The following is a 115,343-nucleotide window of genomic DNA, read 5'->3' on the forward strand; positions in this document are numbered from 1 at the left end:
CATGATCGCGATCGCCGGACCGAGCGGTAGCGGCAAAAGTAGCTTGATGCAGGAAGTGGTTTACAACTCGCTGGCCCGCACGCTGCATCGCGCTTCGACCACGCCAGGCGCCCATGACGCGATTCGCGGCATCGAAGCGATCAACAAGGTGATCCGCGTCGATCAACAGCCGCTCGGCAACTCGCCCAGCTCCAACGCCGCAACCTATACCGGCGTCTTCGACGTTATCCGCGATCTCTTCTCGCAACTTCCCGAAGCGAAACTGCGCGGTTACACGCCGCGGCGGTTCAGCTTTAACGTCGAAGGGGGACGCTGCGAAACGTGCGAAGGGATGGGGCAAAAATGTATTGAGATGCACTTCCTGCCGGACGTCTGGGTCACCTGCGAAACGTGCGACGGTCACCGTTACAACGATGAGACCCTTTCGGTCCGTTATCACGGCAAGTCGATCGCCGACGTGCTGGAGATGCCAATCGGTCAGGCGGTCACCCTGTTCGAGAACATCCCCAAGATCCGCCGCATCTTGCAGACGCTCTGCGACGTCGGGCTCGACTACGTCACGCTCGGCCAACCGGCGCCGACGTTGTCCGGCGGTGAAGCGCAGCGCGTAAAACTTGCGTCGGAATTGGCGCGGCCCGACACCGGCAAGACTCTGTACCTGCTCGACGAACCGACGACCGGGCTCCACTTTGAAGACCTGCGCAAGCTGCTCGACGTCTTCCATCGCCTGGTCGATTTGGGAAACACCGTCGTGGTGATCGAGCACAACCTCGACGTCATGAAGCAAGCGGACTGGATCCTCGAAATTGGTCCGGAAGCAGGCGCCGAAGGGGGTCGACTGGTCACGGCCGGAACGCCGGAAGATGTGGTCGACTACAGCAAAGCGTACGACAAGGGAGAAGAGCCGTATCGCTCGCACACCGGCGAAGCGCTGGCGCCCTTCTTGGCTGCAGGCCCGTACGAAGAACGTCGTCGCTTTGACGCGGCGGCGCTCGACGAAGAGCGGGAAGGGGATATGGAAATCGCCGACGTCGGTCGCGCTACGAAGATGCCGTGGGAAGTCGACGGCCGCCGTTGGCACACCAAAGATCGGGTCGGCCGCACCGGCGAAGCGTGCAACTGGGACGGCAAGGTTCTCGCGGCCGTGGTCGACAAGATCGTCGAGCTGGGCGACTTCAGCGACATCAACTGGAACTCGCGGAGCGTCGTCGAGATCTCGGGACTGAAGAAGAGCGACGGCTGGTTCTTCCACGCCATCACCGGCGAAACGTGGCTGCTGAAGATGAAGTTCCGCGTCGCCAAGGGGACGTTCGACCGGATGGAACTGCCAAGCCGGCTCGCGCTGCCGACCTTGAACGAACTGGAAGATCTGCCGATCTACAGCAACGAACCGCGCTGCAAAGTGAAGAACCTCCGCGGGCCGTTCCAGGAGATCGAAGTCCGCGCTCACACGTACGAAGAAATCAACCGCCCCGAGTTCTGGGAGTTCCTCGAACAAGCGGTCGCCGGCTTCCAAAAATACCTCGGCCAGATCAATCAAAACGTCGAAGACCACATGCCCTGGAAGAAGCTGGGGGAAAAGTGGCATCTGTCGCGGAAAGGTTTCCCGCCGGGCAAGAATCCGCAGTGGGATCCGAACGTACTTGAAGAGCTGCTCGCGCTGTTGGTCGACACGGCCGACGACGGCGAGATCCTCTGGAACAACCAGATGATCGTCAACGTAATGGCCTCCGGCGTCAGCGGATCATGGGCGAGCGTCACCAGCAAACGCCCGGAAGACGTTCGCCTGACGATTCGCGTTCCCCGCGGCGCGGTCGCACTGGGACGTATCGCCGGTCTGGGGCATGAGCCGGATATCGACGCCAAGAGCGATGGGGACGTGGTGAGGATCCACTTCCGCACCAGCGCCGATCTCGAAAAGGGAGACCTGGCCGAGTTCCTGCAGGAAACGCTGAGCGCTCTCGGCGAAGCGAGCGGACAAAAGAAGCTGTTTTGATCGCGAATGACTAATGTCTAATGACTAGTGAACAGGAAGAACTGCTCTCTTTCATTAGACATTAGGGCTTAGTGATTAGTCATTGGAGCCGCTGCTAGCAACCCGGCAACATCCCTTGCGTTGAATCAGCGGCTCTCTGTATAAGTCTGCTCCAATTGTTCCGCTGCGGCGGATTTTCTTGTTCCACGGAAGGAGCCGACGACATGTTACGGACCGCTTTGCTGCTAGGGGCGGCTTCCCTTGTCGCCGCGACTGGATGTACGACCACGCCGATGATGTTCGGCAAATCGCTCGCCAAAGAGTTGGTCGAAGAGAACGTGAAAATCGTCGAGCGCCGCATCAGCGAAGAGATCCCCGGCGACACGCCGCAGGAAACCGCCGTCGCGATGCTGAAGAAGATGGGCTACGAGTGCAAAATCGAGCACGCCGAAAAGTTCGTCTATCACAAAGCGGTCACGGACGGCTCGTTGGTCCCGGTCGAACTGTACGATCGCGACTTCATCCAGTGCAGCTACACCCGCAAACATTACTTCGCCGAAGAAGACACCACCACCTTCGCCGTGCTGCTGAACAACGGCCGCGTCGAACGGGTGCTGGTCAACTGGGAAGCGAATCTGGCGGACGTCGCGAAAGTGGACGTCAATCTGACGACGCGATAGCGCTCAATTTCTTTGTAGCGCGCCAGATCGCCTGATAGAGTGAAGTGAGGATCTGCGTTTTGATCCTCCTTTTCGATTCCAGGCATTTCTTGATTCCGAATGACGCGCAAAGCAAAGACCTATCTGTTCGTCGTTGGGGGCGCGATCCTTCTCATAATCGGCGTCCCCATTTGGTTCATTTATGGACCGCCGCGTCGGCTCATAGTTTCAAAAGAAACGACCGTCCTGACGGAGCCGCTGACCGCAGATGGGCAGGTCGACTATCGCGAAGCGTACTTGCAGCGACAACGCGACGGCGTGACGCCGGAGAACAATGCGGCCGTTCCGCTTGCGCAAGCGACCTGGCAAGGCGTACCGTACGAATCGCCCAACAAGGAATTGACGGAGTATCTGTTTCGCGAGCTGGGAATCCCGGAGATGAAATTTGATGGGATGGATGTAGAATTTCGGACTTCCCGATTCCGACAACTCTTCCTCTCCTGGGCGAGTGATAAGTGGGGAGTCGATCTCACCGATGAGTCGATCTACGATTTCGATCCTGGCGAATACTTGGAGGACGTCCGGTACCGACCTTGGCGTCGCGCCGACTATCCGCCGTTAGCGACATGGATCGATGAGAATGAACAGCGACTTCATTTGTTGCACGACATGGAGCACCGGGACAAGTTTTACTTTCCGCCTCCCCGATTTGCCCTTCCCGACCGGATGCTGCTCGGCAGTACCAACGACGGTCGACAACAGTTGGACCATGCTGCGCGGGCGCTAAAAATGCGGGCGATGATGCACATTGGCGAGGGAAACTCGCGTCTCGCGTGGCGTGACTTGCGGCTCATCTACCTGATGTCGCGAATCCATTCCAAGGATTCGTCCGTGGACGACGTCTCGAACGCCTATGCGATCGAAAGGGTCGCGTACGATGGCATGAAATACCTGCTCGACAGCGGGAATTACGATCGGCCGCTCCTAGAAGAAATTGCCCGATTCCTTGCCGATTTGCCTCCGAGACTGGACGTTGGAGCGGCGCTCGACACCGTCGAGCGCTGGATGATTTTAGAGTGCGGGCAGAACGCCCAGACGATGACCGACATCACCATCGAAGGAGCGTCGGATGGATATCCAGAGCTGCTGAATCTTCCGTACGACAAGAACGCGATGCTGCGGCGGATCAACCAGCGATTCGATCGATGGGGGACGATCCTCAAGATCGACGAACCAGCGAAATACGCGCACGACGCCTATCAGCAATCCGATCAGGACGACCAGGAAACGATCGCCTGGGATGGTCGTGGCGCCATCGCCGCAGCGACCATCAGTCAATCGGTTCGCGGCGTCTACGCCGCCGACGTGGTTTGCGTTTTGGCCCTTTACAACATCGCCTGGGCCAAACAGGACCTCTTTCAAGCGACGATGGAGCAGCAAATGCTGCAAGTCGCGATACGACTGGCCATATTTCATCTCGAACATGGCGAGTATCCCGAGACGCTCTCTGCACTTGCCGATCAGCCTGACACCGCCGATTTACGCGACATTTACGCACCTGGCGATGAGTTGCACTACGAACGTAACGACGAAGGCGGCTACTTGCTCTACAGCGTTTTTGAAGACGGCGTCGATGACCATGGTAACGTGCCGCTTGAAGAGAGCGTAGAAGGGGATTCGCGGACAATCATGGGGAATTTCTGTGGCTGCATTGATCCTGATTATGATCGTGATTTGGCCATCCGCTTTCCGATTCCAGCCCCAACGCCACTGAAGAAACCATTGTCCAAAGCGGAAGATTTGTCGGACGATCCGTTTTTTTCAAACCCTTTTAACTAGTTCGTCCGGAACCTGACGACCTTCGCCATTTCCGCATCATCCGGACGAAATCGCATGACTGACGAAGAACTCTTCGCCCAAATAGAATCTCGTTTTCCCGACCTTGCCAAGGTCGACGTGAATCTGACGACGTGGTAAGTCGCGACTCGTTTGTTTCGCGATAGTTCGCCTGCTAAAGTGAGGCGGGGATCTGCAGGTTGATTCTCATTTCTCCGCCAGGCGACTCTCAACTTCAAATGACGCGTAAGACCAAGACTTATCTCTTCGTGGTAGGAGGCGCGTTTCTCCTGCTGGTCGGCATACCGTTGTGGTTCATTTTTGGACCGCCGCGGCGGTTGGTGATCTCCCCAGAAACGACCGTCCTGACGGAGCCGCTGACCGCCGATGGGCAGGTCGATTACGTCACGGCCGTGATAGAGCAACAGCGCGTCGGCGTTACGCAAGACAACAATGCGGCGATCCCGTTGCTGCGGGCGACGTGGCCGTGCGAGCTAGAGCCGAACGAACAGCAGATCGTTTGCGAGGAACTGGGGATCGAACCGCCGCAGAAAGATGGCCTGAACAAGCTAGATTACGACGACGCACGCCTCGAGCGGATCACCGCCTGGGCGAGCGAGAAGTGGGGCGTCGATTTAACGGACGAAGCGGAATTCGACTTCAATCCGTATGACCATATCGAAGAGGCGACTTCGCATCCCTGGTCCCGCGCACAGATTCCACCGCTCGCAGAGTGGATCGACGATCACGCCGATTCGTTCGCCTTGCTTCACCAGATGGAAGACCGGGATCACTTCTTTTGTCCCTCTCCCAGTCTATTCGTCGCCGGCCGTTCGCTCGCCTCGACCGTCGGGCCTGACGTGGTCGTTATGCGGACTGCGGCTCGGGCCCTTTCGACTCGCGCGATGATGCACATTGGCGAAGGGAAACCGCAACTCGCCTGGCGCGATCTGCGGCTCCTGTTCGTCATGACCCGTTTGCCTTGCGTGGAGCGGCATATGGTCTACACGTTGGTCGCCTGCGCGGTCAACGGAATCGCTTGCCAAGGGTTGGAACAATTGCTGAATAGCGGTCAGTGCGATCGCGCGCTACTTGAGGAGATCGACCGGTTCTTCACGGCCTTGCCGCCGATTGCCGATCCGGCGATCATCGTGGACCAGTACGAACGGTGGATGCTGCTGGAAATGGTCGTGAGGGAAAACCACGAGGAATGGTTCTCCTTGCTGTTTGTCGATCCCGATCGGCCGCAAGGTCCCAAGTGGCTGCTTTCCTTGCCAATCGACAAGAACGCGACGTTGCGCCGAATGAATCAGCGGATCGACGAGATGGCCGCGATCATCGCCATCCAAGATCCGCTGCAAATGAAGCTCGCTGGCAAGCAGTTTGACGACCAGCTTCAACAAGCCGTTAACGACTGGGGCGATCTGGGGCCAACGGCCGCGGCGACCATCAGCCAATCGGTTCGCGGAATCTATGCGGCGGACCTGATGGCTAGCTGGTTGATGACGGCTTACCCTCAGGCCAAGTTGGCGCAATTCCGCTGCAACACGACCGAACGGATGTTACGCGTGGCCGTCGCGCTCGAAAAGTTTCGACTGGAAGGGGGCGAGTATCCGGACTCGCTCTCGCAGCTTTCCGGCCAGCTTGACGTTCGACTGCTGATTGACCCGTACGCCGCGGGCCGCCAATTTCGCTACGAACGTCGCGACAAAGGTTACCTTCTGCTCAGCGTCTTTGAGAACGAACTCGACGACGGCGGCGACTCGATCAGTGGCGAAATACTGAACGGCGAATGGGTCGGAGAAGACGAGGAACGCAGCAATTGGCCAGACGTCGATCTCGTCCTTCGATTCCCCATGCCGCCACTGGTCCTGACGAAACCGAAAACGCGTGCGGAAGTAGAAGCCGAATTCGACTGGCTCTACGGCGACGAAGGCGGGAATGAGGAAGAGATGCTCGAGGAAATGGAAGAAGCGTATCCGGTAGAGTAGAACTTTCTCGTGAACGACGAAGAACTTGTCGCCCAAATCGAACATCGATTCGCCGTTGACGCAGAGGCGCAGGAATTCATCACGCCGCGACGCGATGCTCCGTACGTGCTGTTCGGTCCCGAGTCCGATCTGCTCGGCTTGTTGTACGTAACGAAGCCAGCGACCATCGGCGGTCTGTTGAGCGTCAGGGAGCACTTCCCTCCGGCCGAGATCGCCGTTCTGGGTCGGTATGGACTTCCGAGTCGCTTCGATCTGGCGTGGATAAACCGCCTTTGCACTTCGCAGACGATCTATTTCTTAGGTGACGCCGACCCGGTCGATCTGCTCACTTTCGCGTGGTTGCGGTTCCGCCTACCGGAATTCCGTTTTCGCTACCTGGGCGTTAGCGACGAACTCATCGCAGCCTCAGGGATGTCGCTCACGTCCAACGTAACGATCGAGCTTTCGCCTGACGAATTAGAAGCGCTCGATCTCGTGCGAGAGGCGCTCGTTGATCTGCCGGACCTGCTCGGTCCGCAATGCGCCGCGCTGTTGGAACAGGGGAGAAAGGTGGAGGTAGAAGCGCTAATCTCGTTCGGCACTCGCTTTCTCTCCGCGGCGTATGAGCGCTGCCGGGCCGATTAGCCCCTCTGACGCCCCAATTGTCAGGCTCTTTCCCTATTCACAACTCAAAATCACACTGCGCATCATTGCCGCAAGGTTGAACTTGCCGCCGCAGCGCAAAAACAAGACGAGTCGACAATCCTCATTTTTCTGAGCATCGCCGGCTCGTCAGGCTGGACAAGCGCTAATCCGTCTACGGATGACCCATCCATCAGCGATCAACCGATCGCCTTATCGACCCATTTTGGCGGCTTGATTCACCGTCAGCGCAATCTGCGTCAACTTGTCGTCAGCCGCTTCTTCATCTTCCATATTCTGCTTTAATAATTGCAGTCCGTCGACAAAATTCAAGAGCTCGGCCCAAGTGCAAAGGGTGCCGTAGGTCGCGATCTCGTAATGTTCGATCTTTTGGGCGGCCGCGATCAGCAGCGCGTCCATCACCTCCTGCTCGGCGTCGAGCCGCATGATGCCGCCCGCTTCGCGAATCAAGCCGGCCATTGCTTCGCACTTTTTCGCTTTCGGCGGTTGGCCGATCGATTCGAAGACTTCTTCAAGTCGCTCCACGTGCGTTTGCGTTTCGTAGAGGTGACTTTCAAAGACTTGCTTCAGCGCATGATCGGACGCTTTTTCCACCATTTGCGGTAAAGCCTTCACAAGCTGCGTTTCGGCGCTCAGCACGTCTTGCAACTCTTCCAAAAATGCGTCGGCGAGCGAATGCGTGGCCATCGGAACGACCTCCTTCGAGAATTGAACTGCGTTTTCCTTCACTGGTACAAGGATGGAAGTTGCAAACGACATGCCGGCCGAATCTGCTCGACTTACGTCATTTCGGGTGGCAATTATGATCGCGCGGGGACCAGGACGGTCGTTTCCGAATCGTGGTCGGAGGTTTCGCCGGAATCGCAAGCGAGGGGAAGTGCGCCCGCACGTGAATTTTTTCCCAAGACGAGAACGGAGCTCGACGCTATGCAAAGAATCGATCGGCCCACGCCTGCGCCGCTTCGGCGATTTGTTGTTCGTTGAATGCGGCGAAGCCGAGGATCATCCCAGGCGTCTTTCCCGCGGAGGCCGAGTATTGGTCGACCAGGTGATATTCGACGCCGGCCTCGTCGGCGGCACGTTGTAAGCGACGATTTTGCCGCGAGTCGCTCGCCTTAGCGACGACGTGCAAGCCCGCTTCATTCCGCTGGAATTCCATCGCCGAGCCGAACGACGTTTCGAGCGCCGTGAACATCGCCGCTTGTCGGGCGGCGTACAACTTCCGCATTCGCCGCAAGTGCCGCGCGAAATGGCCTTCTTCGATAAAGTCGGTCAGCGTCGCTTGTTCAAAGACCGGCGAATGGCGATCGGCCAGCCAACGTGACGTGGCGAACGCGCGGACCAGCGGTTCCGGCACAACCAGATATCCGAGCCGCATCCCAGGGAACAGCACTTTGCTGAAGGTCCCCAGGTAAATGACCGAGCCATGCGGATCGATCGCCGCAAGCGCCTGCTGCGGACGTGCGGCGAAACGGAACTCGCCGACGTAGTCGTCTTCGATAATCCACGCATCGCTCTGCTCGGCCCATTCGAGCAGTTGCATCCGCCGCGGCAGGCTCATCGTCACCGCCGCAGGCCACTGGACGCTAGGAGTGACATAGGCGAGCTTCGGCCGCGGGCAAAGTCGCTCACCGGCCGCGACGTCAATTCCTTGCTCATCGACCGGCACCGGCACGCCGACCGCGCCATGCGCGGTGAACGCATGCCACGCGGGACTGTAGCCTGGCTGTTCGAGCCAGAACGAATCGCCAGGATCAAGCAACAGCCGCGCGATCAGCTCCAACCCTTGCTGCACGCCGCTAGTAACGATGATTTGCTCGGCCGAACAGGCGACGCCGCGCGATGCGCCGAGATAGGCGGCGATCGCACTGCGGAGCGGCGGATAACCTGCCGGATCGACTCCCAAATAGGTCAGCCGCGGCAAGCGACGGATCCGCCTATCGGCCAGACGCTGCCAGATGTCGCGGGGAAACTGATCAATCGCCGGCGTATGGGGACGAAACGGCAGCGGCGTCGTGATCGTCCGCGGCGCCCAATCGGCGTACCGGTCTACTTCTTCGGCACGCTTCGCCAAGCCGCGGCGCGACGTCTTTGGGGATGGCTTCTTGGCGACGGAAGAGGGCGCCGTTTGCTCGGGAAGTTGTTGCGAAACGCGGGTGCCGGAGCCGATCTCCGCTTCCAGATAACCTTCGGCCAGCAGTTGTTCGTAGGCAGCGGCGACCGTGTTGCGGGCAATTTGCAGTTGATTGCAGAGACCGCGGGTCGACGGCAACTTTTCGCCGGGACGAAGTCGCCCGCTCCGGATCGCCTCGCGGAGCTGCGATTCCAGCTGTCGATGAAGCGGCTGTGATGCGTCTCGGTCAATCTCGAGCGTATCAAATTGAAAGCGTTGCGAGCGGCGCTGAACCATCGAAAAGTGGCTCCCTGAATTGGCTGGCAAGTGGACCTTTTTCAGGTCCACACCAATCGTATCATGAGGGAAGAACGAACGCAGCAACTTCCTTATTTCAAGGAGTCGAAAAATGTCTCAGCGATTGGACTACTACAAATTGTCGCCCGAACCGTTCCGTCACCTGATGGCGATCGAAAAGCATCTCCACCAATCGACGCTGGAGCATGTGCTGCTCGAACTGGTCAAGCTGCGAGTGTCGCAGATCAACGGGTGCGCGTTTTGCTTGAACATGCATTCGACGCTGCTGCGAAAAGCAGGCGAACCGCCGCATCGGATCGATCTGGTCGCCGCGTGGCGCGAAGCGCCTTGCTATAGCGACCGCGAACGAGCCGCGTTGGCCTGGGCCGAAGCGGTCACCTTGCTGCCGCAGCACCAAGTGACCGACGCCCTGTATGACGAGCTAGCGGCGCAGTTCGACGAAACTGAAATCGTCGACCTGACCGCGGCGATCGCGAACATCAACGCGTGGAACCGCTTCGCCGTGCCGTTCTGCAAAGCGCCGGAGATTGAAGAAACGGCGACGGCGTAAGAGACAAAACACTAGCCCGCAGCGCAAGCGAGGGAATGTGTAAGGCAATCAGTTCAGAGTTGGCAGCCGCATTCCCTTGCTCGCGCTGCGGGCTAGTAAAGAAGCACAACTACATTTCAACCTTTAGGCGGAGAAATAGATTAATGAAACGATTCCTGGCACTGACCGTTGTGCTTTTTGTTGGCGCTATGGTTTGGCGGATCTCGGCGCATGAAACGGCGCATGGTCCGAATGTGAAACCGGTGATGTCGCACGAGATCCAGGAAAAGGTCGACGGTATCGCGACGCGAGCAGTGATGGCCGAAGTCACTTGGCAAGGAGGAGATTTCTCCGAGGCGCATCGCCATCCAGGGCCGACGTTCGTCTATGTCCTGGAAGGGGAAATCGAAACGCAGGTCGAAGATGGCCCGATCGTGCGGCTGAAGCCAGGAGACACGCTGTACGAACCGTCGATGGCGCTGCATCGGTTGACCCGCAACATGAACCCGGACAAACCGGCCAAGATCCTGGCGTTTCATTTGACGCCAACCGACGCCAAAGAGTTGGTGATTCCGGAACCGACCGAAAAATAGCCCGAGCCGCGAGCCTGACTCGATTCGCCGGACGCATTCCCTCGCTTGCGCTGCGGGCTAGTGTTTGAACGCCCGGTTACTTCAGCACATTCAGCAGGTTGCTATAGTCATCGGTCCAGAGACGATCGACCACCAATTGCGATGGTTCGATCGTCACGGCGCGGCGGATGGTTTCGCTCGCGAGCAGCGCCCGGTTGTTGGTCGCGATCACCCAATGGGCGCCGGTCTTTTGATGGGCGACGTCGGGAGCGGCGACGAAGTAGAGCGTTTGCAGATCGCAATCGTTGGCCAGACCTTCGACGACCGGTCGCAGGTCGACATGCATGTTGCTGATGTGGACGGCGATCACGCCATTGGGTGCAAGTCGTTGGCGATAAATGTCAAACGCCTCGCGCGTCAGCAAGTGGGTCGGAATCGCGTCGCCGCTGAACGCGTCGAGGACGAGCAAGTCGAATTTCTGATTCGTCTCCGCTTCGAGCGAAAGTCGTCCGTCGCCGAGGACAATCTCCACCTTCGCCGGCGAATCTTTCAGATAGCTGAAATAGTCTTCCGCCAGTTCGACCACTTCCGGGTTGATTTCGTACATGCGGAAGGTGTCGCCGGGCTTGCCGTAGGCGGCGAGCGTTCCGGCGCCAAGTCCAACGACGCCGACGCGCAGCGGACGATCCTCGGCGGACAACTCGCTCAGGACGATGCCGACGCCGGTTTCCGGCGCGTAGTACGACGTCGGTTCGGTGCGGCGTTTGTCGTCGAGGAATTGGAAACCGTGGACGATATGTCCATGGAACATCATGCGGCGGCGTTCTCCGTCCGACGCTTGATCGTCAACGTGCAGCACGCCGTAAAAGTTGCGCCGCGAAACGAGATAGTCGCCGCTGAAATTGCGAAGTTCGCCGTAGACGACGACCAAGAGCAGCGGAATCGCCCAGGCCAAGCGTTTCGGTAGCGGAGCAGGTGTCGGTTGGTCGGCGGGGTTGGCTGCGACCGCTTTGCTGGTCGCCGAGAACAGGATTCCGCCGGCGATCAGGAAACTGCCGAGAATGAAAATCGGCGATTCAAAATAATCGGTCAGCGCCATGGGGCAAATGAGCGAAACAAGGACGCCTCCCAAGGCGCCGCCAGCGGAAATGGTCAGATAGAACTCGGTCAGACGAGCCGGCTCGGGCTTCAAACGAACCAGTTCGCCGTGACACGCAAAGCAGGCGAAAAAGAGGGAAGCGAAGTAAACGCCGATTGCGGCGACCAGTCCCAACGAACCGCTCGACCAATCGACTAGGGCCACGCCGGCCAGCGAAGCCATCGTCAGCCAAGCGACCGTCTCGCGGCGATACCAACCTTCGCTATCGAACGCCAGGATGAAGGTGAGCAAGTACAAACTGAGCGGTGCGACCCAGAGGAGCGGAACGACCGCCATGTCTTGGCAAACATGATTGGTGACCGCCAACAGGCCAAAGCTGGCCCAGGCCGGCAACAGGAGCCACTTGGCTCGCGTCCGCCATGAAATCGCGGGACTGCTCAACGAAGAGGTAGGGACTTCGCCCGTCGGCGTTTCCGCCGGCGCCGAGCGCAACTGCCAGACGACGATCGCCAACAGCGCGGCGAACAAGCCGAACCCAATCGACCACTGCGCGGCTTGCGTCGAAACGGCGAAGTTCGGCTCGATCACAAACGGATAGCTAAGCAGCGCCAGCAGCGAGCCGACGTTGGATAACGCGTAGAGTCGATAGGGCGATACGCCAGGGAATCGCCGACCGAACCAGGCTTGCAGCAGCGGACCGTTGGCGGCGAGCAAGAAGTAAGGCAACCCGATCGTCGCGGTGAGCAACAGCAAGATGCGGAGCGCCGGAGCGTCTTCAGGAGATGGTTTCCAACTGATGTCGGCCAAGACCGGCGACAAGACCGCCGCCGCAATCACCAACAGCAAATGAACCGCTCCTTGCCAGAGGAGCGGCAGATAGCGCGTCGTCAAATGGGCGTAGAGATAGCCGAGGAACAGCACGACCTGAAAGAAGAGCATCGCCGTCGTCCAGACCGCTGGGCTGCCGCCAAACCAGGGAAGGATCGCTTTGCTGACGATCGGCTGGATTTGGAACAACAACAGCGCACTGACGAAAACAGCCGCGGCAAAACAGCAGCGCAGAAGTTCAGGCAGGCGAAACATATATCGGAACTCGTTTATTCATAATAAAATGGCGTCGCGATAAGATAGCTCACGGGTCGGATTGAAACGCCACAAACGGTTGAAATGCGCAATTGAGCGGGGAGCAAATCAACTCTAGATCCAGGGGAGGGGGTGGAATTATGCGAAATGTTCAGAGTTTTTCGCCAAGAAAAGGTGCAAAATTAATACTGTCGGAGCCAGAATTGTGCTTTTCATGGCGGAAACGCCGACATTAGAATCGGGTTTGTTGTCCTCATCCCACCGTCCCTCTGGCTTTTATGCCTGATTGACGGAAAATCCTCTTCTGTTGCTTGGAGACAATTGATTCGTGTACGCCACTGTTTCTCTTGAAGCGGAGGCGATGGCGGTCCTGCGGGACTTTGCCAGCGCTTACGCCAATCGAGATCTGGAGAAACTGCTGGCGGTATTTTTGCCTGAACCGGACGTGGTGCTTCTGGGAACGGGCCAAGACGAGAAGCGTCTCGGTCTAGCCGGAATCTGCGAACAGGCGGAGCGTGACTGGGAACAAGCCGACACGTTACATTTTCGCTTTGGATGGCGAAGCGTATCGTGCTACGGCGACGTTTGCTGGGTCGCGGCCGATTGTTTTGCTCTGGTTCAAGCGGGTTACCGCCAAGCGGAGATTCCTCTCCGGATTACTGCAGTCCTGGTTCGCACCGTAGAAGATTCGTTGCGGATCGCCCAGCTTCATTACTCTTCGCCGGTCCTGCCGGAAGATGAGTCCGATACCTGTCTCGAGTAGAATTTTGGCTATTATTTGATTACAAGGTTATCCTTGACAGGCAAAAAGCCCCTCCGACATCGGAGGGGCTTTTTTCATGCGCGGACTTCCAAGGTATAATAAGCCGTTCTCTCTCCGAAGCCGTAATCCAAGTAGTCTGGGATGATCCGAACCTTTCTCAAATCGAAGATTCACCGCGCCACGTGCACCGAGGCTTGCCTCGACTACGAGGGGAGCGTGACGATTGACAGCCTGCTGATGGATGCGGCCGATTTGCTCGACCATGAACAGGTCGACATCTACAACATCACGTCGGGTACTCGCTTAACGACCTACGCCATTCCGGGCCCGCCGGGGAGCGGCGTGATCTGCATCAACGGAGCGGCCGCACATCTGGTAAATCCGAAAGATCTGATCATCATCGCAAGTTACGCGCAATACAGCGAAGAAGAACTCGCTGATTACGCGCCGATCGTCGTGCAAGTCGATCAGCACAACCAGATTATGACTCCCGTCTCGAAAAATTAGAGACCGAACGAATCCCGCTATCTTCCCATCCACTCTGGCTTGCGGCGGGCTACGTGTCGTTACCTCTATATGATGGTAAGTCGCGATCGTGAATTTCTGAATTTTTCTCGTGCTATCGGTCTATGCCGGTCGATGGAACTGTCTACTTACGCTGTTATCCGCGACAACACGCTGAATCTCGGGGCAGCCTCCAGTACGGAGGGAAGACTCAGCAGGGCAGCACGGATAGCAGCGTTTTTTCGTTCTTGACCAACTGACTGCAGATCTGGTCGGCAAATCCGCAGCAAGCGGTACATGCGGCAAATTGAGAAATCTACCGCCTCTCATCTTCGCTAACCCGCAATCTGGCCGAAGTTAACCGACATGCGCCAAGGCGTTCTTGCGGCTTGGCGTGCGCAATTCTCCCCCCGATTTCGCCTGCAGAGACTAACGAGGAAACTGCCGTGCTGACCAGCAACGCCGTCCACTGGTACGAAGGAATGTTTCTTTCGCCTCATCATTTCCAGGCGTCAGAAATGCACCAGGCCTATCAAAATCGACGGGGCGATCTCTGGATCCAGCGACATCATTGGGGCCTCCGTTCGATCGATCTCGATATCGACGCGTTGACCAACTCGCGACTCGTCGTTCGTTCGCTCGAAGCGCGTCTCCGCGACGGCGTGACCGTTTCCCTTCCCAGCGACGGTCAACTGCCGGTCATGGATTTGCGCCACGCGATGGCCGATCGTCAGAATCTGACGATCTATCTGGCCGCGCCGCAATTGGTTTCGGGGCAATCAAACGTCGCCGACAGTTCGGGAGCACACGCGCGTTACCTGGTCGAAAACCTCGACGTCGAAGATCAAAACAGCGGTTCCAACCAACAAACCATCCAGATCCGCCGGCTCAACTTGCGATTGCTGCACGACGGCGACAATCACGCCGGTTACGAAACGCTGCCGATCGCCCGCATCCGCCGTTCCGACCGGGGCGAAGCGGTGCCGCAGCTCGACGAAACGTACATTCCGCCGCTGTTGGCTTGCGACGCCTGGCGTCCGCTGCAAGCGAACATCTTGCAACGCATCTACGATCGCCTGGGGCGCAAGCTTGATCTCCTCTCGTCGCAGATCGTCAGCCGTAAGATCTCGTTCGACAGTCGCGGGCAAGGGGACCAGCAGCTGCTCGAACAGCTGCGAGCGATCAACGAATGCTACCCGGCGATCCAGATGATCGCGTTCACGCCTGGGACGCACCCGATCAACGCCTTCTACGAATTGGCCCGCACGATCGGCAAGCTGGCGGTCTTCGGCTCGATGCGTCGTCCGCCGGAAATGCCGGCCTATGACCATGACGATCTGGCCGGCTGCTTCTGGCGACAGAAACAGTACATCGACGCGCTGCTCGACGCGGTTGTGGAGCCTGACTATCGCGAACGTCACTTCGAGGGCGCCGGTCTCCGAATGCAGGTCGACCTTGAACCATCGTGGTTGGAAGGCTCGAACAAACTGTTCGTCGGCGTCGAAAGCTCGCTGCCGCCGCAACAGGTTGATCGCCTGCTCACCCGCGGACTCGACATGAAGATCGGCAGCAGCGACAAAGTGGTCGAACTCTATCGCTTGGGTCAGGCCGGTCTCCGGTTCAACTACGCCAGCCATCCGCCGCGCGCATTACCCGCGTTGCCGGGGGTCTCGTATTTCGAGATCGATCGCGACAGCCAACCGGCGCAGTGGGATCAGGTGAAACATTCGCTGACGCTGGCGATTCGTCTGAACGAAAACCTGATCGTCAGCGACATCGAAGGGCAACGCCGCTTGACGATTCGGGTCGACGGACAATCGACCACGCTGCAGTTCACGCTCTACGTTGTGCCAAACGAACCGGGCGTCGCCTAAACGCCTGGCAAAACTGCACGCCGAATTAACTTTGCTCCCTAGCGCTGGACCTGGGCGATCGACATGGTAAAGTCGATCGCGACGCTCGAAATTCGATTCGAGCCAATCTGGTCTTTCCCGGGCGCAAAGGAACTGCTGTGCAAGTCGCCGTCTTCAGCACCAAGTCGTACGATCGCGAGTTTTTGTTAAGCGCCTCAACCGAGAGCGAGATCTGTTACGATTTCTTCGAGGAGCGGCTGACGCAGCGGACCGTTGTTCTGGCTCGCGATTTTCCCGCGGTCTGCTGTTTCGTGAACGACGAACTTTCGGCGAGCGTCATCGAAGCGATCGCCGCCGGCGGGACCAAGATGATCGCGCTTCGCTGCGCTGGGTTCAATAACTGCAATCTGCATGCGGCGGCCGAACATGGCGTGAAAGTCGCCCGAGTTCCGGCTTATTCTCCCTACGCGGTCGCCGAGCATACGGTTGGCCTGATTCTGACCCTCAATCGCAAGTTTCACAAAGCGTATAATCGAGTCCGCGAAGGGAACTTCGCTTTGCAGGGAATGCTCGGTTTTGATCTCCATGGCAAGACGATCGGCGTGGTTGGAACCGGCAAGATCGGCCAGATCGCCGCGTCGATCTTGCAAGGCTTCGGCTGCCGCATTTTGGCCTTTGACGTTCATCAAAATCCGGAATGCGTCGCCGCAGGGGTTGAGTACGTCGAGCTTGATCAACTCTTCGCCGAAAGCGACGTCGTCACGCTCCATTGCCCGCTGTTGCCGTCAACCAAGTATCTGGTCAACGAGGCGAGCATCGCCAAGATGAAGCCGGGGGTGATGCTGATCAACACAAGTCGCGGCGGACTGGTTGATGCGAAAGCGGTCATTGAAGGGTTAAAGACAGGACAGATCGGTTACGTCGGACTCGACGTCTACGAAGAAGAAGCGGATCTCTTTTTTGAAGATCGCTCGGAACTGGTGATTCAGGACGACGTGTTCTCGCGTCTGCTCACGTTTCCCAATGTCCTGATCACCGGGCACCAGGCATTTTTTACCCGCAACGCGTTGGAAGCGATCAGCCAAGTGACGACCGAAAACTTGCGTCAGTTTCTGAAAGGAGAGAAACTGGCGAATGAGGTTGTCGCCAGTTAACCTACCGAGAGGGATACCGATGACGCAGCGTCAAATTGTGATCGCGGCGACTCTGTGTTCCCTCTTTGTCTTGGTGAAATTCGATCAGTATCAATACGCAGCTCATTGCACTCGCCGCGGCAAGATTGTCGGCGAATTAGGCGGGAGCATCGGCTCTCTGATGGACTGGCCCTTTGGCCGCGAAGTCTTCATCTCATTTACGCATCCACTAGCGGATGACCAGTTGCAGCGACTCTCCACGATCAACGCTCGTGGACGCGATTATGTGACGGTCTATTTCGATTGCCAAGTGACCGACCAACAGTTGCAAACGGCGCGGCAAGTTCTCTCGCGCTGCAGCGTTATTGCGTCGCGAGAGAAAAATGCCGATGACGCGGCAGAGGCTAGTGACCCGACGCCGCCGCAGCAATGATTCCGACGATCACCAGTCCGTAAAGGACGACGGAGAAGAGCCCGAACAGGATCGCGATCACCGCGTGAACGCTTCCTTTCACTTCCGGCTGGCGATTTCGTTTGACCAGACCCATGATCCCCAGGATCACCGCGGCGAGTCCAAACGGAAATCCAATCAATGGAATCAGGCCGACAATCCCAAGGTAATAGCCAATCAGGGCCGGCAGGTTCTTGTAGGGAATAATACCGCCAGTTGCATCTCCACCGGGGGTCGCCATGGTTCGCAGTCCTCAAAAAGAAAACATGAATAAGCGTCTATCAATGTACTGGGTCGCGAGCGGGAAACCAGTGTTTCCATTCAAATTGATAAGGCTTTACGGACGAACAATTCCCAGCCTTACAACTTGAGTCGCCACCCAACTAATCGTAAGCCGCCGGCGAAAGTGGACACCGATTTCTCCAAGATTCGAACCGGCCGCCGTCTCGTGTTACGATAGTTCGATCCCTAATCGCATACCTGCCGTTTCCGCTTCCTTCCCACCATCTCTGGACAGCCCCATGAAACGACGTCACTTCCTCGCCGCAACTTCCGCCGCCGTAATTCTGCCGCATCTCGCCTTTGGCGACGCTCCCAAGCGCAAGGTCGCCGTGATCGGGCACACTGGTCGTGGAAATTATGGACATGGGCTCGATACCGTCTGGCAAGAGATTCCGGCCACCGAGATTGTCGCCGTCGCTGACGCTAACTCCGCCGGCTTGGAGAAGGCGAAAGCGAAGCTGAAGCTAGAGCGGGGCTACGCCGACTATCGCCAGATGCTGAGCGACGTAAGGCCGGAGTTCGTCGCGGTCGCGCCGCGCTATGTCGACGAGCATCGCGACATGATCCTCGCAGCGATCGACGCCGGCGCCAAAGGAATCTACTGCGAAAAGGCGTTCTGCCGCACGCCGGCCGAAGCGGACGAGATCATCGCCGCCGCCGACAAGCAGGGGGTCAAAATCGCGGTCGCTCATCGCAATCGCTACCATCCGGCATTGCCGCAGATCAAAGCGCTGATCGCCTCGGGAGAGCTTGGCAAGCTGATCGAAATGCGTGGACGAGGCGTCGGCGATCGCCGCGGCGGCGGTGAAGACCTGTGGGTCTTGGGGACGCACATTTTCAACCTGGTCGACTACTTCGCCGGAGCGCCCCGGTCCTGCTCGGCGATCATGCTGCAAGATGGTCGCCCTGTGACGTCGGCCGATGTCCGCGAAGGGGCGGAGGGACTCGGTCCGCTGGCCGGTAACGAGTTGCACGCGCGATACGAAACGGAGCAGGGGATCGTCGCCTACTATGACACGGTCGCCGACGACGGAACCGATCGTCAGGCCTATTGTCTGCAACTGATCGGCGGTAAAGGAATGGTGACGATCTTCATTGATCGCAATCCAATCGCCTATTTCTCGCCAGGCAATCCGTATCAAACGACCGAGCCGCGGCAATGGCTGCCGATCACTTCGGCCGGAGTCGGCAAGCCGGAACCGAATCCCGAAGCGTGCAAGGAAGTCGCCAATCACGTCCTGGGGGTCAAAGACCTGATCGACGCGGTCGACAACAATCGCCAACCGCTATGCAGCGCGACTGATGCCCGGACCGCGGTCGAAATGGTCTGCGCCGCTTTTGCGTCGCATGTGGCGGACGGCAAACGGGTTAACTTCCCGCTGCAAGAGCGGGGGAATGCTCTGGCGAGTTGGAAATAGCGAGAGAATTCTAAAAGAACCCACCCATCTGTCCGCCTCCTCCTTGCCCCGGCTCTTCGCCCGCGTCGAGGATTTCGACTCCGATCAACAGCAAGTGACGTTCGCCGTGGGAATCGCGGGTCGACAGGATCGTCGCTTGACCGCTTTCAAGCAGGACGGCGGTGTCGATGGTCATGGTCGTCGTCGAAGGAGGTGCGCCGGCGACTTGCGGCGATTCCTCTTCATCGTCGTCGTCCTCTTCTTCATCGTCATCGTCGTCATCCGGATAGGCGATGTCGGATCGTTCGAAGTTGACTTTAAGCAGCGCCCGATGTCCCATGATTTGCGGCGCGACGGTGAGCAGCGTGCCGACGTTTTGCTGCGAATAGCTGTTGGCCCGCGCGGCGGTCGCGCGGCCATCCGGACCGCGCTGTGGGACGATTTGCGTGCCGGTGACGACCGGCTCTCGGCGTCCCTGCTGCACTTTCGTTTCGTGTCCCGTGACGGTCGTCAAATCGAAGCTGTCGATTACGTCGAACTTCTCTCCGTTGTTGATCATCTCCAGCATCTCTTCAACCGGAATCAGCGGCTCATGCGGAGACTTCACCTTTCCTTCGGCTTCCAAGAGCGCTACGCGAACGCGCACCATCCGCGGCGGCATCGGGGGCATTGGCGGCGTCACCATACCAGGGAACGGACCGACGCCCGGCATCCCGTTGAATTGCGATTCTAGCGTCCCATGCTGCTGCACGGCGCTCGACTGCGGCGGACCATACTGCACGATGCCGAACTGCACCGTGCCGTTTTGGACGTTGACGTCGGGCGTTTTGCTCGGTTGCGGTTCCGGCATATCGGGTCGCGGAGGAATATATTGCTTGATGCGGCCGGAGGGGGCTGCGTTCTCGTCGCGCGGAACTTCGACGTATCCCTGTTCGTACTGGCTGGGAATCTGCGATAGGCCGCTACCCTTGCCCGGCGGGTCCGCGAGCGGAGCGGCGGTCTGTTTGCCAGGGGCGGAATCGGGGGAATTCGATTGCGGCGGATCGTCGCCTGCTTGCAGAGCAGAGGAGATCGCCAGCAACAACAACAGGGCAAGTCGAGACGTCATCAAGTTTCTCCAACAAAGCATGCTGAGGGGGCTTGGGCAGCGCTACGGCAGTTCGCGCCGCAGGTCGAGCACCCAGTCTTCGCTGTTGGGCGCTTCGAAGGTTAATGTCGAACCGTCAGCCGTCGGGTTGACTGGTTTGCTGAACTCACCGGTTCGTGGATTGAACCAGCGAGCGAACCGTGGGTTTTGCAGTTTTTCCGCTTTCAGGCCGATCTTGCCGCCAACCGGCAAATATACAACCTGCCAAGCGCCATCTTCGGTCGACGCCGCGGCGACGTAATGGTTCCGGTTTTTCTCGCCTAACTGCGAAGCGAGCAGGTCTTGATCGGGACGAAGCTTTTCGCGCGGGCCGCTGGCGAAGAAGTCATAGAGCACCGTCATCGATTTCGTCCCTGGCGTTTCGAGACCAGCCGTCCAAGGTTCGACGTTTCTCAGGTTGCCATGGCTTTCGGCGTCCCCTTTTTTCTCGTTCCAAATCCAGATCGAGTTGTGACCAAACGTCACGCCGGCCGGGGGTGAAATCAGGAGCGACCAGTAGGCGGCGCGACGCACATGCTGACCGTCGTGCACTTTCTTCGACTCGTAGGCGGGATGGGCTTCGTAGTTCGGCTCTAGATTGACGATCGGCCGCGCGATCACTGCTTTGTTCCAGGCGTCCTTCACCGGGCCGGCGACATGCCAATTCAATGCACCGGCCGCATCGCCATGTCCCGATTGATAGCCGACGAAGTCATACCACGACTGATCGGCGAACTTGTCGACAATCCAGTTTTGTCCCGACGCATGCAGCGTGCAGAGTCGCTGAGAATCGCCAAAGACGTTTTGCCCGATCCGTTTCCAGCGTTCGACCGAGTCTCCCTTGAATGGGCAATCGCCCGAGAGCATCCAGATCACGTTGTAGGCGCCCCAACGAGCTTTAATGTATTCGGCCAGCCGCTGAGCGTCTTTCTCCGGCAGGATGTTGCCGGGATCGCTCGGATTGAGCGCCCACAGCACAACCGGGCAAGCGACCATTCCATGTTGATTGATCGCGACGACCCGCTTATCGAGCCGCTGGAACTCTTTGGCGTTCACGCCGATCGGCTTGGTCGGGTAATAAACGCGGTCGGGAATCGTCTTGTCGCCGCCGCGCCATTGCGTGCTGACAAATTGGATCACGGTGAATTCTTGCTGCTCGCGCATCGTCAGGTAGCGATCCCACTGTTCGTCGGTCGCTTTCAAGACGCCGTTCCACGCGGTGTCGCCGAGAAAGAAGAAAGGCGTTCCGTCTTCGTATTGAAAGAAGAGTCGATTCTCGGTCAGGCGAATCGGTCCATGCTTGTAGACGGGGCTGTCGCCAAAGTATTCGATGCAGTCGAACGTCCCCGACTTGCCACTGAGCGACGCTTGCTCTTGGCAGCGAGTCGTCCATTTCCAGGGACCCAGTTCATTTGGGCTTTGGCGAAATCGCCAGGTGCGATCTCCGTCCCAAAACGCTTCGACCGTCGACGTTTTTCCGCTGGGAGAAGTAAAATCGACATAGACCCGCGCGTCCCAAAGGGGTTTATCGAGTTCTTTGTCGCACTCCAGCGCTTGATCGAAAACGTCATAGCGAGCGACATTGGCGGCCAAAAGGGGCATAGCGGTAAACAGAATCACCGCTAAGGCGGCGAGCGGGCGGAACATCGGAGCGTCTCCGGAGAAGGGATGGGACGATTCCCCGTATTCTAGAACCGGCCGCGCGCTAAACGCTAGGAAAAATTGTCGGCTTGCGACGCTAGAACACCCCGAGCGCCATCAGGCTATAGCGGACGACGAAACCAGCCACGACGACGCTGACCATGCTCATCAGCTTGATCAAAATGTTCAAACTCGGGCCGCTCGTATCCTTAAACGGATCTCCCACCGTATCGCCGACAACGGCCGCTTTGTGGGCAGGGGAACCCTTGCCGCCATGAGAGCCAGCCTCGATGTATTTCTTGGCGTTATCCCAAGCGCCACCCGAATTGGCCATGAAAATCGCCAGGCAGAACCCTGTTGTGAGCGTACCGACCAATAGACCGAGCACGCCGCCGACTCCCAATAAGAAGCCAATCACAATCGGCGTCGCCAGACCAAGAACCGAGGGGAGAACCATCTCCCACTGCGCCGCTTTGGTGCTGATCTCGACCGGAGACGCGTAGTCCGGCAGTTCGCTACCGTCCATGATCCCTGGCTTTTCCTGGAACTGGCGGCGGACTTCCTCGACCATCCCTTTCGCCGCACGCCCGACCGCTTTCATCGTCAGTGCGCAAAAGACGAAGGTGGCCATGGCGCCGACGAACATCCCGCCGAGCACCTTTGGATTCATCAAGTTCGCTTCATAGTAGTTGGTGAAGTCGATCAAGGTTGCGGTATGGACCGGAAGCAGCTCCGTATCGCGACCAACCATCTTCAAGTGAACGTGCCCCTCGCTCTTTTCGACGGTGATCATCTCGGCCGGAACCTTCACCGGTCCATGCGAAAAGTCGAGTTCGTTCCATGCCGCCGCGACTCGCTTGTCGCGACGATCGGCTGGCAACGCCAAAAAGCCGTGAACGTGCTCGGCCTCGTCTTCGACCGTTTTGTAAATCAAGAACCCGCTGGAAACCCGATAGGGCTGATCGGCGTCGATCACATGCGCAAGGTTGTCTCCCCAGCGTTCAAAGCCGATCCGCACCTCTTCCACGTAAGCGGCCAATAGCGCGAGCGCCGTAAGTGCGGCCGAACCAATCGCGAATCCTTTGCCGGTCGCGGCGGTGGTGTTGCCAAGACTATCAAGCGCGTCGGTCCGCTCACGGACAATTGATTCGAGCCCCGACATTTCGGCGTTGCCGCCGGCGTTGTCGGCGATCGGTCCGTAGGCGTCGGTCGCGAGCGTGATGCCCAGCGTGCTAAGCATCCCCACTGCGGCGATGCCGACGCCGTAGAGTCCGAGCGCGAAGTAATCGGGATCAGAAAACCGCCAACCGTTCGCCGCGCCGAACGCAACCAGCGTCGCCACCGCGATCACGATGACCGGCGCCCAGACCGACATCATGCCGTCGGCGATTCCGCCGATGATGATCGTCGCTGGTCCGGTTATCGCCTGGTCGGCAAGTTTCTTGGTCGGCTCGAATTCGTCGCTGGTCGAGTATTCCGTCCATTTGCCGATCAACCAACCTGCGGCGAGGCCAGTGAAGATGCTGAGGGCGACGCCGGGGACATACATGTAGACGGCGCCTTCGACTTTGGGCATCAGCCACATCGTCAGAAAGATCGACGCCACCGCGACCAAACCGGTCGAGAAGTTAATCCCCCGGCCAAGCGCCGCGAGCAGATTCTTTTGCGTCGCACCTTCTTCGGTTTGCACCATGTAGACGCCGGCGATCGAAAGCAAAATGCCGGCGGCGGCGATCGCCAATGGTAAGAAGAGAGCGTAGAACTGCGCGGTCGGCACATCCAAGTTGGCCGCGTCGGCCAGGACCGGCGAACTGAACGCGGCGACGCCGAGCGCAGCGGTCGCCAATAGCGAGCCGCAATACGATTCGTAAAGGTCAGCGCCCATGCCGGCGACGTCGCCGACGTTATCTCCCACGTTATCGGCGATCGACGCTGGATTGCGCGGATCGTCTTCGGGGATACCTTGCTCCACTTTGCCGACCAGGTCGGCGCCGACGTCGGCCGCTTTGGTAAAGATGCCGCCGCCGACGCGCGCGAACAGCGCCTGGCAACTTGCCCCCATTCCAAAGCAGAGCATCGTGACCGTCACGTCGATCAAGCTGAGCTGAAAGACCCACCGCAAGACCGCGAACCAGATGGTGATGTCGAGCAGACCAAGTCCCACGACCGTCAGCCCCATCACCGCGCCGCTGCGAAAAGCGACCTGCAAGCCTTGGTTGAGCGAGATCCGCGCGCCGGCCGAAGTCCGACTGCTGGCGGCGGTCGCCGTTTTCATGCCGATCCAACCGGCCAGACCGCTAAAAAACCCGCCGGTCACAAACGCAAACGGCACCCAATCGCTCTGCGCTCGGAAAACGTAGGACAACGCGGCGAGCATCGCGAAGATGACGACGAAGAAGATCGCCACCACGCGATATTGCTGCGTTAAATAGGCGTCGGCGCCTTCGCGAACGAAACTAGCGATTTCCTGCATTCGCGCGGTACCGGGATCGGACCGCAACATCTGCATGAAAAAGACGTAGGCCTGGGTCAGCGCAGCCAGCGCCGCCAACAGCACGAGCAACCAGATCAGAACCTGCATGAGAAAGCTACCTTCCTTGAAACCGCCTCCGATGGGGGCTAACTCCAGCCGTCAGTCGAGAAATAGCCCCAGGCGAAGGATCGCCGCCGGGGAGAGGAAGCGGGCAAATCTCAAGACGGATCATCACGCTGCACTGCCAACTTTTCGGGAGTGATAGCACCCCAATTATCAGCTTTGTGGCGGGATCTTAAAGCATAAAATTTGAAAAAGAGGTGAAGTTCTTCCCTCAACCCCCAACTGCAACGAGGCGAGAAGAGTCGGAAAGTCGTTGCGATTTGGAATTTGGCAAAATCTAGGTCGGATAGACAAATTTTGGGTGCAATTCATTAGGAGCTTTTCGATTTCTCGACTACCGTAGGGATTCCTCGAAATTCCCTGGAAGCTCAATAGGTGTTTTCGACCCAGTAGTTTCGGGGGAACTCGTCTTTTTCTTACTCAAGACCCTGCGAAGAAAATTGACCATGAAGGTGATGATCGTTCGACGTTTGGCGATGACGTTCGCTCTGCTCGCTTCCCTTCCTTTTTCGGTTGGCGCTTACGCCGCCGAAACCGCGCCGGCTCGCGCCGCGGAAGGGGAAGAAGTCAACATGTTCAAAGCGATCGATCAGGGCGTCATCGACGTGAAGTTCATTCCGATGAACGCGGAACGCGGAACTTTCATCATCACGAATAAGACCGACAAGAAGTTGAAGGTCGAAATGCCTGCGGCGTTCGCCGGCGTTCCGCTCGCCCAATTTGGCGGCGGCGGATTTGGCGGCAACCAAGGTGGCGGCGGCTTCGGCGGCGGTCAGGGCGGACTTGGCGGCGGCGGTGGCGGCGGTAACCAAGGCTTCGGCGGCGGCGGCGGCGGTTTCGGCGGCGGCGGTGGCGGCGGCTTTGGTGGCGGCGGCGGCTTCGGCGGTCAAGGCGGCGGCGGTGGCGGCGGTTTTTTCAACGTCATGCCGAACAAAACGCAGAAGGTCAAAGTCGACGGCGTTTGCTTGGATCACGGCCTCGAAGATCCGAATCCGAAAATCCCCTACGACGTCAAACCGATCGAACAGTACACGACCAAACCGGGCGTCGGGACTTTGTTGCACATGCTCGGCAGCGGCAAGATCGATCAACGCGTCGCCCAAGCGACCGCGTGGCACTTGAACAATGACATGAGCTGGGAAGAGCTGGCCGCCAAGTCGATCAAACATCTCGACGGCCGCGTCGAACCTTACTTCTCGCGAAAGGAAATCGCGACCGCGATGCAAGCTTCCGAGTTCGTCGTGAAGTACGAAGCCGAAATGAAAAAGACGCCGGCGCCGAGCGAATCGCTGAGCGAAAGCGTCTCGACCGACGCCAAATAAGCGTCGCTGCAGAATCAGCAATCCTCCGAAAAGCCTGGCCTACGTGGTCAGGCTTTTTTCATTTCTTGGCGACTGCCGTTCCAAACAAGCAAAATGGAATGGAAAAGACGATCACAACCCCATCCGTGGTGGGGTTATTGCGCTTTTCGCGCAGTAACCGCCAGAGGTGGGACAATTCTACTGCAAATCGCTTGGTCGGGAAACAAATCTCGATTAGTCTAAAATTTCACTACAACACTCGAGCGCACTCGTGTTCGCGAGCGCCCTCAACGCATGGCAGTTCGGCCTGCGAACTCGTCATCATCTTCTCTCTATTGGAACCAGGCGCCGCAGACAGAGGAGCTCTTTCGAATGAAGGTGCAATTTTTTCAGCGATTGGCGACATCCTTCGCCATCTTGGCCACTCTCGCTTTTTCCTTTCCGGTCGCTGCGGATGACGACTCGACGGGTCGTTTCGCCGAGGCGGAAGAAGTGAACATGTTCAAAGCGATGGAAGACGGCATCATTGACGTCAAATTCATCCCGATGAACTCCGAAAAGGGAACGTTCATCATCACGAACAAGACCGCCAAGAAGTTGAAGGTGGAAATGCCTGCGGCGTTCGCCGGCGTCCCGCTCGCTCAGTTCGGCGGCGGCGGTTTCGGCGGTCAAGGGGGCGGCGGCTTTGGCGGCCAAGGGGGCGGCGGCTTCGGCGGTCAGGGTGGCGGCGGTAACCAAGGCTTCGGCGGCGGCGGCGGCGGTTTCGGCGGTCAAGGCGGCGGCGGCTTTGGTGGCGGCGGCGGCTTTGGCGGTCAAGGCGGCGGCGGCGGCGGATTCTTCAACGTCATGCCGGAAAAGACCCAGAAAGTGAAAGTTGAAGGGGTTTGTCTCGACCACGGTCTGGAAGATCCGAATCCGAAAATTCCGTATGACGTCAAGCCGATCGACCAGTACACCACCAAGCCTGGCGTTGCGACTTTGTTGCACATGCTCGGCAGCGGCAAAATCGATCAACGCGTCGCCCAAGCGACCGCGTGGCACTTGAACAATGACATGAGCTGGGAAGAGCTGGCCGGCAAGACGATCCATCATCTCGATGGCCGCAGCGAATCTTACTTCTCGCGGAAGGAAATCGTCACTGCGATGCAAGCTTCGGAATTCGTCGTGAAGTACGAAGCCGAGATGAAGAAGGCGCCCCAGCCAAGCGAATCGCTGAGCAACAGCGTTTCGACTACCGCTCGCTAGAGTTCTTCTCGATGACAATCAAAAAGCCTGGCCCTTTGGGTCAGGCTTTTTTCGTTTCCGCCGGAGAAACTCGCATCTTTTGCGACAGTCCCCGTTCGGCGGCGGCCAAGCGGGCCGCCTGTTTTTCGAGGTCTTCGTGCCGAACCGACAACCATTGTTGGAAGCGGCGATACTCGTCGGCGATTTCGGTCCGACGCTCTTCGAGCCGAGCGAGCAGATCGTTGACTTCATTTTGACGGCGTCGCCAAATCGCGGCGGCGTCTTCATGCGACTGGCGAATCTTCACTCGCAGTTCGGCGGTCCGTCGAGTCAATTCGGCGGTCGGCGTATGTCGCATCAGTTCAGGCCAGAGTTCCGCAACGACCAGTTGCGATTCGAGCGCCTCGCGATGTTTCTCGCGTAGTTCCTGTTCGATCTTTTCAACCGCGGCCTGGCGCTGTTCAAGGCGCGACTGTCGCTGGTCGAGCTGGGTCGCCATCTCGATCAGCTCCGCTTCGCCCCGTTTGCGGGCCTGCTCTTGCAGTTCGCGTTGCCGCAAAACCTCCATTTCCCACACTTGGCGTTCGCGGGCCAGTTCGGCTTGTTCGCGACTATAGACGAGCGCGTCGCCGGCTTGGCCTCGCTCGGCGTCGGCAAGTTGCGCGGCGATCTCGTCGAGTTCGGCCAGGCGCTTTTCGAGCGTCTGCTGACGCTCGTCCAGTTGTCGCTCTCGGTCGCGGATCTGCGCCGAGAACTTTTCGACCGCCGCTTGTTGCCCTTTCACTTCGGCCAGCTTGCGATCAACGGCGCGCCGTTCGGCCGTCGCTTTTTCTTCGAGCGATTCTTGCGTGATCCGCAACTGTGCGGCGCTCTTCGCCAGGCGAGCGTCTTCGCGCTTTTGCGCGCCGCGGGTTTGTTCGAGTTTGGCCGCTTGTTGATCGAGCTTCAGAACCTGCGCTTCGATTTCGTTCTGGCGATCGTTGAGCGCGGCGTCGCGCTCTGCGAGTTCGCGTTCACGGCGATCGAGCAGTTTGGTTCGTTCGGCGAGCGCGGCCGCATGTTGATCGACGCCGAGTCGTGCGATGCGGGCCTCGTTATCGATCGCCGCCATCTGCGATTGCAGTTGCGCTTCGCGGCGCTCGAGTTCGGTCCGTTGCTGGCGAAGAATGTTCGACAACTCTTCCAGATGACGGCGCTGGGCCGGCGAAAGTTCGAGCGGTTCCAGCTTGGCGACGATGTCGTCGTCGGTCATTTCTTTGGCGGGCGCTGGCGTAGCCGGAGCGCTGCTTGGCACGTGCGGACCATCGACGCGCATCGCATCGACCGACTTCTTTTCGGCCGGCGATTCGGGCATCTGCTCGTTTCGTGTTTTGCGCTGAGTTGCCATGAGGCGATCGACGAGTTAGCTAGCGTTACAACCGATAAAGTCCTCCGCTCCTAATTTGACATCGGCAGTTTTCGCCATCGACATTCAATCTGGTTCGTCCTGGTAAACTTTTGCGCATAAAAAAAGGGAGACCGGGGTCTCCCTTTTGCGCTTTTTGCTATCGCTGCTGTCGCCAGCATCGACGCTTTGCTTGGATCAATTGGGCCTTAGCCCCAATTAAGCCTTCGCGCTGTCGATCGCTTCTTGCAACTTGGCTTTCGGCTGCACGCCCATGAACTGCGAGACGACCTGGCCGCCTTTGAAGACCATGACCGTCGGGATGCTCTGAATGCCGTACTTGCGAGCGAGGTTCGGGCTTTCGTCGGTATTGACCTTACCAACCTTGGCGCCGCTTTCGTATTCCTTGCTGAGCTGGTCGATCACCGGGGCGAGTTGACGGCACGGACCGCACCAAGGGGCCCAAAAGTCAACCAAAACCGGTTCGGCCGACTGCAACACTTCCGTCTCAAAATTGGCTTCGTTAAATTCCATCGCCATGGCGAATCATCTCCACAACCGTAAAATATCTTGTTCCAAAGCGCCAACGATCCAGGCGCTTCTGGCTTTGCTGGCAGAAACCGCTCAATTATAGGTAGGGGTGAGGGGGTGTCAACGAACCCGACTCGCCCGCCAATTGATCCTAAAGCGGTCTGCAGCATGCGTTTCGTGCGTCTGCGGCGTTACTTATTAGGATGCTCTATGTCTTCCCAGGTTACGATCTATCACAATCCGCGCTGCCAAAAGAGCCGCCAAACGTTGGAACTACTGCGATCCCATGGGGTTGAGCCCAAGATCGTCGAGTACCTGAAGTCGCCGCTCGATGAAAAAACGCTAGCAAAATTAGTGAAACAGCTCGGGGGGGACGCGAAGCTGCTGGTTCGGGAAAAAGATTGGCGAAAGCTCGGATTACCGCAACCGGCTGATTCGGAGGAGATCCTGCAGACCCTGGCGGAACATCCTGCGCTGATCGAGCGTCCAATTGTCGTCAGCGGCGGAAAGGCCCGCTTGGGACGGCCCCCCGAGAATGTGTTGGAATTGCTGTAACGCTTCCGGCGGTTTCTACCCGCGGTTCTCGCATTCCCCTATCCGGTACGGCTATAGTAGACTTGTCCGCCGGAATTCGCCCCTTACGCGGCGCGTTCCCTTTCCTGACGATAACCTTCGAGCGCCGTCGACTTGCTGGTCGCGGCGAGCGTCGAAAAACATAGAAACGGCTGATGGCTGATTACGTAGTCCGTTACGGGTCGATGCGTCTGTTAGGCGTATTTTCGGCACGAGCGAAAGACGAGTTTCAAAGAGACGAGTCGGTCATCGTGCGGACCAAGCGCGGCCTGGAGAACGGAACGGTGTTGTGCGCTGCGACCGACCAAGCGGTCGCGATGCTCCCCGATCCGACTCGCGGCCACATCCTTCGCGGGATGACTGCGGAAGACGAAAGCGAAATCACGCATTTGCGGAACAACTCGTCGCGCGAATTCGAGTTGTGCCGCAAGTTCGTGGAGCAATTGCAGCTCGACATGCAACTGGTCGACATCGAGCACTTGTTCGGCGGAGAACGGATCGTCATTTATTACCTGGCCGAAAACCGGGTCGACTTCCGTGATCTGGTGAAGTTGCTCGCCGCCGAGTTCCATACGCGGATCGAGATGCGGCAAATCGGCGTTCGCGACGAAGCGAAACTGCTGGCCGACTACGGCGACTGCGGCAAACCGGTTTGCTGCAACACGCACTTGTCGGAGATGCCGCCGGTCTCGATGAAGATGGCCAAGCTGCAGAAGGCGACGCTCGATCCGACCAAGATCAGCGGACGCTGCGGGCGACTGAAGTGCTGTCTCCGCTACGAATACGATACGTACGAAGAACTGCAGCGCGAGCTGCCGCCGATCGGCGCCGACGTCGTGACGCGCGACGGACGAGGAAAAGTGATCAATCAAGAGATCCTGGCCGGTCAGGTTCTCTTGCGAATGGAAGATAATCGCACGATTCTGGTCGACGCCGGCGAAGTTTTGTCGGTGGTCAAAGCGGCCCCGCCGCAGGCGAAAAAACGCCGAAAACCAGACCGAGGCGAAAATACATCCCAAAATAGAAGTAACGAGTCGTCTCCGGACGATGATGCATCGGCGGGCGAATAGCGCCCCGCCGTATTGCACCGCAATCCAACCTTTCGCCCAACCACCACGTACGCCATGACTGACGAAACCTATTCCGACTTTATGCGGATGCTGAAAGATGATCCGCGATTTAAGCTGGAAGCGTACCAGTTTGTGCGCGAAGCGCTCTCCTTCGGCCAAAACTACTTCGAGCTGAATGACGAGGATGAGGAAGACGACGATCTCGCCCTCGACGAAGAGGAAATGATCCTCGACGACGACGAGTTCGACGATGAGGATGACGATCCGGAGTGGCAGGAACAGGAACGTCACCTGACCGGGCAGATGCTGTGCGAAGCGATCCGCAACTTCGCCCAACAGCAGTACGGCCTGATGGCCAAGACGGTCCTCAACAGCTGGGGCGTCGAGACTACCAGCCACTTCGGCGACATCGTCTACAACCTAATCGACATCGGCATGATGAAGAAGTCGCCGCAAGATCGCCGCGAAGATTTTGACGGCGTCTACGACTTTGAGGACGCATTCGTCCGTGATTTCCGGATCGAAGTTACCGAGGAATCTTCCCCGCGATGAGTCGACCGAAGAAAAAATCGCCGCCGCCGGCCGAGCTTTCTCCCTACATGCTGCCGACCTGCGATCCGCCGCAGGCGCATCCGAAGGTGATGCGGTTTCTCTTGGTCCTGATGGCCGGCTGGCTGTTGTTTCTGGTCGCCATGGCGTCCGACAAGCTGTAGTCGGAAAGCGATGCAGCCGGAGAAGGGGAGCTAAAAAAGAAGCCGCCTTCGAACGCGCATGTGGGCACGCTCCAAGGCGGCATTCGATGCAACCGGCGTCGCGAACCAAGGACCTGAGGTCCCATTAGCGTTCGCAGTTAAGCGCTCGCTTGATTTCGACGCTCCGGATCGATCCTAGGTTGAGGATCTGCCGAAAACGCCTCCTAGCCGAGACTCGCCACAATTATCGAGGAAAGGGAACATGTGGCTGCGACTAATCGTCGCGGATGGGCGAATCGCGATCAATCAAGCGAGCAGAAAACCGGCTGCTCGTGGTGGTACGACGTATCTCCGTCGTCCCGACGGCAATCTCGCGCATCCCTTCGCGTCAACTAACTTATGATAAGGTCTCCCGTCAGCGGGCTTGTTACCCAATGGCGGAAGATCCGGACGTGACGCATTCTTTTGAGAGTTAATTTTGACGTTGCTACGGTTTGAATCCTGATTTTCAGGATGGCCGTTTCGTTTTTCGACATCGCCAAAATTGTTACTGCCTGAAACGTCAACCTAGCGAAACCGACACTTGAGTTCAAGCAAAAACTGAGAGATTCTCGCCAGCCGGGGGGTCTTTTCCTCGACTTGATACTCCCGCGGTCAGATGCCAGAATCGTGGATTGCCTCTTTTAACGCGCAGACCCCTATTCGCTGCGCCCGTCCATCCCCTTGGATCGGTAAGAGAACTCGCGAAAGAAGATCGATCGCGACTTTGCGCCCTGTATGGAGTTCAATCCAAAGATGAAGATCGTTCCCCTTGGTGACAACCTCGTGGTGAAACGTCTCGACGCCGAAGAGACGACCGCCGGCGGCATCGTGCTTCCCAACTCCGCTCAAGAGAAGCCCAAACAAGGACGCGTCCTCAGCGTCGGCGACGGGCGACTGCTGTCCGACGGCAAGCGGGCCGGGCACGACGTCAAGGAAGGGGATCGGGTCTTGTTCTCCTCGTGGGCAGGAACCGAAATCAAGATCGGAGATCAAGAGTTGTTGATCATGAGCGAGGCTGAGATTCTCGCCGTGCTCGAATAATCCCTACAACTAGAACTTGCTGGCCTCCAACGCCGGCGGTCCTAGAATGGAAGCGTCCCTCCAGAAAATCGGGGTGGCAGGCCAGTCACCGATTACGCCGGTTTCCGAGCGGAAACAATCCCAACATCCGCTCCCAGGTACTTTCATTCCAGAAGAGGAAATTTGATGCTTGCTCTTTTCTCACTCCGTCGAGGACTGGCCATCGCTGCGCTAGTCGCGTTCTGCTCGCCGATCCTGGCTGCTGACGACGACCGCGCCGCCTACGACAAAGCGATCACTTCGGCCATTAACTATCTAGCCGGACAACAAAACGAAGATGGTTCGTTCGGCGAAGCGTCCCCAATCGGCGTGACCGGGCTTTGCACGGCCGGCATTCTTTCGCATGGCCGCACCGCCGACGATCCGGTCGCGAAGAAGGCCCTCACCTATTTGGAATCCCAGATCAAGGAAGATGGCGGCATCTACGCTGAAGGGAGCACCCACAAGAACTACGAAACGTCGTTGGCCGTTCTGGCGTTCGCCGCCGGAAACAAAGATGGCCGCTACGACAAACTGCTGGCCGGTACCGACAAGTTCCTGAAAGGGATCCAGTGGGACGCCAGCGAAGACAAAGAAGAATCGGATACTTTCTACGGCGGCGCCGGTTACGGCGGTCACAAACGTCCTGACCTGTCGAACACCGCATTCATGATGGAAGCGCTCAAAGCGACCGGCACTGGTCCAGAAGACGAAGCGATGAAGAAGGCGCTGATCTTCGTTTCGCGCTGCCAGAACCTCGAATCGGAACACAACACGTCGGAATTCCCGGCCAAGAACCCGGACGGCGGTTTCTATTACACCATCGCCGCCGGCGGCAATAGCCAAGCGGGCGAAACCCCCAACGGCGGTCTGCGGAGCTACGGCTCGATGACCTATGCCGGTCTGAAGAGCATGATCTATGCTGGCGTCGACAAAGATGACCCGCGCGTCAAAGCCGCTTCCGAGTGGCTCGGCAAGCATTACACCCTGCACGAAAACCCGGGCTTGGGCCAGCAAGGCTTGTTCTACTATTACTTGACCGCCGCCAAAGCGCTGGACGCTTTTGGCGAAGAAGAGTTCGGCACTGCCGACGGCGCCAAGCATCCGTGGCGCGCCGAGTTGCGAAAGGAACTCCTCGGACGACAACAAAAGGACGGCAGCTGGGTCAACGAAACGACCCGCTGGATGGAAGGAAGCCCGGTGTTGGTTACCGGTTACACCTTGCTGGCGATGGAGTACGTCCAGCCGGAAGCGGGCAAGTAAGCCGCTGCCATCAAGCAATTGAACTTCAAAACATGCCAGGTTCCGCCTGGCATGTTTTTTTGTACGCTCTCCCCGTCGGCCGGCTAAAATCAAACGCTATCGACAGCTCGCCTCACGAAAATCGAATCTGCTCATGCGCTACCTCTCGCCCGCCAAGCGTCTTTCGCTCGCTCTACTCCTTCTCGTTTTGCTTTCGGCTTGCGATCGCCAGGCGGTCGTTGATTCGAAGTGGACCAATCCCAACGGCAGCATCCGCTGGCCGCCGGACGAAGGTTTTGCAGGGAAGCCGGCCGATGTGGAAATCGCCGCCGGTGTGCAACTTGAGCGATGGGGCTATCCCGGCGGCACGTTCGTTTCCAACCTTGGCGTTCCTCCGGCTGATCTTTCGCTCGCGCCGGGGACGCTCAAGAAACCGCACTACGTTTATCGCGTTCTCAAACCGCTGCCGGCGCTCGAAGGAAAAGCGGCGCCTTGGTTCGGTCAACCTGGCGGCGGCGTCCAGTACGATTTGGTGAAGTCGGTCGAACATTGGCTGGAGCAAGGATTTCTGGAAGTGGAGACGCTCACGAGCGACGTCGAACAGATCGTCACGACTCTGGAAGAAGCGGCCGCCGCCGAAATCATTTCGCTCGAAGGAGGTTTGCCCAACGAAGCGCATTGTCTCGAGCAACTCGCCGACGGCACATGGAGCACCTACTACAGCGAGCGAGGCCGACGAACCGGAATCAAAACGTTTGCGACGGAGGAAGAAGCCCGCGATGATCTGTATTCCAAGTTAAGAAATGAATGATGAGGCGGCCGGCGATTGGAAATTCCTTGAAACGTCCACGAATTGCCTATAAATTCAGACACCTCGCCCGAATCGCCCGGCGCACTTTCTCAAGGTTGATCTCATGACTCGTCGCTCGACTTTGCTGTGGATCGCTCTCATCACTTTCTGCGCAGGGCAAACCGCCGTCGCCCAGACGCAGGTCGATCCGAACTTGCCGAAGTACAAACCCCAACAGGGAATCTCCGGCACGATCAGCAGCATGGGGTCGGACACCATGAACAACTTGATGGCGCTCTGGGCGAAGCGTTTTAACGACTTTTACCCCAACGTCAAAATTGAGATCGAAGGGAAGGGATCGTCGACCGCGCCCGCCGCGTTAACCGAAGGAAGAGCGACCTTCGGACCGATGAGCCGCCCGATGACGAAGGCCGAAATCGACAAGTTTGAAAAACGTCATCAGTACAAACCGACGCAGCTCGGCACGTCGATCGACATGCTCGCGGTCTACGTCCACAACAACAATCCAATCTTAGGCCTCTCCTTCGAAGATTTGGACGGAATCTTTTCGAGCACCCGCAAGAGCGGCTCAGCCGATCTCCGCACTTGGGGCCAAGTGGGGTTGGGCGGTAATCTGGCCAAAGAGCGAATCAGTTTGTACGGACGGAGCGCGTCTTCCGGGACCTACGGCTATTTCAAAGAGAAGGCGCTCTTCAAAGGGGACTATCGCGATTCCGTCCAGGAACAACCAGGGAGCGCCGCCGTCATTCAAGCGGTCGCCAACGATCCGGTCGGCATCGGCTATAGCGGCGTCGGTTTCAAAAACCCCGGCGTTCGCACCGTCCCCATTTCCAAAGACGGCGGTCCCTTCATCGCACCGACGCTGGAAAACGTCAGCAAGTATCCGCTCACCCGGTTCTTATTGATCGGCGTCAATTACAACGGCAAACAACTCGATCCGCTCCAACGCGAGTTCATCAAGTTCATCTACAGCCAGGAAGGTCAGGCCGAAGTCGTCAAAGATGGCTATCTGCCCCTCAGCGCCGTCCAGGCGAAGCGGCAGTTGTCGCTGGTAAAGATCACGTTTGAGGATTACTAAGCGGCCCGGAACGGCCTTTTTTTGCTCTAGGAGCAATTCCTCACCCCGCATTATCCTGATGGGAACTGATCGGAGTTCCTTCAGGAGAATCGGATGCGAACGTTCCTAACCCTCGGCCTCTTCGTGGTCCTCGTCGGCAACGTCGCTGGCGGCCAGCCGCAAGTCAAATCGTGGAGCGATCTCGTGCCGTCTCGCCCCTCCAGCTTTCTTTTGCCGGAGCAGCGCGTGCAGGCGTTCGTCGACGGCTTTTATCCAGCTAGCTCGCAAAGCCAGCGTTCCGCGCTGGTCGTTGGTCCAACAGAAGCGGTGATCGATTGGCAAACGGTGACGCCGTGCGGATTGTTTATGGAAGTTGAGGAAGAAGAGAAGCTAGGACTCAGTGAGGTCTCGACGGAGCTGATCATTACGGTCAAGCCGCGGATTATCATCTCGCCGGAAGAAGAGGAAGTGTTGGGGTTCGGCGATCTTGGCGAGTGACGGTGCTGCGTGCTTTGCGGCCGCATTCCCTCGGCTTGCGCCTCGGGCTACGATTACTTCGCCTTTCTTAAAAGGGCCAGATCAGTGGGATCAGAATCACGGCGATGATCCCCAGCAAGATATTCAGCGGGGCGCCGACTTTCATAAAGTCGGCGAAGCGATAGCCGCCGGGACCGTAGACCAGCATGTTGGTCTGATAGCCGATCGGCGTCATAAAGCTGGCTGACGCCGCCAGCGCCAATGCCATCAGAAATGGGCGGGGCGAAGCGTCGCTCAACTCGGCGATCTTCAAGCAGACCGGAAACATCAGCACAGCGACCGCGTTGTTGGTGATCAGTTCGGTCAGGATCGAAACGGTGATGTATACCGCCGCCAGCGCAACAATCGGACCAGCGCCTTCGGTCGCGTGAACGAGCAGTTCCGCAATCGCCAGCGCGGCGCCAGACTTCTCCATCGCGACTCCGATCCCAAACGCCGCGGCGATGGTGATCAGCACTTGCCATTCAATACTGCGCCGCGCTTCACCGGCCGAGATGCATCCGGCGTAAACCATCCCGGCGGCGACCAGCGCCGCGGCGATGTTCGTCGAGATCCACCCGGTCGTCATCACCACGATCAGACTGACGAAGAGCGGAATCGCAATCCAGGCGCGATGTCGACGCAACGGTCGCCACTGCTGGACGTCGCTCACCAGGTAAAACGCGGGGTCGTTGCGATGGGCGCGGGCAAAGTGCGACGGCGTTTGCAACAGGAGCGTATCGCCTGGCTGCAGAACAATGTCGCCTACCTTTTGTTCGATACGGCGACCGGCTCGATGCACCGCCAAGACCGCGGCGCCGTACGCCGCGCGGAAGTCGGCGTCGCGAATGCTGCGGCCGACAAGGCGCGAGTTGGCGGAGACGACGACTTCGCACATCTGCCGTTTGGTCAATTCGCGGGCCGACAGATCAGCCGCTTTGTCGACCGGCGCAAGACCGGCGATTTGCTGAAGCTGAACGACGCTCGACACGACGCCGGTAAAGACCAAGCGATCTTCGGCCCGCAATTTCTCTTGCGGATCGACCGGCGCAACGATATCGCCGCCGCGATCGATTTCGATCAAAAAGAGCCCCGGCAAATGACGGAGCCCCGCTTCTTCGACCGACTTGCCGGTCAAGCGACTATCGGCCGGCACTTTCATCTCGACCAGGTACTCGCGCCGCGATTCGCCGAACTGCTCCATCGTTTCAACGCGCTCCGGCAACAGATAGCGGCCGATCGTCATCAGATAGATTGTCCCAACCACCGCATACGGAAGCCCGACCATCCCGATCTCGAACAGTCCCATCCCCGGCATGCCGTCTTTGATCATCAGCCCCTGGATCACGAGGTTGGTCGACGTGCCGATCAACGTGCAGGTCCCGCCGAGAATCGTCAGAAACGACAGGGGAATCAGAATCTTCGACGGAGCGACGGTCCGGCGACGGCACCAATCAAGCGTGATCGGCAAAAACATCGCGACGATCGGCGTGTTGTTCAGAAATGCGGAAGCGGGAATCACAATCGCCGCCAATCGACCAAGGACGCTTTGTTCGGTTTGGGCCCCGTTCAATAACCGCTGGCCGACAAAGTCGAGGACGCCGGTTTCACGCAATCCGGCGGCGACGACGAACAAGAACGCGACCGTCAGCATCCCGGCGTTAGAAAACCCGTCGAACGCGTCGGCCGGCGTGATGATTCCAGCGAGCGCCAACAATGCGGTCGCCGCCAGAAACGCGAGGTCTGGAGGAGACCAATTCTTCACGATCGCGACAAACGCGACGAAGACGACTCCCAACGTAAACCAGGCGGCAGGTTCCACAGCTAGACCTCAGGCAGCGAAACGGACAGATCAAGAAACAAAACAAGGCTGAGACTTCGGTCCCAGCCTATGCGGTACTCGCAGCGTTCGGCGACAGCCGATCATCCACGCGCAGATTCCGCCCAGACGGAGACCGTCGGCGGACAACAACAACGGAGGTGAAGGTGAGCGCGTTTCATGCTGCGACTTATCGGAACGCCAGGCGGCGGAAGATCGGGAACTTCGTGCCAGGCGTTAAGGTTTGCCAACCGGATGCGGACAGCTAGCGGCGGCGGGAGGTTCGCGCGAGAATCTTCCAACTGGATCAGCGGCCGCAGGCGAGCCGATCGCCGTCCATATCATCTCCGCCGTCGCGAAGCTTGCTGGCGGTTAGCCCGTAGTCGTATTCGACGCGGCGAAAACGGAACGTCCCTTTGTCCATTAAGACGTACAAAGCTCTTGGATCTCCGTCTCGCGGTTGACCAACCGAGCCGACGTTGAGAATCATCGGCGACTGGAGCGGGATCGCTTTTTCCTCGAGCGACTCCGAACTAGCGAATTCCCATTCGCCTGACGTACTGCGGTCAAAAACGCCGCCGAGATGCGTATGTCCGTTGATGCAGACGCCGTCGGCAAGCTGCGAGAATCGATCCATTTTTTGGCTATTGTAAATGTCTTCTGGGAAGAGGTAGTCGCGACAACTCGCGGGAGAGCCATGAACAAATAAGCAGGAGTCGCAACGATGCGAATCGCTTCGGCCAGCGATCCAGGTGAGTAGTCGCTCGCCGTCCGGTTCCGCGAGAATCGTTTCGCGGAGCAGCGTTATCCGCCGAAAGAGGTTCGGCAGCCAATGCTGAGGATCAGGCGAGATTACGCCCCATTCCCAGTCGCCGGTGAGCGTCACATCAAACCGCTGGGCATGGCGCAGGCAAGCAATTGGATCAGGACCATAGCCAATAACATCCCCCAAACAAATGAAGCGCGTCGCCCTTTGGTTTTCGGCATCCGCCAACACCGCCTCCAACGCTTCCAGATTGCCGTGAATGTCGCTGAGAATGGCAATCATGCAACCAACTTCGAGAGGAAGAAACGAGGGGCAATTCCTCTGAATCGTAGGCGACTTCTAAGAAAAGGAAAGTTGATTCGCTCGATCATCATCGCGAGCAAGCGCACAAAAAAACGGCCTTAGCATGTTCGCCAAGGCCGTTCGCTTGATCTGGTGGTAGAGCGAGCGGACGTGAAGTCCGAAGCGTGGTTAAGCGAAATTACTCTTCGCTGTCGTCCCACTCTTCTTCTTCTTCATCTTCTTCGTACTCTTCATCGTCCTCATACTCTTCATCGTCTTCTTCGTATTCTTCTTCGTCGTCCTCGTACTCTTCGTCGTCTTCGACCTCTTCCCACTCGGTCTCTTCGTCTTCGTCGTACTCTTCGTCTTCTTCTTCGTCTTCTTCTACTTCTTCATACTCTTCATCGTCGTCTTCATACTCTTCTTCTTCATCGTCCTCGTACTCTTCGTACTCTTCTTCCTCGTCGTCTTCGTACTCTTCTTCGTCCTCGTAGTCGTCGTCTTCTTCGTCTTCGATCGGCGCTTGCGACAGCGGGAACGCCAGAGTCAGCGACAGTTCGTCTTCCGCGGTGCGAGAAACTTCGGGAAACAGCGTGATCGACACGTTAAGCTCCTTTTCACTCCGCACGGCCTTCGGCCGTCGATTCAGTACAGGGTGTGGTTTCGTTCGTATTCGAATCCCCAATCGGTCGACGAAAGTCTTCCGCTCGAGGCAAATCATCCAAATTCCGTAACCCAAACATACGCAGGAACGCTCGGGTTGTGGAGTACAGGTAAGGGCGGCCCAACTCTTCGCTACGTCCGCTGATTTTCACCAAATCGCGATCCATCAGCTGACGGAGCATTTCTCCGCAATTGACCCCGCGAATCGCCTCAACGTCGGCCCGCAAAACAGGCTGACGATAAGCGACGACCGCTAGCGTCTCCATTGCCGGAGAACTAAGTCCCGCCGCAACCGGTTGGTTTCCTAATCGGCGAATCCAGTCGGCGAACTTCGGTCGCGTCATCAACTGGTAACCCCCGGCCGACTGTTCGACGCGAAACGCCCGATGGGCCGCGTCATACAGGCGGTTCAGGAAACGAATCAGTGTACGGGCTTCAGTTCCATCCGCCAAGTTGGCGAGTTGGGCCAATTTGCGGCTGGAAAGGGGCTCCCGAGCCAAGAACAAAATCGCCTCCAAGCGCTGCATTCGCGAATCGCGATACTTGCTTTCAGGCTTCTTCGCCGGGGGAGTCCGGCGTTTTATTCGGCCAAGCGGCCGACGGTTCTTGCGGATTTTCGGCGACCAAGCCGAAGTTGCGCCGCACACAAGTCGACGTCGATACGTCCAATGTCGAAGTCGAGTAGGCATTGCGGGGAACTTGGCCAAACCGAGAGACGGAAAAAGCGATTGGTCGTTATTCTAGCGAGATTGCGAATCACCGCGAGATTTCAGCTCTTTATGCCACTGGTGAAGCAGCTCGAGCGTCTTCTGCATCGCGTCGATAGGATGCTCGGCGGTCGCTTCAAATCGCTTCGATTCTTCTTTCCCTGCGTAGCGGACTTTGGCCATGCAGTGGAAGCGGTAAATTCGCGGATTTTCGCCCCAGGCCTCCAAGCGGTAGTAGGAAGCCCCCATTTGCTGCAATTGATCCTCTAATTCGCTCGATCGCTGTGATAAAATGCCATCGAGGGCCTTTCCTAGAGAGGGGCCATGCTCGTCGAAAACCGGGACGATTTTGTCAGCGCCCGGCGATTGCAGCGACTCGGCGAAGGGATCTTCCGCCAGCGGAAACGCTCGGCTGTCCGAACTCGCCTCCTCGCGCAGCGTGGGTCGAACTTGCGGCTTTCCGAGCGGTTTTTCGGGCGTCTCCACGGTCGTCGTTTCGGAGCTCGACTGCTGAAACGCAGCGACGACGCGCCGCAGACCATCCGGCGCTAGGGCCGCGGCAGGCAGAAATATCAAGAACGCCAGCATCACCAAGGATCGTAAAGTGACCGACGCGGAAGACTCGTGACTCACGTACTTTCCTGACCTCAGGTTTCGATATCGAAGTGCAGAATCTTAGGGGGATGGCTGCCGGTCGAGAATACGATTTTCCGCCGATATCCCGTATTTTTCCAGCTCCAATTCCATTTTTGCACCGCTAGCAAGCCCAACTGACTCCTCCGTTTCAAAGCCGTAGAGACTGCACCGATGGCGAATCCTCCTGCTTTTCCTCACAAGCCGTCCCCCGGAGCCGGTCGCAATTGGCCGATCATCTTTCCGCTGGTCGTGTTCGGGTCGAGCATCGCTCTCACGGCGTTGATCGTCTGCTCGAGCGGTTTTCTGCTGGTCACCGGAACGCAATTCCATCCCGATGGTTTCCGCATTCGCCAATTCGTCGCGGCGAGAATCCCCATCATCGGCGTTCAAGCCGGACCGACGGCCTACGTCGATCAAACCCCTCCATTGTCGCAGTTACTGGTCGATCGAGGCTGGATTAGTCGGGCTCCGCTGCAATTGCCGGAAGACAAATGGGACCTGATCAATATGAACGTCAGTTTTGAGGGATCCCCGAGATACCTGACTGACTATCTACAAGAAGGAAACACCCGAGTCGACCTTCAACAGTGGAGCAAAGACAACCCGCTGCTCGCCGGGATGCTGTGGAGCGAAGTCGAAAAGGTCGCCCAATTGAAGCTCTATTGGATGGCGCCGGAAATGATCGACAAGATGGTCGATTTTTCGCGTCTCAAACCGATCACCAAGTCTCTGACGAAGGACGCGCGGGCTGATTTGGCGAAGAAAAGCCTCACCGCGTTTCTGCTGGAGAGCTATAAGAAGACCGAGGAAGGGGCGAAAGCCACCGGCAAAACCGATCTCGCCGCGGCCTGCCGCAAGGAAATCGAACGGCTCGAAACGGTCGGCGTCGTCATCCTGAAAGAGACGAAAAATTCGGAAAAAGAAGGGGACACGAAGGATCAGGACCCGAAAAAGTCGGAGCCCAAGAAGGAAGCGAAGGAGAAGAGCGAATCCCAGGATGCGAGCAATTGAAACCAGCGCCGATCTATCTCGACAATAACGCGACCACCCGCATTGATCCGGAAGTCGCCGAGTCGCTCGCGCACGCTTTCGCACAAGGCTACGTGAATCCCTCGAGTCAGCATGCGCTCGGACGACGCTCTCGCGCCGCACTCGAGCAGGCGAAAGAGCAAATCCTGGCCGATTTAGGGGCGAAAACTGAAGGTTTCGCCAGTGATGAATTCCTGCTGACCAGCGGCGGGACCGAGTCGAACAACCTGGCGATCTTCGGAATGGTCAAACCGCAACCGGGCAAAGTGATCGTCTCATCGATCGAACATCCAAGCGTCTCGGCCGCGACCGATCTGCTCCGCATGCGCGGCTACGATGTGCAGACGATTAAGGCTCAGCAGAACGGAACGATCGATCTCGATTACTTCCGCGCGTTGCTCACCCCCGAGACGCAACTAGTCAGCGTGATGCTGGCGAACAACGAAACCGGAGTACTGCAACCGGTTGCCGAAATCGCCGAAAAATGCCGAGAAATTGGGGTCAAAACGCACTGCGACGCGATTCAGGCGATCGGAAAAATTCCGGTCTCGTTTCGCGATCTGGGCGTCGACGCGATGACGATCACCGCGCACAAGTTGCATGGCCCGCGCGGCGTCGGCGGCTTGATCTTGCGGCATGGAGTGCAGCTTTCGCCGCAGTTGCACGGGGGAGGGCAGCAGTTGGCCAAACGACCTGGAACCGAACCGGTCGAGCTTGGAATCGCGATGGCCAAAGCGATGCGTTTGTCGCTACAGTCCGCAGAGAAGTATGCGAATCTCGCCGAAATGCGGACCGAGATGGAGGCGGAGCTGCACCAAATCGATCCCTCGGCGGTCATCCATGGCGCCGAAGTTGGACGGCTTCCGCATACGATCAGCGTCTCCTTTCCAGGCATCGATCGACAAGCTTTGGTGATGGCGCTCGACCTGGCTGGGGTCTGCATTTCGACCGGTTCGGCGTGCGCGAGCGGGTCGAGCGAACGGTCTCCGGTACTGATCGCGATGGGGCTGGAAAACGACCAAATTGAGAGCGCGGTGAGGATAAGTTTGGGCCGCGATACGACCCGCGACGAAGTCGCCGAAGGCTTGCGTCGTATCTCTAATTGCATCAATAACTTGCGCTAATCAATTAAACGCTGATCTAGCCCCTCTGAGGCTATTCATCCGCCCGAAAATCCGCTATAATCCGGGCTTGGATAAAAGCTCTTCGCATGCACATTGCGGCTGCTTCTTCTGGCCGTTAACGGAGTCTCGGTGAATACGGACGTTTTCGCCATCGGTTTACCCTGGGCGCCTGGAGCGCAGGATGGCTCGTCCCCTGAGACGATGCCCGGTGGAGCGGTGCGCCGTTTTCTCGGCGGACCCGAAAATCGTCTCGTTCGCACGGCTGTCGAAGCGCTCGACGCTCCTAGTCCTCCTTGGAATCCGGTCGTTTTCTACGGCCCGACGGCGACCGGCAAAAGCCATTTGGCGGCTGGTCTGCTGGCGCGGTGGAAACAGGCTCACCCCGATTCTCAGGTCGTAACTACAACGGGCGCAGACTTTTCCCGCGTCATCACCACAGCCGCACGTCGTGGAGAACCTGTCGATTTCATGTCGATGTGGAAATCGGTCGACGCACTGCTGATTGACAATCTACACGAACTGGCGAATTTCCCCTCGGCGCAAGAACAGCTGGCCCTGCGGCTCGACGAATTGGTCGCGACCGATCGATTAGTGCTGGCGACCTGCGTAGGGAATCCGCTGGAAAATTACTCGCTGTCGCGGCGCCTGGTCAGTCGCCTCGCCGCAGGATTGCTGGTTCCGGTCGAACCTCCCAGCGCGATGACGCGACAAGCGCTCGCGATTCATTTCGCGCTGCAGCATCAAGTCGACATGACCGCTCCGGCGGCGAAGCAGTTGGCCGAAGCGTTCGCGGTGAATTTGCCGGAACTACAGGGGCTGCTGCTCGAACTGTTTGCCCGCGAGTTTGGCACGACGCCGCAGCTCGGCAAAATGCGGCGAATCGATTCGCTGGCGGCTCGCCGCTTCATCTCGGCGAAGCTAACCGGGCGAACTCCGACGTTGCAGTCGATTTCGGCGGCGGCGGCTCGCTATTACCAAGTCAAAATCGCCGATTTACGCGGACCATCGCGGCGGCAATCGATCGTTGCGGCTCGTGACGCCGGGATTTACCTGGCGCGAAAGCTGACGCAATCGAGCTTCGCCACGATCGGCAAGCATTTCGGCGGGCGCGATCATACGACGATCATGCACTCAATTCAGAAGTTAGAAGCGCGGCGCAAGCGGGAAGCGGCGACGCAATCGGCGCTGGATGAACTGGAACGGCTCATCCAACGGCAAGCGTCATGAATCACGAACCTCGAAGTTGCTATGGGGAAAACCTGGCGCGCTCATGGCGCGCAATGTCGATAGATTCGGCCGCTAGCGACATCCGATTTTCGGCCGTCGCTAGCTGGCGGACTAACGACACGCTAGCGCAGCGTAAGAGACGATTGCGCGCCTGGTTTTCCACGATGTAGGAATTCGCTTTGACTCGACGTTTTACGAGTCGCGGCGGCGGTTTAGCGACAAGTATCGACGGCCTCGCGCTTCGCCTTACTACTACGACTTAGATTTAAAAAGACATTACAGAAGAGAACCGGCGAGACAATGAAAATCACATTTGATCGGGAACAGTTCCAGCAGGCCTTTCAAACCGCGGCCGCCGTGGCGCCCTCACGAAGCCCGAAGCCGATTCTGCAAAACGTCAAACTCGACGCAACCGAAAGCGGCGCCATTATGATGGCGACCGATATGGAAGTCGGCGTTCGAATCGAAGTTTCTGGAGTCGAAGTCGAAGCTCCCGGCAGCATTGTGTTGCCGGTGCAACGGTTTGGGTCAATCTTGCGGGAAGTGAGCGATGAAAAGCTCAAAATCACCCGCGAAGAAGGGGGCACGATCGTCCAAGGTGAGCGGAGCAAATTTACCCTGTCGACAGAGAACCCCGAAGAGTTCCCGGCAGTTCACTCGTTCACCGAATCGAAGTACCACGAACTTTCGGCCCGCACGCTGAAAGAACTGATCCGCCGCACGTTGTTCGCGGCCGACAGCGAAAGCGGTCGTTACGCTTTGGGGGGCATCTTGCTTGAGATGGAGCCGGAGCTCGTCACCGCGGTTGCGACTGATGGACGTCGTCTGTCGAAGATGAGCGGACCGGCCGTCGCGATCGAAGGACATGGCGGCGCCGCCGATGCGATGACGATTGTGCCGGCTCGCGCGATGCAACTGATCGAACGGGCGCTGACCAACTTGGAAGCGACGGTGCAGATCGCCGCTCGCGCCAACGACGTGCTGGTGAAGATCGGCCCCGCAACGATTTACGCGCGACTGGTCGAAGGACGTTTCCCCAAATGGCGCGACGTGTTGCCGGAGAAGCGTGACGCGACGGCGATCGAACTGACCGTTGGTCCCGCCTTCGCGGCGCTGCGACAAGCGGCGATTGTCGCGTCGGACGAAAGCCGCGGCATCGACTTCACCTTTGGGGGCGGATCGGCCGTGTTGGCCAGTACGACCGCCGAAGTGGGGCAATCGCACATTGAGTTTCCGATCGCTTATGACGGCGCCCCGATCGAAATCACGATGGACCACCGTTACGTCGCTGACTTTTTCAAAGTGCTGGATAGCGAACGCCAGTTCACGCTGAACCTGCAGGACGCCGACAGTGCCGCTCTCTTCTCGACTGACGACAATTATGACTATGTGGTCATGCCGTTGGCTCGCGATCGCTAGGACGCACGCTTAGTCGCTCTACGGACGACTGGAAAAGGGACTGATGAAACCACCACGACGTGACGAACGATCCGCGCCCCGCGGGCCGCAAGCGATGGGAGACCTGGTCGCTGGGCTGATGGCTCGCAGCGGTTACGCCCAAGTGCAATCGGCCGACGCTTTGCAAGAAGCGTGGGCCAAAGCGGCCGGCGAAGAGGTCGCAGCGCACAGTCGCGCCGGTAACGTGAATCGCGGCAAGCTGGAGGTTTGGGTCGAGAATTCGGCGATCTCGCAAGCGATCAGTTTCCAGAAACGGGAAATCCTGAAGCAACTTCAAAACATATTGCCCGATCGGCGAATCGAGGAGATTCGCATCAAGGTCGGCCGCATCAACTAACCGGCTCGCGCGTCGCATTTCTCGACGCATTGAGCCTCCTCGGACACACTTCCTTCTGAACAAGGACGTTCTCTAGTAGAAACGATTAGAACTTTCCATGACTGACGAATCGAATCAATCGCTGCCGGAACCCGAAAACAAAGAAGCCGCCAAGCAAGCCGAAATGGCCAAAGCCAACTCGGAATACGGCGCTACCGACTTGGAGCATCTCTCCGACCTGGAACACGTCCGCGAGCGTCCGAGTATGTACATCGGCGACCGCGGCACGCGCGGTTTTCATCACCTGGTCTATGAAGTCGTCGACAACTCGATCGACGAAGCGATGGCCGAATTCGCGACGGCGATCACCGTCACGATCCACAACGACAACTCCGTCACCGTCGAAGACGACGGCCGCGGTATTCCGGTCGAACGGCACCCGCAACTCTCGGAACAGATCGGCCGCGACGTCTCAACCCTGGAAGGGGTGATGACGGTGCTGAAGTTCGGCGGCAAGTTCTCCAAAGGCGCCTATCAAACTTCCGGCGGTCTGCACGGGGTGGGCGTGACGGTTGTGAACTTCCTGTCGGAGTGGTGCGAAGTTGAAGTGCATCGCGACGGCAGCATCTGGCAGCAAGAATACCAGCGGGGCGTTCCGCAGGGGCCGATCCGCAAAGGGGGAGCGACCAAGAAACGCGGCACCAAAACCAGCTTCAAGCCTGACAGCCAGATCTTTAACGTCAGCAAGTTCAACTACGACACTCTCTACAAGCGTTTGCAAGAACTTGCATTCCTCAACCGCGGCGTGAAGATCATCTTCAAGGATGAACGGACCGACGAAGGGGGCGAATTCCAATACGAGCGCGGTATTATCGAATACGTCGAACACTTGAATCGCGCATCGACGCCGCTGCATACGGAAGTGATCGCTCTGGAAGGGATCGCCGAAGAGATCGGCTTCGACATCGCGCTGCAGTACACCGAGGAATATACCGAGAACCTCCACTCGTTCGTGAACAATATCAACACGCACGAAGGGGGGACGCACGTCAGCGGTTTCAAAACGGCCCTGACTCGTACGCTGAACAACTACGCCAAAAAAGAAGGGCTGCTCAAAGACGTCTCCCTCTCGGGCGACGACTTCCGCGAGGGTTTGACCGCGGTGATCTCGCTGCGCGTTCCCAATCCGCAGTTTGAAGGGCAGACCAAAACGAAGCTCGGCAATAGCGAAGTCGAAGGGATCGTCAACTCGGCGGTCGGCGACTTTTTGGCCAAGTACCTGGAAGAGCATCCGAAAATCGGCAAGCTGATCGTGCGCAAAGCGGTCTTGGCCAGCCAGGCTCGCGAAGCGGCTCGCAAGGCGCGCGAAATGATGCGGAACCGCAAGAACGCCCTCGGCGGCGGCGGGCTTCCCGGTAAGCTGCGCGACTGCATCAGCCGCGACATGGAAATCTGCGAACTCTACCTGGTGGAAGGGGACTCGGCCGGTGGATCGGCCGAAGGGGGGCGCATGCGTGAGTTCCAGGCGATCTTGCCGCTGCGAGGTAAGATCATCAACGCCTACAAGGCTCGCGAAGATAAAGTGCTCGCCAACGAAGAAGTGCAGAGCATGATTCAAGCGATCGGCGCCGGCATCGGCGAAGAGCAAGACATCCACAAACGCCGGTACAACAAGGTCATTATCATGACCGACGCCGACGTCGACGGATCGCACATTCGGACGCTGCTGCTCACCTTCTTCTATCGACAGATGTACGCATTGGTCGCCGGCGGACACGTTTACGTCGCTCAGCCGCCGCTCTTCCGCGTGACGCGCAAGAAGCAGGTGACCTACATCCAGACCGAAGAAGAGATGAAGGAACGCCTGCTCGAACATGGTTTGCAGGATGCGTCGTTTGTCGACGAAGTGGGACGAGAAATCGTCGGCGCCGAGATGGAAAAGCTCTGTCGTAGTCTGGCCGCTCTCGAAGAAGCGATCATTGCGCTGGAACGCCGCGGCATTTCGTTGAAGATTCACGCGGTTCGCCAGGATCCGGTTACCGGTAAGCTGCCGGTTTTCCACTTGATCTACGGCATCAACGAAGAGTGGTTCTCCACGCGGAAAGAGCTGGACGCTTACCTGATCGAAAAGGGGTTGGTCACCGAGAACGCCTCGGAAGAGCCGGCCGAAGGGGAAGCCGCCGAGGAAGGTCACGAAGCCAACGGCAAGGCGGAAGCGAACGGTCACCCGGTCGAAGTTCCGCACATCACCGAACTGCACGAAGTCCGCACGATCAACATCCAGCTGGACGAACTGACGGCGATGGGCTTCGACATTCAATCGTTAATCCCGCAAGAGCGTACCGGTTTGCAAGACTCGCGTTACAAGCTCCGTCGCGGCGAAAGCGAAACGGGCATCGAAGACCTTCGCGGCCTGGTCGGCGCCATCCGCTCGGCCGGCGAAAAGGGACAGACGATCACTCGCTTTAAAGGTCTGGGCGAAATGAACGCGGAAGAGCTCCGCGAAACGACCCTCGACCCGTCCAACCGCACGCTGTTGCAAGTGACGATGGAAGACCTGAGCGCCGCGGACGACATGTTCCGCGTCCTCATGGGCGACAAAGTCGAACCGCGTCGCGAGTTCATCGAGAAGCACGCCCTCGATGTGCGCAACTTGGACGTGTAAGTCTCAAGTCAAATCAAACCACGAAAGCCGGCCATGTGCCGGCTTTTTTCATTTTTCTATCGGCTGAGAGGACGTAAGCGGTTTGTCTTCCAACTCATTCTCGTGGACGAGGTAGAGCGCCGCTTCGGCGATCCAGGGGTGTTCGTGCTTCGCCAGCTTGGCGATGGCCGCTTGCGTCGCGGGGTCGGTCTTGACTCGGCTCGGCAGCGGCGTGTTTTCATCGTTTGCTGCGCCGGAATGCGAATACGACTCGCCGAGCCATGCGAGCGTGCTTAAGACCTCGGGCAGGTGAGGGCTCGACAGCGACTCCTTCCATTCGGCTTCCGATTTTTCGATCGCTGGAGGGCCAACGTTAGCGACGGGGTAGGAAATCAGTTCTCCATCGCGGTCTTCTAATCGTAGTAGCGCGACCTGACCGTCAAGGATCGAATAGTACTCTGTCGCGACGGCCTGCCCATCGGAGAAATGCATCATGTGGAATTGAATGATTGGCTGCTCTGGGAACTGATCGTAATCAAGAGTTGCATTACGGAGGGTGATGGAATTCCCGGTGTCGAATTCCGACTCGTTCACCATTCGGCAATTGTCATTGAGGATGCAGATCTTTACGGTATTTGTATTTTGGTTTTCGCGCGGAAAGACTCTTAACAGGACGAACCTGAAACCATCGGGCGTCGGGATTCGCCAAACGCGCCAATACTGGCTGCGGTCGTACCAACCGTAAATCGGGCGATCGATCAGGATGTTGACGACTCTGCGAAGTTCATTTCGTTTATCCTCCTCCAATTGGCGGACATCTTGGTCGACAAATGACTTCAACTTATGAATTTGATAACGACGATAGAAATGCGGATAGGCGGCGACGATCGCCGCGATGGTGACGAGCACAAACAGCGTCTTTAAGCCGAACGAACGCCAGTTTCGTCGTCGCCGCGGCGGGGGATTTTGCTCAGATTCTTCAGGCGTCATTTGACCACCGTGGGAAGAATGTTTTCGTCACCTAGTCGTTGTTAATCGATTCCAGCGCTAGTCGCGCCGCTTCGCTGATCCAGGCATCGTCGCTGTCGAGCAAATCGGCGAGGGCTACTTTCGCGGCCGGTTCTTGTCTTACCCCCGAAATCTGTTTCCCTTCGGCGCTGCTGTTGTTGGTGCTGCCGCTGAGCCAGGTCAGCGTTCGCAAGATCTCGGTCTTGCTTGGATCGTACAAGGCGGTCGTCCATTCCGCTTGGGTTCGGAGCGGCGGCTCGGGGCCGATCCGTTCTTCGGGATCGACATAACGATCACGAACTGCGTCACCGGCCTGGTTCTCCAACCGTACTAAGCGGCACTCGTCGCTGGTAAGAGCGTAGTACTGCTTCGCAACCTCGTCGGGTGCGGCGTTACCTGCGAAAATGCAGAGGAGCGGTTCGCCTAAGTTAGAATCGGCGACTAGTTTGGCTTCCATCTGATCGATGTGCCAGCCAGTAACAAGTCTCCGATGGTAAATCAGTTTTCCCTGGGAGTCGTACAGCAGCACGATCGCATCTGACTGGCCGGGATCGTCCGTGACCGTAGGATCGCCGCTAGAGCTGAGCGCTTGCAAGAGACGCGGATCGGTCGTGCGGTGTTGGAGCAGAACGAAACGCGTTTCGCCCCCCGTTTCCATGCGCAATAGCCGCCAACATGTCTGCGGGTGAAACGACTTGTCAAAGAATATCTTATCAACAGGAGCCTGCAGACTCTTGATGATTCGTCCGAGCGTCCAGCGCTCGGAATCGGTCGCCGTGCGCAAGTCGCGTCCTACGTACGATTGGAGTCGCCAAAGTTGCACTTGCAAGCGCATGTGCGGATAGGCGGCCGCAATCGCCACGATCGTCACCAGGAGAAACAGCGTCGTCAGCCGAAACGAAAACCAACGTCGTCGCTGCGGCGCGGTTTTCGTTTCGGATGTTGTCGGGGTTGCTTGGCTCATGGCTACTTCTTGGGGTAATCAAGAAGCCCATTATGACGCGCACATCGTTACCAAAGCCACTTCTTTCCCAGCGCTTTCGCCTGGGCGGCCGTCAATTGCTTTACTCCATGCTTGCCGAGCTGGATCAGCTTCAGCAGCTCGTCTTCGGTAAAGGTCGCCTCTTCGCCGGCGCCTTGGACTTCGACGAACTTGCCGCTGCCGGTCATGACGACGTTCATGTCGACTTCGGCGTCGACGTCCTCGACGTAATCGAGATCGAGGGCGCCAGCTCCGTTGACCAGGCCGACGCTGACCGCGGCGACGCTATCGACCAGCGGGAACTTGCCGGGGATCGGCAGTTGGATCGTTTGCAGAGCGTCGACCAGGGCGATGAACGCGCCGGTGATGCTGGCGGTGCGCGTCCCGCCGTCGGCGTCGAGCACATCGCAGTCGACCGTGATCATCTGCTCGCCGAGCGCTTCCAAGTCGGCGACCGCTCGCAGGCTGCGGCCGATCAACCGCTGGATCTCGGTGGTGCGGCCATCGACTTTGCGCGACTTGCGGGTCGGCGTGCTGCCGGGGAGCATGTTGTACTCGGCGGTGATCCAACCTTTGCCGCTTCCTTTGAGCCATGGCGGAACGCTCGACTCGACGCTGGCGGTGCACAAGACAGTCGTCGCGCCGGTTTGAATCAGCACGCTGCCGGCCGCGTTCTTGGTAAAGCGGCGTTTGATCTTCAGTTCGCGCAGTTCGTTCGGTTTGCGTCCGTCGTGGCGGGCCATGATTCTCTACTCGGGGGTGGTGTCGATGATTTGGTCGTCTAGAAGGATAGCAGAATTCGCCCCTTCAGGTTGCTTCTCGACTGGTAATCGCCTGCTGGAGCAGCGTCGTCGTTTTCGATTTGCCGGCGATCTGAGCCGCGTGCAATGCGTCAAGTCCTGCGTTGTTTACCGCCGCCAAGTCCGCTCCGGCGTCGATCAACTGCTGGATCACCTTGACGCCGGAGTTCCGCTTGGCGGCGGCAATCAGCGGCGTATTGCCGTCGGCATCGCGAGCATCCACGTCGGCGCCATGATCCAATAACCACGCGACTCCGCGGGCGTCTTCATGCGCGGCAAACGCATGTAGCGCCATGCGCTCCTCACCGGCGTTTATGTCGAAGCCATGCTTCAGCAGCAGCGCTGCGATCTCGTAGTTGCCGTCGCCGTGTCGTTGAAAGTGTCCGACCGCGGCGAAGAAGACGTTCGGCGTGATCTTGGCGCCGGCGGTTAACAATTGGTTCGCAATCTCGATATGTCCCCCGGTCCATGCGACGCAAAAGAGCGGGGTAACGTCGACCAGGCCGCAGTAGGCGCTGGTTGCGTTAGGATCGGCGCCTCCTTGCAACAGTCGCGAGGTGGTCTCCGCTTGACGTTGCTGCCCGTCAGGAGACCCGCGCCACACGCTCGATCCGCAGCCATAGTGAAGCGGCGTCATTCCCTGCGAGTCGCACTCATGGATTGAACTCAGGTGAAGTTCAACCTCTTTCGTTTCTCCCAGAGCCGCCGCGACGAACAAGTCGCGCTCCAAGCCACGATCCAGCAGCAGCGTAATCAGGTTCGCATGTCCGCCGCGGGCCGCTTCGTAAACGAGTTCTCGCTCTGGCTGCGCGCCGGCAGCGAGAAGATATTCGGCCAACTCTTGATGGCCAGGGCCTTTCCGGATCGTGTGAAAGTCCTGGAAGACCTTGCGAAGCAATTGTTGCAGGTCGACCGCGACGCCGCTGTGGATCGCGTCGATGACGATCTGCGCTTTCCCTTGTTTGGCGGCGTCGGTAAGCTTTAGCAACGCACCTCGTCTCCTGCGGCAGTCGTAGGGCAGGCCGTGCCTGCCGAGGTGGATACGTTTCCGATTTCGGCAGGCATGGCCTGCCCTACGAGCGACTTAGCCGTTCTGCTGCGACAGCCAGACCAACACGCCCTTCTGGGCATGCATTCGGTTGCCGGCTTGTTCGACAATGCGCGACGTCTTGGCGTCCATCACTTCGTCGGTCACTTCCTGGCCGCGTTTCGCCGGCAGGCAGTGGAGGAAGATCGCGTCTTTGGCGGCGGCGTCCATCAACTTCTTGTTGACCTGGTAGTCGGCGAAGGCGACTTCGCGCTGCGCTTGTTCCGCTTCTTGACCCATGCTGGCCCAGACGTCGGTGTAAACGGCGACGGCGCCGTCGACCGCTTCAAACGGATCGTGCGTCATCTTCACGAACGAATCGGGACAAGCCTGATCGACGCGAATCAAGAAGGGTTGGTCCAGCTCATACCCTTCCGGCGAAGCGATGGCGAACTCGGCGCCCATCTTCGCACAGGCCAGCGCCAAGCTGCGGCTGACGTTGTTGCCGTCGCCGACATAGGCGATTTTCATTCCCTTCAGCGAACCGAACTCTTCCTGCACCGTCATCAAGTCGGCGAGCGCCTGGCACGGGTGGAACAGGTCGGTCAAACCGTTGATGATCGAGCAAGTGCAGTGCTCCGCCAGTTCGGTGACGCGTTCATGCGACTTGGCCCGACAAACGATGAAGTCGAGGTACTGGCTGATCACGCGGCCAAAATCTTGCGGCGTTTCTCGTTTTCCCCAACCGACGTCTTCGCCCAAAAAGAGGCTCGAACCGCCCAGCTGCGCCATGCCGGTCTCGAAGCTCACGCGCGTCCGCAGCGACTGCTTTTCAAACAACAAGCCCATCACGCGACCTTGCAACAGCGGTTCGCGTACGCCTTTGGCGAGCTTCGCTTTGAGGTCAGCGGCGATCGAAAAAATCGCTTCGATTTCTTCCGTCGAAAGATCAAACAGGGAAAGCAGATTTCGCATAACAGTACTCGCTTCAAATCGGAATAGCCAAAAACGCTTCGGCCAATCGCAGAGAGGAGAAAAGCGAATCGCCGCGGTGGAGAGGGGAACCGCGGCGATTCGTGATGTGAGTTCGCTTAGGCGGCTGGCGCCATGTTGCGGATGACGTCGACCAGGATATCGCACCCCTGGTGGACCTCTTCCGGGGTTAAGTTCATCGCCGGCAACAACCGGATGACGTTGCCTTGGGTGCAGTTGATCAGCAGCCCCTTTTCCAAGCAGGCCTTCACCGCGGGAGCGCCTTCGATCGTCAGTTCGACGCCGATCATCATTCCCACGACGCGGACTTCCTGGACCAGGTCGCATTCTTCCTGCAGCGCCAACATCCGGTCGCGGAAGATGTCGCTGATGACGCTGACGTTTTCCAACAGGTTGTCGCGTTCGATCTGTTCGATCGCGGCGATGCCGGCCCGAGCGGCGATCGGATTGCCGCCGAAGGTCGCCGCGTGCATGCCAGGACGCAAGCTGGGAGCGATCTCTTTGGTCGTCAACAAAGCGCCGCCGGCGACGCCGCCGCACAAGCTTTTGGCGAGGGTCAAAATGTCCGGAGTCACGCCGAAGTGCTGATAGCCGAACCATTGACCGGTGCGACCGCAGCCGGTCTGCACTTCGTCAAAGATCAACAGCAGGTTGTGCTTGTCGGCCAGTTCGCGGAGACCGGCCAGGAAACCTTCCGGCGGGATGCGAACGCCCCCTTCACCCTGAATCGGCTCCACCATGATCGCGGCGGTTTGATCGTCGATCAGTTGTTCGACCGCTTCCAGATCGCCAAACGGAGCGTAGGAGAATCCGGCGAGCAGCGGCCCGATTCCTTCGTGATATTTCGGTTGGGCGGTCGCCGAGGTTGCGCCAAAGGTACGACCGTGGAAGCCACCTTGGAACGTGATGATCTTGTAACGTTCCGGCGGCGTGTGAAGACGGGCCAGTTTGATCGCCGCTTCGTTCGCTTCGGTGCCGCTGTTGCAGAAGAAGGCCTGACCGCCAAAGCTTCGTTCCGACAAGAGCTTGGCCCATTGTCCCTGGGCTTCGATCAGCCAGCTGTTGGGAACGTGAATCAGGGTGGCGATCTGTTCCTGCACGGCCGCGACGATCATGTCGGGGCAGTGCCCGAGCAGATTGCAGCCCCAGCCGGGGAAGAAGTCGAGATATTCCTTTCCTTCGGCGTCCCAAACGCGCGAGCCTTCGCCGCGAACCAGGCTAACCGGATAGCGCCCGTAGTTGGGGACGACGTATTGCTTGAATAGCTCGGCGGTTTCGGTCGAGCTCCGGTGGCTCACGCTGGTCGACATCGATCTGGCCTCCAGGCACGTGGAAAAATGGAAAGCAGAGGGACAGACGGCGAACGAGGAGGTTCGCGCGACGCCTAATGGACTAATGGACGATTTCGGTCCCGACGCCCATGTTGGTGTAAATTTCGAGCAGCAGCGAATGTCGCAGTCGCCCGTCAATAATGTGAATCTTCTTCACGCCGCGATCGAGGGTCTGCAAACAGGCTTCGACCTTCGGAATCATGCCGCTTTCGATCCGGCCGTCGGTCATCATCGCACGGGCCTTTTCGCCATTGAGTGAGTGAACGAGCGTGCTGGGATCATTCTTGTCGGTACGAACGCCGTTGACGTCGCTGAGAAAGACGAGCTTCTCGGCGCCGAGCGCTTCGGCGACTGCATTGGCGGCGGTGTCGGCGTTGACGTTCAGCTTTTGGCCGGTCGCTTCATCGATCGCCATCGACGGAATGATCGGCACTTGCCCGGCGTAGCAGAGGTTTTCGATCGTGGTTCGATCGACGCGGGTCACGTGGCCGACATTGCCGAGATCGAGCGGACCTTCGGGGCTGTCGAGCTGGATCTTTTCGCCGAACAAAACGTTGGTCGTTTTGAAGTTGAGGTTCATCGCGCGGCCGCCGATCTCTTCGATCTTCTGGGCGATGTCCTCGTTGATTTGGCCGGCGAGAACTTCTTCGACGATCTTCAGCGTCGCGTCGTCGGTATAGCGGCGACCATGGATAAAGCGAGGTTCAATCTTGGCGGCTTCCATCGCGCGGCTAATCGCGGCGCCACCTCCGTGAACGACGACCGGCCACATGCCGACCGTTTCCATAAAGACGATGTCGATCAGAACGTGTCGCAGGGCGTCGGGGTTTTCCATGACGCTGCCGCCGAGTTTAATGACCGTGATCTTGTCACGAAACCGACGGATCCAGCCGAGCGCTTCGATCAGGACATCCGCTTTTTGGATCGCTTCTTCCAACGAGGTCTCCCTCTGCGGCAAGTGGCCGCGAACAAGAAATAGATTACCCCTCCCTGTCGATCTTTCGCGCCCAGGGAGAAACGCGCCATTTTAAGTACCCCCGAATCAGCATGTCAATTGGCGCGGATTTCCTGATTGCTCCCGCCCAACCAGCGGTTTACCGATCCCAAGTTCTCGCAGGGCGCGTCGAGACGCACCACGAACCTGCCATCGCGGTCATCGCCGCAACAGCGTGGTAACGCAACTTGTTGGCGGCGTTGCGCTTCGACGCGAGGAAACTTCCGGATCCGAAGGCTGGGACCTGGTGCGTCTAGACGCACCCTACCCGGACATCGGACTGGACCGCACCGCTCCGTTTTTTTGCAAACTTAACTATCTTGCCCGGATGGGAAGTTAGGAGGTTTTCCCTTCCAGTTATCCAGATTTGTGCGCGTAGACCGGGTTTTGAGCGGTCATTCTGCAACAGGCGATCAGAGTGGACTGGACCGCAGCGCGTTTTTTTTCTGCTGGACCGTGTGGCGAACGGAAAGGGCGGGATTCGTTTGGACCCGAACCAACAGTGGACTGGACCGCGTCGCTTTTTTTTGGCTCAGGGGCGCTCGACGACTCCGACGGCAACACTTTTTGAGTGCGCAGCACCAACCGCCGCGGTAAGGCTTCTGTACCGTGGTTTCAGGAGGTGGTGCCTGTACAAAGTTATACTAAAAGTCGACCGGCGAGGCAAGAGACAAACCTGACGCGCCGGCTAGCGACATCATCGACAGGCAATCGACGTGGTACCAACAACATGTCGACACTTTATCCCCGGCTCGATTTCGAAGTTGGCCGGTGGGCGATTGCTCACTTCCGCGACGTCAGGGCGAAATTCGCGACGTTCGCCTGGTCGCCGGAGACGGTGAACTCCAGCTCGCTGCGGGCGTGGTATCTGATCGGCAGCGTCTCTGGAACTGCCGCGATTGGTTGGCCATCGGCCGTTTCGGACGGGCCTTGGGCGGTGGTGATTTGAACTCGGTTGAGACCGATGCGCGCCCCTTTTTGGTGATCGGTGTAGTTCAGTTCGTAGTATCCGTTTTCATCGGTCATCGCGCCGGAAGGGCGACTTTGACCGGGGATGAAGAGGACGGTTGCATTTGAGAGCGGTTTGCCGTCGAGGGTGACCGTTCCTTCCACGGCGAAGATTTGTTTATCGCCACGTTGACCGCAGCCGAGGGAAACGGGGAGCGATAGCAACAAACAGAAGAGCGCACAACAAAGCGATGGGCGGTACATAAATAGGTTCCACCAGATGAGAAGAAGCGAAGGGATGAAAGGAAAAAATCGGCCGCCTACCCACCAAGCGGCGGCCGATTGACGCCCTGCTGATTGGCGTCGGAAGACGTTTAGATTTCGGGAATAATCAGCCCGTCGGCAATCGAAAAGAGCCGTTGATAGACGCCGTACCCGGCGCCTCCATTGGTCCCGTCATAGGCGTTGTTCGCATTGGTCCATGTGGAGGCCGTATGCTCGATCGTCTCGCTGACGAAATGGACCGAGCCGTCGCTGAACGCGAACATGGCGCCGCCGGGATGAAAGCTGCCGGCGGTCCGATGTGGCTGCGGATTCCCTTGTTTTTGGGTCCAATTCATCGCCCATTGGCCGTTGACCAGGATGGCGTTGGTGGCGCCTTTCGCGTACTCGACGATGTCGTTGCCGGCGTAGATGCGCGAGCGATTGCGACGGTTGTTATCCATTTCCCACTTCGTCTCCGCGACGAAGATCGTGTTGCTCGTCCCGTCGAGGATATCTTTGAGCCCGACGATATAGCCGCGGTTCGTGCGATCAAAGACGCCGTTAAAACGATTTCGATTCGGGGAGCTGCCGACTTTGTTGTTGGGATATCCGTCGTACGCTGATCCAGCGCCTTGGTAGCTGCTGGTCGCGGCGTTCGGGATGGCGCCTTCCTTGTACTGCGCCGGCTTGGTGTCCGAAGGACAGCTGAAGAGATCGAGCGGAGTCTGGCACACCTTGCGGTTGCGGGTGATCGTATTTTCGGCGGCGGGATAGGCCGAGTCGAAACGATCGAACTGATTTCCTTGCTCGATATAAGGGAGAAGCCCCGTCGCCCAACCGAACCCGGTTCCACCTTCACTGCTGGATGGATCGCCGTCCCAATGCCCTTGGTAATGATGGCCAATCGGGAAGTTGTTGTGGGTGTCGTGATAGGTATGCAGCGCAAGTCCGATGTTCTTCAGATTGTTGCTGCAAGACATCCGCCGGGCCGCTTCGCGGGCCTGTTGAACGGCCGGCAAAAGGAGAGCGATCAAGACGCCGATGATGGCGATCACCACCAGCAGCTCGACCAAGGTGAACGCTCGCCGGCGTTCTGGTTTTCTAGGTTGAGAGGACTCCGATAGGACAAGTTCGAACATACGTTTCTCCTGGATGAAGAAGAGAAGAGGAGATCCAGAGATCCGTCGAAAAGGATACGAATGCGATATCGAAAAGCATAAAAGTAGCTTTGAAGAGGAAAATTCTCTCGCTGGCGGAGAGGTACCAGCCATCCTAGAGAACTAGCGAGTTGTGTAAAGAGGAAATCGAAAATTAATCACGCTAAATGTTACGCAGCGATCGAACTATCTTGATCCGTTTGTCTAACTTGTCGCTAGCGACATCATCAACACGCTACAGACAGGCTGCCGACAGGGTGTGAACGAGCTATCGACAAGTTTTCCCCATGGCGATTTCGAGATTCGTGGTGCATGGCGGCGGGTGGCACTGCTGGCTTTTCCTGCAGTGTGAACTGCCGTGCGATCCGGAACGAAGCGGAAGCGCAAAAGCGTCACGACCGCGCCGTTGAAAATCAGAGTCGATCGACTTGGAAGCCGAACACTGCTGGACAAGCCAGCAGTGCCACCCAATTGAGACAGCTAAAACGGCGCTGCGGCGACGAATCGCATTCGCTGGCCGCTGGTCGGATGCGTGATTTCCAGCTCGATCGCGTGCAGCATTAAGCGATTGGCCGCGGTTTGCAACTCTTCGGGGGCGTAGAGGGGATCGCCCAGAATTGGATGGCCGATCGCTTGCAGATGGACGCGCAGTTGATGACTGCGGCCGGTCTGCGGAATCAGCGAGAGTCGCGTCGAGTCTTCGTACCGCGCTTCAACTTCCCAGTCGGTAACGGCCGGCTTGCCGAGCTCCTGGTCGACCATGTGCCGCGGCGGATGATCGAAGTCTTTGCGGAGGGGAAGTTCGATCCGTCCTGACTCGGCCAGGATCGTTCCGGCGACGATTGCGACATAACGTTTGTCGGTCTCCCGCTGCTCGAACTGGCGGCTCAACTGGCGATGCGTTTCGGCGTCGCGAGCCATCACGATCACGCCGCTGGTGTCCCGATCGAGGCGATGGACATTGCGGGCGCCGGGGAAGTCGGCGGCGACTTGGACCGCCAGCGAATCGTACTTGTCGTCCCCACGGCCTGGGACCGAAAGCATGCCGCTCGGCTTGTCGAGCACGATCAGATGCTCGTCCAGGTGGAGGACTTTCCAGTCGCGAGTCACGAGGGCGGTTCCATGTTCAGCGGCGGCGAAACGAACTACGATACATTCAGAGTCACTCCTTTGACAGATACGACGCAATGCCTGACGCCGACCCACCGGAACTGATCGAAACGCTCCGCGAACTGGGCGCCCGGCTGCGCTTGCGGAAAAGTGGGCGTTTGCACACGGTCGACTTTTCCCCGTGCGGCGCAGCGATCGGCGATGTGCAGTTGGCCTTGTTGGACGAGGCGCAGAAGCTGGAAGAGCTCGATCTCAGCGGCACGTCGGTGACCGACGCGGGGGTTGAACCGTTGGCGGGGCACAAGACGCTGAAGCTGCTGACGCTCAGCGGATCGCAGGTGAGCGGTGAGCTGGTGAAGTCGCTGCGGAAGCGGATGATCGGTTGCCGCATCGTTTTCTTGGAGGCCCGCTAAGGTGAGCGAGGTTCCTCGATCGAGCGAAGAAGTTCGCCTTGGCTACTATCGACGAGTCCTAGCGATCTGCGGTCTGCTGCTGGTCGGCACGTCGTACAAGTTGTGGTTGCCGCAGACCGACTATCCGCAGGTTCCGGTCTTTTCAGCGCTGGTTCACGCGCCGGCGATGATCGACTATGTGCTCGCGGTTGGGATCATTGGGTCGTTGCTCGCCTGGCTGGTGACCCCCAATCGACAAGCGACGCTCGCCGCCTGGTCGACGGCGATGTGCATCGCGGCGAGTTGTTTGCTCGATCAACATCGCTTTCAACCTTGGGCGTACCAGCTGATCTTTTCGACGATCATCCTGGCGACCTGCGAAGCGAAGCTGGCGCTGCGGCTGCTGCGGATGATTGTGATCAGCATCTACGTTTATTCCTCGCTGTCGAAGTTGAACCTGCCGTTCATGCGGGACGAGGGGCAGATGTTCCTGGATGTGCTGCTCGGTTGGGTCGGCGCCAAAGAAGCGCTGGCGGCGAGCGTTCGGCAGGGGATGACGCTTCTGTTCCCGCTGGGAGAATTGACGGTCGGCGTGCTGTTAGCGATCCCGCGGACCCGCAAACTGGGCGTGATTTTCGCCGCGGTGATGCATACGACGCTACTGCTGGTGGTGGGACCTTTGGGACTGAATCACTGGCCCGGCGTGCTGCTTTGGAATCTTTGCTTCTTGGCGCAAGCGCCGCTGTTGTTCTGGCCAATGGCTGAGAGAGAAGGGGAGGAGCCGGTCGAAGCGCCGCCGGCGAAGTTGCGCGCGGTCGGGATCTTCGCCGCGTCGTTTGTGCTGCTGTTTCCGCTGCTTGAGCCGCTCGGCTATTGCGACGCGTGGCCGGGTTGGGCGCTGTACGCGTCGCATGTGTCGCGGGCTGATCTCTACATCGACGACGCGGCGGCCGAAGCGCTGCCGGAGAAGTTGCGGCCGTTCTTGGTCGAAACGGAGTGGGGCGCCTATCGACTGGACGCTTCGCAGTGGTCGCTGCATGCGCTCAACGTGCCGATCTACCCGGATGATCGCTTTCAGGTCGGGGTGGCGATCGCCGCATCGCAGCGGTACGGCGTGGCGTTATTTAGCCAAATGTCGGTGCAAGATCCGGCCGATCGTTGGCGCGGCGAGCGAACCGAGACGCGTTACCGGGGTCCAGAACAGATGAAGGAAGCGACCAAACGGTTCTGGCTGAACGCGGAGCCGCGCGATCGCTTGGCGCGGTGAAACGCCGTAGAATGGAGCGAAGCGGCGACAATTCTTTGCATCTGCGAAGGAACCATGACGATGTCGGATGTTCCGGAAACGAAAGCCCCGCCCCGATACGACTGGCTAAGCTTCTGCGGAGCGATTGCGGCCGGCTATGTTCTCTCCTTCTACATCCACTTCCTGTTCCGCAACGACATTCTCGATTTTGCAACGGGAGTCATCGCGTTGTTCATCGTGGCGGTTATGGCGATGATCAAATCGGATCGCCAGTCGCGTCAGGATCGGAAGCTCGCGATCGCGGAAAAGCGGAAGCAGCCGGAAGCGGATCCGCTGGAGATTGACAATGATCAGGTCGCCGGGGACAAGCTCACCTCGCTGCATCGGCTCTCGAAACGGGTAGAGCAAGCGTTTTCTACCGATTCGTTTGTAACGACGCCCCCCATTCCGATCGCCGACTATGAATCTTTCCTGTCAGAGCGGCGCTGCGTCGTTGTTCATTTTTGGGCCCCTTGGAATGCGATTGATCGCCAACAGGACCGCGAGTTGAAGAAGGTACGTAAGAAGTGGGAGGATCGCGTCAGTTTCGTATCGTGCGATACGGACGAAGCGGCGAGCGAGGCGCTTTGCCGGGGAGTGAAACTTGCGGCGGTTCCATCACTGGTATTCTTTATCGACGGCAAGCGACGCGAGTTGCTTCCCGGAGTGCGGGATGCGGCCGCACTTGACCAGATTCTGGAACGCTTGCTCACGGAAGTGAACGAATCGTCGGCCGACTAATGTCGATTCGGCGAGCGCATAAAAATGGGGACGCACTTGCGTCCCCAAACAACGAAGCGCGACGATGCGCGATCTATTTGCTCTTCTTTCCGCCGGGCGGCAACGAGGCGACCTCGGCCGCTTCCAGGTATTTCACTTCGCCGGTCGAAACGAGGACCAGGCCCCCGTTCTGTTCGGCGTCGGCTTGCATCGCGACCAGCTTCTCTTCAGGAGAAGAGGGATCGATCTGGGCGCCATAGAGATAGACGACCGTACCGTTCTGCACCAACGTTCCTACCGCGGGGAAGATGGGATCGTACTTGGCGAAGTCCCCCTTACTGCTTGGCGGAGGAAGTCCTTCGTGCTTCACATACTTCAGCAGTTCGATCATTCCGGTCAACGCGTCGCGAGTGCCGGGCATGCCGGGTTCCGGACTATCGCCAATCTCCGCTTTGCTACTTCCGCAACCGGCGGCGAAGAGCACAGGAGCGACAACCAGCGAAGCCAGCAGCAGATTTCGCATTTGGTATTGGTACATGGGAAGCTACCTATTCTGAATCCCAATGGGCTCGGCGGGCGAGTTCGGATCGGGACGATCGAACTTGCCCGCGATGTGAGGTTTACTTAAGCGTCGCTATTGAATCTGGGCGACTTCACCGGCAGCGCGACTGCCGATCGCTTGCCAGATCAGGAAGTCGGTGGTGTCGGTCGCAAAGCCGACCGAGCCATCGGCTCGGCAGTAGTTGGCGCCGCCAGAGTGATAGCTGGAAGCGGCCATATGCCCCGCCACAAACCCCGTGTTGGCGCAGTTGTAGCGCTGGCGAGCAGGGTCGTTAACGTTGCGGTTCCAGTTGACCGGCAGCGTGTGCGAATAAGTGACCATCTGCGGCAGAGTGCGATAATACTGGTGGCCGGTATAGCGAACCACGGAGCCAACCAAGCTATAGGCGTTCGGCAGACATTCGGGAATGTTGCGTCCGTCCGTCATTTGAGCGGCGGTCGTATAGGCGGACGAGGAGTTCATCACGGTCGTATTGTCGAAATTGCCGGAGGCGTTGTGTTGCTTGGTCCCGCGCATCACTTCGGCGAACAGGGCGGTGTTGCTTAGCCCGTCCGTGATGTCGGCCATCCGCGGACCTTTCATTACCTGGCCGATGGTGGTCGCTCTCGGATTCGCAAAAACGCCGTCGATCGGCGTTCCGCCGTACATGTTGGTCCCGCCGATGCAGGCGTGGTAATTCAGCTTGCCGGCGCCGTAGTAATCGTTATCCGAAGGATCGGAGGGGCAGAGCATGAAGGGCACTTGGGCGACGCGAGCCTTCGAGTTGGCGCCGGTCTTGGCGGGAACGCTCGAGTGAACCACGCCGTCGCTGTTGACGTTGTAGTCGAGATCGAACAGGTCGTAGGCGGCGCCTTGTTCGAAGAACGGCATCAGGAAGACCTGGGCCGGAGCCTCGCTGCTGAGGACCGACGTCGTACCGTCCGTGTTCTTGTAGGCTTTCGAGTGACGCAGCGGCGGGAAAGTCTTGAAGGTGCTTTCAAAGTTGTGGGCCGCGAGGCCGAATTGTTTCAGGTTGTTGGTGCACTGCATCCGGCGAGCAGCTTCGCGGGCCTGTTGGACGGCCGGCAACAGCAGGGCGATCAAGACGCCGATGATGGCGATCACCACCAACAGCTCGACAAGCGTGAATCCGGAGCGACGGACTGAGCGGATCATGGTTTGGACTCGCAATGGCTAAAAAGTAGAAGGAATAAAAGGAGCTCAATACGAAGCGTTTGAAGACGTCTCATTCCGCCAGGTGCGTCTTCATCAGCAACCAGATGAAAGCGATTCTAGCTACGGAAATTCGACCCCCGAGAATTTTTCCCGCGATTCTTAACCGGCCATTCAAAAAAAATGCCAAACGTGGGGCTTAGGAGAGATAAATCCCCGAAAAGACGCCAATAGAAGGCAATAAAGTCGCTTTTTACGCGTTCTCGATTTCAAGAAATTCCCGCAGTTCTCTTGGTTCTGCGCAAAACTATTTCTCGCATTCGCGCATCTGCCAATTTTTTTTCCGCTGAATTCCCATCAATTGGGGCCGTCGTCTCGCGAGGAAGCGGTTGAGCGTCGTCGACCACAATTTGCGGAGATGGCATGCGATAGCGACCGGCCGCAACGGCCAAGCGGCGATCGGCCTGAATCCTTGGCTTGTCCCTCAATAAATGAGGGTCGCCGGGGGGGTGCGTGAAGGAAAGTTTCATTCCATTAAATAGCCACAATAATCACTTAATGCGAGTGATTACCAAATTAAGGAACTATATGCGCGAAAGTTGCGGGAAACCGAAGGGAGCGGTTTGACATAAACGTCAGTAGGTCTATGGTTTTTCACCATTTAGGAAAGTAGGGCAGATTCGAAAAAACATTTACATCAGGTCAACCATGTCTCGTTGGAAGCAACTTGGGTTTGCTGTTTTCTGCGTCTCGATCGGTTCCTCCATCGCCTCCGCACAAGAAGTGGCGGAAGTCGCCGTCGAATCAGGACCCACGCCGCTTGATTACATCTGGATCCTGGTCGCTTCGTCGCTCGTCTTTCTAATGCAGGCCGGGTTCATGTGCCTGGAGTGTGGGATGGCCCGGGCGAAGAACTCGATCAATGTGGCGGTGAAGAACATCGCCGACTTTTTGATCTCGGTCGGGGCGTTTTGGTTGTTCGGTTTTGGCCTGATGTTTGGCGCCAGTTGGTATGGGCTGGTCGGTACGTCCGACTTCTGTTTCTCGGTCAGCGACAATCCGTGGCTCGCGGTCTTCTTCGTCTTTCAAGCGGTCTTCTGCGGCACGGCGGCGACGATCGACTCGGGCGCCGTGGCCGAACGGACGCGATTGGTCACTTATTTGACGGTGTCGCTGGTCTGCTCTGGATTGATTTACCCGATCTTCGGTCACTGGGCATGGGGAAGCTTCTTCAACGGCGGCGACGGAGGTTGGCTCGAACAACTTGGCTTCATTGACTTCGCCGGTTCGACCGTGGTGCATAGCATCGGCGGCTGGGTGGCGCTCGCTGGTCTGGTTTGCATCGGTCCGCGTCTTGGTCGCTTTGACAAAGATGGGAATCCGCGCAAGATTCCGCCGCACAATTTGCTGCTGGTCTTCCTCGGCACGTTCATCTTGTTCTTCGGTTGGTTCGGCTTTAACTGCGGCAGCACGTTGGCGGCGACGACCGACGTGGCGCCGATCGCGGTGAACACGATGCTGGCCGCTTGTTTCGGCGGCTTGGCGACTTCGGTTCTGACCTGGTTCGGTCCGACCAAACGGCCCGAACCCGATATGATCGCTAACGGCGTGCTCGGCGGATTGGTCGGCATCACGGCCGGTTGCGCTTCGGTCGATACGATGGGCGCCGCGGCGATCGGCGTCGGCGCCGGCTTTGTGGTTTACTACGGAACGCTCTTCCTGGAGCATGTGCTGAAACTGGACGACGTCGTCGGCGCCGTGCCGGTGCATGGTTTCTGCGGCGCCTTCGGTACGCTGGCGGTCGCGATCTTTATTGAAACGGACAAACTGCCGGAAGGAATGACGCATTTTTCGCTGCTGCAGACGCAAGCGATCGGCGTTGGCGCCGGTTTTCTCTGGTCGTTCGGCGTTACCTTCGTCACGCTGAAAACGCTCAGCTTGTTCATGCCGCTGCGAGTGAGCGAAGAAGACGAACGGATTGGTCTGAACGTCGCCGAGCATGGCGCCGTCTCGTCGCTGTTGGAATTGGCCGAAGCGATGCAGCGAGCGACCGAGGCGAAAACCTACGACGCTTCGCTGTTGGTCGAAGTGGAGCATGGTACCGAAGTGGGGGATCTGGCTCGTTGCTACAACGAATTGATCGACACGATTCGGAATGAACACTCCTCCGCCAGACAAGCGATGCGGAACCTGGAGCAGCAGCGCAGTCGAATCAAAAGCGGGCTCCGCAACTACCAAGCGAACGTCGAACAAAACATCGCCGTGATTCAATCGCAAAACGACGAGATTGAACGCGTGCTGCGAGTTTCGAGCCAACGTTCGCAGCAAGTGACCGGCTCGGTCCGCGCGGTCTTTCAGCAGATCGACGGGCTGGTGAAGTCGCTCCGCGAAGTGGCCGTGCATTCCGACCAGTCGCGACAAGCGACCGATCTGGGACTTTCCCATTCGACCGAAAGCCAACGGACGATCGAAAAGCTCGATCGTTCGGCGGCCGAGATTGAAGCGGTGTTGGCGATGATCGACGATATCGCCGAGCAGACGAATCTGCTGGCCTTGAATGCGACAATCGAAGCGGCCCGCGCCGGCGACATGGGGAAAGGCTTTGCGGTGGTCGCCGGCGAAGTGAAGACGCTTGCGTCGCAATCTTCGAACTCGGCTCGCCAGATTTCGGACCGGATCGTCGCGATCCAAGGGGACTCCCGCGGCGCGGTGCGCAAGATCGGCGAAACGCTGGAGGTAATTCGCCAGGTGAGCGACATCAGCAGCAAAATGGGACAATCGATTCGCCAATCGATGGACGAACACGAACAAGCTTCAAGCGACATCCATGCGATCGGGGACGACGTCGTCCAGATGATCGAAGAGATGATGAACGGTCTGAATGACGTTCGTCAAGGAACGACCGAAATCGCGACGCGAGTTCGCCAATCGTACGAAGATCTGGAAGGGGTGTTGGCTGACAGCGACGCTTCCTAGCCGAGGGGGCGTCGTCCCACAGAATTCACGTGACAATCGCTACGTGATCCCTTAGATTCGACCTACGGCGCCACCGTTGACTGCGGTCGGCGCCGCGGGGCGAACTTCGATTTTGCGAGAAGGGATTGCGCATGGGAATGACTTGCACCTATCGCCGACTTCCGGCCAAGCAATTGGCCGAACTGGAGCAAGATCCAGAGAAGGGGGTCGCCTATCTCTGCAGCATGCCCGGGATCGACATGGCGGCGATGACCCAAATGATGAGCGATCCGGAGGCGATCGCCGCTCATGGTCCTGAGATTCTGGCCGCCTTCGCTCGCGCGCAAGAAGATCCAACCCGCGTCGATCTCGAAAAAGATTGGCACGCGCTTCACTTTCTGCTGACCGGCGACGCGTCATTGCAGCCTGATGGCGATCCAGATGATCCGCTCTTTCGGGTCGTCATGGGAGGGGAAGCGACGATGCTCGACGCGTCGTACGGCCCGGCTCGACGTTTTAGTCGGGATGAGATCGCCGCAATTTCCGCCGCTCTGGAGCCGTTAACAATCGAGGATTTGCGGGAACGTTTCTCGCCGGAAGCGTTCAATGAGGCCGGAATTTATCCCGAGCCTTATCCCGGCGGCTGGACGCTCGATGAAGTGGAAGGTCTGTTCGACGTCTTTCCAAAGCTGCAACAGCTGTTCGCCGACGCCCTGGCGACCAACGAAGTGGTGATCACTTATATCAATTAGTTGTAAAACGCCGATTGTCGTTATATTCGCTACAGCGGAGGGCAAATTCGGCGAAGGTCATTCGGTTGCGCAAAGTTTGACGTCGCTGGGTTCCGAGAATGATTTCCAGTGGGCCCGGGTGCGCTGAATTTCTGCGCCTGGGGCGCTTGGTTGGAGGGAACGCTCGGCGATAATACGTCAATCTTCGCTCGGGGATCGAGCGGTCGACGGTTTCGATGATTCACAACACCTGAAGGACGAAGATGAGACCCGCGGCTATTTTCTCCCCACTTTCAACGTCTCTCGTAATCTTGCTGTCGTTGGGCTGCATGCCGGAAATCAAGATTCCGGAAGTTCCCCCGCCGCCGGTAACGGTAGCCGATTCGATCAAGCGACAAGTGATCGATTACGACGAATACACGGGCCACGTCGAAGCGGAGCAGACGGTTGACGTTTACGCGAAGATCTCCGGCTACATGCAGGCGGTCAAGTTCAACGACGGCGACCTGGTGAAAGCGGGCGATCTCCTCTTCTTGATCGATACCAGCACCTATCAAGCGCAGTACGATCAAGCGGTCGCCAACGCCAATCTTTACAAAGCGAAATACGAACTGGCCAAAACGACGCTGGCCCGTAATGACAAACTGGTCGGCAGCGGCGCCATCAGCCAAGAGCTGTATGACGAAAGCGTCGCCGCGGTAAACGAATCGGACGCCGCCGTCAAAGCGGCCGAAGCCCAGACCGCCGCTCGCAAGGTCGATCTCGACTACTGCACGATTACCGCCGCGATCGACGGGCGGATCGACCGGACCTACGTGACGCAAGGGAACCTGGTCCAAGGGGGCGCCGGCAGCATGCCGACGCTGTTGACGACGATCGTCTCGGTCAGTCCGACCTACGTCTACTTCGACGTCGACGAACTGGCGCTGCTCAAGTTCACCGAAGAGCGGGTCGCCCAGCAAGGGACGCGGCATGTGCCGCTTCGCACGCGGAAGATTCCGATCCAGATCACGCTAGCCGACGGCAGCATTTATCCCAATCTTGGCGTCGTCGACTTCGGCTCGAACCAACTCGACGCGGGAACCGGCACGTTGAGCGTTCGCGCGGTGGTCAAAAATCCGGACGAAGCGCTCGCGCCGGGGATGTTCGTGCGGGTGAAAGTCGCCGCGGGCCGTCCGTATGACGCCGTGCTGGTTCCGGAAAAGGCGATCGGCTCGGACCAAAGCGATCGCTACGTCTATGTCGTCAATGACCAGAACATCGCCGAGCGACGACAGGTCACCCTCGGTTCCAAACAAGGGAAAGACCGGGTGATTGCGTCCGGTTTGAAAGAAGGAGAGAAGGTGATCATCGACGGTTTGCTGCTGGTTCGTCCCGGCAAGCCGGTCGTGCCGCAAGTTGGATCGATGGAAGAACCGCCAGCGATCGACAAACGGATGTTGCGTCCCGATGAGGAGACCCTCGAAGAGTCGGCCGAGCCGATGGCCGATCCGATGAAATCAGAAACCAGTGCAGAGCCGGCGAAGTCGTAACCGTGCGCCGCTGCGATCCGTTTGAACCGACCGACCTGAATATCGACGAAGGATAGCAACTCGTGCTGGCTCGCTTCTTCATTGATCGACCGATCTTCGCTTGGGTGATTTCGATCGTCATCATTATGGCGGGGACGATCTGCGTCTGGATTTTGCCGGTCGCGCAGTATCCCGAAATCGCGCCGCCGACCGTTTCGGTGACCTGTTCGTATCCCGGCGCCAGCGCGCAAGTGGTGGCCGACACGGTCGCCGCGCCGATCGAACAGCAAGTAGTCGGCGTGGAAGACGCGATCTACATGTCGTCGCAGTCGGCCAGCGACGGCAGTTATACGCTGACCGTCACTTTCGCCCTGGGGACCGATCTCGATATGGCCCAGGTTCTGGTGCAGAACCGCGTCTCTCAGGCGATGGCGACGTTGCCCGACGTGGTGAAGCAGACCGGCGTGACGACCAAGAAGAAGTCTCCGAACATCTTGATGGCGGTGACGCTGGTCGCGAAAGAGAACCCGGAAACCGGCCAAGCGGACTACGACCAGCTTTATCTCAGCAACTACGCGACGATTCAGGTCCGCGACCAATTGGCGGCGCTGGACGGGGTCGGCGACGTGCAGATTCTCGGCCAGCAAGACTACAGCATGCGCATCTGGTTGAATCCCGACGCGCTGGCGACCCGCGGGATGACCGCCGGCGACGTCATCAATGCGCTGAAAGAACAGAACGTTCAGGTCGCCGCGGGTCAAATCGGTCAGCCGCCGGTTCCAAAGGGACAAGAGCTGCAGTTGACGATGACGACGCTTGGCCGTTTGGAAGAACCGGAGCAGTTCGCCGACATCGTGGTGAAGACCGGTTCCGATGGCCAGATCACGCGTATTCGGGACGTGGCTGATGTGGAACTGGGCGCCAAGAACTTGAACACGTCGAGCCGCATGGACGGCAAAGCGTCGGTCAGCTTGGGCGTGTTTCAGTTGCCAGGCTCCAACGCGCTCGACGTCGGCGATCGAGTCAAACGGCGGATGAAAGAGCTGAACGAACGTTTCCCGCCGGGTCTGGAATACGAAATCGCTTACGACACGACCCCGTTTATCACCGAGTCGGTCCATGAAGTGTTCAAAACCCTCCGCGATGCGGTGATCCTGGTGGCGATCGTCGTCCTCTTCTTCCTGCAAGACTGGAAGGCGGTGATGCTGCCGATGATCGACGTGGCGGTGTCGCTGGTCGGTACGTTCGCGATCATGATGGTGATGGGCTTTACGCTCAACAACCTGACGCTCTTCGGTCTGGTGTTGGCGATCGGGATCGTGGTCGACGATGCGATTGTGGTGCTCGAGAATATCGAGCGCTGGATCGCGATGGGTTACAAGGTGCGCGATGCGACGATCCACGCGATGGAAGAAATCACCGGGCCGATTATCGCGATCACCTTGGTGCTGAGCAGCGTGTTCTTTCCCAGTGCGTTTCTCGGCGGCATTACTGGTCAGTTCTTTCGTCAGTTCGCGCTGACGATTGCGGCGGCGATGTTGATCTCGGCCCTCAACGCGATGACGATGACGCCAGCGCGAGCGACGTCGATCTTCCGCGATCCGAAAGAAGGGGAAGACCATACCGAACATCGCGAAGCGTTGCCCTGGTGGGGGATTGTCGTCCTCGGCGGTTTGCTGACGATCTGGATCGGCGGGTTGATCTTCCAGCACGAATCAGGCGGGCATGGGGAAGAAGGGCCGAGCACTCCTTATTGGCTGCTGACGGTGATGTTCCTGCCGGGGGCGATCGCCGGATATTTTCTCGCTTCGACGGTCAACGGCACGCTAAAGGTAATCTTCGGCGTCTTCAACAAAGGGTTTGACTGGGCGACTAGTGCGTACGGCAAGGGAATCGCTTCGCTGATGCGCGTCAGCACGATCGCGCTGATCGTTTACGTCGGCCTGATCTCGCTGACCGCGTGGGGCTTCACCAAAATCCCGGTCGGCTTTATCCCGAGCCAAGACAAAGGCTACTTGCTGTTTGACGTACAATTACCCGATGCGGCGTCGCGCGAACGGACCGACGAGGTGGTCAAAGAGATCGAAAAGATCGTGCTGGCGACCGAAGGGGTCGACCACATTCTGGCCGTTTCAGGTCAGTCGTTCGTGCAGAACGCGATTAGCTCGAACTTCGCCGGCGGGTTCGTCGTGCTTAAGCCGTTTGACGAACGGGGAACGGTCGAAACCGGCGCCAATCATATCGCTCAGGAACTGCGGAAGAAATTTGGTCAGATCCAAGCGGCCCGCGTTTCGGTCTTCGGCGCTCCGGCGGTCGACGGTCTGGGGAACGCCGGCGGTTTCAAGCTGATGGTCGAAGATCGCGGCGACAACGGTTTGGCGGTCTTGCAAGCGCAGGCCGATCACCTGGCGAGCACGGCGCTCGATACCAAGGGGATCGTGATGTGCTTTAACAACTTCCGCGCCAACACGCCGCAGCTTTACATCGACATCGATCGCGTGAAGTGCAAATCGATGGGGGTCGAACTCGAACAAGTCTTCAGCGCCCTGCAAGGTTACATGGGGGGCGTCTACGTCAACGACTTCAACCGTTTCGGTCGTACGTGGCAAGTCAACGTCCAGGCCGAACCGAGCTTCCGCGTCAGCGCCGATACGGTGCGCCAATTGAAGGTTCGCGGTCGCAATGGGCAGATGGTTCCGATTGGCACGATCGCCACGATCGAAGACAGCACCGGTCCGGTTTTGATCAACCGCTACAATGGCTTTCCCGCGGCGACGATCAACGGCGTGAATCTGCCGATCATCAGTACGGGGCAAGTGCTGGACACGTTAAACCATCTCGCCGATCAAGAGTTGCCGACGTCGATGGAAGCGGAGTGGACCGAGATTTCATTCCTGCAAGAACAAGCGAGCCAGTTCACCTCGTTCAAAGATGTGTTGCAAAACCCGATCTCGGCGTTGATCGGAGCGGTGATCCTGGTCTACCTGATTTTGGCGGCCCAGTACGAAAGCTGGGAACTGCCGGTCACGATCATCCTGGTGGTGCCGATGTGCGTGTTGGCGGCGCTGGGAGGCCTGGTCGTCTCGACGATGATGGGCCGACCGATGGACCTGAACATCTTTGTGCAGATCGGGTTCGTGGTGCTGGTCGGTCTCGCGTGTAAGAATGCGATTCTGGTGGTCGAGTTCGCCAAAGATCGGATGGAGCGCGATGGGCTGCCGCTGGTGCAAGCGACGGTTGAAGCTTGTACGACCCGTTTACGCCCGATCGTGATGACCAGCTTTGCGTTCATCTTGGGCGTGGCGCCGCTGCTATTTGGCCATGGGGCGGGCGCCGAAATGCGTTACGCGCTCGGCGTCGCGGTCTTCAGCGGCATGATCGGCGTGACCTTCTTCGGTCTGATTTTCACCCCGTTGTTCTATTACGTGGTGATGCGTTTGATGGGCAAAGGGGGTGAGCCGGCCGATCAAGGGGAAGCGAAGAAGGTGATCGACGCGAAGTAGAAGTTTGGTTCGACGTTACAGATTCACCCCAGCCTTTTTCGCCTGGATTTTAATCGCTGGGACGAAGTAACGCATCGGTTGATTTAAGTCGCGACGGCGGGCGTAATCGAAACAGGCCATGACCTCGGCTCGGGTCAGAATATCCCGCGCGACCAAATCGACGACGATGATGATAAAGTTGAAGTCTTCAGGACGACGCGCCTTGAGGCCTTTGTCGAGCGTGTCGAGCAGCGACGGCGTTCCTGACGCGGCTCGCAACGGCATGACGAACAAGCCCACGCACAGGGCGAACCCGACCGAGACCAAACGCAGAAACTGACGACGCAACATGACCCGCTCTCCAGGAAACGAAAACTTGGGGGAGTAGGGAAGTATCAAATTGCGAAGCGTGGGTCAATGTCGAAATGATTTCTCGTGGGCGTTCGCCGCTAATCGGCTGGAGAAGAGATTAAGGGGTAATTGGCGTCCTTTGGCTTGCGGTAGAGTCAGATTTCGTTTGACTCTCGCTTCTTTTCGCGCCTATACTGCGCGATACGCCGATCAGCATGGGGTTGTTGATCGCGCCAGTAGCGAGGAGGACCGCGCAATACCCCTTGCGCCGGATGGACCTTCGCGGCATCAATCGCCTACCTGCCGCCTCTGATCGAAAGCCATCCTACCTCCGACGACATCCGTTTGGTTGTTAAGTCGGAAATCTCGATTTGGAGCACTCGCCATGCTAGTTATCCCTGGGCGTAAAGCCAAGGATGTGTGTGATCGTCATTTGGGTCCGACGCGGCGTGACTTATTGCGAGTCGGCGGTTCTGCGTTTCTCGGACTGACCCTGGGACAAACGCTGCAAATGCAAAGCGCTTCGGCTGCTAGCGAGTCTTCCGGCGCCGGTTGGGGTCGCGCCAAGTCGGTGATCATGGTCTACCTGCAAGGGGGACCAAGCCATATCGACCTCTGGGACCCGAAAGAGAACGTTCCCGAGAAGGTGAAGAGCGCCTTCGGTACGATCCATAGCAAGGTCCCGGGCATCGACCTGACCGAGAACTTGCCGAAACTGGCCCAAGTCACCGACAAGTTGTCGCTGATTCGGTCAATGAGCTACTCGCCCAATGGTTTGTTCAACCATACCGCGGCGATCTACCAGATGCATACCGGCTACACCGCCGACAAAGTAAGTCCGAGCGGTCAGCTGGAGCCGCCGTCGCCAAAAGACTATCCGAACTTCGGCAGCAACATCATCAAATTGAAGCCGCCGGAAGTGCCGATGCTTCCGTTCGTGATGATGCCGCGACCGCTGCAAGAGAGCAACGTCGTCAACAAGTCGGGGACCGCCGGCTTTTTGGGACGCGCCTACGATCCGTATTATCTTTTCCCGCCGGGAGACGATATGGACATGCAGAAGATGGAGCGGATCAACATCACCGACCTGACGCTGCGTCCGGAAGTCTCGACCAATCGACTCGGCCGTCGCGCCAAGCTGCGCGAGCTGATCAACGCCGGGATGCCGGGCTTGGATCAAGCGGTCGAGAAGTACGACATGGACAAGTACTACGAAACCGCGATGAATCTGATCTCGTCGGGACGCGCTCGCGACGCGTTCGATTTAAGCAAAGAGACCGACAAGACCCGCGACATGTATGGCCGCAACACGTTCGGTCAAAGCTTGCTGCTGGCGCGTCGTCTGGTCGACGCCGGTACGCGGGTGGTCGAAGTGATCTGGCCGAAGGTCGCGAACTCCGACAACCATAGTTGGGACCATCACGTCGGTTTGACCGATCGGATGAAGAACAAGTCAGGCCCGATGCTTGACGCCGGTTTGTCGTCGTTGATCGCCGACATGGATGATCGCGGCATGTTGGACGAAACGTTGATCGTCGCCGTCGGCGAGTTCGGCCGCAGTCCGCAGCGCGGCGTCAGCACCTCCGGCAACGGCAACAGCGCCGACGGTCGCGACCATTGGCCTTATTGCTATACCGCGTGCCTGGCCGGCGCCGGGATTAAACGAGGCGCCGTCTACGGCGAATCGGATCAAACCGCTTCGGCCCCGCTGAAGGATCCGGTCCATCCGACCGAGTTGCTCGCGACGATCTATCACACGCTGGGGATCGACCCGGCGACGATCGTCTACAACCACCTGAATCAGCCGCGCGAACTGGTCAAAGCGGAAGCGGTGACCGGCCTGTTCGGCTAACTAAGAGGCGGGCGATGTCGCCGGCTCGGCGGCCATTTCGCTCGGCTGAAATTCGGCGAACAAGGTGCGCACCAAATCGAGGTGCGCACTGCTGTAATCGAGCCGAATCTGCGACGGGCCGCGGTGAAAACGGCTTCGATCGACGACCAACGCGAAGCGGCCATTCTCGGTCTCTTCAAACCGGACGAAGAGGATGATCGATTTCGCTTCGACGGTCGGCGCTCCCCGAGCGACGTTTTCTCGATCGTAGGCGATCGTGAAGTTGTAGGAGACCTCGAATCGTACGAAAACGCCAGGCGTATCTTTCGAGTCGGCCGTCACGACGTCGGGAATCACTTCGTACGAGGTCAACGGCTCGTAGTCGAATCGCTGATAGAAGACGCCGCCCACCTTCGGCGCGTTGACTTCGATCGCCGAGAACTTGCGACTGCGAACGGTCGCTTTTCGCTCGGCGCCGATCAGCGGCGTACCGTCAACGATGCGGCGCGGCGTCGCTTCGGCGGGTGGAGGAGGAGGGGAAACCGATTTCTTCGGAGTTACCGTCGGCACGTAAGACTCAACATCTTCCACTGCCGGCTGCAGCACGCCGTTGAGCGCGTTCTCCATTCGAAACATGATCGCCAACGTCACCAGCACGACGATCGCGAGAATCGCAAACCCGATGAATCGCCCCATAGCACGACATAGTTGCGAAGGTGGAGATGGAACAAAAGCTCCAGTCTTTCCTGCCAGGCGGCGAATCGTATAAGGGACGTTTGAAGAATTGCGGAAGATTTGAGAAAACGAAAAACGTCTACTTGGTTAAGAAATCGCGTCGTTTCAGTTCCGCTTTCAAAATGTTCAAGGTGGGATTCGCTTTCACCAGTTTAAGGGCGTGGTTCTGGGCGAGACTAGCCTGACGGGATTGAGCCAGGGCAGTGCGTAATTCGCCCAATAGTTCTGCGGCCTGGCGATACGATTTACTTGACCGCTCCGCCACGAGCTTATCGATCAGCTGAAGCGTCGGTTTCGGATCGGCGGCCATGTCGACGCGGCGCTTGAGAAGACTCGCCTCGCGCTTCTTCGCCGCTCTTTTCTGGTACGCATCGTAGAGCTTGTTCGCCTCGTCGTGAAGTTCTTTCATTGTCCGCGACGACTCGATCGTGGGCCAAACGACGACATCGGTCGACGCTCGATAATGCTTCAGCATTTCCCGCCGCACTTCCGCCCCTTTGCCGCACATCACCTGGTGCAGCCATTGATCCTTTTGCGTGCTCTTTTGATCCGCCAGCCACCGTTCGTAGTCGCTGGCCAGATCGGCCGATTTCGGCGGCGTCGCGCTGACCTGCGCCGCCGCATCGATGACGTAGTCGCTGATCTCGTATAACTCGGCCAGCGCCCGCTGGGCGTCCGTTAGCTTCTTCATTCCGGCGGGAACGGGCGGCTCCGTTTCTTCATCCGGATCGTGTTCCATGTCGATTCGTACCGCCAACGCGGCTAAATAGAGGGGACGCAAGTCTCCGGCCGCGATTTCATCGCGAAGCGGGCGCAATCGATCTAACAGTTCGCCCAAGTCGCCAAAATAATCGTCCAGCCAACCAGGCTCGTATTGCGGCTCAATAAAGAGGATTCCGCCGGTCCCCTTTTTGTCGAAGACGAAACGCAAGGCCTCGCCATCAAGATACTCCTTACCTTGATTGACTACCGGCGGGGGTTGGCTAAATCGAATCGCAATTCGACGGATGCCGAAGTTGGCGTAATAGAGATGGATATCGTATCCGCGCCGCAACATCTCGTCTGCGTCGCCACGAAAGTCGCCGTAGTGATATTCGTTTTCAAACGACCAAGGAGTGATTTCGGCCCGCGTCGATTGTTTTTCCATGAACGACATATTCTTGTCGCAAACGGGGACGTCAATCGCGCGAAAGGCGACGAATTGATATTCGCTCATCGAGTGGTTCCATCCAAGGAGAAGATTCGCCTAAGATTTCTCGTCCGCGGTCGGCTCTTCGGCCGGGGCTTCGTCCATCGGCTTCGCTTCTTCCGAGTGGAATTGCGAGTCGTTGGCCATGCGATAGAGAGCGCCTACCTTGGAGGCGAGATCGTTCTTGTCGACGTACAGCTCCAGCTTGTAGCGGCGGCCGTTGTGGACCGTTTCCAGCACCAGCTGGCGAGCCGCTTCGCTTTGGAACTTGGCGGGGCGGCAGTACTGGACCCAGAAGTTGGAGCCGATCTCAATCACCTTCGGCGGCGGATAGACGAAGGTCAACTCACCGATCTCTTCGGCAAGCTGTTTGTATAGGACCTTGGCCGACGGTTCGTCGACGACGTCCTCCAGCGGACTGTCGCTGACATGCGCCAAGATCCGCGGAATGCCGGAGGGCTGGTCTTCGTAGGCGCCGATCAGATATTCGCTGCGCCGCGGCAGAAAACGCCAACCGTCGGGAAGAGTCGTTTGATATCTCCCCTGGTCGAGCGGCGGAACGGTCAGTCCCGCTGGCGCCAAGGTGAGCGGGAGCTCCGGTTCTTCCGGTTTGGCGGCAGTCGTTGTCGCCGTTGATGCGGCTGGCGAAGGCGGGGTCGGCTGTTCGGCCGAACAGCCCGCCAGTGCGAAAACGCAAAACGGAATCAGGGAAAGACGCGCGAATTTCATGACAATCCTCCTGAAGAGCAACAGGAATGCCTCGCGTCGCACGATCGTGGATCGCAAGCGCGACTTATTCGATCACTTCTTCGATCGTTTCTTTGACCTTCTGGACAAAGTGCGGGGGCTTGCCCGCTTTGCTCAGATCCTGGGCCTTTTTCTCGGCTTCGTCCTTCTGGTCGTACTCGTACAGGGCGATCCGCTTCATCGACTGGTTAAAGACGCCCCAGAAGAGCTTCATGCGGACTTCGGTCGTCTTTTTCGCCCGGGATTTTCGTTTGGCCTTCTTCTTCGGAGCGGCTTCCGCTCCTTCGGCGGTTTCCGCCGCTTCGGCTTGTGCACGTAACTCTTTGCGGTTGACAACTTTGCGAGCCATAGGCCTGGTCTTTTTCGTCCGTTGTTGACTGCGATCGGCAGCGAGGGAGAATTGATGGGTAAGAAAAGGTCCCGCGGCGAATCTCCGCTGGCAGATTCTCCCAGTGCGTAATCGAACCATTATACAGCATGGCGATACGCTTCGCCACCGTTCGAGACGCCCCAGAAGGGTCGCGCATGACGCCCCATTTGCTGCAAACGCTTGATTTACCCTCACTCCAGGCCCTCGTCGTTGAATGGGGGCTCCCCAAATTCCGAGCGCAGCAAATCCGCAGCTGGATCGTGGAAAATCGGGCCGAGTCGTTTGACGACATGGCCAATCTTCCCAAGGCCCTGCGTGGACAACTGGCCGAAAAGGCGCAGCTTTGGACCACCAAAATCGCCCGGCATACGACCGCGGCCGATGGGACCGAGAAGCTCCTTCTTCAGCTTCATGACGGGGGCCGGATCGAATGCGTCCTCTTGCGCGATGGCGATCGCCGGACCATTTGCATCAGTTCGCAGGTTGGCTGCGCCATGGGGTGCGTCTTCTGCGCGAGCGGATTGGACGGGGTCGAACGGAACCTGACGGTCGGCGAGATCATCGAGCAGATGTTGCGGCTGCAGCGACTGCTGCCGGTCGGCGAACGTCTGAGCCACATCGTCGTGATGGGCATGGGAGAGCCGCTGGCCAACATCGACCGGCTGCTGCCGGCGCTCGACTTCGCTTCGGCCGAAGATGGTCTGGGGATCAGTCACCGCCGGATCACGATCTCGACGGTCGGTTTGCCCCCGGCGATTCGGCGGCTCGCTGATCGCGATAGTCGGTACCACTTGGCGGTCTCGCTGCACGCACCAGATGATGAACTCCGCAATCAGATCGTGCCGACCAACAAGAAGATCGGCATCCAGACGATTCTCGAAGCGGCCGATCATTACTTCGAAGTCTCGGGGCGGCGACTGACGTTTGAATACGTCCTTTTGGCCGACCTGAACGATCAGCCGGAACATGCCCATCGGCTCGCGCGTTTGCTGCGCGGACGACCGGCGCTACTCAACATCATCCCCTACAATCCGGTCGCTGGTCTGCCGTATCGGACGCCGAGCAAAGAGGCGCAGCACGAGTTTCGCGCGATCCTGGAGAACGCCGGACTGACGGTTAAGTTCCGTCAGAAGAAAGGGGACAAGATCAACGCAGCGTGCGGTCAACTACGCCGAAATACCCCGGAAAACCTGGTGCAAATCACCAGTTAAATGTCTTTTCTTAGGCGCCATGCTTTCGCGGCGTCTTCGCCGAGTAAGCATGTCTTCGCCCTGGTAGAACGGCATTGAAGACATGCTCTTCCCACGAAGACGCGGTAAGAGGATGGCGCCAGCCATCGAAACCTAGTACAGCCAGTACCAACCCCATTCAACCGTCAGGTTGACGCAGAGGGCGAGGAACAAGCTCATCCCGATGTAGTGGCCCAGGTCGCGCTTCTCACGCAGGGCCAGGTCGACCGTCGCGGCCATCACCGTTTGTGCGGCGGCTGCGGCGGCCAAGACGATGACGCAGCGGCTCGCCCAGAAGAAAGCGCCAGGCATCATGTCGGTCGGCGAAAAGATGTCCATCGAGGCGATCGCCAACTGCGGCAGGGCGAACGTAAACGTCACCAGCTTCCAGCGCATCTTGGGGATCATCGCCGTGGTGATCATCCCGGCCGACCAGATCATCACGCTCAGCACGGCGGCGGCCGGATCGAGCAGCGGCTTCAAAAACGCTGGGCTGGCCCACGAGAGCCAGATGAACTCGCGGGTGAAATAGAACGGCACGTAGAGCATCGCCAGCAACATCAGGTAGTTGCCCGGCGACCAGGCGGTTCGCAGGTCGAGCTTCTTACGGCGCGTGAACCAGCGCCACGCGATCAACATGCTGATCACGCCGACGGTGATATTGACTGACGCAAAGGTAGCGTAGGCGACGTTCGCGTCATCCATATTGCCGGCGAAGTCAAACCCGGCGTACTTCAAAAACGCCGTAGAAAAACTAAGCCCTACGCAAATCAACGACGTCGCGACGATCAAATCGCTGACCGAAATCGTGAGCGATCCCGGCGCAATGAATCTTCGTTTCGGTGGGGTCATCGAGTCAAGAATTGGCTGAATTGGAAGTTCCGCCGCGCTCGCCCGCCAGGAACGTCGACAGAGAAGAAAAGGAATCGCAAACTGGACAAAAAGTCCGGAATCGCCGCCCCGAAGTTCCTAGCCTCTTGCTCGAAAATCGTCGCCGCCACTCGCGTAGTTCACTCTCTAATGATACCAGTAACCCCGTGAAATCAAGCGCGTTTCGGCGGCGTCAGGGATTTTGCGAGATAACACATCGAAAGAAATCGCAATTTCGCATCTTTTAGTATTCCTTTCGCGCTAACGCCTTCTAGCGGTGGATTAAGGGTTGTTAATCTAACAAGTGTCCACCTGACGTATCGGTCAAAACTGATCATTCTTTGGCCAGCGGTCGACCGTATCAGCGGCTCAAAACGGGTTCCGCCGTTTTCTCCCGATCGCTAGCAACTTTCCGGTCAGCGAAGGTAACCCGATAGCGGCGGTGGTATGATCGAACTACCCCGCTGACTCCCACCTTGAACGCCCTTTGTCTGGAAGGTCCCGCTGCATGATTCGCTTGGCTCCGCTCGCACTGTTATTGGTCGGTTTCGCTTCGGTCCTTTTCGCCGCCGACTCTGACTACGAGCTCAGCGCGGACTCGACTCGCAAGGAAGGGGTTCCCAAGGGAGAAGTGATCCAGCGGACGTTCGCCGACAGCAAAGTCTTCCCCGGCACGTCGCGCGATTACTACCTTTACATCCCGGCGCAGTACGACGGCAAAACTCCGGCGGCGGTGATGGTCTTTCAGGATGGGCATGCTTACGTCGGCGAGAACGGTCAGTTTCGGGCGCCGGCCGTGATGGACAACCTGATTGCCGAAGGGGCGATGCCGGTCACGATCGGCATCTTTCTGAACCCTGGCCACAAGGGAGAGAGTAAGATCGAATCGCCGTGGCGCTCCAACAATCGGAGCTTCGAGTACGACACCCTAAGCGGCGACTACGCGACGTTTGTGATCGACGAGATCCTCCCCTCCATCGCCAAAGAGTACCAGTTGACCGACAACCCGAACCTCCGTGCGATCTGCGGCATCTCTTCGGGCGGCATCTGCGCCTTCACCGTCGCTTGGGAGCGGCCGGACCAGTTTCACAAAGTGATGAGCCACGTCGGCAGCTTCACCAACATCCGGGGCGGCAACGTTTACCCGGCGCTAATTCGCAAGACCGAGCCGAAGCCGCTCCGCATCTTCCTGCAAGATGGCGAAAACGACGTCGACAACGAACATGGCAACTGGTGGCTCTCGAACCTGCAAATGGAAAAGGCGCTGGCCTACAAAAAGTACGACTACAAGTTCGTCGGCGGTACAGGAGAACATAGCGGCGTGCACGGCGGAGCGATCTTGCCGGAGTCGCTGCGGTGGTTGTGGCGTGGATGGCAGGAAGAGAAGGTAGTTTCGCGATTTCAGGAAACGCCGTAGCAAGTCGTGAATCCATCTTCATCAAGCGAACTGGGGTAGCGGATGGTTGGCGACATCGATTCCGATTCGTCTGAAAAGTACGAAGCGATGGCGGAAACGCTCAAGCGAATCTCGCTGTCGTATCCCGAAGATTCCGCCGAGCGGCGAGCCATTTTTGCGGCCGCCAGGGCGCTTGCTTCCGAGTTTCACGCCGAGTCGCGCCGCCAGTATGAAGAATTCCTCCAAGAGTTTCCGGTCACTGACGCGATGATCGACACGGCGCTCGCCGCGACCGCCAATTCGCCCGAAGGTACGATGGCGTCGGTCCATGGGGAGATGTGGGTGCTGGTGATCGATCCCGACGGCAAACGCCGGCTGATTCGTCCGAACCTGATTCACTGGGACGAAGAGGATGCGCTCGACAAGTAACGCCGTCGACATCCGCGCTGCGTCATCCTCTCGATTTTGGTAGCCTATCCGCTGACGGGCCCAACTCTTTTTGGGTCATCTTCTAGGCGGCTTCGCGTCGCGCTTGGCTCACACTTCCAGGAGGCTCCACCGATGGGTTTGCACGAGAAAGACGATCGCCGCGAAGAACTGGATGACGACGTATACGCTTCGACCGATCTGTCGGTCGCGATGCCGAAATACAAATTTCCGCACATCGAGCAAAACCCGCGGCACGCTTACTCGGTCGTGCATGACGAACTGATGCTCGACGGCAACTCGCGGCAGAATCTCGCCACGTTCTGCCAGACTTGGCTCGAGCCGGAAGTCCACAAGTTGATGGACGAATGTCTCGACAAAAACATGATCGACAAGGATGAGTATCCGCAGACCGCCGAGATCGAAGCTCGCTGCGTTCACATGCTGGCCGATCTTTGGAACTCCCCCTCCGAAGCGAACACGATCGGCTGTTCGACGACCGGTTCGAGCGAAGCGGCGATGCTCGGCGGGATGGCGATGAAGAATCGCTGGAAGGCGAAGCGCGTCGCCGCCGGCAAAAGCTATGACAAGCCGAACATGATCAGCGGACCGGTCCAGGTTTGCTGGCACAAGTTCGCGCGGTACTGGGATATCGAACTCCGCGAAGTCCCGATGGAAGAAGGACGCTTGCTGCTGACGCCCGAGGAAGTAGTGAAGCGGTGCGACGAAAACACAATCGGCGTCGTGCCGACTCTCGGCGTGACGTTCACTTGTCAGTACGAGCCGATCTTCGAAATCGCGGCGGCGCTCGACGAATTGGAGAAGAAGACCGGCCTCGACATTCCGATTCATGTCGATGCGGCGAGCGGCGGTTTTCTCGCCCCATTCTGTGCGCCGGAACTGGTCTGGGATTTTCGACTGCCGCGAGTGAAGTCGATCAACTCGTCGGGACACAAGTTCGGCCTGGCGCCGCTAGGCGTCGGCTGGGTGATTTGGCGTGAGGAAAAAGACCTGCCGGAAGATTTGATCTTCTGGGTCAATTACCTGGGGGGCAACATGCGCGATCTGGCGCTGAACTTTTCTCGTCCCGGCGGCCAGGTCGTTTGCCAGTACTACAACTTCTTGCGGCTTGGCCGCGACGGCTATCGGAAGATTCATTCGGCCTGTTACGACACGGCGTCTTACTTGGCCGAAGAGATCGACAAGCTTGGACTGTTCGACGTCATCTACGACGGCGATCGCCGCAGCGGCATTCCGGCCCTTTGCTGGAAGTTGAAGCCCGGCGTCGATCCTGGCTTCTCGCTTTACGATCTGGCCGATCGATTGTGCACCCGCGGTTGGCAAGTTCCGGCCTACTCGCTCCCTGCCGATCAAAGCGACCAGGTGATCCAGCGGATCCTGGTTCGTCATGGGGTGAGCCGCGATCTGGGAACGCTGCTGCTCGAAGATATGAAGCGGTCGATCGAGTACTTTGAAGGGCACCCGGTCAGCTCGCCGCTAAGCGAAGAAGAAGCGGGCGGGTTTCATCACTAGTCTCGTGCGGATCGAATGGCGCCATGCTCTTGCGGCGTCTTCGCCGGATGAGCATGTCTTCAATACGTTAAGCCGGGGCAAAGACATGCTCTTTCCGCGAAGACGCGGTAAGAGCATGGCGCCAAGGCTAGGGATTCGGAGACCGTTCACACCGCTTTGAATTGAACCGGCCCCCGCTTTTTCAGCAGACGCTGAAAGATGCGGCGAATCGCGGGAAGCTCGCTTTCTTCGATCGAGCGACGAAACTGCGGCTGATGGACGAGCCAGAGCCACATCAAAAAATCGGGATGCTCCGGTGGCAACGGCTGGGCGCCGCTCCAGTGGACCGGGCTCCCATTCTCGTCGGACCAACCGCCGCAGCGGATCATCAACTGACGACCTTCCCACCAATAAAACATCGGTCGGTACCAACACGAAGAGCTCTTCGATTCGCTTCGTTGGTCGTCAAGCGGCGGATCGCCATACAGTTCGTTGATCCGGGCGTCGATCCACGCATCGGTTCGCCGGACGAAGCGTAATACCGTCCTGCGAAAGAACAGCATCTGGGAAATCGCTTGTTCGTCGGGGGGCGAATCGGCGCCGACCAGCAGTTGCTCGTTCTGGAATCGCATCGGCGCGATGTGGAATCTGCGCGCGGTCGACTCCGGCAGAACTTCGACAAGATCCCGATAGGGAGATGCAAGAGTGGAAGATAACATCGATCCCCTTTCGCGTTGGAACTGAGAACCTCTATTACCCGTCTCCCCGATTCTAACAATAAGATAGGGAGGGAAGGCAAGCGTTTGGTCGACGAAAGTTCGCAGGAAACGGGCTCACGTCATCGTACGCTTGTCGTATGAAGATCGATGTTGCTATCACCTCTACTTTCGATATTCACAGCGAAGATCGAATCTCATTTTTGCTGACATCCAATCTGCCGGCGGCTATGATACCGGTACCTCTCCCATTTCCCTCGATGGACTCTCCCAGGCCAGGAGACATACGTGATGCTGCGGAGAATTCTTGGCGCCTTCGTCGTTTGCTGTTGGGCGGCGATCTGCGCCCATGCGGAAGAAGCGGGGCCGACGCTCGATCAACTGGCCGAGAAGACCGCGGCGAACGTCGCGGCGTTTGACAATCTGTACTGCGAATTCGACGTCAAGATTGGGCATGCGACTTCCGACAAAGATTTCAGAAACGTCAGTTTTCAAAAGCTAAACGGCGTTGGTCATGGAGTCTGGGCGAAGAAGGGGCCGATCGAGCTCTACGACTTTCGCCAGGAGGGGGAATCAAATTGGGAGCAAGGGACCCACTTCGCCTATGGACCGGTGATCTATACCGAAGCGCTGATTCGCTACCCCGGCTATGAAATGCGGATCCAAAAAAATGCGGTGATCACTTCGGCGCCGAACGACGGCTGTCATCCTCGCATGGATCCCCTGTCGTTGTTTCATATCGTCGAAGGGGAACTGAATACGCGGCTGCCGGAATTGCTGTCGCAACTCGTTCTGGAACGGGATTCGGAAGTGGGCGCTAACATGCCGAAGCCGCAAGTCTCCCTCGAACGCTCGCAGGACGAACGGCTGAAGCTGGAACAGTTTCGCATCATCACCCCCGATCGAAACGTGACGATCGAATTTGAGATGCGGAACTATGGTTGTCCCACATACGTCGACTATTCGTACCGAAAATCCGAGGGAACGGCATGGCGCAAGTGGCGTATGTACGTCTTGGACGTTGCCAGGATCGACGGCGTCGGCATGTTTCCCAAAAAAATTCTCATTGTCCATCCGGAGTTTGACCTCGAATCCGCAAGGCGTCTGGCGAACCGAGGCGCGCCGAATTTTCCCTACGTTCTGCTCTGGGAACTAAAGACGGTCGAATGCCGCGAGCCGACTGCCGACGAGTTGACCTTCAAGGCCGATCGCGACCTGCCGGTGATGCGAGCCGGATTCGCCCGGGTGACCTACGTCAACGAAGATGAGACGATCACCCCGGATCAATTGCCGGGACTGTTCAAAGAACTGCAAAACAAACCGCCGAAGAAACCGGGGGCCGAGGAGGAGGAAAAGAGCGACGAAGAGGAAAAACGGGAGGCGACCGACTAGATCGCCTCCAGGAGAGAGGCGACAACCCCTTTGCGGTCGAATACCATAGAAGGCGTTCACCTTGTCTGCCCCGTCTTTTGGAGAACGCCCCGTGGAGAAGTCCCGCTCGTCTCTTTCCCTGCCTCGTCGTCAGTTTCTTACGTCCAGCGCCGCCGCGCTGACCCTTGCTTCGCTCCATAGCCGTGCCTACGCCGCAGCGGCCGATAAGCCGAAACGGGTCGGTCTGATCGGGGCCGGTTGGTATGGCAAAAGCGACTTGTGGCGGTTGATTCAGGTCGCTCCGGTCGACGTCGTCTCGATCTGCGACGTCGATCAAAACATGTTGGCCGGCGCGGTGGAGATCGCGGCGCAGCGGCAAACCTCAAAGAAGAAGCCGCGGACCTATGGCGACTATCGCGAGATGCTGAAGGAGCAGGATCTCGACATCGTCCTGGTCGGTTCGCCGGACCATTGGCACGCGCTGCATGCGATCGCCGCGATGGAATCTGGCGCCGACGTCTATTGCCAGAAGCCGATCAGCCGCGACGTCCGCGAAGGCGAAGCGATGGTCGACGCCGCGCGAAAGCTTGGCCGCGTCGTGCAGATCGGAACGCAGCGGAAGAGCACGCCGCACTTGATCGACGCCAAACGCGAAGTGATTGAAGCGGGACTCCTCGGCAAGATCGGCCATGTCGAGATGTGCTGCTACTATCACATGCGGGCGAACGGCAATCCGCCGCTGGAGCCGGTTCCTGATTTTCTCGACTACGAGATGTGGACCGGTCCCGCGCCGCTGCGCCCTTACGATGGAATTCCGCATCGCCGCTGGTGGCGGACTTTCATGGAGTATGGCAACGGGATCATGGGAGACATGTGCGTGCACATGCTCGACACGGCCCGCTGGATGCTGGGACTTGGCTGGCCGAATCAGATCACTTCCAACGGCGGCATCTACGTGCAGAAGGAAGGGAAGTCGAACATCGCCGATACGCAGACGGCGACCTTTGCGTTCGATGACTTTGATGCGGTTTGGACCCATCGCAGCTGGGGAACGCCGCCTGACCCCGATTATCCGTGGGCCCTGTTCATTTACGGCGAAAAGGGAACGCTGAAGGCGAGCACGATGCGGGCCGACTTCATTCCGCATGGAGGAGGCAAACCGCTCCACTTCGATTGCTTCTTCGAGCGGGAAAAGTTCCCCGAAGATCTGACCGAGAAGGATATCGAAATGAACGCTGCTCCGGCGACCCGGTTGCATATGCAGAACTTCCTGGAAGCGATCGAAAACCGCGGTCGCCCGATCGCCGACATCGAACAGGGGCATATCTCGACCGCAAGCTGTCTGCTGGCGAATCTCAGCATGGGACTCGACGGGCGCCCGCTGCGATATGATCCGCAGCAGCGCGTGATCACCGGCGACGACGAAGCGACCGCACTGTTGCGAAAGCCGTATCGCGAGATGTGGCGCCATCCGGCCGACGTCTAAAGCCCGAGCAATTGGAGAGCCGCGTATGCCGTACGCGGCTCTCTCCTTTTCTGCGAGAGAAACATGAACGACCCAGGCTTCGACAAATCGCTCGCTCATCGTCACTTTGCCGCCCACTGCTTCAACAGCACATGGGACCTGATCGACAAGACGGAGCGGACCAAGGAAGAAGAAGTGCAGATGCTGCTTCGAGCGGCCGCTTCGGTCTGGCACTGGACCGAGCGGGAAGACTGCACTCCCAAGAATCTCTCGATTGGCTATTGGCAACTGTCGCGAGTTTTCGCGCTCATCGGAGAAGGAAGCCTGGCGACGCGATTCGGCCAGATGTGTTTGGAGGCGAGTCCGGCGGACGATCCGTTTCTGGTCGGCTACGCCTACGAATGTTTGGCGCGAGCCGCCACCGTTCTCGGCGACAAAGGCGAAATGCAGCACTGTCTGGCCGAAGCGAATTTGAGAGCGTCGCATGTCGGCGACGATGACAATCGGGCCGCACTGTTGGCCGATCTGGCGACGATCAGGTCGTAGCCTCTGCGGAGGCGCTGTCGAGCATCATCAGCCAATAGGGACCTTCGGGGCTGGTCGACTGCTCCTCGCAGCGCCACCCGAGCCGCTCGTAAAACTGCAGCGCATTCGCGTTGGCGGTCGAACACTTCAGCCGGGCCGGCCGACCGATCTGGGCCAGACAGGCGTCGAGCAGCGCCCGGCCAACTCCCATCCGCTGATACTCCGGCGCCACGAACAGGTTGTGGATGAAGTTCTCCGGCGGCCACCACGAGACGAACCCCACGATTCGCCGATTCCGCTCGGCGACCCAGATCGGTTCGCCGTCGGTCGCCTGATCAAAATCGTCAAACCGGATCTTATCGTTCGGCATCCAGAAAAACGCCGACCGCCGCGAAGCGTAGAAGATCTTCGCGCAGGCGGGTCGATCCGGACGTCCGGCGACTCGGGTTTTCCAGGGGGAAGCGTCGTTGTTCATCTCTTCATTTTAGCGTGGTCTGCGACATCGACGAGGCGCCACAAAAGTCGCCAAGTGCGCACAAAAAACGCCGCGGTCAGCAATCGCTTCCCACGGCGTGGTGATGGTTTTGATGTTGGTGGAAAGTTACCGGTCGGAATAGACGCGGGTGCTTTCTTCCTTGGTGATCGGCTGCGGGATTTCGTCGCTGGAGACCTGCACTTTGATGCGTTGGTCGCCGGCTGCGATCCCTTTCACTTTGATGCGGAAGGTTTCTTCTCCCTTCGGCAGCAAGCGAGCGAGCGGTTCAAAGACGACTTCGCTGCCGCTGACCAGGCCCTTGGCGGCGCCGCTGGCGTCGACTCCTTGCATCCCCGGCGGCAAGATCGCGGCGACGCGGACGTTGGTGGCGGTCTTCGAGCCTTGGTTGACGACGCGGACGTCGTAGGTGGTGTCTTTGCCGAGTTCGATCGGGTCGGCCTGGTCGACCACTTCAAAGAAGAGGGCGACGATGCCTTCGACCTGAACCAGCGTTTCGTTCTGCGCGGCCAGTCCCATGCGAGCCGAACCTTCGACCCGGATCTTTTGGTCGCCCGCTTCGATCGGCAACGCGGTCAATTCGACCGTGCCGCTTTGCGCCGGGGGCAACTCTTCCAGGTTCCAGAAGATTGCATGTTGGTTGGCGTCATACTGGCCGGCGTTGTTGGCGTCGACGAATTTCATTCCCTTCGGCAAGTAGGTGATCAGGTCGATGTTCTGCGCCGGAGCGGTCCCCGGGTTGCTGATCGAAACCTGGTACTTGGCGGGGCGATCAAGATAGCGAAGCTTCGGACCGACCATCGAAACTTGCAGTTCCGGCGCGATCACTTCGACGTTCAGTTCGGTTTGCGTTTGCAGATTGCCGTCGCCGCGAATGCCGAGGACGTTCTGCGTCTGGCCAGCCTTGGAGGCTTTCAGGACCAGCTCAAGGCTACGGGTCTCGCCCGGCTTGAGGGTGCCGATTTCAAATTCGAGTTCGCTGCCGGCCGGGTGAGTGAAGTTGGCCGGAACGACTTCTTCCAGCACGACGCCGGTCGCAGGACCGGTGCCGGGGTTGCTGACGGTGATCGCGAGCAGGAGGTTGTCGCCGATCAAGACGGTCGGCGCCGCGGTTTGTTCGATGGTCAGTTCCGGTTTGGTGACGCGGGAGCGGACGGTCGCATGAGCGGCGAACGAAACGGTCGCGACGCTACCGACGTCCCCTTCGGTCTGCGGCATCAGTTCCATCGACAGACGTTTTTCTTCGCCGGGAGCGATCTGGCCGATCTTCCAGAGAAGTTCGCCGCCGACGCCCGATTCCGCGACCGGGGTCGTGTTGACCAGCGCGGTACCGGCCGGAACCGAATCGCGAATCACTACGTCATGGGCGGTCGCTGCACCGACGTTCTTGACGATCAGCGAGAAGGTGGCCGCTTTGCCGACTTGGATTTCGGCCGGGGCTCGCTTCTCCAGCGTGATCGACGGTTGTTGGAGGCCTTCGAGTTTGACGTCGCCCGGCTTGCCGCTACCGCTGGCCGCGGGAGCGCCGCCGAGTTGGTTGTCGCTCATCGCGCCGTAGCTAGGAGTCGAGCGCGGCGCCGGATAGCTTTCCGGCGTCACTGGAACGACGCCGCCGATCGAAGCCGGGGCAGGGTAACGGTCGGTCGCGGCCGGAGTCGTACTCGGCATGCTGCTGACCGGCGCGGGAGTCGAGCTGATCGGCGGAGCGCTTTCGCCGCCGGAGCTGCTGAACTGGAAGCGACTGCTCGGCGCCGGCGCGGTCGGCTCGGCGCTGCCGCCGCCAATGGGCGGAGCTGAGAAACGGGGATTCGAAGCGACGGTCGGTACCGGGGTCGGCGTGGTCGCCTCGGCCGCAGCGGCAGCTTCCGGTTCGGCCGACATCGCCGAAGGCATCGGAGCCGCAGCCGGAGTTTCGGCGGCCGGAGTGGTCGCAAATCGCGAAGGCGCCGGGGTCGGAACAGCGGCGGGCGTTGCCGGAGCTGCCGACGGAGTCGGGGTCGAATCGCCGAGCTGGAACCGCGAACCGGTCGACGGCGCGGGAGTCGAAGTTGCAGGCGTAGCGGCAGCCGGAGTCGGCGTGCTGTCGCCGAGGCTGAAGCGGCTGACCGGCGGTTTCGGCGTATCGCCGATCGTCACCGGGGCCGGCGTGGGAGCGGCGCTACTGCCCGAATCGCCCAGGAATCGGCTGGAACCGGTGGTCGGAGCCGGAGTCGCGGCGGCTGGAGTCGGCGTGCTATCGCCCAGCGAGAAGCGATGCGAAGCGGGCGGCGGCGGAGTGGTCGCCGGTTTGGTTTCGGGTTCGTCGTTTTCGTTGTTCGCCCGGACGATCGACGGAACGTAGCGTCCGATTTCTTCCGTGGCGGCGGATGTCGAAGATTCGACCAGGGCCGCTACATTCTCTTGGGCGGCGTCGACCAAGGGCTCTGCGGCAGTGTGAGCCGTCGACAAAACCGATTGCACGATCGCGGCGACGCCCAACGAGGCGACGCTGCCAATAGCGGTAAAGCGGAGGTAGAGATTCTTCATGGCATCCATGCCGGCAAGGGGATTTCTCGATTTGGTGGGTCCGCACTCCTGGCGGGAATTGCTTACCTAACAAAATCGCGATAGCGGGCAAAGATCAATTCAAGAATTGGCCACGCTTTGCCGACATCGTGCGACTGCTAGCGTCGATTGAGGTCGAACAGGGCGTCGAGCATCGCCTCTTGCGTCTTGGCGACGGCGATTAGCGACTTGTAGGCGGTAAGCGAGCTTTGGGCCAGGATGGCGCTGCGGGTAAGCTCGGCAGTCTCGCTGACGTAGTCGGTATCCATCAGTTCGCTGTAGATCGACTGCAATTGAATCTGCTGGTTGGCGAGCAACTCGTAGATGGAGTCTTGCGAGTATTTGTCGAACGCGGCGTATTCGGCTCGGTTGTAGATGATCCGCGACTGGACGCCGTCGAGCGCCTTCAGGGCCGACGCGAGGTCGCCGCTTTCGAGGTCATACTGGCCGCCGGACCGCAGATCGGCCAGCACCCCATCTTCGCCGCCGAGCGTTTCGGCGTCGATCTTGGGGAGATATAGCTGGGACCAAGTGGTCAGGTCCGCGCCGTAGTTGACGTTCAGCGTCTCGCCGCTGAAGACCGGCTTGTTGTTGTAGGTGAGTTGTCCCACCTGATCGATCGCGTCGATGGCGCCGTCGATCTCCAATTGCAACGCGGCCCGCTCGGCGTCGGTCGTCGTGCTGTTGGCGGCGGTGATCAGATTGCCGCGGATCTCGTTGGTGAGGCGCGAGACCTCGGCCAGTCCGCCATCGGCGACGTCGATCAGCGCGCTGGTGCGCAGGCTCGCACGCTGCAGCGCGTCACGCGTCGTGATCTGCGCCTTCACGGCCGCCGCAGCAAGCAGTGCGGCCGGGTCATCACTGGCGCGGTTGATCCGCTGTCCGGTGGAGAGGCGCGCAATCGCATTGAGCATCGAATTGAAGTTTCGATTGACGGCGCTACCGACAGTCAGATAAGCGCTGGAATAGCTGGAGACGGGGTTCATCGGCAAGTCGCCCACCGTGAATGCGCCAAGAAGAGAGAAGAGAACGCTTCACCAGGAAACGTAGCATTCTTGGCGGCATGGTTTTGCCGAAAGTGCCGATTGCGCCGGCGGCGTCTTAAGAAGCGAGGCCGCGGAGAAACTCGGCGAAGTCGACGAACTGGCCGTCTTGAACCCGTTCGACGCGCAAGTTCGCCTCGGGCCAACCTAGCGTGCGCACCAGCTGCTCTAGTGGCGCTGCAGAGTAGACGCCGGTCAGATCGACCCGGAGGACATGGTCGTCTCGATCGTAGACGACGCCGTCGAGTTGCCAACTTTCGTCGTCGGCGACCCAGACGAACGATCCGTCCGGTTCAAAGAACATCCGCGGCCACTCGGACCAGATCGCTTCGACTTGTTCGAAGCTGACCGGGAACAATCCGGATGTCGGATCCGGATGAAGCGAGATCGGAAAACTGTCAATCAAGATTCGGTTCCGACCTGATCGTTGAGCCAGCTGAGGTAGTCGATCGAGCCATGGACGATCGGCACGGCGATTAGCTCGGGGACTTCGTAGGAGTGGATCTGTTCAATCGCGAGGGCGATCTCTTTGAAACGTTTCGCTTCGGTCTTGATGATGCAAAGAACTTCGTCCGATTGGGCGATCTTCCCTTGCCAGTTGTAGACGCTGCGAACGCCGGGCATGATCTGCACGCTGGCCGCAAGTTGTTGGCCGACGAGCGCGTCAGCGATGTGCTGCGCTTCTTCCATGCTCGCAGCCGTGGTGTAAATGATGATGGCTTCCATGATTGGAAACTCGCCGTTGGAGGGGACGAACGAGGAAGGTGGGTTACTTCTAATAATCTACTCTTCTAATAGGCGATCCCCCAGCGATTCCTGGCTGCGGATTGCCGAACCCCTTGGGGCGGTTTCTTAACGAGGGAGCGATCTAGTGCGCGAATCGAGAAGCGCCGCTTCCCGACTGAAAGAAGTGGGGGCGATCCATTTTCGGCGATTTCGACGAGGAAATCGACCCTATTGGCGAAGCCGTTTCGGCTCCATCGATCCGCACCTGGCGGATTGTCGAAGAAGCGGACCCGAGCATGGTCGACCAGGTCTCGTACGGACGACCATGACGTTCGTCCCCCTGGTAGAAGGCCAACAGATTAATCGAATCGCTGGCGACCAGTTGTCCCCCAGGTTGGGCCAACGTCGCCGCATCGTAGGTGCGGCGCCACGATCCGCTGTTGAAATAAATCTGATTCAGCACGAATCCGTCGGCGTAGCTCGCTTCCATCGGGGTCGCCACCGTGCGGTGCGTGTGACCATACACGACGTACTTGGCGCGACGATTGCGAAATTCCGATTCGGTGAGCGCGTTAGCGAGCAGCGAATCTTCGTGACGCAGTTCCGCGTTGCGATGGAGCAGGAACTGGCCCGCCAACTGATCGATGTTGATCGAATCGCTCCAACGTTGCGAGCGAAACCAGGAGGCGTCCAGCATCTGTTCGATCTGCTCATCCCAGAGGGTCCGCAGTTCGTACTGCAGCGATCGCTTGGCGCCGCAGCTGCGCTGAATCGCGTTAACCAGCATCGTAGGCATGATCGTCAGCGGGCGAACGTCCGTCAGCTCTTCGAGCGCCAGGATCAGATCCAGCGGCAGCTCTTTGCCGAACTTCTCCGCCGCCGATTGGACGAACCGCATCGCTCCTTCGATCACGATCGCATCGGCCAGGCTGCTCTCATCCCGTCGCCCGCGAAAGCTGAGCGGATCAAAGATGTCGCCATGGCGAGCGTAGACGCGATGTTTCGAAAGGGTGCGGGCCAACTGCGGGCACTCGCTCGGATCATGTGGAAACGGAGCGTCGGGTGCGTTGGTCAGTCCCATCGCCTGGCAGATCTTGCGACGAATCGCGGTTATCGCGTCGCCGCTGCGATAGAGAAGCCAATCGGCGTCGCCGACCATGTAGTAGAGACGTACCGGAACTGGTTGCAGCGGAACGTCGAACGCCGGCTTGCCGTCGTTGGTCGCCATCGGAATGCGAATCGCGCCTCGATTGGCGAGCGACTCGAGCATTTCGATCGATTCGTGGTTGTGCTGGAGTACGTCGTCGACGATCGTCGCCGTTTGTTCGGCGGTTGCGACGGCGCTTGACCAGGGACGGACCAGGCCTGACAGCCAGGCGGCGCTGTTCACCAGATCCAGCACGTCGCCCAGCAGAACGATGTCGATTCCGTCCAAGGGGCGATAGCGATCGTCGGACCGCCATGAGGCGCGGACCGCCATATCCTGCATTCGTTCGACGAACATCCGAAACGCATCCGCATCAAGCGTGCGCGCCGTCGTTCCATCGGTCAAATGAAGATCACTGACGATGACGAGCATTTCTTACCCCCTTTCTGGAATTCGCGAGCTCCCCGCGCATAACCCGTCGTCATTTTTCGGAATCCGGTCGTATCGAACGTGAAGCATATTCCGAGAAATCGGCCGACAATCAGCGCCAGAGCGACTTACAATAAGGAAACAGCCCGTTTTTGCTAGCAAAGCCTGTGATGCACGCTTCGTCCCCAGCGCAATTTCGATCTGCTCTGCTGATCTTCGCCCTGTTTCTGGGTGCGATCTTGCTAGCATGCGCCTGGACCGCGGCTGATGGTCCGAAAGTGACTCGCGTCTCTCCACCGGTCGACTTGCCGCAGCTAGTCGCCGCCGACGGATATGTGGGGTCGAAGTCGTGCCTGGAATGTCACGCGGCGCAGTGCAAATCTTGGGACGCGTCGCATCATCGCCGCATGACGCAGTTGGCCGATAGCGAGTCGATCCTGGCGCCGTTCGATGGACGGACGATGACCCTTTACGATCAAGACTATCGCGTCTTTGAGCGTGACGGTCAGCACTGGATCGAGATGCCGAACGTCTATGGCGACGCCGCAGCGACGCCGCGAATCGAACGTCCGATCGTGATGGCGACCGGTTCGCACAACGAACAAGTTTATTGGTTCCCGAGCGATGACGGTTCGCTCCGGATGTTTCCGTGGGCGTATCAAGTGCGGGCGTCGAAATGGATGCCGGTCGATGCGATCTTCGTGACGCCGCCGCGAGATTCGGTGGCGCGACGACCGACGTGGAGTCATCGCTGCGTTCAATGTCATACGACCCATCCCCGCTCGCACCAGTTTGATTTGCAGCGTCCCGCGGAAGTTGCGGAGCTGGGGATCTCATGCGAAGCGTGTCACGGCCCTGGCGAAGCGCATGTCGTCGCCGCACGAGCCGGCAAAGGGGAAGAGGGGATCGTCAATCCGGCGAAACTGACGCACCAGCGCTCGTCCGAAGTGTGCGGGCAATGCCATAGCGTCCACACCACCTTCGACGACGATCAAGCGCATCGCATGGCGCAGGAAGGTTGCAGCTTTCGCCCCGGCGACGATCTGGCGCAAGCGAAGAAGTTGATGGTCGAAGGATCGATCGAACAGTTCTGGGCCGATGGAATGGTGCGCGTTTCGGGACGCGAATACACAGGTCTGCGTGCTTCGCAGTGTTTTCAGCAGGGGGAAATCTCTTGCGTCACTTGCCATCAATTGCATCAAGCGACCGATGATCCTCGCCCGGCCAAAGAATGGGCCAATGATCAGCTTCGCTCCGACGCGCTGACCAATCAGGCCTGTACGCAGTGCCATACAAAGATCGCCGACGACGTCCCTGCGCATACGCATCATGGGATCAACTCCAGCGGCAGCCAGTGCGTGAACTGTCACATGCCGCACACGGCGTTTGGGCTGCTGAAAGCGTCGCGAAGCCATTGGATCGATAGCCCGCGGGTAACGCCGATGAGTCAGTCGATCGACTGGAACTCGACGCGGCCGAATGCCTGTAATCTGTGCCATTTGGACAAAAGCCTCGGCTGGTCGGCGGAACATCTGCACGCGTGGTTTGGTCAAGAGCCGCCGCAATTGCCGGAAGACGAGCAGCAAGTCGCCGCTTCGATCCTCTGGATTGTTCGCGGCGATGCCGGGCAGCGGGCGCTATTGGCGTGGCATTACAGCTGGCCGGCGGCGCAAGAGGCGAGCGGAACCGCTTGGATGGCGCCGTTCGTGGCGCAGCTGTTGGATGATCCGTACGCGGCAGTCCGGTTTGTGGCGGGAGAGACGGTTGGGCAGCTGCCGGGCTACGCCGATTTTGCGTATGACTCGCTGGCCAATGAAGCGGCGCTGCGAGAGCGAGCGGCCGCGCTCCTAGCGCAGTGGAACGCTGCGGCGAAGCCAGAAGCGATTCGCCGCCAGGAACTGCTGATCAACTCCGAGGGGAAGCTCGACGAGGATCGGATCGAGCTGCTCCATTTGCTGCGGGATGAGCGGCCGGTCAATCTGGGCGAATAACCGTTACGCTTCTTCGATCCAGGGGAGCTTCCCCGTTTCGAGCATCCGGTGGGCGTTCTCCACTTCCTCGTAGTATTCACGCCGGGCCAGTTTCGACGCGGCCGCTTCGTCGAGGACGATCACCACTTCGCGATGCAGCTGCAATGCGCTGGCGGTGACCTGAGCGGTGACCGGCCCTTCGACCGTCGCCGCGATCGCATCCGCCTTGTTTTCCCCAAAGGCGAGCAGCAGACAGCGACGCGATTCGAGAATCGTACCGACCCCCATCGTGATCGCCAGCTTGGGAACCGCCTTTTCGCTGCCGAAGAAGCGGGCGTTGTCGCGAACCGTCTCCGGCGCCAGCGTCTTCAAGCGAGTGCGGCTGCCGAGCGACGAGCCAGGTTCGTTGAACGCGATATGGCCGTCGGTGCCGATTCCCAGGACTTGCAGTTCGATCCCGCCGGCGTCGGCGATCAGCTGCTCGTAACGTTCGCCAGACTTTTCAAAGTCGAGGGCGCGTCCGTCGGGGACGTTGGTGTTGCGAACGTCGACGTTGATGTGGTCGAACAGGTTCTTCTGCATGAAGTAGCGATAGCTTTGTTCATGCGAGGGGGGTAAGCCGACGTACTCGTCCAGGTTGAACGTCGTCACGCGGGAGAAGTCGAGCCCTTCCTCCTGATGCATCCGGATCAGTTCGCCGTAAAGCTTCAGCGGGGTCCCCCCGGTTGCTAGCCCCAGGGTGCAAACCGGCTTTTGGCGGACCAAACGTGCGACCATTTGGGCGGCACGGCGGCTAGCGGCTTCGGGGGTCGATTCGATGATGACGCGCACGGGGAATACTCCTAGCGTGTGGGGCGAACGAGGCTCGCATGAAAGGGAAGCGGCGGACCTCGCCCTGATCCAGATCGGCGGACAAAGCGAGAACTTTGATAATACGCGCTCGATGGGGCAAACAAAAGAGACTGCAAAAACCCGACAAAATTAGGCGCAGAATTCATCTGGCGAGCAAACCCCGAGGCTGGCTATAATCGCCCGCCCAAGTAGTGCGCAGGCCAAAACAAGGAGGTTTCGACCATGCGATCGATCGCTGTACTGAATCAAAAGGGTGGCGTCGGAAAAACGACGACCGCCGTCAATCTAGCCGCTGGTTTGGCTCGCGCCGGAATGCGCGTCTGCGTGATCGATCTCGATCCTCAGGCCCACGCTTCGCTGCACCTCGGTTTGGGCGTCGCCACCGGGCACGAATCGATCTATGAAGTTTTGGTTGGGGACGCGTCGTTGGCGGACGTCCGCAAGCAGGTTGCCGAAAACCTCTGGGTCGTCCCGGCCCATCTTGATCTGGCCGCCGCCGAAATGGAACTGGCCGGCGAAGTCGGTCGCGAAGTGATCCTGTACGACAAGCTGGAAGCGGACGACATGGAGTTCGACTACCTGATTGTCGATTGCCCGCCGAGCCTGGGGGTGTTGACCCTCAACGCTTTGGCCGCGGTGACCGAAGTCTTTTTGCCGCTGCAGCCGCACTTCCTGGCGCTGCACGGTTTGAGCAAGCTGCTGCGAACGGTCGACATCGTCGCTCGCCGCATCAACAACAATCTCCGTCTGACCGGCGTTGTCCTTTGCTTGTTTGAATCGAGCACGCGTCTGGCTGGCGAAGTGGCCGGCGACGTTGATCAATTCTTTGGCGAAGGCGCCGGTGCGAATACGGCCTGGGCCGACGCGAAGGTCTTCAAGACCCGCATTCGCCGCAACATCCGTCTGGCCGAGGCCCCGAGCTTTGGACAGTCGATCTTCGAGTACGACGCCGACTCGAACGGCTCCGAAGATTACGCGAACCTGGCTCGCGAGGTCCTCGGTATCCCGATGGCCAACGCCGATCAACCGAAATTGGCGGGCGCCGCGTAGTACCAAGCGGCGGTCACGCTTGGCGTCGATCGAGTTAGAATAGATCGTTTCTTCCTCGACTAGCGCAAGCGACCGGCGACGTGCGTACCTTTTTGAAATGGTTGTTTTTGATCGGCATCGTCCTGTTGGCGCCGATCGTCCCGCTATTGTTCTGGGAAACCGAAGCGGAAGCGGTGATCGCCCAGTGGAGCGAGCACCCGCCGACTCCGCTGGTGACGGCGCTGATCGTCTTCACCCTCTTGGCGACCGATATCTTTTTGCCGGTTCCGTCGAGCGTCGTTAGTACGCTGGCCGGATCGCAGCTCGGAATGCTCTTGGCGACCCTCGTCTGTTGGGCCGGGATGACTGCCGGCGCGGTGGTCGCATTCTGGCTGGCGCGGAAGTTCGGCGACCCGATCGTGCGGCGCTACTCGAAAGAAGAGGATGTCCTGGCGATGCGCAAGGTCGCCGATCGAATCGGGCCGTGGGGCATTGCGCTGACCCGAGCGCTGCCGATTTTGGCCGAAGCGATGGTCCTGCTCTTGGGAGCGAGTCGCTTGGAATGGCGGCGATTTCTGCCGCCGACGTTATTGGCCAATCTCGGAATTGCGCTGGCGTACGCCGCGTTTGGCGAACTGGCGGCGCAGCACGAATGGATCTTGGTGGCGTCAGGAATCAGCGCCGCGGCGCCGCTGCTGTTGACCTGGTTTTTCCGGCGTCACTTGCGAGACGTTACGGACGAACCGTCTGGCGACCAATCGAGTAGTACGTGAAGCCAAGTTCACGCATCACTGTGCAGTCGTACAGATTGCGACCATCGAAGACGACCGGCGCGTTCAGCCGTTTCTTCACTTCGTTCATGTCAGGCTGACGGAACTCGGCCCATTCGGTGTTAATCGCCAGGGCATCGGCGCCGTCAAGCGTATCGAGCGGCAGATCGAAGTAGGACAGCTTGTCCCCGTAGGCGGCACGAACGTTTTCGGTCGCTTCCGGATCATGCACACGGACCTTGGCGCCGGCCTTCAAAAGCTCGTCGATCAGCACGAGCGCCGGAGCTTCGCGGATATCGTCGGTTCGCGGTTTGAACGCCAAACCCCAGATGGCGAAGGTCTTGCCGGCCAGATCGCCGCCGTAGAAGTCGTTGATCTTGTCGAGCAACGTCCGCTTCTGAGCTTCGTTGATCACGTCGACCGCCTGCAACATCACCGGGTCGATGCCGGCGCGGCTGAACATCGCTTCCAGGGCGCGAACGTCTTTCGGGAAACAGCTGCCGCCGTAACCGACGCCGGGGAAGAGGAATGAGAAGCCGATGCGGCTGTCGTGGCCGATGCCGCGACGGACGTCGTTGATGTCGCCGCCGAGCTTTTCGGTCAGGTTGGCCATCGTATTGATGAAGCTGATCTTGGTGGCGAGCATCGCGTTGGCGACGTACTTGGTCAGCTCGGCGCTTTCGGGCGACATGACCAGGAACGGCTTTTCGGTACGCAGGAACGGCGCGTAAAGACGACGGAGCTTTTCGCCGACCTTCGGATCGCGGACGCCGACCACCACGCGATCCGGTTTCATGAAGTCGTCGATCGCGGCGCCTTCTTTCAGGAACTCCGGATTGCTGGCGACATGGCAATCGCGCCCGGTCAGCTCACGCAAGCGAGCGTAGGTCTGGGCGTTGGTACCAACCGGCACGGTGCTTTTGATCACGACCGCGGCGTCGGGCTTTAGATGCGGCGCCAGACCGTCGACCACCGCCCAGAGCGCGGAAAGATCGGCGGCGCCGTCATCGCCTTGCGGAGTACCGACGCCGAGATAGACCAATTCGGCGTCTTTGACGGCGGAGGCGAGATCGGTCGTGAACAGCAGTCGCCCCGCTTCGGCGTTACGCACGACCAGTTCTTCGAGGCCCGGCTCAAAGATCGGAATTTTGCCCTCGTTCAGAGCTGCGACTTTGGCCGCGTTGATATCAACGCAGGTCACGATGTTGCCGCTGTCGGCGAAACAGGTACCCGTCACCAGACCGACGTAGCCGGTCCCTACCATGGCGATTTTCATGAGACGCCGAATCTACCTACGAGGAATTGGAAGTCATGTACGCAAGTGTCAATTCTACCACGCCTGGGGGCTTGGGTAAAATAGGAATTTTGGCGAAGCCAAGGTGAAGCCTGGGTTACGCCCATTCCGCCCAGACGTCGGCGACCGAACGCTGCAGCGAAAATGCGGGCGAATAGCCGAGTTCGCGAATTAACGTAATGTCGGCGATCGTTTCCGAACGCGTCTGGGGATTGCGCTCGTGGATATCGGGACGACGACGGGACAAGCTGCAAATCATCTCCATCAGTTCGCCGGTTTGGGTCGAGTTGCCGCTGCCGATGTTGTAGATCTTGCGGTCTTCTCCTTTTTCGGCCAGCAAGCGATAGCCGCGAACGATGTCGCGGACATCGCTCAGATCGAAGCTGACGCTAAGCGATTCGACCTCGATCGATTCAAACGACGACGCGACCCGTTTGCACCACTCCGGCACGATGTAGTTGGGAGTCTGACCGGGGCCGGTGTGATTGAAGGCGCGGGCGATCACGACCGGAACGTCCGTCTGCGTCAGCGCCGCTTGCTCGGCGGCCAGTTTCGAGCGACCGTAGCCCCGGTTAGGGAGCGGAGTGGTCGTTTCGCTGACGACTGGATTCTTTTGATCGGCGATCCCGTAGACATGGGAGCTGCTGACCAGAATGACCTTCGGCTTCGTGTCGAGCGACGCGGCCAGGTCCAAAATGCGCCGCGTGCCGTCGACGTTGGTGTGTACCGCTTCGTCATTCGGAAAGTCGGAGCCGCACAAGCTGGGCCGGCTGATCGCCGCGAGATGGTAGATGGCCTCCGGCTCGAACTGACGGATCGCGTCTTCCGCTTCGCCGCCGATCGGTTCGCGAATATCCCAGTGGGCGATCGCCGCGTTTCCCATCAGCGAGTTGGTCGAACCGCGGACGATTCCCATCACTTCATCGCCAGATGCGAGCGAATGTTCGACCAGATGGTATCCTCCGAATCCGGCGGCGCCAGTGATGAGCGCTCTCACGGCAATAGTCCGTCCTTCATGCGACCGACGCGATGGAGATCGGCGTCGACCATCATGTTTACGAGTTGCGGGAAATCAACCTTCGGTTTCCAACCGAGCTCGCGCCGCGCTTTCGAAGCGTCGCCGCATAACGTATTGACTTCGGCGGGGCGAAGGAAGTTGGGATCGAGTTCCACATAATCTTCCCAATCGAGTCCCACGCGCTCAAACGCCAATTGCACGAATTGACGCACCGTATGTTTCTGACCGGTTGCGATCACATAATCGCGCGGTTCGTCCTGCTGCAGCATCAAGTACATCGCTTCGACGTAATCGCCGGCGAAACCCCAATCGCGCTCGGCGTCGAGATTGCCGAGCCGCAGCTTATCGAGCAGGCCATGTTTGATCCGCGCCACGGCATCGGTGATCTTGCGGGTCACGAATGCGGTCCCGCGAAGCGGCGATTCGTGATTGAACAAGATGCCGCTGACGGCATACAGATCATAGCTTTCGCGATAGTTGACCGTGATCCAGTGGGCGTAGACCTTGGCGACTCCATACGGGCTGCGGGGCCAGAAGGGAGTCGCTTCGTTCTGCGGCTCGGTCGGCACTTTGCCGAACATCTCGCTGCTGGAAGCTTGATAGAATCGGATCTGCGGATCGACGACGCGAATCGCCTCCAACATTCGCGCCGCGCCGAGACCGGTCACGTCGCCGGTCAACAGCGGCTGCGAAAAACTGGTCGGGACGAAACTTTGCGCCGCCAGGTTATAGACCTCGGCCGGCTCGATCTTTTCGAGCAGCCGCACCAACGACATCTGATCGATCAGGTCTCCTTCGTGGAGCTGGATGCGACTCAAAAACGAATCGATCCGCTCGAATCGTTCGCCGCTGCTGCGACGAACCATCCCGTGGACTTCGTATCCCTTCTCGAGCAGCAGCTCGGTCAGGTAAGCGCCGTCCTGGCCGGTGATCCCTGTGATCAGAGCTCGTTTGGCGGTGGTCATTATTCCTCGTCCGTTTCCGGCGTCTCGCTATCGGGCGTCGCTTCGGGTTCAACGTCGGCCGGCGGCGGAGTCGTTTCAGCCGTCGGCGGCTTCGGCGCTCCTTCTTCGGCCGGTTCTTCATCAACGCTGTCGTCCTTCGGCACGCGAACGACGGCGGCTAGCGAGTCGTCCTTGTCGAGCGACATGATCCGCACCCCTTGGGTGTTGCGGCCGACGATGCTGATTTCGGCGGCGGAGATCCGCTGGATCTTGCCCCGCGCGGTCATCATCAGCACTTCGTCGTCGTCATCGACGCGAACGATCGACACGACGCGGCCGTTGCGAGCGGTCGCCTTGATGTCGCGAAGCCCCTTACCGCCGCGACGTTGCGTACGGTACTTGGCGCTCGACGACAATTCATCTTCTTCGCTGGCCGAATCTTCTTCCGCCGGAGCGTCGTCGTCGCCGACCGGCTCTTGGTCGGAAGGCGCCTGATTCGGGCCAAAGTAGGTACGTTTGCCGTAACCATGTTCGCAGACGGTCAGCAGTTGCGCGTCCGGATCGGCGACGACCATGCCGACCAGTTCGTCGTCGGCGGCCAGGTTGATCCCTTTCACGCCGCTGGAGTTGCGGCCCATCGGGCGAGCGTCGCTTTCGCAGAAGCGAATCGCCATCCCCTTGGCGGTCGACAGGACCAGCTCGTCTCCAGCTTGCGCCACGGCGACGTCGACCAGTTCGTCATCTTCCCGCAACTTGATCGCGATGATCCCTTTCTTCATCGGACGGCTGTACGCTTCGAGCGGGGTCTTTTTGACCAGGCCCTTACGCGTCGCCATCACCAGGTAGTGATCTTCGACGTCGAAGTCGCGAATCGCACGGCAGTCGGCGATCCGTTCTCCTTCTTCCAGCTGCAGCAAGTTGACGATCGCGCGGCCGCGGCTTTCGCGCGACAGCTGCGGCAGATCGTACACCTTTTGCCAGTAGACCTTCCCCTTCGTCGTGAAGAAGAGGAGGTAAGCGTGCGTGCTGGCGACGAACAAGTGTTGAATCGGATCTTCGTCTTCGCTCTTGGCGCCTTTGATCCCCTTGCCGCCGCGACGCTGCGCTTTGTACGTGGTGACCGGCGTTCGCTTGATGTAGCCGCTGTGGCTGATCGAGACGACCATCGTCTCTTCCTCGATCAGGTCTTCCAGATCGATAATGCCGAGCTCTTCATGCGAAATCTCGGTACGACGCTTGTCGCCGTACTTCGCTTCGATCTCGAGCATTTGATCGCGGATGATTTCGCGAATGTTTCCTTCGTCCGACAGGATGCGGAGGTACTCGCGAATCTCTTCCAGCAACTGAGCATGTTCGCCCGAGAGCCGCTCTTGTTCGAGATTGACCAACTGACCGAGCGTCATCCGCAAGATCGCATCGGCCTGAACGCCGGTCAGCGTGTAGACGTCGGCGACGCCGCGTTCCTGCTGGAACAGGGCGAACCCTTCGTCGCCGAGGGCGCGAGCCAGCATCGAAGCCGGCGACTCGATGCCCATCAAGCGGGTCTTCGCTTCGGCCTGGGTGCTCGAAGAGCGGATGATGCGGATGATCTCGTCGATGTCGGCGAGCGCGAGAAGCAAACCTTCGACGGTATGCTTGCGCTGGCGAGCCTTCGACAGCAGGAACTGCGTCCGGCGACGGATCACGTTGACGCGATGGCGGATGAACTCGTCGATCAAGTCGCGAATCGACAGCGTTCGCGGCTTGCCGTCGACCAGCGCCAGCATGATGATCGAGAACGTGTCCTGGATCGGCGTGAACTGGAAGAGCTGGTTCAGCACCACGTCCGGATCGGCGTCGCGCTTCAGCTCGATCACCAAGCGGACCGGCTCTTTCAGATCGCTTTCGTTCCGCACGCCGCTGATGCCGACGATCTTCCCTTCGTTGGCGGCCGCGGCGATCCGTTCTTCGACGCGATCGCGCGTTTGCTGATACGGAATGTCGTGAATGATGATCCGGTTGCGACCCTTCACGTTGTCCATCGTCGTGCGCGAACGGACCAGGATCGTGCTGCGGCCGGTCAGATAGCCGCGACGCACGCCGCTGCGACCGCAGATGATGCCGCCGGTCGGGAAGTCGGGACCCGGGATGATTCGGAGCAGCTCTTCGATCGGCACCGTCGGCTCTTCGATCACGCGAACGACGGCGCGGCAAACTTCGCCCAGGTTGTGGGGCGGAATCGACGTCGCCATACCGACCGCGATCCCTTGCGAACCATTGACCAGCAAGTTGGGGAACTTGCTCGGCAGCACGGTCGGCTCGGTATTGCGTTCGTCGTAGGTCGGAATGTAGTCGACCGTGTCGAGACGCAGGTCTTCGAGCAGCATCTGAGCGTAGCCCGACATGCGAGCTTCGGTATATCGCATGGCCGCCGGAGGCAAGCCGGCGATCGAACCGAAGTTCCCCTGCTTGTCGACCAGTAGGTACCGCGTGTTCCATTCCTGGGCCATGCGGACCAGCGTCGGGTAAATCACGCTTTCGCCGTGCGGGTGATAGTTACCGCTGGTATCGCCGGAGATCTTGGCGCATTTGACCCGCTGAGAGCCGGGGGTCAGGTTCAAGTCGTTCATCGCGACCAAGATGCGTCGCTGCGAAGGCTTCAAACCGTCGCGGACGTCAGGCAGCGCGCGGCTGACGATGACGCTCATCGCGTAGGTCAAATAACTTTCCTTCAGCTCATCCTCGATCGACATCTCGACCAGGTGCGTCAGGTCCGTTGGGGTCCCGTCTTCCGGGTTCTCTGGCGTGGTTCCGTCAGTAGACAAGCGACGATCCTTTCCGTGGAAACTTCAGGGCGGCGCCAAAGCGAGAAGGGCTTTAAAGGCGGCGCGAAGCGTAGCGGCCGAGTGTTGGCCGCCAAGATGGAATTTCTGCCGCCGATTTTACCAGAATTTCATGGGGGCAACTAGCAGGGCACGCGGGTTTTGCTCTGTCGCAACTTACTATGTTACAATGAGTTGCGACGCGACTTTTTCGCTCCCTGGATGGGCCTCGTTTCCGTGCAAAATATGACCGATTCTGAGCGCTCTGGGCAGTATCAAACGAGTTTGCGTCCCCCCCGCGAATTGGTCTTCTGGGCGGTTCTGGCGATCGTCGTTGCGATGGCGATGATCGGCCTGATCGTCGGCGTTGCGGTCCACGAGGCGCTCGCCTCGGAAGTGGTTGACGCCGCCAAGTGGGGCGAGACGGTCGTCGCCATCGTGGTCTTGTCGGCCCCGGTTCTGGCGCCGATAGCGATGTTTTACATGAGCGTCTTCTGCCGCGTGAAAATGGCGGCCGTCGCCGTGTCGGTCGCTTTGGGGATGGTCGCGACGGTCTCCTTTTTCGGGATGCTCGCGGCGACCTTTTACTCCGAAATCGCAACCGCCGTGCTGTTGGTCAGCCTGGCCGTTTCGCTGCGGGTGGGGCATCTTAACACCAGTTGGTATAAGCTGTTATCGCAAGAAGATGCCCCGCCGCGGGCTCAGTTTTGGCTCGTCGACGCGGGGCTTGCATTCGTTTCCCTCGCGATCATCAGTTCCGTCGCTGCATGGACCTGGACATGGGATTGGTAGAAGAACCGCCGGAAACTCGGGCGCCGATCGAATTGGTCTATGCGGCGATCGTCGTACTGCTGATGATGACGGCCCTGTTCGGCTTGTTGCTTGGCCTCGTAATCGGTAAGCCGGGGGTCTGGAACGAAGTAACCTACTTCCTGGCCTTCGCCATGTTGATTCCACTGGGGATCATCACGGTCCTGTACCAGAGCGTTTTTCGCCGGGCTCGCTTGCCGATGTCGAGCGGTTCGATCTGGCTTATGCCGGTCGTCTACGGGCTGATAATGTTGTTGTTGTGCCTGGGCCTTCCGTTTTCGATCCCAGTCATGATCGCCGTCAGCCTTCTCTTCTGGCTGGTCTATTTGTTGGTCAAAAAGGATCTGGAGTGGCAGCGCTACCTGGTGGAGCATGACGTGCCGCCCCGCAGCGGATTCACCCTGCGCGAGCTGATGATGGGGTTTGTGGGGCTGTCGATCGCCCTGGCCATCGCTCGGATGGTGGTCGCGGGAATGTCGTAAAGCCTTCTCTGCTGGCGCCTTATTCTGAGATCCGCCGCTGTAAATCTGACAACAAATCCTTCTCCAGCACTGTCCGCTTTCTCGGATAACCGGCAATCTCCTCCTAGGTTGCCGTGAAAACCGGCTTTTTCCCGGTTCTCCGGCTCTGGCCCGGCAATTGCCTTAACCGGGAGAGCGAACAACCACGCGTGGAAACGACTTTCACCGCGCATCGCGGCAAGACGCCTTAGAACCTGGATAGGAATCGGAGGCGATCTTGTTGGTAAAACACCTGGCCGTTGTCGTAGGCCTGACTGCATTAGGGTTCGTCGTCCCAATCGCCGGAGACTTGCGTCAGTCGCCGTGGGGCGACGCGACCGCCGTTTACCAGGTTTCTCCGGCCGAAGGCCTGCAGGTCGCATTTGCCGAAACGCAATCGCTGGTTCTGGGATCACGGGAGTTCGCGCTAGAGCTACGCGGAGAAACGATCGATCACTGGGACGACGTCGCCGCCCGACGTGTCGAATATCTCCATCACTCCGAACATGGCACGCTGGGCCTGGCGATTCGCTGGAGCCTGTTGATGACGGCCGCTTACTTGGGGCTGCAAGTGCTGACGCTGACGTTTGGTCTGTTGTCGCGTACCAGCTATCTGGCCAACCTGGCGATCGTCGGCGGCGTGGCGATGTTTTTGACCGGCGCGATGCCGGCCGCAGGTCTGCTGGCCATTGCGATCGGGATGATCTTGAAGATGGGGCAGATCCTCGACTACTTCACGACGGTCAAACCGGCGGCGGAGTATTAGTCGCGTTTAGACGACGTCGCGCAGCCCCGTCTTTTCATCAGGAACGGCCGGGACCACAAATCCTTCGTGCCCCGCTTTGTCGCGCGTGTTCCGTCCGATCAGGAACTTTCCAGGCGCGATGCCGACAACGCCGAGCGAGCAATCGTACGGCCAACGGCCGAGCATTTTGAAATCGACGTCGGTCTTGATCAGTTCGGCCGGTTTGCCGTAGCAGCCGAACCACCAATAGCCGTCATGGAAGTTGGCCGATTGGATTCCCATCAGCGAGTACTTGCTGTCGATCACGTGCCGCTTGACGAAGTGGAGATCGGCGTCGTACTCGTAGACGTAGTTCTCTTCGATCCCCGGCGGTAGTCCCCCGATCACGTAGAAGTGGCCGTCGCGCACCGACATTCCGCCGGCGCCGTGGACCACTTCCTGCGTTTCGACCCGATCGAGCTCTTTGAGGGTTTCAGCGTCGTAGACGTAGACCCACGAGTCGGCTTTGCCGGCAGGCTGATTGAATTGCCCTAGGTTCACCGCGACGTAGATCTTGCCGTCCGCATAGCAGAGGTCGCCGTGGTGGCTGACGACCGGGATTTGCTTGACGATCTTGCCGGTCGAGTCGGTCTTCACCAACTGGTCGGTGAAGGGCCAATAGAGGTAGCCTGCGTCGTCGATGCAGATCCCTTGCAAGTGGCCGGGATAACGACCTGCGCAGACGATCTTTTCAAACGGCGGCGTGACGCGGCTTTCGGCAAACGCCGAGTTGCCGGCATAGGCGGCGCCGGCCAGGATCGCGGAGGTTTGCAAGAAACGACGGCGGGAAACCGAGGAAGGGGAGGACATGAGATTTCTATCCAGGCGGGAGGAAAAGGAGGGGAAGGGGAGAGGCGATTCTTTTACTTCGTCACGTTCGTCAGGACGCAGCGAAAGCCGATGGCGTCGTCCTTGGTGGCGACCGGAATTTGCTGTTTGGAACTAGAGAGGCACTCGTCGGCGGTTGATTTCCAGCTTCCACCACGGACGTGAGCTTGTTCTTTCTCTTTGTCGTCGCGCGACGTCCATTCGGCGATGTAGCCATGCATGTCGTACAGGCCCCACTGGTTCGGCTGTTTGACGCCGACCGGCGGATCATTCCCTGCGGCGTTGCCGGTATACCAGGCGTAGTCGGTTAGGGCTTTCGGGTCGTCGCCAAAGTGGTACTTGGTCGACGTACCGGCGCGGCAGCAATACTCCCACTCGACGTCGGTCGGCAGACGAACTTCTTGATCGGCGGCGATCAGTTTCGCGTCACGGAGCAGAGCGGTGACCTTTTGGCAAAACGCTGCGGCGTCGGCCAACGAGGTCATTTCGACCGAGTTGCGCGGCCCTTTCCAGCGCGAGGGATTGGCGCCCATCACCGCTTCGTACAACTCTTGCGTCGTTTCGTATTTGCAAATCGCAAAGGGACGAGCGGAGTCGTTGGCGGGAGCGATGGGGACGAATTCTCCGCGGAATTGCGTCAGCAGCTTCAGGGAAGCGTCATCGGTCGGCGCAGCGACCAGGGCGAGCAGCAAGCAAAGCGAGGCGGGCATGGCGAACTCGGCGGGAAAACGGAACAAACGACCAGAACTGGTTTTAACCCAACTCTGGCCGTTTGCAAAACTCGCCCTGCCCCAGGCGATCGCTATTTTTTCTTGCGGGCTTCTTTCTCGGCCTTCTGCATTTCGAGCATGTGGGCCATTTCCGATTCTTGGACCGCCTCGTCATGAGCGCGCATCGCTTCTTCTTCCGAGGGCGTCGGCGCGTGATTGACATGTCCGCCGCAACCGATCGCGCCGATCAGGGCGATCGATAACAACGACAACAGAGCGAAGTGCTTCGACATCGATAGGACTCCTAGTTCGTAGGGCAGGGCGTTAGTTGAACGCTTCGGTGGGAAGGACCTGACCGTCGCGGACCAGGCAGAAGTTCAAGAAGACGGTCGCGTCGATCGTGTAGGGAATCATCACGACCGAGCCGTCGGCGCGAACGCCTTGCACGCCGGAGGGATGCGAGCTGCCGAACTTGTTCGACCAATAGGCCGGTTGCGAGCTATTGGGGTGCAGGCGATCGGGTTGCGGCAATTCGTTGCCGAAGCGGACGATGTCTTGATCCCAACCGGCGTTGTTCCAGCGTTCGTTGTCGCCGCCGGCCGTTCCCCAGGTGGTATCGTGCACTTGCTTCTCGGCGACCATCAACGTGTTGGAAGTTCCGTCGCGGAAGTCGCGCAAACCGCGGAAGTTGTTCGGCTTGGTTCCGGCGGCCAGCGGCAAGGCCGGCGAAGCGGAATATTGGCGAACCAACGCGCCGTCTTTGCCATAGTTGCCAAGCGTGTCGCCGCCGTTTCCGGCGTAGTCGGCGTGCATGTAGCCGTTGTACAGCTGCGGAGCGCGGCGAGTCGGGCAGAAGTAGGGCTCAATCACGGAAACGGCGACTTGCGTGTCGCTGCTCAGGTCATAGACGTTTTGCTGCTCGATGTAGGGAGTGATGTGGAACAGCCAGCTCCAGGTGTCGCGAATCGTACCGCTGCAGCAAGTGTTGTTGGGACCGTCCGAACCGCCGTGCGGCAAGTAGCCGAGCGTGTCGTGGTGGTTGTGGAACGCCAATCCGATTTGCTTCAGATTGTTGCTGCATTGCATCCGGCGAGCCGCTTCGCGAGCCTGCTGGACGGCGGGTAACAACAACGCGATCAACACCCCGATGATCGCAATCACGACGAGCAGTTCCACGAGCGTGAAACCGCGTCGTTCCGTACGATTGACGCTTGAATGAATCATGACCTCTCCACAGACGATGACGAATGACGCGCGCTTCGACGGCCTCGGGCGTCGCCCGATGAGTTCACGTCGTCGCTTGATTGGGTAGTCTGTCGAGGTTGACTGTGAGTGCACAATTGGTGCTTGCCGCGAAACAAGGAATTTCACGAAGTCTTCCACCGTTGTTAATATCACGCGGAATCGACGACGAAATTTGTCAAGCAAAAAAGGTGACCCCCGCTCAACTGTAAAAGGTGCGAATCCAACTCTCCTTTTCGCGCACAAAACCGCCGCGTTTGGGGTGATCAGCGATCAACGGCGCCGCTAGAGCGTCGTCGGGGAAGATTGCCGCCGCACGCCAGGTCGTCTGCGGGAGTGGGAAAACCGTCGAAATCGATCAAGTGAATTTGATGGCCGGCGGTAACATCCACTTTGTGGAGCGTCGTTCAAACAAAGAACAGATGAATTTCGATTTCTTTCGGCTGCCGGCAAAACTTGAAAAAAGAGGGGCAAAGCGCCCAGTTTGAAGCGGCAGGTCCGCTATCGAGAAACGTCGCTGGCGGCCAAAATGAACGATCGCCCCGGTTCTTTAAATGACTTACTTGCGCTTCAGGAGAGAGTCGGTGATAGTTGGAATTCCCCGCGAAGTTAAACGAGATGAATATCGCGTCGCCATTTTGCCGGTCGGCGTCGAAGAGCTGACTCGCGCCGGACATCGCGTGCTGGTGCAAGCCGGCGCCGGCGACGGTTCGGGAATTCCGGACGAAGACTACGTCGCCAGCGGCGCCGTGATGGTCGACGACGCCGAGACGATCTTCGGCGAAGCCGACATGATCATGAAGGTCAAAGAGCCGCAGCCGGAAGAGTTCCCGCTGATCCGCGCCGGGCAGACGATCTTCACTTACTTCCACTTCGCCGCCAGCTTAGAGCTGACCGAAGCGATGCTCAAAAGCGGCGCGATCTGCGTCGCCTATGAAACGCTCCGCGATAGCGCCGGCCGCTTGCCGCTGCTCACGCCGATGAGCGAAGTCGCCGGTCGTATGAGCGTGCAGGAAGGCGCCAAGTATCTGGAGCGGCCGCAGATGGGACGCGGCATTTTGCTCGGCGGCGTTCCCGGCGTGAAACCGGCTCACATCACGATCCTCGGCGGCGGCATCGTCGGCGCCAACGCCGCCAAGATCGCGGCGGGCTTCCAGGCGGACGTCAACATCCTCGACATCAATATGGAGCGGCTCCGTTACCTGGACGACGTGATGCCGGCCAACGTCAACTGTCTCTATAGCGATCGCCACACAATTCGCGAGCAGCTCCGTTTGGCCGACCTGGTGATCGGCGCCGTGCTGATTCCCGGAGCCAAAGCGCCGAATCTGGTGACCCGGGAAGATCTCAAGATCATGAAGCACGGCAGCGTGATCATCGACGTGGCGGTCGACCAAGGGGGCTGCGTCGAGACCTCGAAGCCGACCACCCACAGCGACCCCACCTACATCATTGACGACGTCGTCCATTACTGCGTAGCGAACATGCCAGGGGCGGTGGGCCGAACTAGCACCTTCGCACTGTGTAATGTCACGTTGCGGTGGGCCCTGGAGATCGCCAATTTGGGCGCCGAAAAGGCCGCTTCGCTTTCGGCCCCGCTCGGCACGGCGATGAACATCTGTCGGGGGGAAGTGACGCATGAGCCGGTTGCGAAAACGTTCGGCATGTCTTACAGTCCAAAGTTTGACCATAACTAACACTCCCCGATAAGAAAGAATGCGATGAGCGAGAAACCAGCCGTGAAGGTGGGCATCCTCATGGGAAGCGATAGCGACTGGCCGAAAATCAACGGCGTCGCCAAGGCGCTCGAAGAATTTGGCGTTGGATACGAAGCTCACGTGATGAGCGCTCATCGCACCCCGCACATCGTCGGCGAATTCGCCACGACGGCGGTTGAACGCGGTTTGAAGGTGATCATCGCCGCTGCCGGCGGCGCCGCTCACCTGGCCGGCGTCGTCGCCGCCCATACCACGTTGCCGGTCATCGGCTTGCCGGTTCCGACGCCGGAACTGGGCGGACTCGACTCGCTCCTCTCGACCGTGCAGATGCCGGGTGACGTTCCGGTCGCCAGCATGGCGGTCGGCATGGGCGGTCCGCGTAACGCCGGTCTGTTCGCCGTGCAAATCTTGTCGCTGTCCGATCCGGAACTGGCGGCCAAGTTTGCCGAGTTCAAGACCAAGCTGGTCGACAAGATCACCGCGAAGGACGCGAAGTTCCAAGAGTCGCTCGCGAAGTAACCCCCGAGAAAATGATGCAGTCCGAACTCACGGCCGACGTAGAACCGATTCGCTTCGTCGGCCAGACCGACGGCACGCTAGAGCTGCTTGATCAAACGCTGTTGCCGGTCGAACTGACCGTGATCAACTGCTCTGACGTCGAAACGGTCTGGGAAGCGATCAAAAAGCTCCGCGTTCGTGGAGCTCCGGCGATCGGCATTGCGGCCGCCTACGGCGTCGTGATCGGACTGCAGACGGTGGGGGATGAGGACGCCGCGGCGTTCTGGAAACGTCTGGACGAAGTAACCGACTACCTGGCCGGCAGTCGTCCGACGGCGGTCAACTTGTTCTGGGCGCTCGATCGAATGAAGCGGGTCGCGCACGAACTGCGTGACGCCGGGAAGTCGATCGCCGAAATCCGAGTCGCCTTGCTCGAAGAAGCGAAGGCGATTCATGCCGAAGATCGCGAGACCTGTCGCGCGATCGGTCGTCATGGCGCCGCCGAATTGAAAGACGCCGCCAACTTTCTGACGCATTGCAACGCCGGCGGTTTGGCGACGGCCGAGTACGGCACGGCGCTCGCCGTCTTCTTTACGCTGCAAGACGACGGGAAAGACCTGCACGTCTTTGTTGATGAGACGCGTCCGTTGCTGCAAGGCGCGCGGTTAACCGCGTGGGAACTGTCGCAGCGGAAGATTCGCGCCACGCTCATTTGCGATTCGATGGCGGCTCAGGTGATGCGGGAAGGTCGCGTCGATGCGATCGTGACCGGCGCCGATCGGATTGCGGCCAACGGCGACTCGGCCAACAAGATCGGCACTTATTCGCTCGCCGTCTTGGCGAAGGCGCATGGCATTCCGTTCTACATCGCGGCGCCGATCAGCACCTTCGACATGGCGATCGATTCGGGAGACGAAATCCCGATTGAAGAGCGGGCCTCGGAAGAGATCACGCATGGTTTCGGCAAGCAAACCGCGCCGGCCGGGATCAGCGTTTACAATCCGGCGTTCGATGTGACTCCGGCCGAGTTGATCCAAGGGATCATTACGGAGCGAGGGGTGATCTCGCCGGTGACGAAAGAGATGGTCGCACAGATGTTTGCGGCCGAATAGCGCTTACCGATACGCTTTCTACGCGCTGCGACGCCGGGTGCGTCATCGCATCGCGCGGCGTCATCCACAGAATCCAAGTCGTTACAAACGCTACGACCTGGACCCAGCGACGCCAGTCTACGTCGGGCTCGATCACCGCAATCACCAGGGGAGGGGAGAGTTGGGGAGTTCCCTTCCAGGGTAATTGCCCGCGGTGATTTGCAAAGAGGGAAAAACCAGCCGGTTAGCCGCGATAGCTCCGCTATCGGGGCCGACGAAGTCGGCTGGAGGCATTAATCCCCGACGAATCGCAAACGGGCGATTGGCCCAAATCAAACGGCATGCTCACTTCCGCTTTCCATTGAATCGCGGCATGATGCTTCCCGCGGCTGCGCCGCCCCGATAGCGGAGCTATCGGGGCTACCAGAGCTCTTAGTGCCCGATTCCATACAGCGGGGCGTACTTCGTTCGCAGGTACTTCAGCAGCGGGCGATGGTCGATCGACTCGCCGCAGATGTTTTGCATCAGTTGCGGAGCGGTGTAGCGACTTCCCGGTTGGTGAACCTTTTCGCGGAGCCAGCTAAGCAGCGGCATGAACTCGCCGCGGCCGAACATCTCGGCCAGGTCTCCCAGGTCGATCGTCGCCTGATCGAAGAGCTGCGCAGCGTACATGTTCCCGAGCGAGTAGGTCGGAAAGTAGCCGATCAAGCCGGCGCTCCAGTGAACGTCTTGCAGACAGCCGTCGGCGTCATCGTCCGACGTGATGCCGAGCAACTGTTGGTACTTTTCGTTCCACGCCCCCGGCAAGTCGGCGACCGGCAGATCGCCCGAGAGGAGCGCCTGTTCTAGTTCGAAGCGAATGATGATGTGCAGGTTGTAAGTCGCTTCGTCCGCTTCCACACGAATCAACGAAGGCTGCACGTCGTTCACCGCGAAGTGGAAGTCGCCCATCGGCGTATCGCCGAGCGACGGGAAGAGCTTCTTCAGTTCCGGGTAATAGTGTCGCCAGAACGGATAGCTGCGGCCGACCATGTTCTCCCACATTCGCGACTGCGATTCGTGCACGCCAAGCGAAACGTAGTTGCCCGGCGGCAGCCCGAATTGATCGGAGCGGAGTCCCTGATCGTAGAGACCATGTCCCGCTTCATGCAGCGTGCTGTAAAACGCTGAGGGAAAGAAGTTTTGATCGTAACGGGTCGTAATGCGGCAGTCGTGCGGACCCATGCCGCAGCAAAAGGGATGATGCGTGACGTCGAGTCGGCCTGCTTCGAAGTCGAAGCCGATATCCTTGGCGACGCGCTTGCCGAACTCTTCCTGCGCGGCGATCGGATAGTCGCGCTTCAGGATGTCCATCTTCGGATGGCGGCCGCTTTGGGCGATCTCGGCGACCAGCGGCGCCAGATCGTCTTTCAGCGCCGAGAGAGCCGCGGCGACTTCGGACGTTTTCGCTTCCGGCTCAAAGTAGTCGAGCAGCGCGTCGTACCGCGACTCGGCGTAACCGATCGCATCGGCCATCTCGCGCATCAGTCGCAGGATATTGTCGAGCTGCGGGCGAAACAGCGGAAAGTTGTTGCCGCTGCGAGCTTGCACCCAAGTTTGTTGAGCGAGGACCTTCGCTTTGCTCAATTCGACGACCAGCGCTTGCGGCAGCTTGGAGTCGCGACGATAGTCTCGCGACAAGACGCGAATCGTTGCGCCGGCGTCGCTATGCGGATCTGCGGCGAGCGGACTGTCGGCGAGCGATTCGAGCAACTCTCCGACCAGCGGCGAAGTGCGGCGCTCGTGGATCAGTCCGGCGAGCAGCGAAACTTGCTCGGCGCGATAGGCGCCGGCCTTGGGAGGCATGATCGTGCGCTCGTCCCATTCCAGCAATTGCTGGATGCTGTCGAGCTTGGCCGCTTCGCCGATTTCATGACAAAGCGAGTCGTATTGTTGTTGGTAATCGGTCATGGCGATGGAATTTTCTGTTGGGAGAGGGAGTTGTCGGGCGAGTAGGCGAGCGGCTGGCGCGCTTGCTAACTCTTTAGCTTCGACGCCAAGTGAACCAGCGTTTCGCCGAGCGCATGAATCGCCGCGTGACGTTCCAAGTCTTTCAGGGAACCGTCGGCGGAAAAAGCGTTGGCCGCATTGGGAACCGCAACCTGATCGGGGAGCACGACGACGCCGATGTTGCTCAAAATCGAGCGGACGTGGACCAGGCCGCGAAGTCCCCCCAGGGCGCCAGGCGAGGCGCTCATCAGCGCGGCCACCTTGCCGCGATAGGCGGCCAGACGCGGTTCGCCGGGATCGGGACGCGAGACCCAGTCGATCGTATTCTTGAGCAGCGGCGTGATCGAACTGTTGTATTCCGGACAAGAGAGGAGCAGCGCGTCGTTTTCCAGGAAGAGCCGCTTCAGCTTTTTTACATTCTCCGGGCGCCCTTCCGCTTCTAGGTCTTCGTTGAAGAGCGGCAACGGATAGTCGGCCAGATCGATCAGCGTCAGGTCGGCGCCGGCGGCAATCGCTCCCGCGGCGGCGATCGAGATCACCTGCTTGTTGTAGGAATCGCGTCGCGCACTTCCGGCGAACGCAAGCACTTTGATTTTTGACATACATGCTGCCTTGTTAGAGCGGTCGTCAAAATCGGCGAAGTTCGCCAGGCTGAAATTGTAACGCGATTGCCGGAAAGTGGCGATTGGGGCCAGGATCGTCGGGGAAAACCTGACGGATCTTCCCAAGTTTTCGTTTGACTCTTCGCGAGGAAAACTGCGGCGGGCCGCTGGCCGATTGGCAGACTTTGACGAAGGCGCCGGTTTGTTGATGTGATGTACCCATTGGCGTCGTTCCGAACGTCGCGGTGCGGTAAGGGGTAACGTTCCTGTCGCAAATTGCGAAGCGTCGGTTGATGCGACGTCGATGTTGGACACGGAATCTCGAATCTATTTCTGTGAGCTGTTGGTCAATTGGTCGTCGCACCGCCCATTTCCTGCAAGCTGACGTTTTCCTTCCGAATTACGTGAGTTGGGAGCCTCTTTATGAGACTGTTGCTTTGCGCCGCCGGGTTGCTGGGCGCTGCCTGGATGATGGCCGGAGATCTTCGCGCGGCGGAGTACGTGCTGATCAGCGACCAGTCGCCGGCGGCGGACGCCTCGTTGGTCTCGTATCAATACGCTTCGCTGGCCAGCTGCACCGATTGCGGCGACCTGGTCGGATGCGATTGCGGCAGCGCCATCGACGACAGTTGCTGCGG

At 58.9% G+C, this 115,343-nt stretch carries 105 protein-coding genes (2 of these 105 running past the window's edge); 55 read left to right on the forward strand and 50 right to left on the reverse strand.

Annotation, left to right across the window (positions count from 1 at the left end; translation table 11 throughout):
• From uvrA to LOC68_RS16075, 5 genes are all read left to right on the forward strand, one after another.
• Positions 1-1,996: the 3' end of an excinuclease ABC subunit UvrA gene (uvrA, locus tag LOC68_RS16055; protein WP_230220581.1), read on the forward strand. The gene continues 5,015 nt to the left of window position 1, outside the view; 1,996 of the gene's 7,011 nt are visible here — the last part of the coding sequence; its start codon lies off the left edge, out of view; it ends in the stop codon at positions 1,994-1,996.
• 203 nt (positions 1,997-2,199) lie between these two features.
• Positions 2,200-2,655, forward strand: coding sequence for a hypothetical protein (locus tag LOC68_RS16060; protein ID WP_230220583.1), 456 nt, complete (start codon positions 2,200-2,202; stop codon positions 2,653-2,655).
• A 99-nt stretch (positions 2,656-2,754) separates the two neighbouring features.
• Positions 2,755-4,473: a hypothetical protein gene (locus LOC68_RS16065; protein ID WP_230220585.1), complete on the forward strand. Its 1,719-nt coding sequence runs from the start codon at positions 2,755-2,757 to the stop codon at positions 4,471-4,473.
• Positions 4,474-4,709: 236 nt separating this feature from the next.
• A complete protein-coding gene (locus tag LOC68_RS16070) occupies positions 4,710-6,461 on the forward strand; it encodes a hypothetical protein (protein ID WP_230220587.1) in 1,752 nt (583 codons plus the stop codon).
• Between the two features lie 9 nt (positions 6,462-6,470).
• Positions 6,471-7,085, forward strand: a complete 615-nt coding sequence (locus tag LOC68_RS16075; protein WP_230220589.1) for a hypothetical protein — start codon at positions 6,471-6,473, stop codon at positions 7,083-7,085.
• 210 nt (positions 7,086-7,295) lie between these two features.
• Here the strand turns inward: LOC68_RS16075 and LOC68_RS16080 are convergent, their stop codons facing one another.
• Together LOC68_RS16080 and pdxR are read right to left on the reverse strand one after the other, a co-directional pair.
• Complete coding sequence (locus tag LOC68_RS16080) at positions 7,296-7,790, reverse strand: ferritin-like domain-containing protein (RefSeq protein ID WP_230220591.1); 495 nt, start codon at positions 7,788-7,790, stop codon at positions 7,296-7,298.
• 238 nt (positions 7,791-8,028) lie between these two features.
• Entirely contained in the window at positions 8,029-9,513 is a 1,485-nt protein-coding gene (gene pdxR / locus LOC68_RS16085) for a MocR-like pyridoxine biosynthesis transcription factor PdxR (protein WP_230220593.1), read from the reverse strand.
• A 112-nt stretch (positions 9,514-9,625) separates the two neighbouring features.
• Between pdxR and LOC68_RS16090 the strand changes: the two genes are divergently transcribed.
• Entirely contained in the window at positions 9,626-10,084 is a 459-nt protein-coding gene (locus LOC68_RS16090; protein WP_230220595.1) for a carboxymuconolactone decarboxylase family protein, read from the forward strand.
• Between the two features lie 143 nt (positions 10,085-10,227).
• Positions 10,228-10,656: a cupin domain-containing protein gene (locus LOC68_RS16095; protein ID WP_230220597.1), complete on the forward strand. Its 429-nt coding sequence runs from the start codon at positions 10,228-10,230 to the stop codon at positions 10,654-10,656.
• Between the two features lie 76 nt (positions 10,657-10,732).
• Here LOC68_RS16095 and LOC68_RS16100 read toward each other — a convergent pair whose 3' ends face one another.
• Positions 10,733-12,817, reverse strand: a complete 2,085-nt coding sequence (locus tag LOC68_RS16100; protein ID WP_230220599.1) for a fused MFS/spermidine synthase — start codon at positions 12,815-12,817, stop codon at positions 10,733-10,735.
• Positions 12,818-13,145: 328 nt separating this feature from the next.
• On the opposite strand from LOC68_RS16100, the gene LOC68_RS16105 reads away from it, so the two are divergent.
• From LOC68_RS16105 to LOC68_RS16125, 5 genes are all read left to right on the forward strand, one after another.
• Positions 13,146-13,580 carry a nuclear transport factor 2 family protein gene (locus LOC68_RS16105; protein ID WP_230220601.1) on the forward strand — a complete coding sequence of 145 codons (435 nt, stop codon included), beginning with the start codon at positions 13,146-13,148 and terminating at the stop codon, positions 13,578-13,580.
• A gap of 141 nt (positions 13,581-13,721) precedes the next feature.
• Entirely contained in the window at positions 13,722-14,087 is a 366-nt protein-coding gene (gene panD / locus LOC68_RS16110) for an aspartate 1-decarboxylase (protein ID WP_230220603.1), read from the forward strand.
• A 443-nt stretch (positions 14,088-14,530) separates the two neighbouring features.
• Positions 14,531-15,958: a type VI secretion system baseplate subunit TssK gene (gene tssK / locus LOC68_RS16115; RefSeq protein WP_230220605.1), complete on the forward strand. Its 1,428-nt coding sequence runs from the start codon at positions 14,531-14,533 to the stop codon at positions 15,956-15,958.
• Positions 15,959-16,095: 137 nt separating this feature from the next.
• Positions 16,096-17,091, forward strand: coding sequence for a 2-hydroxyacid dehydrogenase (locus LOC68_RS16120; RefSeq protein WP_230220607.1), 996 nt, complete (start codon positions 16,096-16,098; stop codon positions 17,089-17,091).
• Positions 17,092-17,110: 19 nt separating this feature from the next.
• Positions 17,111-17,503 (forward strand): hypothetical protein, encoded by a 393-nt coding sequence (locus LOC68_RS16125; RefSeq protein WP_230220609.1) that lies wholly within the window; start codon positions 17,111-17,113, stop codon positions 17,501-17,503.
• Here LOC68_RS16125 and LOC68_RS16130 read toward each other — a convergent pair.
• On the reverse strand, positions 17,475-17,762 hold the full coding sequence (locus tag LOC68_RS16130; protein ID WP_230220611.1) for a hypothetical protein: 288 nt from the start codon (positions 17,760-17,762) through the stop codon (positions 17,475-17,477). The two genes, LOC68_RS16125 and LOC68_RS16130, sit on opposite strands and share 29 nt — an antisense overlap.
• 280 nt (positions 17,763-18,042) lie before the next feature.
• Between LOC68_RS16130 and LOC68_RS16135 the strand changes: the two genes are divergently transcribed.
• Positions 18,043-19,221 (forward strand): Gfo/Idh/MocA family protein, encoded by a 1,179-nt coding sequence (locus LOC68_RS16135; protein WP_230220613.1) that lies wholly within the window; start codon positions 18,043-18,045, stop codon positions 19,219-19,221.
• 10 nt (positions 19,222-19,231) lie between these two features.
• Here LOC68_RS16135 and LOC68_RS16140 read toward each other — a convergent pair whose 3' ends face one another.
• The 3 genes from LOC68_RS16140 to LOC68_RS16150 form a co-directional block, all read right to left on the reverse strand.
• The gene (locus tag LOC68_RS16140; RefSeq protein WP_230220615.1) at positions 19,232-20,308 is read right to left on the reverse strand and encodes a hypothetical protein; all 1,077 of its coding nucleotides are present in this window, start codon (positions 20,306-20,308) and stop codon (positions 19,232-19,234) included.
• A gap of 42 nt (positions 20,309-20,350) precedes the next feature.
• Positions 20,351-21,973 carry an apiosidase-like domain-containing protein gene (locus LOC68_RS16145; protein ID WP_230220617.1) on the reverse strand — a complete coding sequence of 541 codons (1,623 nt, stop codon included), beginning with the start codon at positions 21,971-21,973 and terminating at the stop codon, positions 20,351-20,353.
• A 91-nt stretch (positions 21,974-22,064) separates the two neighbouring features.
• Positions 22,065-24,548 carry a sodium-translocating pyrophosphatase gene (locus tag LOC68_RS16150; RefSeq protein ID WP_230220619.1) on the reverse strand — a complete coding sequence of 828 codons (2,484 nt, stop codon included), beginning with the start codon at positions 24,546-24,548 and terminating at the stop codon, positions 22,065-22,067.
• Between the two features lie 461 nt (positions 24,549-25,009).
• On the opposite strand from LOC68_RS16150, the gene LOC68_RS16155 reads away from it, so the two are divergent.
• The gene (locus LOC68_RS16155) at positions 25,010-25,885 is read left to right on the forward strand and encodes a hypothetical protein (protein ID WP_230220621.1); all 876 of its coding nucleotides are present in this window, start codon (positions 25,010-25,012) and stop codon (positions 25,883-25,885) included.
• A 351-nt stretch (positions 25,886-26,236) separates the two neighbouring features.
• Complete coding sequence (locus tag LOC68_RS16160) at positions 26,237-27,109, forward strand: hypothetical protein (protein ID WP_230220622.1); 873 nt, start codon at positions 26,237-26,239, stop codon at positions 27,107-27,109.
• A gap of 40 nt (positions 27,110-27,149) precedes the next feature.
• Here the strand turns inward: LOC68_RS16160 and LOC68_RS16165 are convergent, their stop codons facing one another.
• Both LOC68_RS16165 and trxA read right to left on the reverse strand, forming a co-directional pair.
• Positions 27,150-28,442: a hypothetical protein gene (locus tag LOC68_RS16165; protein WP_230220624.1), complete on the reverse strand. Its 1,293-nt coding sequence runs from the start codon at positions 28,440-28,442 to the stop codon at positions 27,150-27,152.
• Between the two features lie 249 nt (positions 28,443-28,691).
• Positions 28,692-29,012: a thioredoxin gene (gene trxA, locus LOC68_RS16170; protein WP_230220626.1), complete on the reverse strand. Its 321-nt coding sequence runs from the start codon at positions 29,010-29,012 to the stop codon at positions 28,692-28,694.
• 201 nt (positions 29,013-29,213) lie between these two features.
• Between trxA and arsC the strand changes: the two genes are divergently transcribed.
• From arsC to LOC68_RS16215, 9 genes are all read left to right on the forward strand, one after another.
• Complete coding sequence (gene arsC / locus LOC68_RS16175) at positions 29,214-29,558, forward strand: arsenate reductase (glutaredoxin) (RefSeq protein ID WP_230220628.1); 345 nt, start codon at positions 29,214-29,216, stop codon at positions 29,556-29,558.
• A gap of 173 nt (positions 29,559-29,731) precedes the next feature.
• The gene (locus LOC68_RS16180) at positions 29,732-30,646 is read left to right on the forward strand and encodes a PSP1 domain-containing protein (protein ID WP_230220630.1); all 915 of its coding nucleotides are present in this window, start codon (positions 29,732-29,734) and stop codon (positions 30,644-30,646) included.
• A 54-nt stretch (positions 30,647-30,700) separates the two neighbouring features.
• Positions 30,701-31,198, forward strand: a complete 498-nt coding sequence (locus LOC68_RS16185; protein ID WP_230220632.1) for a Minf_1886 family protein — start codon at positions 30,701-30,703, stop codon at positions 31,196-31,198.
• The gene (locus LOC68_RS16190; protein WP_230220634.1) at positions 31,195-31,359 is read left to right on the forward strand and encodes a hypothetical protein; all 165 of its coding nucleotides are present in this window, start codon (positions 31,195-31,197) and stop codon (positions 31,357-31,359) included. The genes LOC68_RS16185 and LOC68_RS16190 overlap by 4 nt, the downstream gene beginning before the upstream one ends.
• Positions 31,360-32,133: 774 nt before the next feature.
• A complete protein-coding gene (locus tag LOC68_RS16195; protein WP_230220636.1) occupies positions 32,134-32,421 on the forward strand; it encodes a co-chaperone GroES in 288 nt (95 codons plus the stop codon).
• 165 nt (positions 32,422-32,586) lie between these two features.
• A complete protein-coding gene (locus LOC68_RS16200; RefSeq protein ID WP_230220638.1) occupies positions 32,587-33,702 on the forward strand; it encodes a prenyltransferase/squalene oxidase repeat-containing protein in 1,116 nt (371 codons plus the stop codon).
• Between the two features lie 133 nt (positions 33,703-33,835).
• Complete coding sequence (locus tag LOC68_RS16205; protein WP_230220640.1) at positions 33,836-34,492, forward strand: TNT domain-containing protein; 657 nt, start codon at positions 33,836-33,838, stop codon at positions 34,490-34,492.
• 103 nt (positions 34,493-34,595) lie between these two features.
• Positions 34,596-35,570, forward strand: coding sequence for a PstS family phosphate ABC transporter substrate-binding protein (locus LOC68_RS16210; RefSeq protein ID WP_230220642.1), 975 nt, complete (start codon positions 34,596-34,598; stop codon positions 35,568-35,570).
• A 93-nt stretch (positions 35,571-35,663) separates the two neighbouring features.
• A complete protein-coding gene (locus LOC68_RS16215; protein ID WP_230220644.1) occupies positions 35,664-36,047 on the forward strand; it encodes a hypothetical protein in 384 nt (127 codons plus the stop codon).
• 67 nt (positions 36,048-36,114) lie between these two features.
• On the opposite strand, the gene LOC68_RS16220 is transcribed toward LOC68_RS16215, so the two are convergent.
• From LOC68_RS16220 to LOC68_RS16240, 5 genes are all read right to left on the reverse strand, one after another.
• Positions 36,115-37,887, reverse strand: coding sequence for an SLC13 family permease (locus tag LOC68_RS16220; protein WP_230220646.1), 1,773 nt, complete (start codon positions 37,885-37,887; stop codon positions 36,115-36,117).
• Positions 37,888-38,191: 304 nt separating this feature from the next.
• On the reverse strand, positions 38,192-38,932 hold the full coding sequence (locus tag LOC68_RS16225) for a metallophosphoesterase family protein (RefSeq protein WP_230220648.1): 741 nt from the start codon (positions 38,930-38,932) through the stop codon (positions 38,192-38,194).
• Positions 38,933-39,131: 199 nt separating this feature from the next.
• The gene (locus tag LOC68_RS16230; protein WP_230220650.1) at positions 39,132-39,536 is read right to left on the reverse strand and encodes a hypothetical protein; all 405 of its coding nucleotides are present in this window, start codon (positions 39,534-39,536) and stop codon (positions 39,132-39,134) included.
• Positions 39,537-39,549: 13 nt separating this feature from the next.
• The gene (scpB, locus tag LOC68_RS16235; protein WP_230220652.1) at positions 39,550-40,122 is read right to left on the reverse strand and encodes an SMC-Scp complex subunit ScpB; all 573 of its coding nucleotides are present in this window, start codon (positions 40,120-40,122) and stop codon (positions 39,550-39,552) included.
• Between the two features lie 213 nt (positions 40,123-40,335).
• On the reverse strand, positions 40,336-40,935 hold the full coding sequence (locus LOC68_RS16240) for a hypothetical protein (protein ID WP_230220654.1): 600 nt from the start codon (positions 40,933-40,935) through the stop codon (positions 40,336-40,338).
• Positions 40,936-41,109: 174 nt separating this feature from the next.
• Between LOC68_RS16240 and LOC68_RS16245 the strand changes: the two genes are divergently transcribed.
• From LOC68_RS16245 to LOC68_RS16270, 6 genes are all read left to right on the forward strand, one after another.
• Entirely contained in the window at positions 41,110-41,949 is an 840-nt protein-coding gene (locus LOC68_RS16245; protein ID WP_230220656.1) for a hypothetical protein, read from the forward strand.
• Positions 41,946-43,091, forward strand: a complete 1,146-nt coding sequence (locus tag LOC68_RS16250; protein ID WP_230220658.1) for a cysteine desulfurase family protein — start codon at positions 41,946-41,948, stop codon at positions 43,089-43,091. Before LOC68_RS16245 ends, LOC68_RS16250 begins: the two co-directional genes overlap by 4 nt.
• A gap of 129 nt (positions 43,092-43,220) precedes the next feature.
• Positions 43,221-44,318 carry a DnaA/Hda family protein gene (locus LOC68_RS16255; RefSeq protein WP_230220660.1) on the forward strand — a complete coding sequence of 366 codons (1,098 nt, stop codon included), beginning with the start codon at positions 43,221-43,223 and terminating at the stop codon, positions 44,316-44,318.
• Positions 44,319-44,618: 300 nt separating this feature from the next.
• Positions 44,619-45,737: a DNA polymerase III subunit beta gene (dnaN, locus tag LOC68_RS16260; protein ID WP_230220662.1), complete on the forward strand. Its 1,119-nt coding sequence runs from the start codon at positions 44,619-44,621 to the stop codon at positions 45,735-45,737.
• A gap of 43 nt (positions 45,738-45,780) precedes the next feature.
• Positions 45,781-46,113, forward strand: a complete 333-nt coding sequence (locus LOC68_RS16265) for a DUF721 domain-containing protein (protein WP_230220664.1) — start codon at positions 45,781-45,783, stop codon at positions 46,111-46,113.
• Positions 46,114-46,210: 97 nt separating this feature from the next.
• Entirely contained in the window at positions 46,211-48,757 is a 2,547-nt protein-coding gene (locus tag LOC68_RS16270) for a DNA gyrase subunit B (RefSeq protein ID WP_230220665.1), read from the forward strand.
• A gap of 48 nt (positions 48,758-48,805) precedes the next feature.
• Here LOC68_RS16270 and LOC68_RS16275 read toward each other — a convergent pair whose 3' ends face one another.
• From LOC68_RS16275 to LOC68_RS16320, 10 genes are all read right to left on the reverse strand, one after another.
• Positions 48,806-49,726, reverse strand: coding sequence for a hypothetical protein (locus LOC68_RS16275; RefSeq protein WP_230220667.1), 921 nt, complete (start codon positions 49,724-49,726; stop codon positions 48,806-48,808).
• 31 nt (positions 49,727-49,757) lie between these two features.
• A complete protein-coding gene (locus LOC68_RS16280; RefSeq protein ID WP_230220669.1) occupies positions 49,758-50,708 on the reverse strand; it encodes a hypothetical protein in 951 nt (316 codons plus the stop codon).
• 47 nt (positions 50,709-50,755) lie between these two features.
• Positions 50,756-51,469: a ribonuclease PH gene (gene rph, locus LOC68_RS16285; protein ID WP_230220671.1), complete on the reverse strand. Its 714-nt coding sequence runs from the start codon at positions 51,467-51,469 to the stop codon at positions 50,756-50,758.
• 64 nt (positions 51,470-51,533) lie between these two features.
• Positions 51,534-52,514 carry an ankyrin repeat domain-containing protein gene (locus LOC68_RS16290; protein ID WP_230220673.1) on the reverse strand — a complete coding sequence of 327 codons (981 nt, stop codon included), beginning with the start codon at positions 52,512-52,514 and terminating at the stop codon, positions 51,534-51,536.
• 96 nt (positions 52,515-52,610) lie between these two features.
• Positions 52,611-53,528 carry an ornithine carbamoyltransferase gene (gene argF / locus LOC68_RS16295; protein ID WP_230220675.1) on the reverse strand — a complete coding sequence of 306 codons (918 nt, stop codon included), beginning with the start codon at positions 53,526-53,528 and terminating at the stop codon, positions 52,611-52,613.
• Positions 53,529-53,644: 116 nt separating this feature from the next.
• Positions 53,645-54,856, reverse strand: a complete 1,212-nt coding sequence (locus LOC68_RS16300) for an aspartate aminotransferase family protein (protein ID WP_230220677.1) — start codon at positions 54,854-54,856, stop codon at positions 53,645-53,647.
• A gap of 82 nt (positions 54,857-54,938) precedes the next feature.
• Positions 54,939-55,814, reverse strand: coding sequence for an acetylglutamate kinase (gene argB, locus LOC68_RS16305; protein WP_230220679.1), 876 nt, complete (start codon positions 55,812-55,814; stop codon positions 54,939-54,941).
• A gap of 840 nt (positions 55,815-56,654) precedes the next feature.
• On the reverse strand, positions 56,655-57,083 hold the full coding sequence (locus tag LOC68_RS16310) for a carboxypeptidase-like regulatory domain-containing protein (protein ID WP_230220681.1): 429 nt from the start codon (positions 57,081-57,083) through the stop codon (positions 56,655-56,657).
• A 110-nt stretch (positions 57,084-57,193) separates the two neighbouring features.
• Positions 57,194-58,222: a DUF1559 domain-containing protein gene (locus tag LOC68_RS16315; RefSeq protein WP_230220682.1), complete on the reverse strand. Its 1,029-nt coding sequence runs from the start codon at positions 58,220-58,222 to the stop codon at positions 57,194-57,196.
• Positions 58,223-58,720: 498 nt separating this feature from the next.
• Positions 58,721-59,446, reverse strand: a complete 726-nt coding sequence (locus LOC68_RS16320; protein WP_390623371.1) for an RluA family pseudouridine synthase — start codon at positions 59,444-59,446, stop codon at positions 58,721-58,723.
• Between LOC68_RS16320 and LOC68_RS16325 the strand changes: the two genes are divergently transcribed.
• From LOC68_RS16325 to LOC68_RS16335, 3 genes are read left to right on the forward strand one after another with little or no spacing between them, the layout of a single operon-like run.
• Positions 59,428-59,763, forward strand: a complete 336-nt coding sequence (locus LOC68_RS16325; protein ID WP_230220686.1) for a hypothetical protein — start codon at positions 59,428-59,430, stop codon at positions 59,761-59,763. The two genes, LOC68_RS16320 and LOC68_RS16325, sit on opposite strands and share 19 nt — an antisense overlap.
• A gap of 1 nt (position 59,764) precedes the next feature.
• A complete protein-coding gene (locus tag LOC68_RS16330) occupies positions 59,765-61,009 on the forward strand; it encodes a hypothetical protein (RefSeq protein WP_230220688.1) in 1,245 nt (414 codons plus the stop codon).
• Positions 61,010-61,069: 60 nt separating this feature from the next.
• Positions 61,070-61,768, forward strand: a complete 699-nt coding sequence (locus LOC68_RS16335) for a thioredoxin family protein (protein ID WP_230220690.1) — start codon at positions 61,070-61,072, stop codon at positions 61,766-61,768.
• Positions 61,769-61,841: 73 nt separating this feature from the next.
• Here the strand turns inward: LOC68_RS16335 and LOC68_RS16340 are convergent, their stop codons facing one another.
• Both LOC68_RS16340 and LOC68_RS16345 read right to left on the reverse strand, forming a co-directional pair.
• Positions 61,842-62,285, reverse strand: a complete 444-nt coding sequence (locus LOC68_RS16340; protein WP_230220692.1) for a hypothetical protein — start codon at positions 62,283-62,285, stop codon at positions 61,842-61,844.
• 96 nt (positions 62,286-62,381) lie between these two features.
• Complete coding sequence (locus LOC68_RS16345) at positions 62,382-63,464, reverse strand: DUF1559 domain-containing protein (RefSeq protein WP_230220694.1); 1,083 nt, start codon at positions 63,462-63,464, stop codon at positions 62,382-62,384.
• Between the two features lie 705 nt (positions 63,465-64,169).
• Between LOC68_RS16345 and amt the strand changes: the two genes are divergently transcribed.
• The 4 genes from amt (at position 64,170) to LOC68_RS16365 (ending at position 72,161) form a co-directional block, all read left to right on the forward strand.
• Positions 64,170-66,437 (forward strand): ammonium transporter, encoded by a 2,268-nt coding sequence (gene amt / locus LOC68_RS16350; protein WP_230220696.1) that lies wholly within the window; start codon positions 64,170-64,172, stop codon positions 66,435-66,437.
• A 131-nt stretch (positions 66,438-66,568) separates the two neighbouring features.
• Positions 66,569-67,168, forward strand: a complete 600-nt coding sequence (locus LOC68_RS16355; RefSeq protein ID WP_230220698.1) for a YfbM family protein — start codon at positions 66,569-66,571, stop codon at positions 67,166-67,168.
• Positions 67,169-67,476: 308 nt separating this feature from the next.
• Positions 67,477-68,679, forward strand: a complete 1,203-nt coding sequence (locus LOC68_RS16360) for an efflux RND transporter periplasmic adaptor subunit (protein ID WP_230220700.1) — start codon at positions 67,477-67,479, stop codon at positions 68,677-68,679.
• A gap of 62 nt (positions 68,680-68,741) precedes the next feature.
• Positions 68,742-72,161: an efflux RND transporter permease subunit gene (locus LOC68_RS16365; protein ID WP_230220702.1), complete on the forward strand. Its 3,420-nt coding sequence runs from the start codon at positions 68,742-68,744 to the stop codon at positions 72,159-72,161.
• A gap of 15 nt (positions 72,162-72,176) precedes the next feature.
• On the opposite strand, the gene LOC68_RS16370 is transcribed toward LOC68_RS16365, so the two are convergent.
• On the reverse strand, positions 72,177-72,491 hold the full coding sequence (locus tag LOC68_RS16370) for a hypothetical protein (RefSeq protein ID WP_230220704.1): 315 nt from the start codon (positions 72,489-72,491) through the stop codon (positions 72,177-72,179).
• A 385-nt stretch (positions 72,492-72,876) separates the two neighbouring features.
• On the opposite strand from LOC68_RS16370, the gene LOC68_RS16375 reads away from it, so the two are divergent.
• Positions 72,877-74,343 carry a DUF1501 domain-containing protein gene (locus tag LOC68_RS16375; RefSeq protein ID WP_230220706.1) on the forward strand — a complete coding sequence of 489 codons (1,467 nt, stop codon included), beginning with the start codon at positions 72,877-72,879 and terminating at the stop codon, positions 74,341-74,343.
• Here LOC68_RS16375 and LOC68_RS16380 read toward each other — a convergent pair whose 3' ends face one another.
• From LOC68_RS16380 to LOC68_RS16395, 4 genes are all read right to left on the reverse strand, one after another.
• Positions 74,344-75,018, reverse strand: coding sequence for a hypothetical protein (locus tag LOC68_RS16380; RefSeq protein ID WP_230220708.1), 675 nt, complete (start codon positions 75,016-75,018; stop codon positions 74,344-74,346).
• A gap of 118 nt (positions 75,019-75,136) precedes the next feature.
• Complete coding sequence (locus LOC68_RS16385) at positions 75,137-76,273, reverse strand: hypothetical protein (protein ID WP_230220710.1); 1,137 nt, start codon at positions 76,271-76,273, stop codon at positions 75,137-75,139.
• 30 nt (positions 76,274-76,303) lie between these two features.
• Positions 76,304-76,975, reverse strand: coding sequence for a hypothetical protein (locus LOC68_RS16390; protein ID WP_230220712.1), 672 nt, complete (start codon positions 76,973-76,975; stop codon positions 76,304-76,306).
• A 64-nt stretch (positions 76,976-77,039) separates the two neighbouring features.
• A complete protein-coding gene (locus LOC68_RS16395) occupies positions 77,040-77,342 on the reverse strand; it encodes a hypothetical protein (RefSeq protein ID WP_230220714.1) in 303 nt (100 codons plus the stop codon).
• 176 nt (positions 77,343-77,518) lie between these two features.
• Here LOC68_RS16395 and rlmN point away from each other — a divergent pair, with 176 nt between their 5' ends.
• Positions 77,519-78,574, forward strand: coding sequence for a 23S rRNA (adenine(2503)-C(2))-methyltransferase RlmN (gene rlmN, locus LOC68_RS16400; RefSeq protein ID WP_230220716.1), 1,056 nt, complete (start codon positions 77,519-77,521; stop codon positions 78,572-78,574).
• A 132-nt stretch (positions 78,575-78,706) separates the two neighbouring features.
• Here the strand turns inward: rlmN and LOC68_RS16405 are convergent, their stop codons facing one another.
• Complete coding sequence (locus tag LOC68_RS16405; RefSeq protein WP_230220718.1) at positions 78,707-79,444, reverse strand: hypothetical protein; 738 nt, start codon at positions 79,442-79,444, stop codon at positions 78,707-78,709.
• Between the two features lie 526 nt (positions 79,445-79,970).
• Here LOC68_RS16405 and LOC68_RS16410 point away from each other — a divergent pair.
• The 3 genes from LOC68_RS16410 (at position 79,971) to LOC68_RS16420 (ending at position 82,817) form a co-directional block, all read left to right on the forward strand.
• Positions 79,971-80,879: an alpha/beta hydrolase gene (locus tag LOC68_RS16410; protein WP_230220720.1), complete on the forward strand. Its 909-nt coding sequence runs from the start codon at positions 79,971-79,973 to the stop codon at positions 80,877-80,879.
• 42 nt (positions 80,880-80,921) lie between these two features.
• Positions 80,922-81,287 (forward strand): hypothetical protein, encoded by a 366-nt coding sequence (locus LOC68_RS16415; protein ID WP_230220722.1) that lies wholly within the window; start codon positions 80,922-80,924, stop codon positions 81,285-81,287.
• Between the two features lie 132 nt (positions 81,288-81,419).
• Positions 81,420-82,817, forward strand: coding sequence for a glutamate decarboxylase (locus LOC68_RS16420; protein WP_230220724.1), 1,398 nt, complete (start codon positions 81,420-81,422; stop codon positions 82,815-82,817).
• A 146-nt stretch (positions 82,818-82,963) separates the two neighbouring features.
• Here LOC68_RS16420 and LOC68_RS16425 read toward each other — a convergent pair whose 3' ends face one another.
• On the reverse strand, positions 82,964-83,515 hold the full coding sequence (locus tag LOC68_RS16425) for a GspE/PulE/PilB domain-containing protein (RefSeq protein ID WP_230220726.1): 552 nt from the start codon (positions 83,513-83,515) through the stop codon (positions 82,964-82,966).
• 288 nt (positions 83,516-83,803) lie between these two features.
• On the opposite strand from LOC68_RS16425, the gene LOC68_RS16430 reads away from it, so the two are divergent.
• The 3 genes from LOC68_RS16430 to LOC68_RS16440 all read left to right on the forward strand — a co-directional run bounded on the left by LOC68_RS16430 (position 83,804) and on the right by LOC68_RS16440 (position 86,894).
• A complete protein-coding gene (locus LOC68_RS16430) occupies positions 83,804-84,904 on the forward strand; it encodes a hypothetical protein (RefSeq protein WP_230220728.1) in 1,101 nt (366 codons plus the stop codon).
• Between the two features lie 91 nt (positions 84,905-84,995).
• Positions 84,996-86,369, forward strand: coding sequence for a Gfo/Idh/MocA family protein (locus LOC68_RS16435; RefSeq protein ID WP_230220730.1), 1,374 nt, complete (start codon positions 84,996-84,998; stop codon positions 86,367-86,369).
• A gap of 63 nt (positions 86,370-86,432) precedes the next feature.
• Positions 86,433-86,894: a hypothetical protein gene (locus tag LOC68_RS16440; protein ID WP_230220732.1), complete on the forward strand. Its 462-nt coding sequence runs from the start codon at positions 86,433-86,435 to the stop codon at positions 86,892-86,894.
• On the opposite strand, the gene LOC68_RS16445 is transcribed toward LOC68_RS16440, so the two are convergent.
• From LOC68_RS16445 to LOC68_RS16470, 6 genes are all read right to left on the reverse strand, one after another.
• Complete coding sequence (locus LOC68_RS16445) at positions 86,884-87,348, reverse strand: GNAT family N-acetyltransferase (RefSeq protein ID WP_230220734.1); 465 nt, start codon at positions 87,346-87,348, stop codon at positions 86,884-86,886. The two genes, LOC68_RS16440 and LOC68_RS16445, sit on opposite strands and share 11 nt — an antisense overlap.
• Before the next feature lie 126 nt (positions 87,349-87,474).
• Complete coding sequence (locus LOC68_RS16450) at positions 87,475-89,892, reverse strand: DUF11 domain-containing protein (protein WP_230220736.1); 2,418 nt, start codon at positions 89,890-89,892, stop codon at positions 87,475-87,477.
• Positions 89,893-90,029: 137 nt separating this feature from the next.
• Positions 90,030-90,896, reverse strand: coding sequence for a flagellin (locus tag LOC68_RS16455; RefSeq protein ID WP_230220738.1), 867 nt, complete (start codon positions 90,894-90,896; stop codon positions 90,030-90,032).
• Between the two features lie 115 nt (positions 90,897-91,011).
• On the reverse strand, positions 91,012-91,359 hold the full coding sequence (locus LOC68_RS16460; protein ID WP_230220740.1) for a hypothetical protein: 348 nt from the start codon (positions 91,357-91,359) through the stop codon (positions 91,012-91,014).
• Positions 91,356-91,679 (reverse strand): divalent-cation tolerance protein CutA, encoded by a 324-nt coding sequence (gene cutA, locus LOC68_RS16465; protein ID WP_230220742.1) that lies wholly within the window; start codon positions 91,677-91,679, stop codon positions 91,356-91,358. The genes LOC68_RS16460 and cutA overlap by 4 nt, the downstream gene beginning before the upstream one ends.
• 142 nt (positions 91,680-91,821) lie before the next feature.
• Positions 91,822-93,258, reverse strand: a complete 1,437-nt coding sequence (locus LOC68_RS16470) for a hypothetical protein (protein ID WP_230220744.1) — start codon at positions 93,256-93,258, stop codon at positions 91,822-91,824.
• A gap of 167 nt (positions 93,259-93,425) precedes the next feature.
• On the opposite strand from LOC68_RS16470, the gene LOC68_RS16475 reads away from it, so the two are divergent.
• The gene (locus tag LOC68_RS16475; protein WP_230220746.1) at positions 93,426-95,246 is read left to right on the forward strand and encodes a multiheme c-type cytochrome; all 1,821 of its coding nucleotides are present in this window, start codon (positions 93,426-93,428) and stop codon (positions 95,244-95,246) included.
• A 3-nt stretch (positions 95,247-95,249) separates the two neighbouring features.
• On the opposite strand, the gene nagB is transcribed toward LOC68_RS16475, so the two are convergent.
• On the reverse strand, positions 95,250-96,056 hold the full coding sequence (gene nagB / locus LOC68_RS16480) for a glucosamine-6-phosphate deaminase (protein ID WP_315858794.1): 807 nt from the start codon (positions 96,054-96,056) through the stop codon (positions 95,250-95,252).
• Between the two features lie 243 nt (positions 96,057-96,299).
• Between nagB and LOC68_RS16485 the strand changes: the two genes are divergently transcribed.
• Positions 96,300-97,127, forward strand: a complete 828-nt coding sequence (locus tag LOC68_RS16485) for a ParA family protein (protein ID WP_230220748.1) — start codon at positions 96,300-96,302, stop codon at positions 97,125-97,127.
• 80 nt (positions 97,128-97,207) lie between these two features.
• Complete coding sequence (locus LOC68_RS16490; RefSeq protein ID WP_230220750.1) at positions 97,208-97,879, forward strand: TVP38/TMEM64 family protein; 672 nt, start codon at positions 97,208-97,210, stop codon at positions 97,877-97,879.
• Here the strand turns inward: LOC68_RS16490 and LOC68_RS16495 are convergent.
• The 4 genes from LOC68_RS16495 to gyrA all read right to left on the reverse strand — a co-directional run bounded on the left by LOC68_RS16495 (position 97,839) and on the right by gyrA (position 103,864).
• Entirely contained in the window at positions 97,839-99,152 is a 1,314-nt protein-coding gene (locus tag LOC68_RS16495) for a UDP-glucose dehydrogenase family protein (RefSeq protein ID WP_230220752.1), read from the reverse strand. The two genes, LOC68_RS16490 and LOC68_RS16495, sit on opposite strands and share 41 nt — an antisense overlap.
• 115 nt (positions 99,153-99,267) lie before the next feature.
• A complete protein-coding gene (locus LOC68_RS16500) occupies positions 99,268-100,167 on the reverse strand; it encodes an NAD-dependent epimerase/dehydratase family protein (RefSeq protein WP_230220754.1) in 900 nt (299 codons plus the stop codon).
• Positions 100,164-101,153 carry a GDP-mannose 4,6-dehydratase gene (gmd, locus tag LOC68_RS16505; protein ID WP_230220756.1) on the reverse strand — a complete coding sequence of 330 codons (990 nt, stop codon included), beginning with the start codon at positions 101,151-101,153 and terminating at the stop codon, positions 100,164-100,166. Before gmd ends, LOC68_RS16500 begins: the two co-directional genes overlap by 4 nt.
• Positions 101,153-103,864: a DNA gyrase subunit A gene (gene gyrA, locus LOC68_RS16510; RefSeq protein ID WP_230225158.1), complete on the reverse strand. Its 2,712-nt coding sequence runs from the start codon at positions 103,862-103,864 to the stop codon at positions 101,153-101,155. The genes gmd and gyrA overlap by 1 nt, the downstream gene beginning before the upstream one ends.
• Before the next feature lie 315 nt (positions 103,865-104,179).
• Between gyrA and LOC68_RS16515 the strand changes: the two genes are divergently transcribed.
• The 3 genes from LOC68_RS16515 (at position 104,180) to LOC68_RS16525 (ending at position 106,009) form a co-directional block, all read left to right on the forward strand.
• Positions 104,180-104,725 (forward strand): hypothetical protein, encoded by a 546-nt coding sequence (locus LOC68_RS16515; protein ID WP_230220758.1) that lies wholly within the window; start codon positions 104,180-104,182, stop codon positions 104,723-104,725.
• Entirely contained in the window at positions 104,713-105,225 is a 513-nt protein-coding gene (locus LOC68_RS16520; protein ID WP_230220760.1) for a hypothetical protein, read from the forward strand. The genes LOC68_RS16515 and LOC68_RS16520 overlap by 13 nt, the downstream gene beginning before the upstream one ends.
• 256 nt (positions 105,226-105,481) lie before the next feature.
• The gene (locus LOC68_RS16525; protein WP_230220762.1) at positions 105,482-106,009 is read left to right on the forward strand and encodes a hypothetical protein; all 528 of its coding nucleotides are present in this window, start codon (positions 105,482-105,484) and stop codon (positions 106,007-106,009) included.
• Positions 106,010-106,015: 6 nt separating this feature from the next.
• Here the strand turns inward: LOC68_RS16525 and LOC68_RS16530 are convergent, their stop codons facing one another.
• From LOC68_RS16530 to LOC68_RS16545, 4 genes are all read right to left on the reverse strand, one after another.
• Complete coding sequence (locus tag LOC68_RS16530) at positions 106,016-106,837, reverse strand: twin-arginine translocation signal domain-containing protein (RefSeq protein ID WP_230220764.1); 822 nt, start codon at positions 106,835-106,837, stop codon at positions 106,016-106,018.
• 53 nt (positions 106,838-106,890) lie between these two features.
• The gene (locus LOC68_RS16535; protein WP_230220766.1) at positions 106,891-107,565 is read right to left on the reverse strand and encodes a formylglycine-generating enzyme family protein; all 675 of its coding nucleotides are present in this window, start codon (positions 107,563-107,565) and stop codon (positions 106,891-106,893) included.
• Positions 107,566-107,657: 92 nt separating this feature from the next.
• Entirely contained in the window at positions 107,658-107,858 is a 201-nt protein-coding gene (locus LOC68_RS16540) for a hypothetical protein (RefSeq protein ID WP_230220768.1), read from the reverse strand.
• A 31-nt stretch (positions 107,859-107,889) separates the two neighbouring features.
• A complete protein-coding gene (locus tag LOC68_RS16545) occupies positions 107,890-108,789 on the reverse strand; it encodes a DUF1559 domain-containing protein (RefSeq protein ID WP_230220770.1) in 900 nt (299 codons plus the stop codon).
• Between the two features lie 602 nt (positions 108,790-109,391).
• Between LOC68_RS16545 and ald the strand changes: the two genes are divergently transcribed.
• From ald to mtnA, 3 genes are read left to right on the forward strand one after another with little or no spacing between them, the layout of a single operon-like run.
• The gene (gene ald / locus LOC68_RS16550; protein WP_230220772.1) at positions 109,392-110,504 is read left to right on the forward strand and encodes an alanine dehydrogenase; all 1,113 of its coding nucleotides are present in this window, start codon (positions 109,392-109,394) and stop codon (positions 110,502-110,504) included.
• Between the two features lie 24 nt (positions 110,505-110,528).
• Positions 110,529-111,044 carry a 5-(carboxyamino)imidazole ribonucleotide mutase gene (gene purE, locus LOC68_RS16555; protein ID WP_230220774.1) on the forward strand — a complete coding sequence of 172 codons (516 nt, stop codon included), beginning with the start codon at positions 110,529-110,531 and terminating at the stop codon, positions 111,042-111,044.
• A gap of 14 nt (positions 111,045-111,058) precedes the next feature.
• On the forward strand, positions 111,059-112,135 hold the full coding sequence (mtnA, locus tag LOC68_RS16560; protein WP_230220776.1) for an S-methyl-5-thioribose-1-phosphate isomerase: 1,077 nt from the start codon (positions 111,059-111,061) through the stop codon (positions 112,133-112,135).
• Between the two features lie 411 nt (positions 112,136-112,546).
• Here mtnA and LOC68_RS16565 read toward each other — a convergent pair whose 3' ends face one another.
• Positions 112,547-114,064: a carboxypeptidase M32 gene (locus LOC68_RS16565; protein ID WP_230220778.1), complete on the reverse strand. Its 1,518-nt coding sequence runs from the start codon at positions 114,062-114,064 to the stop codon at positions 112,547-112,549.
• A 65-nt stretch (positions 114,065-114,129) separates the two neighbouring features.
• On the reverse strand, positions 114,130-114,705 hold the full coding sequence (locus LOC68_RS16570; protein ID WP_230220779.1) for an NADPH-dependent FMN reductase: 576 nt from the start codon (positions 114,703-114,705) through the stop codon (positions 114,130-114,132).
• Between the two features lie 423 nt (positions 114,706-115,128).
• Here LOC68_RS16570 and LOC68_RS16575 point away from each other — a divergent pair, with 423 nt between their 5' ends.
• A protein-coding gene (locus tag LOC68_RS16575; protein ID WP_230220780.1) for a hypothetical protein crosses the window boundary here: on the forward strand, positions 115,129-115,343 show its 5' portion. It continues 880 nt past the right edge of the window; only the first 215 of its 1,095 coding nucleotides appear in the window; it begins with the start codon at positions 115,129-115,131; its stop codon lies off the right edge, out of view.

This window comes from Blastopirellula sediminis (assembly GCF_020966755.1).
Taxonomy (GTDB): Bacteria; Planctomycetota; Planctomycetia; order Pirellulales; family Pirellulaceae; genus Blastopirellula; species Blastopirellula sediminis.

Coding starts and splice junctions, on each gene's coding strand:
- LOC68_RS16280 (WP_230220669.1), bottom strand. CDS start 50,708: ATGAGCCAAGCAACCCCGACAACATCCGAAACGAAAACCGCGCCGCAG.
- LOC68_RS16570 (WP_230220779.1), bottom strand. CDS start 114,705: ATGTCAAAAATCAAAGTGCTTGCGTTCGCCGGAAGTGCGCGACGCGAT.
- LOC68_RS16430 (WP_230220728.1), top strand. CDS start 83,804: ATGCTGCGGAGAATTCTTGGCGCCTTCGTCGTTTGCTGTTGGGCGGCG.
- LOC68_RS16315 (WP_230220682.1), bottom strand. CDS start 58,222: ATGTTCGAACTTGTCCTATCGGAGTCCTCTCAACCTAGAAAACCAGAA.
- panD (WP_230220603.1), top strand. CDS start 13,722: ATGATCCGAACCTTTCTCAAATCGAAGATTCACCGCGCCACGTGCACC.
- LOC68_RS16155 (WP_230220621.1), top strand. CDS start 25,010: ATGAAGGTGATGATCGTTCGACGTTTGGCGATGACGTTCGCTCTGCTC.
- LOC68_RS16535 (WP_230220766.1), bottom strand. CDS start 107,565: ATGCCCGCCTCGCTTTGCTTGCTGCTCGCCCTGGTCGCTGCGCCGACC.
- LOC68_RS16145 (WP_230220617.1), bottom strand. CDS start 21,973: ATGTTCCGCCCGCTCGCCGCCTTAGCGGTGATTCTGTTTACCGCTATG.
- LOC68_RS16410 (WP_230220720.1), top strand. CDS start 79,971: ATGATTCGCTTGGCTCCGCTCGCACTGTTATTGGTCGGTTTCGCTTCG.
- LOC68_RS16420 (WP_230220724.1), top strand. CDS start 81,420: ATGGGTTTGCACGAGAAAGACGATCGCCGCGAAGAACTGGATGACGAC.
- LOC68_RS16345 (WP_230220694.1), bottom strand. CDS start 63,464: ATGATCCGCTCAGTCCGTCGCTCCGGATTCACGCTTGTCGAGCTGTTG.
- LOC68_RS16140 (WP_230220615.1), bottom strand. CDS start 20,308: ATGACGTCTCGACTTGCCCTGTTGTTGTTGCTGGCGATCTCCTCTGCT.
- cutA (WP_230220742.1), bottom strand. CDS start 91,679: ATGGAAGCCATCATCATTTACACCACGGCTGCGAGCATGGAAGAAGCG.
- scpB (WP_230220652.1), bottom strand. CDS start 40,122: ATGCAGCGCTTGGAGGCGATTTTGTTCTTGGCTCGGGAGCCCCTTTCC.
- LOC68_RS16275 (WP_230220667.1), bottom strand. CDS start 49,726: ATGACGCCTGAAGAATCTGAGCAAAATCCCCCGCCGCGGCGACGACGA.
- LOC68_RS16540 (WP_230220768.1), bottom strand. CDS start 107,858: ATGTCGAAGCACTTCGCTCTGTTGTCGTTGTTATCGATCGCCCTGATC.
- LOC68_RS16150 (WP_230220619.1), bottom strand. CDS start 24,548: ATGCAGGTTCTGATCTGGTTGCTCGTGCTGTTGGCGGCGCTGGCTGCG.
- LOC68_RS16210 (WP_230220642.1), top strand. CDS start 34,596: ATGACTCGTCGCTCGACTTTGCTGTGGATCGCTCTCATCACTTTCTGC.
- arsC (WP_230220628.1), top strand. CDS start 29,214: ATGTCTTCCCAGGTTACGATCTATCACAATCCGCGCTGCCAAAAGAGC.
- LOC68_RS16450 (WP_230220736.1), bottom strand. CDS start 89,892: ATGAAGAATCTCTACCTCCGCTTTACCGCTATTGGCAGCGTCGCCTCG.
- LOC68_RS16495 (WP_230220752.1), bottom strand. CDS start 99,152: ATGAAAATCGCCATGGTAGGGACCGGCTACGTCGGTCTGGTGACGGGT.
- LOC68_RS16080 (WP_230220591.1), bottom strand. CDS start 7,790: ATGGCCACGCATTCGCTCGCCGACGCATTTTTGGAAGAGTTGCAAGAC.
- LOC68_RS16130 (WP_230220611.1), bottom strand. CDS start 17,762: ATGGCGACCCCCGGTGGAGATGCAACTGGCGGTATTATTCCCTACAAG.
- LOC68_RS16265 (WP_230220664.1), top strand. CDS start 45,781: ATGAAACCACCACGACGTGACGAACGATCCGCGCCCCGCGGGCCGCAA.
- pdxR (WP_230220593.1), bottom strand. CDS start 9,513: ATGGTTCAGCGCCGCTCGCAACGCTTTCAATTTGATACGCTCGAGATT.
- amt (WP_230220696.1), top strand. CDS start 64,170: ATGTCTCGTTGGAAGCAACTTGGGTTTGCTGTTTTCTGCGTCTCGATC.
- LOC68_RS16425 (WP_230220726.1), bottom strand. CDS start 83,515: ATGTTATCTTCCACTCTTGCATCTCCCTATCGGGATCTTGTCGAAGTT.
- LOC68_RS16100 (WP_230220599.1), bottom strand. CDS start 12,817: ATGTTTCGCCTGCCTGAACTTCTGCGCTGCTGTTTTGCCGCGGCTGTT.
- LOC68_RS16195 (WP_230220636.1), top strand. CDS start 32,134: ATGAAGATCGTTCCCCTTGGTGACAACCTCGTGGTGAAACGTCTCGAC.
- LOC68_RS16545 (WP_230220770.1), bottom strand. CDS start 108,789: ATGATTCATTCAAGCGTCAATCGTACGGAACGACGCGGTTTCACGCTC.
- LOC68_RS16385 (WP_230220710.1), bottom strand. CDS start 76,273: ATGAGCGAATATCAATTCGTCGCCTTTCGCGCGATTGACGTCCCCGTT.
- LOC68_RS16135 (WP_230220613.1), top strand. CDS start 18,043: ATGAAACGACGTCACTTCCTCGCCGCAACTTCCGCCGCCGTAATTCTG.
- dnaN (WP_230220662.1), top strand. CDS start 44,619: ATGAAAATCACATTTGATCGGGAACAGTTCCAGCAGGCCTTTCAAACC.
- gyrA (WP_230225158.1), bottom strand. CDS start 103,864: ATGTCGATCGAGGATGAGCTGAAGGAAAGTTATTTGACCTACGCGATG.
- purE (WP_230220774.1), top strand. CDS start 110,529: ATGAGCGAGAAACCAGCCGTGAAGGTGGGCATCCTCATGGGAAGCGAT.
- LOC68_RS16405 (WP_230220718.1), bottom strand. CDS start 79,444: ATGACCCCACCGAAACGAAGATTCATTGCGCCGGGATCGCTCACGATT.
- LOC68_RS16185 (WP_230220632.1), top strand. CDS start 30,701: ATGACTGACGAAACCTATTCCGACTTTATGCGGATGCTGAAAGATGAT.
- LOC68_RS16095 (WP_230220597.1), top strand. CDS start 10,228: ATGAAACGATTCCTGGCACTGACCGTTGTGCTTTTTGTTGGCGCTATG.
- LOC68_RS16325 (WP_230220686.1), top strand. CDS start 59,428: ATGCCTGACGCCGACCCACCGGAACTGATCGAAACGCTCCGCGAACTG.
- LOC68_RS16515 (WP_230220758.1), top strand. CDS start 104,180: ATGACCGATTCTGAGCGCTCTGGGCAGTATCAAACGAGTTTGCGTCCC.
- LOC68_RS16335 (WP_230220690.1), top strand. CDS start 61,070: ATGTCGGATGTTCCGGAAACGAAAGCCCCGCCCCGATACGACTGGCTA.
- LOC68_RS16215 (WP_230220644.1), top strand. CDS start 35,664: ATGCGAACGTTCCTAACCCTCGGCCTCTTCGTGGTCCTCGTCGGCAAC.
- LOC68_RS16060 (WP_230220583.1), top strand. CDS start 2,200: ATGTTACGGACCGCTTTGCTGCTAGGGGCGGCTTCCCTTGTCGCCGCG.
- LOC68_RS16225 (WP_230220648.1), bottom strand. CDS start 38,932: ATGATTGCCATTCTCAGCGACATTCACGGCAATCTGGAAGCGTTGGAG.
- LOC68_RS16125 (WP_230220609.1), top strand. CDS start 17,111: ATGACGCAGCGTCAAATTGTGATCGCGGCGACTCTGTGTTCCCTCTTT.
- LOC68_RS16440 (WP_230220732.1), top strand. CDS start 86,433: ATGAACGACCCAGGCTTCGACAAATCGCTCGCTCATCGTCACTTTGCC.
- LOC68_RS16300 (WP_230220677.1), bottom strand. CDS start 54,856: ATGTCGACCAGCGTGAGCCACCGGAGCTCGACCGAAACCGCCGAGCTA.
- rph (WP_230220671.1), bottom strand. CDS start 51,469: ATGGCCCGCCACGACGGACGCAAACCGAACGAACTGCGCGAACTGAAG.
- LOC68_RS16445 (WP_230220734.1), bottom strand. CDS start 87,348: ATGAACAACGACGCTTCCCCCTGGAAAACCCGAGTCGCCGGACGTCCG.
- LOC68_RS16160 (WP_230220622.1), top strand. CDS start 26,237: ATGAAGGTGCAATTTTTTCAGCGATTGGCGACATCCTTCGCCATCTTG.
- LOC68_RS16470 (WP_230220744.1), bottom strand. CDS start 93,258: ATGCTCGTCATCGTCAGTGATCTTCATTTGACCGATGGAACGACGGCG.
- LOC68_RS16245 (WP_230220656.1), top strand. CDS start 41,110: ATGGCGAATCCTCCTGCTTTTCCTCACAAGCCGTCCCCCGGAGCCGGT.
- LOC68_RS16270 (WP_230220665.1), top strand. CDS start 46,211: ATGACTGACGAATCGAATCAATCGCTGCCGGAACCCGAAAACAAAGAA.
- LOC68_RS16165 (WP_230220624.1), bottom strand. CDS start 28,442: ATGCCCGAATCGCCGGCCGAAAAGAAGTCGGTCGATGCGATGCGCGTC.
- LOC68_RS16565 (WP_230220778.1), bottom strand. CDS start 114,064: ATGACCGATTACCAACAACAATACGACTCGCTTTGTCATGAAATCGGC.
- LOC68_RS16370 (WP_230220704.1), bottom strand. CDS start 72,491: ATGTTGCGTCGTCAGTTTCTGCGTTTGGTCTCGGTCGGGTTCGCCCTG.
- argF (WP_230220675.1), bottom strand. CDS start 53,528: ATGCGAAATCTGCTTTCCCTGTTTGATCTTTCGACGGAAGAAATCGAA.
- LOC68_RS16380 (WP_230220708.1), bottom strand. CDS start 75,018: ATGGGGCGATTCATCGGGTTTGCGATTCTCGCGATCGTCGTGCTGGTG.
- LOC68_RS16395 (WP_230220714.1), bottom strand. CDS start 77,342: ATGGCTCGCAAAGTTGTCAACCGCAAAGAGTTACGTGCACAAGCCGAA.
- mtnA (WP_230220776.1), top strand. CDS start 111,059: ATGCAGTCCGAACTCACGGCCGACGTAGAACCGATTCGCTTCGTCGGC.
- LOC68_RS16485 (WP_230220748.1), top strand. CDS start 96,300: ATGCGATCGATCGCTGTACTGAATCAAAAGGGTGGCGTCGGAAAAACG.
- LOC68_RS16375 (WP_230220706.1), top strand. CDS start 72,877: ATGCTAGTTATCCCTGGGCGTAAAGCCAAGGATGTGTGTGATCGTCAT.
- trxA (WP_230220626.1), bottom strand. CDS start 29,012: ATGGCGATGGAATTTAACGAAGCCAATTTTGAGACGGAAGTGTTGCAG.
- LOC68_RS16070 (WP_230220587.1), top strand. CDS start 4,710: ATGACGCGTAAGACCAAGACTTATCTCTTCGTGGTAGGAGGCGCGTTT.
- LOC68_RS16340 (WP_230220692.1), bottom strand. CDS start 62,285: ATGTACCAATACCAAATGCGAAATCTGCTGCTGGCTTCGCTGGTTGTC.
- LOC68_RS16065 (WP_230220585.1), top strand. CDS start 2,755: ATGACGCGCAAAGCAAAGACCTATCTGTTCGTCGTTGGGGGCGCGATC.
- LOC68_RS16190 (WP_230220634.1), top strand. CDS start 31,195: ATGAGTCGACCGAAGAAAAAATCGCCGCCGCCGGCCGAGCTTTCTCCC.
- rlmN (WP_230220716.1), top strand. CDS start 77,519: ATGACGCCCCATTTGCTGCAAACGCTTGATTTACCCTCACTCCAGGCC.
- LOC68_RS16415 (WP_230220722.1), top strand. CDS start 80,922: ATGGTTGGCGACATCGATTCCGATTCGTCTGAAAAGTACGAAGCGATG.
- LOC68_RS16475 (WP_230220746.1), top strand. CDS start 93,426: ATGCACGCTTCGTCCCCAGCGCAATTTCGATCTGCTCTGCTGATCTTC.
- LOC68_RS16205 (WP_230220640.1), top strand. CDS start 33,836: ATGCGCTACCTCTCGCCCGCCAAGCGTCTTTCGCTCGCTCTACTCCTT.
- LOC68_RS16390 (WP_230220712.1), bottom strand. CDS start 76,975: ATGAAATTCGCGCGTCTTTCCCTGATTCCGTTTTGCGTTTTCGCACTG.
- LOC68_RS16310 (WP_230220681.1), bottom strand. CDS start 57,083: ATGTACCGCCCATCGCTTTGTTGTGCGCTCTTCTGTTTGTTGCTATCG.
- LOC68_RS16180 (WP_230220630.1), top strand. CDS start 29,732: ATGGCTGATTACGTAGTCCGTTACGGGTCGATGCGTCTGTTAGGCGTA.
- LOC68_RS16355 (WP_230220698.1), top strand. CDS start 66,569: ATGGGAATGACTTGCACCTATCGCCGACTTCCGGCCAAGCAATTGGCC.
- gmd (WP_230220756.1), bottom strand. CDS start 101,153: ATGACCACCGCCAAACGAGCTCTGATCACAGGGATCACCGGCCAGGAC.
- LOC68_RS16360 (WP_230220700.1), top strand. CDS start 67,477: ATGCCGGAAATCAAGATTCCGGAAGTTCCCCCGCCGCCGGTAACGGTA.
- LOC68_RS16200 (WP_230220638.1), top strand. CDS start 32,587: ATGCTTGCTCTTTTCTCACTCCGTCGAGGACTGGCCATCGCTGCGCTA.
- LOC68_RS16455 (WP_230220738.1), bottom strand. CDS start 90,896: ATGAACCCCGTCTCCAGCTATTCCAGCGCTTATCTGACTGTCGGTAGC.
- LOC68_RS16520 (WP_230220760.1), top strand. CDS start 104,713: ATGGGATTGGTAGAAGAACCGCCGGAAACTCGGGCGCCGATCGAATTG.
- LOC68_RS16090 (WP_230220595.1), top strand. CDS start 9,626: ATGTCTCAGCGATTGGACTACTACAAATTGTCGCCCGAACCGTTCCGT.
- LOC68_RS16530 (WP_230220764.1), bottom strand. CDS start 106,837: ATGTCCTCCCCTTCCTCGGTTTCCCGCCGTCGTTTCTTGCAAACCTCC.